This is a genomic window from Desulfallas sp. Bu1-1, assembly GCF_015594625.1.
Classification (GTDB): Bacteria; Bacillota; Desulfotomaculia; order Desulfotomaculales; family Desulfallaceae; genus JADNRQ01.
This window is the reverse complement of the sequence record NZ_JADNRQ010000001.1, coordinates 230,687-346,029: the sequence shown is the minus strand read 5'-3', so window position 1 is coordinate 346,029 and position 115,343 is coordinate 230,687. Positions and strand designations below refer to the sequence as shown.

Genomic DNA, 115,343 nt, shown 5'->3' with positions numbered 1-115,343 from the left:
AGGCTAATCCAGCGTTTCACGCCCATGCCCGGGTACAACCACTTGATTTTCATTCCGCAAGCACCCCCAAACTGTGTGCGGCAAGGACAGCGGCCAACCGCTAACTGCTCCTGCCGATATCCCGGTGGCGCACGGTAACCCGGTAATCCTTTTTTTTCAAAATTTCACCCAGGCGGTTGGCCAGAGCCACCGAGCGGTGCATGCCGCCGGTGCACCCGATGGCGATCATCAGCGTGGTTTTGCCTTCCTTGATGTAGCAAGGGATCAGAAACTCCACCAGGTCGGTGAATTTCTTCATAAATTCGGTCGTCACCGGCGAGCGGAAGACATATTCCTCAACGGCCGGGTCATTGCCCGTCAGAGGACGCATCACCGGGTCGTAATACGGGTTCGGCAAAAAGCGCACGTCGATCACCAGGTCGCTGTCCAGGGGGATCCCGTGCTTAAAGCCGAAAGATATCACAGTAATCAACAACTGGGGCGTATTTGCGTCGCCGCCGAATAAATCAGTCAGTTTTTCCTTTAATTGCCGGGGGGTCAGGTTGGAAGTATCGATGATGGTGTTGGAGCGGCCCCGGATTTCTTCCAGCAGCGCCCGTTCCTCCCGGATGTACCGCAGCACCTCGCCGTGCGTGCCGAGGGGATGGCGCCGGCGCGATTCTTTGTAGCGCCGCACCAGCACATCATCCGATGCCTCCAGGAACAACACTTCAAAATTTATTTCGCCCCGCTCCAGTTCGTCCAGCACCTCCGACAGGTCCCGGAAAAACTCCCCACCCCGGATATCCACCACTAATGCTATATTATTAATGCGGCGGGCCGTTTGTGCACACAATTCGGCAAATTTTGGTATCAGGGTGGGCGGAAGGTTGTCCACGCAAAAATAACCCAGGTCCTCCAGGCTGCGCATGGCCTGGGTTTTACCGGCCCCGGAAAGTCCGGTAACGATTACCATGCGTGACGGCATAAATCCATCCCTCCCTGTTTGGTCGCCGGTCGCCGGTGGTCTGTGGTCGGTCGCCGGATATTTATTTGTTTATCCGCCATTCCGCTAAGAGACCGCATCCAGTGTTCCACTCACTCCGGAAATCCGCCGGATCGCCTGCCGCTGTGGTGTTTTTGCAGTTAAATCAATCTTACGTTTGAACGGGTTCGAGCCGGCGGTATAAATACACGGCTTTGCTTATCACCTGGTACGACCTCTGCTTTGGAAGCGGTTTTCCCGGCGTTCAGCACCAGTTCCGGCGGAACACTGTACTTGTCCAGCAGGGCGGCGCCCGCAGCCAGGTCCCCCACGGTTTCGGGAAAATGGGCGTCGCTGTTCACCACCAGGCGCGCTCCCCAACGCAGCGCCGCCTGCACCACCCCGTCCCGGTCGTAATGATGGCCTGTGTTTATTTCCATGGCGCAGCCGGTCGCGGCGCAGGCGCGGGCCACTTCGTCCAGGTCCACCGCCATCATTAAACCGGGGTGGCTGACAAATGTAAGCGGGTTTTTGTGCACGGCGGCCACCAGCGCAGTGGTATTGGCGTTGCGCATGCTGTCCCGTACCCGGCTGATATAACGCCCCACCTGGTTGGGCAGAATCCAGGTCAGGGTCTCCCGCAGGGGCCTGCACCAGACCTGGGGGTGCAGGCCGGCAATCAGGATGTCCAGTTCCCCGGTGATTTCCCGGGGCACGTCCAATCCCCCGTCCAGGCCCGTCACATTGGCCTCGGCGCCCACCAGCACCCGCACCCCGTATTTTTCGCCGAGCTTCCCGGCTAATTTCTTGATTTCCAGGTACGTTTCAGCATCCCTGACGCCGATGAACATGCCCCGGGGACCGTGGTCGGTAATGGCCACCTCGGCCAGCCCGCGCCGGGCCGCCGCCGCCACCATCTCTTCCGGCGTGGCGCGGCCGTCGCTGTAACTGGTGTGAGTGTGCCAGTCGGCAAAAAATTCCATAACCATCGCTGCTCCCTCTGGTATTGGATTTAAATTTCAAACACTGCATCATTGCTGGTGATTTGGAAACCCTGCTGGTTTTTCTTCTGGTAAAAATTTTTCTTTATGGTAAAAAGGATTAGAATATGTATATAGTATAATTAAATCAATGATTTTGCTGCAAAAACCCGGTACTTGTATCTGGCGCTCCGGTGGTTTTGAAGTTAAAGTCAATCAATTTAATGTGACTTCACCGCAAATACCCGCAGGGCGGCCGTGAACCCGTTTTTTTCACTTCTACCGAATAATCTTGCTCGCAACAAGTAAAATATTCGCCGGCTAATATAAATAACCTCTTACCCGCATTAGTTAATAATTTCACCAGCCGGGAAAAGGAATATTATTTGGCGTCGGGTTGTATATTTACATAGCGCCCCGGCCGGTTGCCGGGCGTCACGGCGGGTTGCGGCAAAGGGACGATAATAAATTTGCCTTGGTATTGCCAAACTTAAATGATAAATATTTTAGGGGGGCGTGAGAACATGCATGAAATAATCAACGTGGATGTCGGGCATTTGTTGAGCTGCCGGGGGGAGCCCGGTTTCATTTCCGAACAGGATTACAATAACCTGACGGCCAGGTATGGCGATGCATTCGCGGGTGTACAAGCGTCGTTAAGGGATGGTAAATCCCCCATTACCCTTTCCTTCGGGGAAGCGAACACCATTCCGCAAATCAAATTGCTGGCCCGAAAGCTGGCGGAGAAATACGAAAACGTATTGCTCCTGGGCATCGGCGGCTCGGCGCTGGGCGCCAGGGCCGTGCACCAGTTTTTGAGGGGCCCCTTCTACAACCTGGCCAAACATCATCACCCGCGCCTGTTTATCCTGGACAACATCGACCCGGTGGTGACCGGGCAGGTGACAAACCTTGTGGACATGAGCAAGACCGCGTTAATCTACACCAGCAAATCCGGTTCCACGCCCGAAACGGCGGCCCAGTTCATCTATTTTTACAATAAGTACAGGGCGGCGGGGGGCGACCCCAAAGACATCGTCATCATCTGCGACCCCGGCGACAACGGCATCAATCACATCGCCAGGGACCTGGGCTGCCACCTGCTGCATATCCCCCGCGACCTGGGGGGCAGGTATTCCGTTTTGTCCTCGGTGGGCTTCCTCCCCGCGGAAATCGCCGGTATTGACAGCCGGCAGCTGTTGGAAGGGGCGTCCGCGGTCCACCGGCATATCATTGACACTCCCCCGGAGCAAAACGCCCTGTTCGCCCTGGGCGCCTGCCTGGGTGAACTGGCCGCGCGGGGCAAGTCCATCCACGTGCTTTTTACCTACAGCAACCTGTTGTACGAGTTCGGCCTGTGGTTCGTGCAGCTCTGGGCGGAAAGCCTGGGCAAAAGGCTGTCCCTGGCGGGCGAGGTGATCAATGCCGGCACCACGCCGGTCGCCAGCCTGGGGGCCACGGACCAGCATTCCATCCTGCAGCTATATAAGGAAGGCCCCGGCGACAAGGTTTTTGGTTTCGTGACCATCAACAGCGTGCCCGGTGACATTGCCTTGACGGGTGAGTTTCCATCCGAAAAAGAGTATGCTTACTTTGCGGGGCACACCATGCAGGAACAACTGCTCATCGAACAGCTGTCCACCGAAATGAGCCTGGTCAGGGCGGGGCGCCCCTGCTACCGCGTCACCGTCAGGGACATCTCCGAAACGTCTCTGGGCGCCCTGTTTTACTTCTACGAGGCCCTGGTGGTCTTCACGGCCAAAATGTGGAACATCAATCCTTACGACCAGCCCGGCGTGGAGGAGGGCAAAAACATCACTTATTCCCTGATGGGTAGACAGGATTACAGCCACTTGCGCCCGGAATACGAACAAGCCGTGGAACAGTACAACCGGGAACGCAAAATTTTCGGGGTCAGGCCTTGACTGGCGAGGCACGTTCAATAGCCAGGGCCACGGCCCCCATCGCGCCGGATTCACCGCCCAGGGCGGCCCTGACAATGCGCACCGCTTCAAGGGAGGACGGCAGCGAGCGCCTTTGCACCCGCTCCAGCATGGGCTCCCAGAACAGCCCGGCCGACTCCATCACCCCTCCGCCCAGCACCACCGCCGCGGGGTTGAGCAGGTTGACCAGTCCCGCCACCGCGATGCCCAGGTAACGCCCGGCGTCTCGCAGTATTGCCAGCGCCGCGGCGTCGCCCGCCCGGGCCGCCCGGGCCACCGCCCTGGCGGAAATTTTGTTTTTATCCCCCCCGGCGGCGGCCAGGATGCCCGCCCCGCGGCCCTCGTCCACCAGGGCGGCCGCCCGGCGGGCCATGGCCGTCCCCGAGGCCACCGCTTCCAGGCAGCCCCGGTTGCCGCAGCGGCACACCGGACCGTCCTCCGCCACGGTAACGTGCCCGATTTCGCCGGCGCCGCCTCCCGCGCCGCGGTAAACCCGCCCGCCCAGGATGAGCCCCCCGCCCACGCCGGTGCTCACGGTTATGTAGACCATGTCGGCCGCGCCGCGGCCCGCGCCATACCTGTGCTCGCCCAGCGCGGCCAGGTTGGCGTCATTGTCCATGTACACGGGCAGGTCAAGCCGCCGGCGCATTATTTCCCCCAGGGGCACATCGCGCCACCCCAGGTTGGGAGCAAAATGGATGAACCCGTTATCCGCATCTACAGGGCCGGGAACCCCCATCCCCACGGCCTTGACGGAACCGGCGGGCGCCCCCGCCTCAAGCAGCGCCGCTTGTACCGTTTCCACGATTTTATCAATTACATGCTCTTGCCCCAGCTCGGCCCCTGTCGGCACCTTGACCCTCGCCAGCACATCTCCCTCCATGCCGGCCAGCACGGTCAGAATTTTGGTGCCGCCCAGGTCCACCCCCACCACCAGATCCCGGCTCATACCATCACCCCAGGATAAATTTTTCCACCACTTCGGCCACCCCGCACTCCTCGTTGGAGCGGCACACATAATCGGCCCGGTCCCTGATCTCCCGGCGGGCGTTGCCCACCACCACGCCCAGCCCGGCGTAATCGATCATCTCGATGTCGTTGTAGCTGTCCCCCACGGCGATCACCTGCTCCCGCTCCACCCCGTAATGGCGGGCAATGGCCGCCAGGGCATCGCCCTTGTTGGCCAGGGGATGGGAAAATTCCAGGAAGTGGGGCTTGGACTTGGTGATATGCAAATGATCGCCGAAACGCGGCCGTGCCTCTTCGGCCAGCGCGTCCAGCAATTGTTCCCGCGCCACCACCAGCACCTTGGTGGGGTTCCCGGCGCGCTCCTTTAAAAACGCGGCCAGGTCCCCCACCGCTTCCACGGGAGTGCGGGAGATGGCGATGTAAAGCTCGCTTTCCCTGGTATGTTTGGCCACGTAAAGATTATCGTCCAGGTAGATATTGATGTGATAACCATACCGGTTGACAAATTCGATGACCTCCAGCGCCAGTTCCAGGGGCACCGGCCGGTGGAACAGCACTTCACCGGTGACGGCGTGCCGCACCAGCGCACCCTGGTAGGTGATCAGGTATTCCTCCACCCCCAGTTCCCTGGCGAAGGGCAGCGCCGAACGAAACATCCGGCCCGTGGCCAGGGTCACCCGCACCCCGGCCTCCCGGGCCGCCCCGATGGCATGCCGGGAGCGCTCCGGCACCCTTAGTTCGGCATTGAGCAGTGTATCATCCAGGTCAACCGCCAGCAGTTTATATTTACTCATTACATACCTCCATAACAGTTACCCGGTATTAAGTGAACCGGAAAATCCTTCCCCGGCACAAGATTTTGCATAACAACCCGGCCGGAGTAACTATAAACCGCATGCGCCTTACAACTGCGCCATTCTGAACTCACAGATGCTAACAACCCAACCGGTCAAATATAAAGCCCATACACCGGTTATTTTCAGCCACCATAATCCCTAAAGTAATCGTATACGGCCCGGGCCGCCCGGCGGTTCATGCCCGGCACGGCAGCCAGCTCCTCCAGTGTGGCCTCCTTGATTTTTTCCACGGTTCCAAAGCTTCTCAGCAGTTCCCGGCGCCGCACCGGCCCGACGCCCTCTATTTCCTCCAGCATGGATTTCAGGTTGCGCTTGCCCCGCAGCTGCCGGTGGTAGGTTACCGCAAAGCGGTGCGCCTCGTCCCGGAGCCGCTGCAGCAGCTTCAGGGCCGGGGAATCAAGCGGCAGCCGCACGGGCTCGGCGCGTCCCGGCAGGAAAACCAGTTCCTCCTGTTTGGCCAGGCTGCACACCGGAATATAATCAAATCCCCGGGCTTTCAGCGCCTCCAGCGCGGCAGAGAGCTGCCCCTTGCCGCCGTCCACCACCACCAGATCGGGGAAGCGGTGAAACTTGGCCTTCTTGCCGGACATTTGCCCGGTGTTGACCAGATCCCTTTCCTCCCGCCCGCGGGCGAAACGCCGCTCCAGTGCCTCCCGCATGGAAGCGAAATCATCCGGGCCGGTTACAGTTTTGATTTTAAACCGCCGGTACTGCTGCGGGGCGGGCCGCCCATCCTCAAACACCACCATGGAGGCCACGGGCTCGGCCCCCTGGGTGTTGGATATATCATAGCACTCCATCCGGCGGGGCGGGGCCTCCAGCCCCAGGGCTCCGGCCAGTTGCTCCAGCGCCTTTTGTAAATCATCCTTGCGGGCCGCCCGGCCGGCCTGCACTTCTTCCAGCACCAGCAATGCGTTGCGACCCACCAGGTCCACCAGCTGTTTCTTCTCCCCCCGGTGCGGCCTGGTGATGTAAACCCGGCCGCCCCGCTTTTCGGCCAGCCACTGTTCCAGCAGTCCCTTCTCCCCGGCCAGCACGTCCTCAACCAGGACCTCCCGGGGGACAAACTCGGCCCGGAGGTAATACTGCTTGATGAAGGCGGTGATCACCTCGTCCCGCCCCATCTCGCCGGTGCCGTCGAGGATAAAGTGTTCCCGTCCGATCAGCTTGCCGCCGCGCACAAAAAACACCATCACGCAAGCCTCGTCCTGGTCCCGGGCCATGGCCACCACATCCCTGTCCTCCCGATCGGCGTTCACTATCTTTTGCTTTTCAATCACCTTTTCCACAGCCTGCAGCTGGTCCCGCAGTTCGGCGGCGCGCTCGAATTCCAGGTTTTCCGCGGCCTGCTCCATGCGCGCCCGCAGGGCCTTCACCAGTTCCTCCTGTTTCCCTTCCAGAAACAGCAGCACCCCGTCCACCACCTTCCGGTATTCCTCCGGGGTGACCAGCCCGCAGCACGGGCCCAGGCACCGCTTGATGTGCTGGTTCAGGCAGGGCCTGCTCCGGGGCGCCGGGTCCCTTTGCTTGCAGGAACGCAGCGGAAAAATGCGCTTGAGCAGCCGCAGCGTTTCGTGCACCGCGCCCACCTGGGTGTAGGGGCCGAAATACCGGGACCCGTCCTTGACCACCCGGCGGGTCATCAACACCCGGGGAAATTGCTCGTTCAGAGTCACTTTCAGGTAAGGATAGCTTTTGTCGTCCCTCAAAAAGACGTTGTACCGGGGCCGGTGCTCCTTGATCAGGTTGGCCTCCAGAATCAGCGCCTCCACCTCGGAATCGGTGGTGATATACTCCAAGTCCCGGGCCCGCGCCATCATCGCCTTAACCTTGGGATTGCGGCCCGCCGTCGCCCCGAAATAAGAACGCACCCTGTTTTTCAGGGACACGGCCTTGCCCACATATATAACCTGCCCGGTCCCGTCCCGAAACAAATAAACTCCCGGGCTTTCCGGCAGCTGTCCCAGCTTTTCCCGCACACCCATCACCTCACTTCAGGGGTCAGGCCTGTCGCAACTGTAATAACTCTAAAATCCAAATATATTAATTATATAATAGATGTTGCTTATATCGTAGAAAAGGTCTATTTAAGTTTATCTAACCAGCCACGCGCAAAAGTTTCATACTTCCACCTTGGACACCCTGTACTTAAAATTCATAAAAACTTTCCCCCTTAACTGTGGCGCATCCAAACATCGGTTAACCTCATATTACGACCGGACCTACGCCGCGACAGGTAATTATACCAATAATCCCTTCATGTTGCTGGCAAAGTACCTATCCCGTGTAAATGGCTAAGTAAGAACCGAATAAATAGAGGTCTTGTTGGCACCGAGTTTTACGAAAACGGAATTTATCAAGGCCTCAGGGGATTATAGCTATAATCCCCTGAGGGCCGTTTATCTGTATACAGGTACAACAACTCAGGTTATTACAGTTACGACAGGCCTGACCCCTGGAGTTTTTGCCTCAGGCGCGGCAAGGTATCTTCGCCCAAAGCACCTAAATTATCTTCAACCCAGTGCAGGGACTTGGAAATGGTCGATTCCGTCCGGTTTAAAAAACCGGCCACTTCCGCAAGGCTGTAACGTCCCCAGCGACAGGCGGCATAGACCAAAAGACGCCTCGCTTCCAAGGCTTGCTTTACACGCCCGGAACCGGCCACAAGTTGCGGAGCCACGCCTGTAAATTCAGAAACAACACTCAACAAGGCATCCAAATCAAGTTTAAGGTGGGCCACATCTTGTGACTGCCGCTGAACATTCTCTTTTTGGATTGATACGTCATTTCCCGGTACCGAATCGGGTACCAACTGGTAATCGTCTACCACAGTCCCGCCATATTGCGCCAGTATACTTTTTATAAACCCGGTTTTTACCCAATCTTCCTCCCGGGTGTGGAAGTAGTTCCATTGGCTTGACCAGCGATAACTTCGCGGATCGTTAACCAGTCCGGCTTTAACGGGGTTTAAGTGAATATACCTGATTAATTCCAACAGGTAGGCATCCTTGTCAACCAGCAAACTTTTGAAGCGGCCCTGGAAAAGGTGGCCCACCTGGTCATGGCGTTTATTGTAGATTTGAGTATAGGATTGCTGGACGCCTTGCATGAACTTGGCCAGGGGGACATCCCCAACCCTCAGTAAAAAGTGCACGTGATTGGGCATTAAAACGTAACCATGGACCTCAACGCCGTATCTTTGACTATACTTTTTAACCAGCCTCAAATAAGTATGGTAATCATCATCGTCTTGAAAAACATCTTGTTTCCGATTACCCCGGGCCATAACATGGTAAAATGCGCCTGGAACATGGATTCTTGGCTTGCGCGCCATATATACCTCCTTAATATTACACGGTATATTACATGGCCGGCAACATCCGCGGGCTAATGTAAACTACCCTTGCCGCCATACCATCCAAACATTGGTTAACCTCATATTACGACCGGACCCACACCGCGCCGGGGGATTATACCTGTAATTCCTGCGGCCCGTTTTACCTGTATCCAGGTAAAATAACCAAAGTTATTACAGTTACGATAGGCCTGACCCCGGGAGGATTTCCCGGAGGAAGCGGCCGGTGTGGGATACGGGGGACCGGGCGACCTCTTCGGGGGTGCCGGTGACCAGGATTTCGCCTCCCCGGTGGCCGCCCTCGGGGCCGAGATCGATAATATAGTCGGCGGTTTTGATTACATCCAGGTTGTGCTCGATCACCAGCACGGTATCGCCGGCGTCCACCAACCGGTGCAGCACGTTGAGCAGGCGGTGGATATCCGCGATGTGCAGCCCGGTGGTGGGTTCGTCCAGGATGTACAGGGTCTTGCCGTTGGAGCGCCGCGAGAGCTCGGTGGCCAGCTTCACCCGCTGCGCCTCACCCCCCGAAAGCTCGGGCGCGGGCTGGCCCAGGCGGATATATCCCAGCCCCACGTCGTACAGGGTCTGCAACTTGCGCTGGATCACGGGCAGGTGCTGGAAGAAATCCAGGGCTTGCTCCACCGTCATGTCCAGCACGTCGGCGATGCTTTTGCCCTTGTATTTGATCTCCAGTGTCTCCCGGTTATAGCGCTTGCCCTTGCATACCTCGCAGGGCACGTAAACATCCGGCAGGAAATGCATTTCAATTTTGATGATACCGTCGCCACGGCAGGCCTCGCAGCGCCCGCCCTTGACATTGAAGCTGAACCGCCCCGGGCGGTACCCCCTGGCCCGGGCCTCGGGGGTTTGGGAAAACAGTTCCCTGATGCTGGTAAACACTCCGGTATAAGTGGCCGGATTGGACCGCGGCGTGCGCCCGATGGGAGACTGGTCCACTTCAATCACCTTGTCCAGATGCTCCAGGCCCCTTATTTCCCGGCAGGCGCCGGGCTTGACCCTGGCCCGGTGCAGTTCCTGGGCCAGTTTTTTATAGAGAATCTCGTTCACCAGGGTACTCTTGCCCGAGCCCGATACCCCCGTGACGCAAATGAACAGGCCCAGGGGAATTTCAACGTCGATATTTTTCAGGTTATGCTCCGAAGCCCCGATCACCTGCAGCGCTTTGCCGTTGGGCCGGCGGCGCGCGGCGGGCACGGGGATCCGCTTTTTGCCGCTGAGATACTGCCCGGTGATGGATTCGGGCACGTCCATGATGTCCCGCACCGTGCCGCTGGCCACCACCCGCCCGCCATGCTCACCGGCGCCGGGACCGATGTCGATGATATGATCGGCGGTGTAAATGGTTTCCTCGTCGTGCTCCACCACGATCAACGTGTTGCCCAGGTCCCGCAGCCGCTCCAGGGTCTCCAGCAGGCGGCGGTTGTCCCGCTGGTGCAGGCCGATGCTGGGCTCGTCCAGGATGTATAACACCCCCATCAAACCGCTGCCGATCTGGGTGGCCAGGCGGATGCGCTGGGCCTCGCCGCCGGACAGGGTGCCCGCCGCCCGGTCCAGGGTCAGGTAGTCCAGGCCGACGTTGACCAGAAAGCCCAGGCGGGCGTCGATCTCCTTCAGCACCTGCCGGGCAATCACCCGCTCCCGTTCGGTCAGTTCCAGCCCCTGCAGGAAGCGCTGCGCCTCCAGCACGGACATGGCGGTCACCTCGTTAATGGAAAGGCCGCCGATTTTCACCGCCAGCGCCTCGGGCTTGAGCCTGGCTCCCTTACAAACGGGGCAGGGACGCGTGCTCATATACTGTTCAATTTCCTCCCGCATGTAGTCGGAATTGGTTTCCCGGTAGCGCCGGCTCAGATTGTTGATCACCCCTTCAAAGGGAACCCGGTAAGTATGCCTGTTGCCGAAGCTGTCGGTAAGGGTGACCCTCACAATCTCCCGGCCCGTGCCGTACAGCAGCTTGTCCAGGTGGGCCGGGTCCATGTCCTTCACGGGGGTGTCCAGGTCGAAGCCGTAATGGTCCGCCACCGCCTCCAGGTAGCGCATGCCGTTCAAGCTCTTCAGCCAGGGTTCGATGGCCCCCTGGCGCACCGACAGGCTTTTGTCCGGGATCACCAGGTCCGGATCAAGCTCCATTTTAAACCCCAGCCCGGTGCATTCCGGGCAGGCCCCGAAGGGGCTGTTGAAGGAAAACAGCCGCGGGGCGATTTCGGGAATGCTGACACCGCAGTCGACGCAGGCGAAATTTTCACTGAACACGATTTCCTCGCCGTCGAGCACGGCCGCCACGGCCACGCCGTCCCCGTACTTGAGGGCGGTCTCCAGGGAGTCGGCCAGCCGCTTGGCGGAGCCGGGGCGAATAATCACCCGGTCCACCACTATTTCAATGGTATGCTTCTTGTTTTTGTCCAGCTTGATTTCCTCGTTGACGTCGCGCACTTCGCCGTCCACCCGCACCCGGACAAAGCCCTCCCGGCGGATTTCCTCCAGCAACTTGACATGCTCGCCCTTTTTGCCCCGTACCACCGGGGCCAGCAGCTGCAGGCGGGTGCCCTCGGGCAGTTCCAGCAGCTGGTCCACGATTTGCTGCACCGTTTGGCGGGTAATGGGCTTGCCGCACTGCGGGCAATGCGGCCGCCCCGCCCGGGCAAACAGCAGGCGCAGGTAGTCGTAAATCTCGGTGACGGTGCCCACGGTGGAACGGGGGTTGTGGCTGGTGGTTTTCTGGTCGATGGAAATGGCCGGCGACAGCCCCTCGATATAATCCACGTCGGGCTTGTTCATTTGTCCCAGGAACTGCCTGGCATAGGCCGACAGGGATTCCACGTAGCGGCGCTGCCCCTCGGCATAGATGGTGTCGAAAGCCAGGGAGGATTTGCCCGACCCGGACAGCCCGGTGATCACCACCAGCTTATCCCGGGGAATCTCGACGTTGATATTTTTCAAGTTGTGGGCGCGGGCGCCCCTGACCACGATTTTGTCCTGCATGACTGCCTCCATTTTTAATTCTTAAGTCGTAAAAATGCGGAATAATACGTATTAATATAACATGAGCCACTTCCAGTCAAGTTTGCCGTGCTGAGGATAAGATTTAAACTTATGTAGGATTGTGTCGAATTTTGCAATATAATTACAGTTACGACAGGCCTGACCCCTGGAGGATGTGGAAACCGTAGCGGGCGAAATTTTCGTCAAAGGTCAGGGCGGTATCGATGCCCAGCCGTTCCATGACGGCGAAACTGACGGCGTCGGTGAGGGTGCAGTCCCCGCCCCGGCCGGAAAGCAGGATCTCCCGGGCCCGCATCTCATCCGCCTCCCCGGCCCGTTCCACCGGCCAGATGTTGTGCCGCACCCACATGCGGGCGGCGTCAGGGCCCAGGCGGGCGGCCAGCAAAGCGTGGGTTTCCGCCAGGAGGTAGTTGGTCAGCACCGGCAGCGCTTTTTGCCTTTGCATCCGGCGCAGGGCCGCCACGGCCGCCCCGTGGTTTTGATCGCCGCGGCACAGCAGGGCGAACACCGCCCCGGAGTCTACCAGGACTTTTTGCACGCCGCCACCTCCCCTTCCGCAACGCCGCCGTCGCGGGCCTCCGAAACCCCGGCGGCGCCCCGGCTGTCTTCAAATACCCCCACCATATCCCAGATGGGGTCTTTTTCGCCAAGGGGACACACCGGGTAAACCTTTTTCAACAGCAAAGTATCGCCCTTCAAGGCCACGGCCAACTGCGATCCCTTATCCAGGCGCAATTTGTCCCTGTATTGTTTGGGCAACGTCAACTGCCCCTTGCTGGTGAGCGTAACCACTTCGTATTGCAATTGAAAATCCCCTTTCCCCCGGGACCGGGCGGATAAAAATATGGTTTACCGTGAAATCATCATTTCAATATCGTTATAGTATTTACCGCTTTCAGGCCCGATCCCGTTTCTTACCTTCCGCCTTACTAACTTACTATACCAGAGGGAATATTTGGAATCAATAATTTATCCGGTTTTACTCGCCAGCATTGACCCGGGCCGGGTTTAAAGGGAATTGGTTCTGTTCTGAGCCATGGCGGGCATAAACTTACAAACTTATCCTTGATTTAACTGCAAAAACACCATAGTGGTAGGCGATCCGGCGGATTTCTGGAGTGAGTGGAGCACTGGATGCGGTCCCTAGCCCGTCATATCCCAAGAGCCATGACCCCTTAGGGCGTGAAGAAGTAGTTGGGCAGTAAGTTGTAAGCGTTAACTAAAAGTTGCTCCAGCCATAAAGGTAAAATTGCGAAACGAACGGAAGAAACCGCCGGAGCGCCAACTACAAGTACCAGTTTTTGCAGCCAAATCATCCTTAAATTTACCTGCCACTTACACCGGAGAACTCTCTCGATCCCCTGGCGTTTTAACATGCACCAGGTAGAAATCTTTTTATTATAATATATTATTTTTACAGTTATTACAGTTACGATAGGCCTGACCCCTACCGGCTGCGCAGTTCCAGGCGCAGCTCGATGATGGCGTCCCGGAGCTGGGCCGCCTGCTCGAATTCCAGCCGCCGCGCCGCCTCCCGCATTTCTTTCTCCAGCCGGGCCAGCATCTGCCTGATTTCCTTCTTGGTCAACTTGCCTTTCCTGGCCGCCACGTCGTATACCGCCGGCGTTTCGGCCACTTTGGCGGTGGCCTCGATCACTTCGTGCACCGCCTTGCGCACGGTTTGCGGGGTGATGCCGTGCTGCAGGTTGAACTCCGCCTGCAGCTTGCGGCGGCGCTCGGTTTCATCAATGGCCCGGCGCATGGACTCGGTGATCCGGTCGGCGTAGAGAATCACCCGCCCGTTCACGTTCCGGGCCGCCCGCCCGATGGTCTGGATCAGCGAGCGTTCCGAGCGCAGGTAGCCCTCCTTGTCGGCGTCCAGGATGGCCACCAGGCTCACCTCGGGCAGGTCCAGTCCCTCCCGCAACAGGTTGATACCCACCAGCACGTCGAATGTGCCCAGCCGCAGGTCGCGGATAATTTCCATCCGCTCGATGGTGTTGATCTCCGAGTGCATGTAGCGCACCCGGATGCCCGTTTCCCGCAGGTAATCGGTAAGGTCCTCGGCCATTTTCTTGGTCAGGGTGGTGATCAGCACCCGTTCCCGTTTGGCCACCCGCTGGTTGATCTCGCCGATCAGGTCGTCGATCTGCCCCCGGGTGGGACGCACGAACAACTCGGGATCCACCAGCCCGGTGGGCCGGATGATCTGTTCCACCACCTGGTCGCTATGTTCCAGCTCGTAGGGACCGGGGGTGGCGGAAACGTAAATCACCTGGCCCAGCCGCCGCTCAAACTCCTCGAAGGTGAGGGGGCGGTTGTCGAAAGCCGAGGGCAGGCGAAAGCCGTACTCCACCAGCGCGGTCTTGCGGGACCGGTCCCCCTCGTACATGGCCCGCACCTGTGGGAGGGTGACGTGGGATTCGTCGATGATCATCAAAAAGTCGTCCGGGAAATAGTCCAGCAGCGTATAGGGCGGTTCACCCGGCTGACGCCCGGTGAGATGCCGGGAATAGTTTTCAATGCCGTTGCAGTAGCCCATTTCCCGCATCATCTCGATATCGTACCTGGTGCGCTGCTCCAGGCGCTGGGCCTCCAGCAGCTTGTCCCGCTGCCGCAGCTCGAACAGCCGCTGCTCCAGTTCCTCCTCGATCCGGGCAATGGCCGCCTCCATGCGGTCGCGGGAGATGGCGTAGTGGCTGGCGGGGAAAACCGAAACGTGCTGCCGCTCCCCGGTGATCTCACCGGTGAGCACGTCAAACTCCAGGAGCCGTTCCACCTCGTCGCCGAAAAATTCCACCCGGATGGCCCGTTCGGAGTTGCCCGCCGGAAATATCTCCAGCACGTCGCCCCGCACCCGGAAGGTGCTCCGGGTAAAATTGACATCGTTGCGCTCGTACTGGATATCCACCAGCCGGCGCAGCACGGCGTCCCGGTCGTATTCAAACCCCTTGCGTAGGGACAGCACCAGGGTGCTGTACTGCTCGGGGTCGCCCAACCCGTAGATGCAGGACACGCTGGCCACGATGATCACGTCCCGCCGCTCGAACAGGGCGCAAGTGGCCGAGTGGCGCAGCTTGTCGATCTCGTCGTTGATGGAGGAGTCCTTCTCAATGTAAGTGTCGGTCTGGGGGATATACGCCTCGGGCTGGTAATAATCGTAGTAGCTGACGAAATACTCCACCGCGTTGTCCGGGAAAAATTCCTTGAACTCGCCGCACAGCTGGGCCGCCAGGGTCTTGTTGTGGGCCAGCACCAGGGTGGGCCGCTGTACCCGCTGGATCACCTGGGCCATGGTGTATGTCTTGCCGCTGCCGGTCACGCCCAGCAGGGTCTGGTGTTTCAAACCGTTGTTGAGCCCCTCCACCAGTTGAGCGATGGCCTTGGGCTGGTCGCCCCGGGGCTCGTAGGAGGATTTCAGGTTAAATTGCATTTCAATTCACCCCCGGATTAAATTATATCACGCCGCGCAACGGTAAAAAATTACTACCCGGCTTAACATAATATTGTCATAGCCCCGGAGCTTGACCCCAGGTTATTTTCGGATTAAATAATCGGTTATAAAACAAACGGGCCGTTTGACTCACACGGCCCGGATGCAATATCTCGGTAATAAATTACAATAATTTCTTTTTCTCCATCAGCTTGTAGACCATTTCGGCGGCTTCTATCCTGGTAAGCCCAGCGCCGGGGCGGAAGGTCCAGTCCGGGAATCCTTGCATGTAGCCGCCCGACACCGCTTCCAGCACGTAGGGCCGGGCCCCGGGGGAAATATTTTGGTAGTCCTTGAACATGCGGGACAGCTTCCAGTCAACCACCCGCTCGCCGGCGCCGGATACCGGCAGGCCCGCCGCCGCGGCGATTATCGCCGCCGCTTGTTCCCTGGTAACACTGTCGAAATAGCGGAACACAAATCTCCCGTCTTTTTCCCTGAAACCACTCACAATGCCGTTTTTGGCCGCCGCCTCGATATACTTGACGTGGTCACGGGGCAAAGGCACCAGGGCTCCCGCCCCGCTGTACCCGTAAGAGTGGCCCGACAGGTAGAATACGTCGCTGAAAATGCCCAGGCCAACATCGTCACCGGGCGTTTTCAATCCCAGCGCCTTGCCCAGCATGACCACGAATTCACCCCGGGTCGCGTTTAATTCCTTTCCCTGCTGGTCGGTCAATCCGAAATATCCCGGAGCGGTACCGGCCGGCGACATGATGCCCCGGGCCCAGAGGTATTCCACGCAGGGGCGGGCCGGCCAGCCAACCTGGTCCCGGAAGGTCCACAGCCGGTTCACCACGACGTAACGGCCGAATCCCTCGAAAGGCACGGCGACAGTTTTCTTTTTGGCATCCGCCCTGCCGCCCAGGTTCCGCCAGTTCCCGGCCAGGCCGTCATACGCGTCGTAAAACACAGTAAGCGTCCGGTACGCAGCCTCGGCCAAGTCCTCATCAACCGGCAGGGTCATTTGGCCGCCTGGCGGCGCGCCCGCAACGGCGCAGTTCTCCCCGAAACAGTCGTACCTGTAGTCGCCTTCCTTGCCCCGGACATGGCCCACGTTGAATAAATAACTGACCGCCGGGCTGCCGTTGACCTGGTAGATCCGTTCCAGCTTAAAAGCCATCACCTGGCTGTGGGCCGCCCCGTTACCTTCCCGCAAATAATAGTTTTTGGGGAAAACGATATTCAACTTTTTATCAAAAACGCTGACCTTGTTGCCGTCGTGCAGGTTATATGTTACCACGGCCCCGTCTTCCAGCGTATTGACAAAATAAACTTGTTTACTGAAGGAGATTGTCTCTTCCCGGGTTTCCCCCGTATCGTCCTCGTACTCGTAAGTTATTTTAAAGGTAAAACTATTGGCGCCCGGCTTTAAAACAACATCTTCCAGGTAGTATTCGTCGCCCCGGTTTTCCAGTTCCTCTTCTCCGTAAATAACTTTCTCCGCGCCCGGAACATCCAGGGTTATATCCACCGGGCTGTTGTTGACATAAATGGATTTACCCGTCACTTCAATGCCGTCAACGTACATGCGGGCATCCCTGGCCGTTGTAAAATCAAAACTGTAGTACGCGAGATTGTCACCGTCCGCGTCTTCAATGGAACCGGAAAGCCTGACCCTGTACTTCGTGTTGTATTTTAATGATTGGTCCGGTTTGAAATACGCTTTGTGAGAAGCAGCATCGTAGGTAACAGAGCCGGAAACAGCGCGACCGTCTTCATCTCTCAACGTAAAGCCTTCCAAGACGCTTTGCTCGTCCATCTCCTCGCTGAATTCAATCATGATTACAACATTGACGGGCACATCCCCGGCGTCTTTTCCCGGGTAATGGTCCTCGACGTTGGGGCGGGACCCGGCCGGCGCAGCCTGCACCGGGTAAAAAACAACCAGTGCCGCCAGCAGTGCCGTCATTATCGCTCGCTTAAACAACCGTGTCATCCAATCACCTGCCGGGAAAATTATCATCCATTATATAGAATATATCGGCAGGTGACTGGAAAACTGCAGCCCCGGAAATAATAATTCCCGCATCCCCGGAACGGCGTTACCCGGTAAAAAGGAAAAGCGCTTCTTATCCTCGAAGACGCCTTCCCAAATCGCAACAATGCAACACCTATGGTCTACGCCAAGTCGCCTTCCCTTTTTACTGTCCTCCCCGGCCTTGCTGTCCGCCGCCCTGTTGCTGCCCCCCTTGACCGCCCAGTGATTCTATCTTTTTGACTTCGCCGTCAATTTGCACTTCCATGGTTTTGCCGTCCCGGGTGGTAATTCGCAGCATGGTCTTGTTTTTCCCGCCCTGCTGCCCCTGTTGCTGCTGTTGACCCTGCTGCTGTCCCTGCTGTTGTTCCTGTTGTCCTTCCCGCTGCCCGCCCCGGTCCTGCTGACCGCCCTGCTGCTGTCCGGCTTTCTTCAAGTCCTTCCAGCGCTGCTCCAGCAGGTAGGCATTCCTGGCGGTAACCAGGCGGACGGGCACAATGCGGGCGGGCACGCTGTAGTCACCGTTATTCACGCCGGCGCTGTACTGCCAGTGCCCGGTCCCGGCCAGCGCCACAGCCGCCTCCAGAGCAAACTGCCCCAGCATTTCAGGATTCACGTCCACCTCGGCGTCGTGCTCGCCGTTGACCAGCCCCCTGGAAGCCTTCTCGTCGGCGCCCACACCCACAGTAAGGACATTCTTTTCGTAGCCGCCCATCTTCAGGTATTCCACCGCCGCCATGGCCAGGGTGCTGTCGTTGGCCAGGATTACGTCAATACGCTCGCCCCGGCCAATAATTTCCGCCAGGGTGGCGGGCACGGAAGCGGGGTCCCAGCGGGGGTGGTCATACACCCCCAGTATTTGCACGTCCTTTCGCCCCTGCAGTTCGGCCTGGAGAGAAGCGGTAATCTCCCGGGCCGCCTGGTCCCGGGGGTCTCCCCGCAAAATCACCACGTTAAGCGGGCGGCGTTCGGGCAGCTGCGCCACCACGGTGTAATCCACCGCTCCGGGCGGCTGTTGCTGCCCGCTGGCGGTCCCCTGCTGTCCCTGGCCGGAGCCTTTCTGCTGCCCGCCGCCCTGGTTCTGCCCGCCTGGTTGGGCGCCGCCACCCCGGCTCCCCTGCTGCGCGCCGCCCCCGGGAGGCACCATGCCGGCTTTGGCTTCCTCCGCCCGGCGCAGCGCCTCCAGCACAAAGCGGGCCTGCAGGCGGCCCACCATGGCATGGTCCGGGGCGATATACCCGTCAACCGGGGTATTCACCGGCAGGTTTTCCAGTACAATTACCTTCACCCCCGCCCGGTTCAACTGCTCAACCAGCGCGGGCGCCCGGGCGGGGTCCACCGGCTGCAGCACCACCGCCTTTACTTTTTTCCCGGCCAGTTTTTCCAGCTGTTTTTGTTGCTCCGCCGGGTCGTTGCGGGCATCCAGCCAGGTGACGTTGGCCTGGAGATTCCTTTTTTCCTTGTCCACCACTTCTTTAATTGTTTTATTCCCGTCCCTGTTCATATCGGCCAGGGCAAAAGCTACTTTTACCGGCGGCTCCGCGGGCTTGCGCTGCGGCTCGCGGTTGCCGCAACCGGCCGCCAGCAATAGCAGCCCCAGTACCGTGCAGAAAAAAATTTTGATCCCGCGCATTTAACCACCCCCGGGGCGATTTACAGTTGCAAACTTCCCATAATTATGCTTTGCCCCGGAGAAGGTCTTTATTCCACCCCGAAACACAGTTTCCGTGCAACGTAAACCCAGGATATCATTATAACCCGCCTAAAATTTCATTTTTACGCCAAGGGATAAGTGCGCCCTTTTTTTAGGCTTTCTCCTGCAACCAGGTAATCGAAATGTTTTCATGCTACCACCCGGCGGCCACCGGCGGGAAATATTCCAGTCTAAATTTTCCAGTTCAGGCATAGGAATTATTCAGGGGGTGTTTTGATGAACTCCAAGCCGCTAAAGAATTTCTTACTCCGGCTCACGCCGTTGTGCAATCAACAACCCGGGCTGGTGGATACCGTGGACGAGGCAAGAAGGACCTGGAAACTGGCCCTTGCCGAATTCAACTTTGTCGGCAACGACCTGATTGATTTTGCCATCCACAACATCAAAGCCGCCGAACGGCGTTACATGGCGTTGATCAATCAGGCCCGGCGGGAAGGGGTAACCGCCTGGCCGGCCGGCATCTGCAAGTCATGCCTGCCCGGTTCCGGCGCGGGGGAAACGGTGGAACCGGAGGCGGGGGAAAAACTGTTCATTTTAGATGCGGGTAATATTAAAAATGTGCAGAAAAAAATACGGCAATATTAACCCCGGCCGACTGGGTGGTGATGCTGACCAGCGCATCCAGCCGGCCTTCCCGGTATAAACCCTCGACCACTTTCCCTATCTCGGGGTCAAGGCCGCCAAGGTGAACGCCAATACCTCGTCCCAGCAAGTCAGTGAGTACCTGGTTCTGTTTAACGTTGCCCGGGAGATTCACGTCCTGCTGTTTTTCTATCCCTCGGACCATGAGGGCCGCTATCTGTCCGACCAAGAGTTGCCATAAGGTAGCGATGTGCAGCGTGCCGAGGTCTCTGCTCGTCGAATACCTGCCATCTGAAAAGACAGCCGTATTTTCATGGACGAGAAAACGATGCTGACCAAACAGCTTGCCGTCGAGCTCTTAAAAGACGGACGCACATAACACTCTATCTTTTTAAATAGTAGCACGGATAGTGCTACTATTTAGTTTCCCCTGAAAAACTCAAATTCAGCGGGGCTTCGTGTTAATTGGAGGGTTGCATAGGAGCTTAATTCAAAGAACGAGCGAGCCCGAGGATAAGCGCCGGTGCATGTTCGAGCGCCCGTAGGGCGCGAGTTCTCCGGCGCCCGAGGGCGAGCGAGTTCGTACAAGTATAAGAGCGAGTTAGCAACCCGGAAATTAACACGAAGCCTAGCGCGGACTTTTTCAGAGGGAACTATTTAAAAACCCTTGACTTGGAGTTAACTCCAAGTGTTATGATATCGGATGTCAGGAGGTGAAATCGCATGACGATTACAGAAGTAAGTAAAAAATTTGATCTTTCGCAAGATACACTCCGCTATTATGAACGTATCGGACTGATTCCTCGTGTGAACCGCAATAAAAGCGGAATCAGAGATTATACGGAAGAAGACTGTAAGTGGATCGAATTTATCAAATGTATGCGGAACGCAGGTCTTCAGATTGAAGCATTGATTGAGTATGTTGGGCTGTTTCAACAGGGTGATGCGACCATTGAGGCCAGAAAAGAACTTTTGATCGAGCAGCGTAAGCAGTTAATTGCAAGAATGGAAGATATGCAGAAAACGCTGGAACACCTGAATTATAAAATTGCAGTATATGAACAGGTAGTAGTTGAAAAAGAAAAAGAGCTAAAAAGACCGGATTAATACGGCTTGGTGGTTTGCCTATACGCAGTTGTATGTCTTGTTACAAGTGCTTTGAAAAGCAGAATGGCAAGTGCATAATTCATAACGATGGGTTCAACAGTCAAAAGAATTTGCCACGGCATGGATGGTATACACATCTTTGTCATGGGAGATATAGCTATTGACTTGTAAAATATGCCCAAAACCTATTTTTGAAAGGGTGAGGTTCATGTCAAGTAAAGTTTATTTCATCGATTTGCGATCTAGAACATATCGGGAAAATAAGATCAGTAAGATTAAAAAATTATTTGATCATGCTGGTTTAAACGATCTTATTCAAAAAGATGATCTTACAGCTATTAAACTTCATTTTGGTGAACGCGGCAACGATAGTTTTATAAACCCTGTATTTGTGCGGCAAGTGGTGGACAAAGTCAAAAGCAACGGCGCCAAGCCATTCCTTACAGATACGAATACACTGTACTCGGGAAGCCGCCATAATGCAGTGGATCATTTGATAACAGCGATGGAACATGGTTTTGATTATACTGTTACCGGTGCTCCACTGATTATTGCAGACGGATTACGTAGTGAAAATTTTACGGAAATTGAGATCAATAAAAAACATTTTAGCAAGGTAAAACTGGCCAGAGATATTGTTAGCGCTGATAGTGTTATTGTGTTATCGCATTTTAAAGGTCATGAAATGGCTGGTTTTGGTGGCGCGATAAAGAATCTTGCCATGGGTGGGGCACCGGCAGCCGGAAAAAAAGAACAGCATGCCCCCAAGATGGTCGTTAATCAGGACAAATGCATTGGTTGTGCGCAGTGTTGCACTGTTTGTCCGGAAAAGGCCAGCACTCTTACCGATGATAATAAGGCGGAAATCTCACCAGATAGTTGCATCGGTTGTGGTGAGTGTTTAACCGTATGTCCTGAAAAGGCTATTGAAATGGATTGGGAAACCGAAATTCCAGCACTTATTGAAAGAATGACTGAATACGCGTATGGGGTGGCCAAGACTCATGAGCAACATATCGGCTATATCAATTTTCTTCTAAATATTACCCCTGATTGTGATTGCGCGTCATGGAGCGATGCGCCCATTGTTCCCGATATAGGTTTTCTGGCGTCAACGGATCCGGTAGCTATTGACCAGGCCAGTTATGACCTTGTAAATAAACAGGTTGGTTTATCCGCGTCTTTGCTTTCGTCTGACTGCGGGGCTGGTGTTGACAAGTTTCATTGTTTGAGATCACACATAGACGGAACGATCCAATTATCCTACGGAGAAGAAATCGGGTTAGGCAGTCGCGACTATGAACTAATTGTCCTATAGTGTAGAAAACCTTGTTACGATAGATTTTTTAAACATGAATAATAAATACTTCAAAAGCGATTTTTTTAGGAGCCGTTAGGCTCCTGTTCTGCTCAAGGGCAGCGATAGATGAATAAATTTTTTTACCGCACAATATAAAGAAAATGCGCCGCTACTGCTATTACTGGATTCCGCCTGTTAAAATGTTCAACAACCATATAAAAAAGAACGGTAAGAGGAAAACAAATCGAGTTGAATAAAGTGAAGATTGTGATCGGACGGCTGCCAAACCGGTTTACAAACCCAGCTCTTTAATTTTATCCCGAATTGATTTCAGGTCCGCCCAGGCCTCGGCTTTACGGGAGGGGTCCCGCAACAGGGCGGCGGGGTGGTAAGTGGCGGTGATCCAGAAACCCTTGCGTTCCAGCCATTGTCCCCGCACCCTGGTGATGAACGCCTCCGGGTCAATGATATGCCGCACCGCCGTCGCTCCCAGGCAGACGATGATCCGGGGCCGCACGATGTCCACCTGCGCCCGTAAAAAAGGCAGGCACTTTTGCCCCTCCTCCGGTGTGGGCGTCCGGTTGCCGGGCGGGCGGCATTTAACGATATTGCAGATCATGGCGTTTTTGTTGCGGTCCAGGTCGATGGCGGCCAGCATCCGGTCCAGGAGTTGCCCCGCCGGGCCCACAAAAGGCCGGCCCTGCAGGTCCTCCTGTTCCCCCGGCCCCTCGCCCACGAACATTACCTTCGACTCCAGCACGCCTTCGCCGAAAACCACGTTGGTGCGCCGGGCGGCCAGGGGGCATGCCCTGCACCGCAGGCAAACCTCTTTCACTTTGTTCCACCGGGCCAGTTTGTCCTCAAGCATGGATCACACCTTATTTCCACGGCGGCCTGCCCGCGGTTCCCGCATGGCTGCCGTAAACCGGTAAAATTAACCGCATCACCATAAACTGTGTTCCCAGGTCCTTTAGCGCGTACCCGGAGTTGTATCCCCGGGACAGCCCAGTCTTACCACGACGACCTGACCTGGCCGGCAATTTCAGGCCGGAATTCCCCTCCGGAACAACCCGGTCTTACCACGGCGACCCGCGGCAAATTTAATATCCCGGGGTATTCCGGTACCCGGAAAATTGTCACCAGCCTATATTTTTCTCTTTGCCGGTTGCAAATCCTCCCGCTTATTTCCCAATCCTCCGTTTTTAAAGGAAGGCGATAAACAAACGCCAAAGCCTTCCGGCTGAAAGACGAAGGCTTGCTGAAAAAAAAGCCCGCCTGCGGTAGTTTAACCGCCCTGCGGGCTTTCGTTTTACTCCACCTTTTCCAGGATAATCCTGTGATCCACCAGGGCCAGCTCGGTAATCCTGGCTTTGACGATTTTGCGCCGGCCAAAAATATCCTCCAGTACCAGGCCGTCTTCCTGGGGAATTACTTTATCCACCATTTCCATGAACATTTCCTCTTTACCGTCCTGACGCAGGTACGCGTTAGCTTCACACATCCAAAATCACCTCTCCTAAAAAAGTCAAAAACCACCTCGGTCATGCCAGTTTGCCGGCATCCGACCTCCGTGGTCCGGTTCACTTGCCGTGATGGGCCTCCCTGGCCCGGTTGATTTAATTATATCCCCCCGCGGCAAAGGGTGTCAACGCATAATTTGTGGTACGTTATTTTTCTCCCGTTAACCGCCGCCAGAAACCGGAAAACCAGCGGCCCAGCGGCCCGGCGGTGCTCAATTCCATCACCATCGCCTCTTCCGAGCCCTCCGGCACGGGTAAAAAGCCCAAAACGCGGCCCTCGTCGCTGTAAAACAGCAACTCGCGCCGGTAACGGTTCTTCCGCCGGCTCAGGAAATCCACTTGCAGGGGCGGGTTCACAGCGTACATAATGGCCGCCAGGTCCGCCCGGCGCCGCACCGGCAGTCCGTTCACCGCCAGGATCACGTCACCCGAGCGCATGCCTGCGCGCCAGGCCGGCGAATCGGGGAGAACATCCAGGAGCGCCAGGCCGTCGGGGCTGGGCACGTAAATGGGCGGGTCCGCCATTTCCAGCCGGCGGCCGATATTGATCACCAGCTCGTGGCCCAGCGGCGAAAACAGCGCCGCCACCACCCCCAGCAGCGTGGAACCGTCCGAGAGCACCGCCAGCAGCAGCAACACGGCGCTGTAAAGGGCCAGGTAACCGGCGGAAATCCGGCTCTTGCGCCGCGGGTCCCGGGCGATGGCCATGTCGCCGTACCCCAGCGCGGCCACTACGGGGATAAGGGTGTAAATGATGTTTTCGGCATCCCGCACCCCGGGTTTGATCAAAGGCCACCACCCGGGCATGTCGACGCTGCCGGGGGGAACGTCCATGCCCACCACGAAGGCCAGCGCCGCGATGGGAATGGGCCAGAATTTTTGCAGGGTAAACCCGCCCACCACGCGGCCGGCCCGGTCCCGGAAAAAAGCGGGTATCGCGCCCAGGTAGCCGCTGAAAAAGATCAACAGGCTTTCCACCATGTGCAGTACGGCCACCAGCGCCAGCACCTGGGAAACATTGATCTGGGGAAAACCGAAAAAAATGCGCGACAGGGCTAAAATACCGCCGGCGTAGGCAAAACAAATAAACCTGGCGTTGACCAGCATGAGCAATATGGCCAGGGGCCAAATGTACATCAGCCCGGAGCCCGTGAGCGTAACGCCGATGAACACCATCAGCACGCTGCCCAAAAGCCCCCCCACCAGTCCGAAAATCAGGGCGGTGCCCACCTCGTTCCAGTTGGACTTCAGCGGCACGCCGTAAATGTTTTCCCGCAGGGAATTCATGCGCCGGTACTGCAGCCCCACCAGCACCACCACCAGCCAGAAGACGGGTTCCCGCAGCATTAGTTCGATATTAACCAGAATCATGGGGAAGATATCACCAAAGGGGAACAACTACATCACCCCGCAAAAATTCCTTTTTTCACAAGTCATCGTCTCAGGGGTCGCCCCGGCACCAATTAAACGAAACAGACCGGGGGCAAACCGGTTGCTTTCGGATTACTGCAATTTTTGCTCGATCAATTCCAGCGCTTTATTAAGCTGCTCGTCGCCCGGAAGGTCCTCCCTGTCTTCCACTACAACGTCCGGCTGCACGCCCTTCTTGTGAATATCATGTTTGCCCGGGGTCAGGTAGCGGGCGGTGGTCAATTTGAGGCCGGCCCCGTTATCCAGGGGGAATACTGTTTGCACGATGCCCTTGCCGAAAGTCCTGGTTCCCACCAGCACACCCGCCTTGGTGTCCTTGATGGCGCCGGCCAGAATTTCGGCGGCGCTGGCGCTGCCTTCATTGACCAGCACGGCCAGGGGCAAACGCAGGTAATAATCGTCCGCTTCCTTTACCTCAGTGTTGCCCGAACTGTATTCAATAAACACCACCGGCCCCTTGGGCACGAAATTGTCGGCTACCCGGGTGGCTGAGATCAATTCGCCGCCGGGATTATCCCGCAAGTCCAGGATCAATCCCCGCATGCCCTGGTTGCGTAAACGGGAAAGCGTCTCCAGCATTTCGTCCGGCGTCTTTTCATTAAACTGGGTGATGATGATATAGCCGGTGCGGGTATTCGGCAACAGCTTGCCCTCCACGGTGGGCACGCTGATTTCCTCCCGGGTAATACTTACCTCCAGGGGCTTGGCCAGGCCCTCCCGCAGCAGGCTTAATTTTACCTTTGTACCCACAGGGCCGCGCATCAACCCGATGGCGGTTTCCAGGTCGATGCCCCGGACGTCCTTGCCGTCGATCATAATAATGCGGTCACCGGCCCGCACCCCCTCCCTGGCGGCGGGCGTATCCCGGAAAACCCGCGCCACGGTCAAGTATTCGTCCTTAACCCCCACCAGGATGCCCAGGCCGCCGAAGGAGCCGCGGATCTGTTCCTGCAGTTGCTTGTATGTTGTCTGGTCCAGGTATACCGAGTAGGGATCCTGCAGCGATTCCACCATGCCCCTGATGGCTCCGTCAATCAAAGTGGTGGTATCCACCGGTTCGATATACTGGGTTCGGATCAGGGAAATTACTTTCACCAGGTTGCCGGCATGTTTGTAGTTGCTACCTATAATTATTCCCGCCAGCAGAAAAACAACAAAAAAAAGAACAGCCAGCACCGTCAGCCAGCGGGATAACCTGTTCGTCCTGTTATACCTGCCGTATCCGTACATTAAAATTCCACCTGCCATTATCCGTTAAAATCAGCATACCATATTATACTACATTATGGCAGTGTGAATTACAAGATAAATACGGATATCGAAAAGCCAAAACAAATTGGGCAGTACGCCATGGCGCGGAAAATAAGGGGACAGGCTTCCCTTTTTAATAATTGCCTGTCCCCTGTGTTTTCTCTATACGTAATTCCTGGGATTGACCGGCGTGCCGTTTTGCCTGATTTCAAAGTGCAAGTGCGGCCCGGTGGAGTAACCGGTGCTGCCAACCCGGGCGATGGCCTGGCCCTTGGCAACCGTGGCCCCCTCGCCGACCAGCTGGGCGGACAGGTGAGCATACAGCGAAGTAATTCCTCCGCCGTGGTCGATCATCACCACGTTGCCGTAACCGGTCATGTAACTGACGTTGATCACCCGCCCGCTCTGGGTGGCCACCACGGTGGTCCCCGAAGGCGCCGGAATGTCGATACCGGTATGCAGTTTGTTATATTTTAAAATCGGGTGGATGCGATAGCCAAAGGACGAGGAAATTGAAGTATACCCGGGAAGCGGCCAGGCGTAAGCCCCCGTGGCCGCCGGCTGGTTGCCGGCCCTCTGGCGGGCGATGCTTTGGATCAGCGCTTCCTCTTGCTCCTCCAGCCGCTCAACCTCTTGCTGGTACTTGTTTAAATCATGCTTGGCCTGGGCCAAAAGCTGCCGCTTCTCCTCGCTCCTGGAAGCCAGGTCCCGGCGCGCCGCCTCCTGCTGCCTGAGCAGCGCGGCGATACTTTCCTTCTGCCGCTGCAGCGCCTGCCTTTTTTCCTCCAGCGCCTTCTTCTGGGCTTCCACTTCTTCCACCACATTGGCATCCCTGGCCACTACCCGCTTGAGCAATTCGTAACGGTTGAGAAAATCCCCGAAGTCGCGGGAGGCCAGCAGCACCTCGAGGTAGTGCACGGTACCGTTTTCATACATGCCCCGCACCCTCTTGTGCAGTTCCTCGGTGCTTTCCTGCAGGTCATCCTCGGCCTGTTTCAGTTCCTTTTCATTTTTTTCCAGGCGCGCCAGCGCCAGGTCCAGCTGGTTGCTGAGATTGTTTATCTCCCGGGTTTTAAGATTGATGTCCCGGTCCAGCGCCGTAATTTCACTGGTATACGACTTGATTTCTTTTCTTTTGCTAGTTTCCTGCTGCTTGGTTTGCTGCAGTTTTTCCCTGGTTTGCTGCAGCATTTGCTCCAGGCTGGCGCCATACGCCGTGCCGTAGCCGGTAACCAGGGCTGTCGCCAGCATAATAGCCGTCAATTTCTTTTTCCAACCCGAACGCAAACAACGCCCCCTCCATTCAAGCGGCAATAATCATACCCGTAAAAAGCGGTGCAGCGATATGGCGCTGCCCACGGCACCGATACCAAAGCCCAACCCCAGCAGGCCGCCCAGCACCCTGTACAGGGTCTGCGGGTCATTAACCAGCTGAATAAACGGCAGTGTCACCGCCACTTTGTTCAACAGGGAAAGGTAGCCGAAATATATGATCAGCGCGGCCACCAGCCCGCCGGCCAGTCCCAGCATCATGCCTTCCAGCATAAAAGGCATGCGCACGAAAAAGTTCGTCGCACCCAGCATTTTCATGATGCCGATTTCACGCCTCCGGGCGAATACGGACATGCGAATGGTGGTGGCAATCAGGAACACGGCGGCGGCTCCCAGCACCACTAAAGTCAGCGATCCCCAAATCCGCACCCAGTGGGTCAGGGATAACAGCTTTTCCACCACGCCCTGCCCGTAACGAACCTGTTCCACGCCCTCCAGCTTTTCCAGCTGCCGCGCCGCCCTGGGCACCATTTCGGCCTCGCTGGTTTTGATACGGAAGGAGTTGGGCAGCGGGTTGTCCTTTTCCAGCCCGCTTAAAATATCGGCCTTATCGCCGAAACTTTCCTTTAAATCCTCCAGGGCCTGCTCCTTGGTGACAAATTCCACCCGGGCCACCCCGGGTACAAATTTGATTTCCTCCTCCATTCGCTTCAGGGCTTCCTCATCCAGCCCGTCTTCGAGAAAAACCGTTATCTCCAGGCTGGATTCCACGGTGGAAACGATGTGGCGCACGTTCAGCACCAGCAGCAATGAACTGCCCAGGATCAGCAACGAAATGATAATGGTCCCCACCGACGCCACGGACAGCCAGCTGTTGCGCAATACGGACCGGGTGGATTCGCGGAAGTAATATTTGAGCGTGTTAACATTCATAGCCGTAAACCCCGCCTTCCTCGTCCCGGATGATGCAGCCGTTGCTCAGGGCCACCACCCTTTTTTTCATGCTGTCCACAATGTCCCAGGCGTGCGTGGCCATGACGATGGTGGTACCCCGGCGGTTGATGTCGAGAAACAGCTTCATTAATTCCCAGGAGGTCTCGGGATCGAGGTTGCCCGTCGGCTCGTCCGCCAGGAGCAGCACGGGATTATTCACAATAGCCCTGGCCACACTGGTGCGCTGCTGCTCGCCGCCCGAAAGATGCGCGGGCAGCATGCCGGCCTTTTTTTCCAGCCCCACCATGCGCAGAACCGTGGGCACCACTTTTTTGATTTCCTTGCTGGACGCGCCGGTCACTTCCAGGGCGAAGGCCACGTTTTCATAAACAGTTTTATTCGGGATCAGGCGAAAGTCCTGAAACACCATCCCGATCTTGCGCCGCAGGTGGGGAACATCCCGGTTTTTCATCCGGGCCACGTTGCGGCCGTTGACAAGCACCTGGCCCCGGCTGGGCAGTTCCTCCCGGCAAATCAACTTGGTCAGGGTTGACTTGCCCGCACCGCTGGGACCGACCAGAAACACAAATTCCCCCTTTTTAATGTGCAGGGTAACATCGTTGAGGGCCTTGACTCCGTTTGGGTAGATTTTGGAAACATTATACAGCTGGATCATTTAAGCACCTCAAATGCCAATCTTTGTGATAGTTTTTTTAGTTCGACACCTTAAACAATAATTCCTGTTGGAATATTGCACCTTTCGACGAAGATCCGGAAAATCCTTTTTCTTCCGCCGGATCAATTAAAATAAATGGCAGCTTTTTAAATAAGACAAAAAAATGAGGAATTTAGTCTCCACCCGAAAATAATTAAGGCAACCGCAAACCGCCAGCTTCCAAGGTTTACAGTTGCCTTTTGTTATCACAATGGTTTTGCCGCAAAAACCGGTACTTGTACCCGGTGCTCCGGCGTAAATCAATACTTATCGCGCTTGCGCCGGATAACCTCCTTAACCGCCTCCACCAAAACCTCCGGCGTGAGGCCGTATTTTTCCAGCAGTTCCCGGGGCTTGCCCGATTCCCCGAAAGTGTCCCGCACCCCCACCCGGCGCACGGGCACGGGGCAATTCTCCGCCAGCGCCTCGGCCACGGCGCTTCCCAGGCCTCCGATAATGCTGTGTTCTTCGGCGGTGACCACCGCCCCCGTGGCCCGGGCCGCTTCCACCACGGCCTGGACGTCCAGGGGTTTGATGGTGTGCATGTCCAGCACCCGCACGGAGACGCCCCCGGCGGCCAGCCGCTCCGCCGCCTCCAGGGCCGCGCCCACCATAATGCCGCAGGCGATGATGGCGGCGTCGTCGCCGTCCCTCATCACCAGCGCCCGGCCGGGCTCAAATTTAAAATTGTTTGCGTCATGCAGTACGGGCACCCCGGAGCGTCCCAATCTTATGTAAACCGGGCCGTCGATTTCCGCCGCCGCCAGCACCGCCGCCCTGGTTTCCACCGCGTCGGCGGGTACAAACACCGTCATGTTGGGCAAACAGCGCATCAGCGCGATGTCCTCCACCGACTGGTGGGAGGCGCCGTCTTCGCCGACGGTGATACCGGCATGGCTGGCGCCGATCTTGACGTTGAGACGGGGATAGGCGATGCTGTTCCTGATCTGGTCGTAAACCCGCCCGGTGGCGAACACGGCGAAGGAGCTGGCGAAGGGAATCTTACCCGCGGCGGCCAGGCCGGCGGCGGTGCCCATCATGTTTTGCTCCGCAATGCCCATATCGAAAAACCGCTGCGGGAATTTCTTGCCGAACTCCGCGGTCTTGGTGGATTTGGACAGGTCGGCGTCCAGCACCACCACGTCCGTATTTCTTTCCCCCAGCTCGACCAGCGCCTTCCCATAAGCCTCCCGGGTGGCTATTTTTTCGCTCATAATAAAAACCTCCTGGGGTTAAACTTGATTTCTCTCAAAAACCGGTACTTGATTCGTGCTCCGGCGGTATCGATCATTCGTTTCGTAATTTTACCCTTGTGGCCGAAGCGGCTTTTAGTCAACGCTTGCGGCAAACCGCCAACCTGCTTCTCCACGCCCCAAGGGATCATAGCTTTGGGGATATGACGGGCTGGGGACCGCATCCGGCACTCCACTCACTCCGGAAATCCGCCGGACCACCATGCAACTCGTAGTAATTTGCTATAGTTCCGCCAGCGCCCGTTCCACCTGCTCGGGCTTGGGAGCCGAGCCGTGCCAGCCCACCTCGTTTTCCATGAAGGAAACGCCCTTGCCTTTGACGGTTCTGGCAATGATGATGCTTGGCTTGCCCTTCGCCTCCCGGGCCCGGGCGACGGCCTCCAGAATCCGGCCCATGTCGTGCCCGTCAATTTCCTGCACGTCCCAGCCAAAGGCCCGCCATTTATCCGCCACCGGTTCGGGCGACATGACCTCCCCGATGGGGCCGTCGATTTGCAGCCCGTTATAATCCAAAAAGGCGATTACGTTATCCAGCTTATAGTGCGCCGCGGCCATGGCGGCCTCCCAAACCTGCCCCTCCTGGATCTCGCCGTCGCCCAACAGCACGTAAACCCGGTAATCTTTGCCGTCCAGCTTGCCGGCCAGGGCCATGCCGTTGGCCGCCGAAAGGCCCTGTCCCAGTGAACCGGTGGACATTTCCACCCCCGGCACCTTGCGCATGTCGGGGTGCCCCTGCAGCGGGCTGCCCAGTTTGCGCAGCGTTTGCAGATCCTCCACCGGGAAATAACCCCGCTCGGCCAGGGCGGCGTAGAGCACCGGCGCGGCGTGCCCCTTGGAAAGCACGAAACGGTCCCGGTCCGGCCAGTTTGGCCTGCCGGGATCGATACGCATTACATCAAAGTAGAGCGCGGTTACAATATCGGCCGCCGAAAGGGAGCCGCCCGGGTGCCCCGACCCGGCCGCCCCCACCATGGCCACGATGTGGCGCCTGATCTGCCGGGCCTTGTCCCGCAACCGTTCCAGCTTTACTGCCTGTTCTTCCATTTACCAAGACCTCCTATTGTTTCAGTACAACTTTCAACCTTTCAACACCCGGCACCATTCTTTGAAACCCTCCCCGAGCACTTCCCGCACATCGGCTACGATGATAAACGCCCGGGGATCGACACCGTAGACTATTTCCTTGAGCCGGCTGACCTCCGACCGGTTGACCACGGTCAGGATCACTTCCCGGTCCATGCCCGTGTAAAGCCCCCGCGCCTTGAGCGCGGTGGCGCCCCGGCCCAGTTCATTCAGGACCTTTTCGGCAATGACGTCGATCCGGTTGGAGATGATGAAAAATGCCTTGGCGTAACTGATGCCCTCCTGCACCATGTCGATCACCCAGGCGGTGACGAAGATGGTGATCAGGGCATACAGGGCCAGTTCCCAGGAATGGAAAACGAACCCCGCCGCCAGAACCACGGAAGCGTCCACCAGAAATAAAAGCTGGCCGATGTTCATACCGGTGTAGGTGCGTACAATAGCCGCAGCCAGGTCAGTTCCCCCGGTGGTGCCCCGGTAGCGGAAAACAAGCCCCAGCCCCAGGCCCACCAGCACGCCCCCGAACAGGCTGGCCAGCAGCGGGTCCCTGGTGGGCACGGGCACCAACAGTTCAAAAAAATCCACCGCCGCGGAGAGGCTGATGGTGCCGTACAGGGAGCGAAACCCGAAGGTCAGCCCCAGCCGGTAGATACCCATGATAAACAGCGGCACGTTCAGCGCCAGCATGGTGATACCCACGGGCGAGCCGGTGACATAGTGCAAGATGGTGGCGATGCCGCTGACTCCCCCGGCGGCGATTTTATTGGGAATCAAAAACAGGTCCAGCCCCAGGGCGGTGAGCACCACCCCGGCGGTTACCCAGAAAAATTCCGTCAGTTGTTTCCAAGACATGATAATTTCCCCGCAGTCGGCCCGGCGAATACCTTAGTTTAGCTTTTCCCGGTTACACTATCATATTCCGGCCGGTTGGGGGGCGTCACAGTTCGTTTCTCCTGCCAAATACCCGCCCATTTCAGCCAATATATTCTTGGTTTTTGTAATAATTCCTCCCTGTCTATCGAAAAAAGCATTAGCATGAGATGTTGTTTCCGTACTTCCCGGGTAATATTCCGGAAGGCGCCGGTAATTAAAAAAGCATCCTTAACCACCACAAAGTCTCCGGGGAAGATTATCCCGGCGGAGTTTTGCAGTTCGACAGGATGCTTTTTTAACATGGCGCCTACAGCTAAGCCAGCCCCTTTTTGGCCTGCTCCCGCAGGTACGCCGTGATGAATTCGTCTATTTCGCCGTCCATGACGGCCTCCACGTTGCCCACTTCCACCCCGGTGCGGTGGTCCTTCACCAGGGAATAGGGGTGGAACACGTAGGAGCGAATCTGGCTGCCCCAGGCGATTTCCTGGTGCTCACCGCGCATTTCCGCCAGCTCGGCCTCCCTTTTCTGCATCTCCAGGTCGATCAACTTCGCTTTGAGCAGTTTCATGGCGGTATTGCGGTTGGAAATCTGGGAGCGCTCGTTCTGGCACTGCACCACGATGCCGGTGGGCAGGTGGGTGATGCGCACCGCCGAATCGGTCTTGTTTACGTGCTGTCCCCCGGCGCCGCCCGACCGGTAGGTGTCAATTTTTAAGTCCTCCGGGTTTATTTCGACATCGATGTCGTCCTGCACCTCGGGCAGCACGTCCACCGAAGCGAAGGAGGTATGCCTGCGGCCCGCGGCGTCAAAGGGGGAAATGCGCACCAGCCGGTGCACCCCTTTTTCGGATTTCAGGTAGCCGTACGCGTTCCTGCCCGCCACGCCGAAGGTGACACTTTTCACCCCCGCCTCGTCGCCGGGCAGCAAATCCATGATGTTCACCTTGAACCGCCGGTTTTCCGCCCAGCGGGTGTACATCCGGAGCAGCATTTCCACCCAGTCCTGGGCTTCGGTGCCGCCGGCCCCGGCGTGCAAGGAAACAATGGCGTTGTTGCTGTCGTAGGGGCCGCTGAGCATTACCTGCAGTTCCATATCTGCAACCCGCTTGCGCAAACCGGCCAGGGCCGACCTGGCCTCCCCGGCCAGCGATTCGTCATCCTCCTCTTCACCCAGGTCGATTAGCACCTCCAGGTCCTCCAGCGCCCCGGAAAGCTCGCCGAAGGCGGCGATGCGCTCCCTGAGCCCGGTCAGGGCCTGCGTCACTTCCTGGGCCCGGGAAGGGTCGTCCCAGAATCCCGGGCGGGCCATCTCCTGTTCCAGCTCGGCTATTTTTTGCTCCTTGCCGGCAACGTCAAAGAGAAACCCTCAAATCTTCGATTTTCTTCACCAGGGGCTCAAGTTCCCTGCGCAGCTCAATGAACAAACTCTCTCTCCTCCTTTTATTTATGAATACTTTAAATCATGACATTATGCATGTTCCGAGTGATAATTAATTTATCAGAATATATAGTTATTACAGTTAGGAAGGGCCTGACCCCCTTCTATTTGCCGCAGCATTTTTTGTATTTTTTACCGCTGCCGCAGGGGCAGGGGTCGTTGCGGCCCACTTTGTTCTCCCGGCGCACGGGCCGCTGCGGTCCTTCCTCCCGGTACTTGTTTTCCACGGTCTGTCGCTCCCGGGGTGCCTGAACCACGTTGACCCGGAACACGTAGCGCACCACGTCATCCTGGATGGCATCCACCATGTTCTGGAACATCTGGTAGCTCTCGAACTTGTACTCGATCAGCGGGTCCTTCTGGCCATAGGCTCTCAGGCCGATGCCCTCCCGGAGCTGGTCCATGGCGTCCAGGTGGTCCATCCACTTTTCGTCCACGATGCGCAGCAGCACCATCCGCTCCAGTTCACGCAGCAATCCGGCGCCCAGCTCGGCTTCCCGGGCCTCGTAAGCCGCCACTGATTTTTCCGCAAGGAACTCCTTTATCGCCTCGCGGCCCATGTCCTCCAGGTCCCCGGGCACCAGCCCGTGCCCCGGCAGGTAGAGCTGGTCGGCATAGGTCAACAGCCCCTCCAGGTCCCATTCCTCGGGGATGACGCCCTCGGGTGCGTAAATATCCACCGACCGGGCCACTACATCATTAATCATCTGCAGCACCACGTCCTTGAGGTTTTCCTCCAGGAGCACCTTCATCCGCTGCCCGTAAATAATCTCCCGCTGCTGGTTCATCACGTCGTCGTACTGCAGCACGTGCTTGCGGATGCTGAAGTTGCGGCTTTCCACCCGCTTCTGGGCGCTTTCCAGGGACCGGGTGATCAGGCTGTGCTCGATGGGCACATCCTCTTCCAATCCCAGTTTATCCATTATTCCGGCAATATTATCGGAGCCGAACAGCCGCATCAGGTCGTCTTCCAGGGAACTGAAAAACTGGCTGGAACCCGGATCCCCCTGGCGGCCGGCGCGACCCCGCAGCTGGTTGTCGATGCGGCGGCTCTCGTGCCGTTCAGTGCCGATGATATGCAGCCCGCCCAGTTCCACCACCTTGCGGTGTTCTTCCTCGCACTGCCGCCGGTATTTCTCCAGCGTCCGGCGGTACATCCCGGCGCAGGCGGGGTCGTCCGGGTCGTAATCGTCCCGCCCCCGCAGTTCGGCCTGGGCCAGGAATTCGGGGTTGCCGCCCAGCAGGATGTCCGTGCCGCGCCCCGCCATGTTGGTGGCAATGGTCACCGCGCCCAGCCGCCCGGCCTGGGCCACGATTTCAGCCTCCTTCTCGTGGTACTTGGCATTGAGCACCTGGTGGGGAATCCCCCGTTTGCGCAGCATCTCACTCAGGATCTCGGATTTTTCAATGGAGATGGTACCCACCAGTACCGGCTGGCCCGTGGCATGCCGCGCGGCAATCTCCTCCACCACCGCCCGGAACTTGGCCTGCTCGGTTTTGTACACCACATCGGGCAGGTCCTTGCGAATCATGGGCTTGTTGGTGGGGATCACCACCACGTCCAGGTTATAGATTTTACGGAATTCCTCCTCCTCGGTCTCGGCGGTGCCCGTCATCCCGGCCAGCTTTTTGAACATGCGGAAATAATTCTGGAACGTGATGGTGGCCAGGGTCTGGGATTCCCGCTCGATGCGCACGCCCTCCTTGGCCTCAATGGCCTGGTGCAGGCCGTCGCTGTAGCGGCGCCCGAACATCAGGCGGCCGGTGAACTCGTCGACGATGATCACCTGGCCGTCCTTGACCACGTAGTCGCGGTCCCGTTTCATCAGAGCGTGGGCCTTCAGGGCCTGGTTCAGGTGGTGGGTAAGCTCCATGTTTACATCATCAAACAGGTTCTGCACGCCCAGCATCTGCTCCACCCTGGCCACGCCCTCCTCGGTGAGCACCACGGTATGCGCTTTTTCATCAACAGTGTAGTCGGTATCCCGCTTCAATTTCGGCACCAGGCGGGCGAAAGTGTAATAATGATCGGTGGCCTTGTCGGCCTGGCCGGAGATGATCAGCGGCGTGCGGGCCTCATCGATGAGGATGCTGTCCACCTCGTCCACGATGGCGTAGTTCAACTCCCGCTGCACCAGCTGCTCGGGCCGCAGGGCCATGTTATCCCGCAAGTAGTCGAATCCGAACTCATTGTTGGTGCCGTAGGTAACATCGCAGCGATAAGCATGCTTGCGCTCGTTCCAATCCAGACCGTGCACGATCAGCCCCACGGACAGGCCCAGGAACTTATAGATACGGCCCATCCACTCGCTGTCCCGGCGGGCCAGGTAGTCGTTCACCGTCACCACGTGCACCCCGCGCCCCTCCAGCGCGTTCAGGTATACCGGCAGGGTGGCCACCAGGGTTTTCCCTTCACCGGTGCGCATTTCGGCTATCCGGCCCTGGTGCAGCACGATCCCGCCCATGAGCTGCACGTCGAAATGGCGCATGCCCAGCACCCGCTTCGACGTCTCCCGCACCACCGCAAATGCCTCGGGCAGAATATCGTCCAGCGTGGCGCCCCGCTCCAGCCGGCCCTTGAACTCCGGGGTTTTGGCCTGCAGTTCGGCGTCGGAAAGGGCGCTGATCTCCGGCTCCAGCGCGTTGACCCGGTCCACGATTTTTTGCAACCGCTTGATTTCTTTGGAATTATCATCTAACCAGTTGCGTATAAATTTTAGCATGGAATAATCACCTTTCTCCAAAAAAGCGCCGCCTTGAATCAGTTCCCTTTACGCGCGCTTTTTATACTTCATCCCTCGAAGCAAAATAAAAGCAAGGAACCATAGCGGTTCCCTTATGCTTTCGCCCATATCATTACTATTCTAACACTTTGATCATTACCCTGCAACTGTTCACTGGAGAGGTTGGAGGCGCGCCTGCAAGGCGGGCCGGCTTGTTACCCCGAAGCAAAGGGGGCAGGCCGCTTTTTTAAAGTCACCTGTCCCCTTTCAATCACCGGCTGTCTAAAACTCCGGCTCAATCAGCCCGTAATTGCCGTCCTTACGCTTGTAAACAACATTGACCTGCTCGGTCTCGGCGTTGGAAAACACGAAAAAGTTGTGGCCCAGCAGGTTCATCTGCAGCACCGCCTCTTCCACCGGCATGGGCTTGATGGCGAACCGCTTGGTCTTCACCACGGTCGGGCCTTCTTCTTCACCGCCGGGGAGCGGGACCCCGGCGGCCGCCTTTTGTTCACCGGCCCCGCGGCGGCGGGCCAGCTTACCCTTGTACTTTTCTATTTGTTTCTCCAGTTTATCCACCACAAGATCAATGGAAGCATACATGTCACCGGTGGCTTCCTCGCCGCGCAGGATCATCCCGTTAAACGGAACGGTTACCTCCACCTTGTGCGAGTCGCCTTCCACCACCAGAATAACGGTAGCTTCGTCAACATCATCCAGGAACTTCGTTAATTTACCCACCCGTTTTTCCACGTATTCTTTTAAAGCGCTTGTTACATCAACATTTCTGCCCCTTACCAGAACCTTCATACTCCCAACTCCTTTCGAGCGAGTAGTCATTATATTATTCCCTAAAATCGAGATAAATCCTTCCATTTTGCGCAATTTTACACATAAAAATTAAAAAACCCCGGCATATGCCGGGGTACCGGTTTGCTACAGCTTCACTACGTTGGCAGCCTGTGGACCACGGGCACCTTCAACTATATCGAATTCCACTTCCTGGCCCTCCATCAGGGTTTTAAAACCATCTTCCTGGATGGCGGAAAAGTGGACGAAAACGTCGCCTCCGTCCTCCCTTTCTATAAAACCGTAGCCTTTCTCCTTGCTAAACCACTTGACCTTACCTAACACTAAAACATTCCTCCTAAAGAATAATCCCGTGGTCTTGGCGACTCACGTGGAGTAATCTTATCACATCGCCCGGAACCTGTCAAGAGTTGGCACACCGGCGTTATACGGCTTCAGGTACCGCAATGCACCCCGTGCTCCAACCCGGAAACATTTTTTTTACCACCCCAATCGCCGTGTCGAAAATCCCCCTGTTGAACATTGTTTTCAACCCCAAAAGCTGTGGATAATGTGGATAAGTCTGTTAATAACCCGTGTTTTCAGGGGTTGAAGTTGTGAATAGTTTAAAATAAAAGTTGATCGTTGTCGGAATAATCGAACGGATGCCGTTTCATTTGTCAATTTTCCCCGTATCTACGCGTCCCGGCAAAGGTCAGGACCAAAATTTGCCTTGCGCCGGCCTGTCGCAATATCTGGGAAATAATGGAAGCAGTCGTACCGGTGGTAAAAACGTCGTCAACAACAGTAATTACTTTTCCTTCCACCGGCCTCGCGTCGGCAACAACAAAGGAACCGGATAAATTATGCAATCTTTCCCGCCCGGGCAGTTCCGCCTGGGGCGGCGTTTCCCTGATCTTGACGACCGCGCGTTCCAGTACCGGCACCCCAAGCAACCCCTCCAGTTCCCGGGCCAAAAGCAGGGCCTGGTTGAACCCTCGCTGCCGCTCACGGCGGTGAAACAGGGGGACGGGCACCAGCGCCTGAGTACGGGCGAAAGCACGCTCGCGCCCGGCCGCTTCAGCCATTAAAGCGCCCAGCGGCCGGGCCAGGGTTTTTATGCCGCGATACTTGAAACGGTGCACCGCATCCCGCAGCGGCCCCTCGTACGGCCCCACCGACCGGGCCAGGTCGAAAGGGCGAGTTCCGCCGCGGCAATAAAAACAGTAGTTGTTGGTCTTTCTCCCCGGGGGATCGCCGGGTTTACCGAAACTACCGCAAACCGGGCAAATGGTCTCTCCGGCATAGCCCTCCAACAGGCGCTCGCAGGCAGGGCATACCGAGGCGTCCGGGCTACCACCCCCGCACAGGGGACATGCGCGGCGGGGCGGGTAAATCAATTCCAGGACGGCCTCAACCAGGTTTTTCCACATTTCAACCACCACGCGGGCTTCAATTTTGCTTGGTTTCTCTTGAAAACTATCATTTCGGATATGCGCTTAAGTTGCTTTAAGAAAACCACTTCAAGTAGCGGCATTAACCGGGTCGGTGGCATGGCCCGGCATCTCATTTGATATTTTTAGACGGCCGAGGTTGGACATGTTCAATTAGGGTGTCACATTTGCATTCAAGCCCGGCCGCGGGAAAAGGCGATGCTGCGGTCCCGGCCGGATTCCTTGGCCCGGTAAAGAGCATTGTCGGCGGCATTAATCAACCCGGCCAGGTCGGAGGCGTGCGCAGGGTAAGTCGCCACTCCCACGCTGATGCGCACCTGGATACGCGTGCCCTCCACCTCAAACAGATTTTCCCGTACGGCCTTCCGCAGCCTTTCCGCCACGAGCATTGCCTCGGCAGGACCCGTTTGGGGCATCAACAGGGCAAACTCCTCGCCGCCGTAGCGGGTCGCCAGGTCACAGGCGCGCTTTTCGGACCGGATCACCCCGGCCACCCCGGACAGCACCATATCCCCGGCCAGGTGCCCGTACCGGTCGTTGATCTGCTTGAAATGGTCAATGTCCAGCATCACCAGAGAAAGATTGTCACCACAGCGGCGGGCCCGCTCCAGCTCCCCGAGGGCCCGGTGATAAAAATACCGGTAGTTATACAGCCCGGTGAGGCCGTCGGTGATCGACGCAACCTTCAGCTTGCGGTAAAGCTGCGCGTTGGCTATGGCCACCGCGGTTTGCCCGGCGATAATGGTGACCAGTCGCAGGTGCTTTTCCTCAAAAAAGCCGGCCCGCTTGTCCCCCAGCACAAGAAGCCCCACCGCCTCGGTCTCCGCCAAGAGCGGAACGACCAGCATGGAACGGTGGACCTGGGTCAACCCCAGGTCGCCGGCTGTGCGCACATCCGACCTGGTATCGTCTACCAGCTGGGGCTCGCCGTTTTCCAGCGCCAATCCCAGAAAACCTTCCCCCCGCTGAATCGCCGAGCCTTTAATCAGCCGGGCGTGCGGGCCGTAAGCCGCCCCCACCAGGTAGCACTTGTTTTCCTCCGACCACAGGTAAATGACACCGGTATGGAAATTAATCACCCGTCTGGTTTCCTTCAACACCAGGTCCATGATTTCCTCCAGTTGCAGGCTGCCTCCCAGCCGCCTGGCCACCTCGTATAGCACCCGGAGTTCCCGGTTGGCCAGTTCCAGGTGCACGTAAAAGCGCAGCACAAACTGCACCGCCAGGACGGGGAGAAACAGCAACACCGTACCGTAAACGCCGGTTTTGGAGTAAAGCATGCCCATGAGCAGCCCAATGGGTGCGGCCAGCAAGTAAGTCAGGCCGTCCCAGCGCAGCGCGTCCAGCCAGTGAAACAGCGGGTAGCCCCGCCGCACCGGCAATGTATATAAATATACCATCAGCTGGTTGAGACCGAAATAAGCCAGCATGAATACCGCCAGGGGCGGGACGTTGGACCAGTTCAGTGCCCTGCCGGCGTCGCCGCCGGCCAGCGCGTAAAGAAAATTGGCAACCAGCACCACCAGAACATACTGAAAGGCGTTAAACAGCGTGGTGCGCAGGGGGTTGCCCCGGTTGGCCACGCCCTGGGCAAAGGCCGTGGCCAGGCAGTTGACCCAAACCGTGGCCACCGGACCGAAAATAAGGTATGTAGCCAGGATGACGGCAAACCCCCCGGACAATTGACCCTGGGGAAAAACTACAGCCAGCCATTCCGCCAGCACGGCAAGGGCCGCCATAACCAGTAGTTCCCGGCCCCGGTCCAGATCCAGGTGGGGAAAAGTATAAACCAATAGCCATAAGCCCAGCCCGATTACCATCCAGGTATATAAAATATGCGGCAGCCTTCTTACCCTGTACAAACACCCTTCACCTCAAAATATTACAATTCGACAAAATAAAGGATTAACCTCCGTTTCGGAAAGAAAAATGCACCGTATCGAACAAATTAATTCTTAACAGCTTCTTGCCGGAAACATGGCACAAATCCAGGCAATGGACAGGTACCGGCAACCCGCTTGTTTCAATGGATCCCCCCGGTGAAGGCCCGCACTTTGCAAAACAGGCGGCCCGGCAGCAATCCGGGGTCTCCATGAAGATGTTCAGGGATGATGTCCTGGGACAAACCGGGCCCAGGTCTTCCAGCCGGCAAAAGCCCAGGTTGAAGCGAAATGCGAGCCGTTCCAGGATCAGGGAAGTTTCGTCGGACGACCCGCCGTCCACCAGTACCGTTTGCATAGCCGGGTACCGGTTAAGGCCGGCAACCAGACGTCGCACCAAACCTTCAGCGTAATCCGCCCGGTCCCGCACCAATACCGCCAGCCGCTGCAGGCGCTCAACGCCCGGGGTGCGGCTACCGGCTGCCCCCGGCCCGAAACCCGGTCCGGCCCACACCCCGGCTCCGGCGCCAGGCCCGCCTGCCGTTCTCCCGGCCGGCTTGCGCATCGCCAAATACAGGCGTAATACCCGGGACAACACCAGGGCCAGCCACCCCAGGAAAAACACCGACAGCGCGTATACAGCAACCAATCTACCACACCCCCCATCAGCCTTTAACCTACAATATGCAAAAACCCCCCCGTATGTTCGGGGGGGGATGCGACGCAAAAAAACTATTGCTTAACACGGACAAGACCATCGACGAAATTGCCTACTCGGCAGGCTACAACAATAACAGTTACTTTACCGCAGTGTTCAAGAAATTTGAAAAACGGACACCTTCGGAATTCCGGGTGCAGGAAAGGGGTTAAGTTTTAATACCACTTTCATCTCCACCCGGAGGAACGCCGGGCGAAACGATAACGGCGGTACTGTTACTTCATATAAGGTTCAATGCACTCCTGTTCCAGGCGAACTCCATTTTGCAGCATATATGCCAGCACCGGGTGAAAAACGCGGTAACCGGGGTCCGCCAGCAGCTTGCGCAATTTTTTGGCGTACCGGTCGTTGAAAGGCAGGCAAAATGCCCTGTATTTTTCCAGGGTATTTACGTCCATGAATACCGGGCGCAAATCCGCCAGGCAGTTATCCCGCAGGTGCACGAAAATATCAAACCCGCCATAATCTATGTCGCCCCAGTGATAAAACGGCTTGCTTATTCCGGTTGTATCCAGGTGTTCCCTGATTTTTCGCAGGAAGTTGCGGCGCAGCGAGTTATGGTAGCCTCCCAGGTAGACGGCCAGAAAATTGCCCCGGTTGGTCTTGATAAAACTGTAAAACGCAGCCAGGTTTTCGATGGTAATGATATAGTCGGCGGTTACTGCGGCAACCCGCATCCTCCCGGCCAATTCCGTGGAGATACCCAGATCGGGGTAAAAATCCGCGACGTCGATCAACTTTCCATTTACAATAAATTGCAGACCGCCGCTGATAAATATATGGCCGGGGTTATCCACGATACCCAGTTCGGCCAGTACCGCGCCGGTCTCCACCGTACCGCAACCGCCGGTTTCGCGAAACTGCGGGTGAAAATCCGCCGCCACCCGGGCCACCGCGCCCGCCACCGCGTCGAAAGCCTTGGTGGATCCCAGTACCCGCTGGCTGAACACGCGCCTGGGGGTTTCCTCCCCCAAAAGCCCCGCTTCCTTTACGGCTTTGAACAGCGCCGCGGCCCGGTCGGGATCATTAATATCCAGGTAACGGGCCACGCTTTCCCCGCTTTCCACCCGGTCAGCCACGTAGTGCAAGAAATCCCTCACCCAGGGAGCCGCTCCCCGGGCATACTGCCTGGCCAGCCCGGCCACCCGGTTCTCCTTGTCCTCCCTGGGGCGGCGGCCCAGAAAGTTGTATGCCTCCCGCAGGTGATCAAGATTAAGGGCAATTTTTTTAATCAGGTTCCCTTCTTCAAACCGTTCCCAGGCGATCTCCACCAGGCCCCGGTCCTCAAGGAACCGGGCCGCTTCATTGATATTTTCCTTGTGCCGCGCCGTGGAATCATCGAAATAGCGGGGCAGGTTGCGCCGGTTGAAATGCAGCCAGACACGCCGGTTGCTCCGCGTGGTTCCCTTGTACAGCACACTGTTTTCATACTTGTCCAGGAGCCTGTGCAGCAAAAAACCGGCTTCCTTCATGGCCTCACCTCTCACCTCCGGGACAATTCTCATACGTGGATTCACGTTGCGCTCCCCTTCGTGGTCAATCCCCAAAACTACGACTGGCCAAGCACCGCGGCTTGTTTAAACTGCCCGGCAGCCTCCAGTTTGAGCTGGTGATAATCCTCAATCCAGCTGTAATGGCCGTCCCGCAATACCAGCAGGGTGGTGGACACATGGGGCGCGATGTACTCGCACTTGTCGGTGGGCGCGGCGATGATGGCCTGCATCCCCAGTTCCCGGATAAACCGCAGGCTGTTTTCCACCCGGTCGCTGTCCATGCGATTAAAAGCCTCGTCGAACATCATCAACCTGATGCTGTCCCGGTTGGTCTTGGCCCGGTAAAGCTGCACGAAGGAGGCCACGATGGCCACGTAATACGGGGTCTGGGTCTCTCCGCCGGACTTCTCCCGGCAAACCTTGGAGAAGGTGGAAGTTTCGCCGTTGCTGTGGTAAATTTTAATGTCGTAATCCAGGAAAGTACGGTAATCCGTAAATTCGGCGATGCTTTCCGGCAGGTACTGGGGAGGCAGGTTGATAATCCGGTCAAACAACTCGTCCATGGCCTCCTTGTGCCTCTCCCGGAACATGGAATCAAACAGCGACCTGCCGCCCTCCACCATGTCGGTATCCATGATCATGTCGTGAAACTTGCGGTGCTGCTCGGAAGGCTTGACCAGAAAACGGTAGCTGTCGGTGCCAAAGGTGATGCCCTTCAAGGCGTCATTGAGAAAATTAAATTCGGTATGGGCATTTTCAATGTTCTCCCGCAGTTTAAAGATAAAATGTTCTTTAAACTCAATTTCAGCCTCTTTCTGAGCCTGGTTGATTTTTTCCTCGTATTCGGGCAATTCACTGCGGGTCAATTTGTCGTATTCCGCCCGGAATTCCTCGACGTCGTCAGCGTCCACCCTCCCGCCGAACTGGTAACGGTTGGCGTACCCGATCAATAGCTCGGCCAGTTCCTGCCGCTTATTATAAATCAAGGTGTCCAGGGACTTGCGGTTGTGCAGGAAATTGGCCGCAATCTCCCCGGGCGTTTTTTTGCGGCGTTCCCGCTCGTATCTTTTTGCTCCCACTTCGGCAACGCCGGGGTGGGCCTCACTAAACGACCTTAAATCTTCCTCCGCCTGATCCGCCGCCGTTTCCAGGGCGGCCCTGGCGCCGGTAATCCGTTCCAGATCACCTTCCAGGCGACCCCTGGCGCCCACCTTTTCTTCAATAAGTTTACCCGTCGCCTCGATTTCCAGCTTCAGCTGCTTCATTTTATTCTGGATTTCCGCAATGCCCGTGGTATCGATGGCAGACAGTTCTTGCTGTTTCTCCCGGAGCCTGGCGCGGGTTTCCTCCAGCCGGCGGAATACGCCCAGGCGTTCCCGGATGAAAATATATTTTTCATCCCGGCCCGCACACAGGGGTAGCAGCGCTTGCAACGACCCGGCCCGCCGTTCCAGCAGTTTTAACTCGGCCAGCACCTCCGCCAACCGGGCTTCCTTGCGGGCGATCTGCCGGGCGAAAGCCCGCTCGCCGATGAAGGGAGTCTCGTAAACATGGAAGTGGATCTGCCGCGCCGCGTTGTTCTGGTAGGTCATGCAGGTGGGAGTAATAGCCCGCCGGTGCAGCTTGAGCTCATGCTCATGCTCGCACTTCATCACGTTACCCATCAGCTGGCGCACGTAAGCCAAAGCGTACTTGTTTTCCGAGCGTACTTCCTCGGCCAGCGATCCCTTTTCCACCCGGTTGAGGAACTTCAACACCTTACCCGTATTCACCAGGCCTACCCCGGAAATGTTGTGCTTGCGCTTGTACCGCTCGTATACGCCCAGGGCGTAATCAAAGTGCTGGGGTTCCACGATCAGGTCGAAGCGCTGGGTGTTGAGCCACCCCTCCACCGCGTCCTGCCACTTCTCGTCGGGCACTTCCAGCAACTCACAGAGCACGGCGGGGATGACATTCTGCCCCCGCTTATGGAAACTCTGAGCGATCAGGTCCCGCAATTCGGTGACCCGGCGGTCATAAACAAACTTCTTGTTACGCAGGCTTTCCAGTTCCCGCAGCAGTTGCTGTTCCTCGTCCCGCAGCTGCCTGGTTTTGCCGTTGCACTCCCACAACTGCTCATTAACGCGGGCGGCAATGGCCGCCAGCAGCGCCTGTCCTTCGGCCAACCTGCGGGCGGTGGCTGCCACGGCGGCATCCCCGCCGGCGCCGGTAGCATCATCCGGACCTGCGCCGCCGGTCCCGTTTCCGGCATCCACACTTGCAATCACAGCCGCCCCCGCACCGGCCGCGGCAGTACCGGCACCAGTGGCGACACCCGCATCGACACCGGAACCCGCAGCCGCGCCCACCGGCACCCTGCCGCGGGCCACTTCTTCCAACAGCGCCGCCAGCGCTTCCAGGCGGTCCATTTCCCCGGCCCCCAGCAATTCCTCCCCGGCGCTGTCCCGCAGGTTGCGCAACGCCCGGGCCTCCGCGCCGGCGGTGGCGGCAACCCGGTTCCGCTCGGCCTGTATTTCCTGTAGCCTGTTCTTCAGGTCAATAATTTCCCGGTTCAAGCGATCCACCAGTTGGAAAGTCTTGTTGGCAGCCAGAGTATCCCGGTGATCTTCGTAATCCCGCTCCAGCTCGAGCATCCGCTGCCGCACCCGGATCAACTCGTCCTCCAGCCCGGCCAGTTCGTCCCGTTTGGCCCGTTCCTGCCGGGTATTTTCCTCCAGCTCGCCTGCCGCCCGGTCCCGGGTGCCGCGCCTGATCAGGTATTCCTGTACCAGCACCTTTTCCTTTTCCCGGGCGACCTCGGCGTGCTTGTCCAGGATCTTTTCCAGCGCCCCGATTTTTTCCCTCGTTTGGGCCGCCAGGTCGCTGTATTCCTTATAGCGAAGCAAGTTCTCCCGCATCACATCAATGTTGATGTGGCGTTCCTCCAGCACGTACGAGTAAACAAATTGCCTGATGTCGGTGATGGGCTTGAAGGATATGGCCTTGACAAACAGAGAAAAGAACCGCTCGTTCAGCGATCCCAGCTTGACCAGCAGGTCCTTGCGATAAAATTCCGCAGTGGCATAAACGGTGGCCCTCCTGCCCCGCAACGCCCCCTTCAATTCCTTGATGTTATAAGGGCGATTACCCGCCATGAACAGCGAATCCTCCAGGCGGCAGTCCTCAATCTTGAAATACTTGCTGTCCCAGGTGGCGTTATCGGCGTAGGAGTCTACCGCCACGCCCAGAATAAAGTATTTATTCTTGACGGTGTCGTAAAACTCCAGTGCCACGTAGGAAGTGATATCCCCGGAACGCAGGTACACCCGGCCGTCTTCGGAATCGTTGCCCGTCTTGCAGCGCAGGTAGCCTAAAAGGTTGCGCCTGGTTTCATCAAAGGCGGAAACGTTGAACTTGATCCTGCGCAAATCAGCCACCAGTACCAGCTGCAGGGCGTCCAGGATGGTGGACTTGCCGCTGCCGTTGTCGCCGGTGATCAGCGTGCTGCCGTTAATCTCAATGGTCTGGTTGACAAAGTAGTGCCAGTTGATCAACTTGATCCGGGTCAGTTCTTTCATCTACCCTCACCTTTCTTCAGCGGCGCGACTGCCTTGTGCCCGTATTTACTCATCCTCGCCATCATCCTCATCCTCACCCGGCGGCGCCGCGCCGTTCCCGGAATCCCGGTAGGTGTCCAGCTTATCGTGGATACTGCGGACATCCTCCACCCGGACGGCAAAAAGAATGGTGGGGAATATTTCCAGCCGGCATTCCGGGTCGGTGGCGTCGGCGTCCAGCGGGCGCAGAATGTTGAAGCGCTTCAGCAGGGCCACCGTTTCCCGCAGGCTCTTTTTATCAATGGGTCGTTTGCGAATCTGCAGGGCGGCGTATTTTTCCTGGATTTCCCGCACCCGCAGCATGATATTGTCGGCCAGGTTGATTTCCTTGCGCTTTTCCTCGTAACAAAGGCGGATGATCAGCAGGATGATGCTTTCCTCCAGTTTGAGCCGCAACCGGTTAAACGCAAACTCATTGATCACCTGGTACACGCCGTAAGACTTGTCCGCCACCAGAGTCCAGCCGGCCAGCGCCAGGTAATCCCGGAACAGCCCCTCGTTGCGCTCGATAAAATAATAATCCCGCCTGTCCTCCTCGTTTTTCCTGGTAATAAAGGTGACGGCCAAAAGCTTGTTGACGATCCGGGTAAATTCCTCCCGCTCCCTTTGGTGCCAGGTGTTGAAAGGTTGAAAATTGAAATCCATTCCACCAACCCGCCTTGAAAACAAAAATATTTTACTTCCGCCTGATCCGAATGTTTTTAAAACTGAACCCCTCTGCGGTGGTAATCCTTTGATTAAGTTTGAAATCCACCCGGTACTTGGCCAGGCGGGAAGGGGAGTAGGCAGCTATGTAAATCAGTTTGATGAAATCTTCCATGTCCCTGATGCCCAGTTCTTCCGCCGTGATGTCCGGCCTGCCGGCGAGCTTTTCCAGGACGTAATCGTTGATCTTCTCCCGCGTCATCCGGCGGGCCAGCATCTCCCTGTAGTGCTGGAGACGCCTGCTCTTTTGCTCCTCGCCCGGCCCCTCGGGCAGGCTCATCTCCTCCGGCCGGTGATTCTTGCTGTTCTCCCGCGCAGTATACAACGATCCGGCGTCCAGGTAACCCTGGGTAAAAATGCTGTACAGGGACTCGAGCGCCTCAGGCAGGGGATCGTCGGCCCGCAATTGTCCCCCGGTGCGCAGCCCGGCCAGGTGCTTTAAGATGTCCAGCAACTGGCCTTCGGTGTTTTTACTGCTGTTCAATATATACTTCAGCTGCAAAAAGGACGCGTTGGCGTACTGCGCGTTGCGCCGGTCGATCTCCTCCAGCAGGCTGTCCATGGTTACGTAGGATTGCCGGATGTAGTTCAACTTGCGGTACAACTCTTTTCTGGCCGCATCCCGGTCGGGGAAGCGCATACGCCTGACATCCAGGTCGGCGGCCCGGTTCACCCAGGCGGTATCGTTAAGCCATGTGTTAATCTTCTTGATGATGCGGGGACGATAGCGGGAAACATTGTCGGAGGTTTTTAGCCGGTGGTAGCTGTGGTCGATGATTTCCTTTTTATAATCCTGGAAATGCATGCGCAAAATTTCCCCGGGGTTTTTCTGGGACAGCACCCGTTCGATGTAGCGCTTGATGTTGTGGTTGAGGGACTTGAGGCCGTTGATCAGCTGTTCGGTCTGTTCGTACGCCTTTTCCAGGGCCAGGTTGCCCTGCCGGTCGGCCTCGGCGGAATACAGCAAGGTGTAGGTGGCGAAAACAAACCCCTGGTATTCGGTCTGCCGGTTCTGGCGGATCTTATCCAGCGTTTCCAGAATGCGGATGGCATAATCGTTCAAAGTGACGTATTGCTTATAGTCGCTGTAAGTTTCCACGGTGAGCCAGCCCGCGCTTTCCAGCTTGCGCAGCACGAAGGCCGCCCGGTCACGGGCACCGGTGGGGTTGTCCAGGGACTCCTCCCAAATTTCGTCATCCAGGGCGCGGCCGAAATAATCGTTTTCCTGTTTTTCTTCTATATAATCAACGATAATATCAACCAGCACTTCCCGCTCAATGCCGAAAGTGGTCAGAAGGTACTGCTCGTAAATTTTGAACAGGATGGCCGCGTAATCCTCCTTCAGGGGACTGGCCAGCACGCTGAACAGCTTGTCCGGAATAATATCAAACAACCGCACGGCTATTACTCCCCGTCTACTCCCAAATCACGAACATTATAACATGGATACAATCTGCAGAACAATAGTTCCAAATCGCATACCGGTATTGATTCTTTCATACCATTTATGTTGTCGCAGGTTTAACTTAGTTAAAAAATGCCGGGTCAACTGGTACCTGCGACACCCGGGGACGGTTCTCTGTTGTCGCATTAAATTCGCGTTTTCCCCGCTGGCACAGAATCAAAAGCTTTTAACACACCAGGCCACTTTTTCCAACAGCAACACTAACGCGTTCGGCCTGCCGGTTTCAGCGGGTCTTATCTTGTATTTCCAGAATGCGGATGACATAATTGTTCAAAATAACGAATTGCTTGTAATCGCTATAAATTTCCGCGGTGTGCCAACCAGCGCTTTCCAGCTTGCGCAACACAAAGGCCGCCCGGTCACGGGTACCGGTGGGTTGTCCAAAACTCGCATGCAACCTTCCAATTTACACAAAACCCTGCTTAAATTGAATCTTTTACAGGAGAAACTATTAAAAATATGCCGGGCATCCATCCACCCGGCATTTTTTAACGAAATGGTCATCGATAGAGATCAATTGAATTGCTTAAATATAAATTTTAATATATCCAAATAATGCAGTTATTACAATTACGACAGGCCTGACCCCTTAGGTAAATGCTTTTCTGAGGATGCCGGCCTTGTCGGTGCTCTCCCAGGGGAGGGCGATGTCCCGGCGGCCGAAGTGCCCGTAAACAGCGGTGTTTTTGTAGATCGGCCGGCGCAGGTCGAGGTCCCGGATGATGGCGGCGGGGCGCAGGTCAAACACTTCTTTGATCACTTTGACCAGTTTTTCTTCGTCCACCTTGCCGGTACCGAAGGTTTCAACCATAATCGATACGGGACGGGCCACCCCGATGGCATACGCCACCTGCACCTCGCACTTGTCCGCCAGCCCGGCGGCCACGATGTTCTTGGCCACGTAGCGCATGGCGTAACTGGCGGAACGGTCCACCTTGGTGGGATCCTTGCCGGAAAAGGCGCCGCCGCCGTGCCGCGCCATACCGCCGTATGTATCCACGATGATCTTGCGCCCCGTCAGCCCGGCGTCCCCCTGCGGCCCGCCCACCACGAACCGGCCGGTGGGGTTGATCAGGATCCGGGTGCCTGAATCTATCATTTCCCGGGGCAGCACCGGCTTGATCACCTTGTCCACGATTTCCTCCCGGATCACGTTCATCTCCACCCGGGGAGAATGCTGGGCGGAAACAATAATGGTGTCCAGGCGCACCGGCCGCCCGTCCTCGTACTCCACCGTCACCTGCACTTTGCCGTCGGGGCGCAGGTAGGGCAGTTCCCTGGTCTTGCGCACCATGGCCAGGCGCCTGGCCAGGCGATGAGCCAGCGATATGGGCATGGGCATGTATTCCGGTGTTTCGTTGGTGGCATACCCAAACATCATTCCCTGGTCGCCGGCGCCGATAGCCTCGATTTCAGGATCAGTTTCCTCCCCGGTTTTTGCCTCCAGTGCCTTGTCCACTCCCAGGGCGATGTCGGGGGACTGCTCATCAATGGAAGTAAGCACGGCGCAGGTATCGCAATCAAACCCGTACTTGGCCCGGGTATAGCCGATTTCCCGCACGGTTTCCCGGACCACCCGGGGGATGTCCACGTAGCACCTGGTGGTTATCTCGCCCCCCACCAGCACCAGGCCGGTGGTGACAAAGGTTTCACAGGCCACCCTGGCATTGGGATCCTGGCCGATGATTTCATCCAGTATGGCATCGGAAATCTGGTCGGCCACCTTGTCGGGGTGTCCCTCGGTTACCGATTCAGAAGTAAACAGGCGCTTTGCCAATTGACAGACCTCCCCTGCGGCTTAAAGCCACATTTATTTTGATATGGAAAGTATTCCAGGTCGATAAAAAAATCATGTTTATTCTAACAGGGTGTAGGAATTTCTGTCAACAAACAAGCAGTGTATGCCTACAGACAAAAATATTACCCCTGAGCACTTGATTCGGTGCTTAGCCCGTCATTGCCCCAAGTGTTACTTCAATCGACGGTGTTACGATTTCGGATCCACTTCCACCAGCACGGCATGAACCCCCACCAGCTTAATCTTTTCCCAGGGCACCACGGTATCGCCCCCCGCTCTGAGCAACCCGAACAGCCTGCGCGGTCCTTCCAGCACAATGGCCCGGATCTTCCCCTCAACCGGGTCGATGTGCACATCCTTTACCGGCCCCAGTTTAGAACCGTCTTTTACGTTAATAATGTCCTTCCGGGTAAGATCCGTTATTTTAAACACGGCGGACACCTCCCGGATTATACTATGAACGGAACGTGATAAATGCCACTGTTAAAAAAATGCGCCAATAGTCCTTGCCTGCTTGAACGCAAATTATTGCGTGCTTGTTTGCCCGCCTCCGTTTTTATATATTAAGTTATTTGAATAATACAGTTATTACAGTTGCGACAGGCCTGACCCCTGGATCCACCTGGATATTATCGCTGCCGCTTGAGCACGGGTAACCCTGCTCGCGGGAGCAAAGGCGCCATCCGGGTTGCCTTGCATCAGGCCTGACTTAACCGCCCCGGCCACGGCTTCCAGCGCCCAGGGAGAGATCGACGGGGCGTCGTTGAATCGCGAAAGCAATTCCCCCTTTTCCTCCTCCGCCAGGGTAATATCCGCTCCGGTTTTAGCCAACGCCCTGGCCATTATGGCAGCCACCTCCTGCCTGGTAATAGTGCGGCCCGGCTCGAACCTGCCGCTCCCGGTGCCGCTGACCAGCCCTTCTTTGTACGCCGCCTCCATCGCACTGCAGTACCAGGCGCCGGGGGCAACATCCTCAAATGTGGATTGGCCCGGTCGGTACTCCTCCAACCCCAGGGCGCGCAACAGCAGCGCGGCAAATTCGGCCCTGGTCACCTCCCGGTCGGGTTCAAAGGCGTTTGGAGCAACCCCTTTTGCTATACCCCTCGCGGTGATGAATAAAATATCCCTCCCGGCCCAGTGGCCCGTTATATCCTGAAAAGGATTTTTAAATTCCAACACCGCGTATTGGCTGAAGTGGTTCAAATTCACTTTGACATTACCATCTTCCAATGTGCCGCCCTCGCAAGTGTAAGAGCCGTTCTCATCGATCCGGTAAATAAACAGGCCCGTTACGTCTTCAACCATGCCGGGATCACCGGCCAGTACCAAAGTCATTTTTTTCCGCATCTCCCCTCCGGTTACCAATACGCCGGCGGCACCGCCCGCGGCAACAAGGCTACCCGAAAGGTTGCCGGTTATCTTTACTGGTTTAACGCTTACAGTAACGTCCCCACCAGGGCCAAAGGTGTTGGGTGGGATGACCAGATCGCACCACGGGGTATCCAGGGTTATCCCGGCATCCTTGTTCGCCAGGATTTTAAAAACGCCCGCCGGAAAGGTGATATTGACCGGTCTGTCAATCGTATTGATATCAACGACAATACCGCCAACCCCGGCGTCAACGTATTTTTGCACGATGCCGGCGGGAATCAGGGCGTCGGCGTAATCCCTGTAATAAGTAATTTTAAGATCGGATAAAGTGATCACGCCGGCGCTGAACTCCGGGTATGATAATCTTTCCCTGTTTTTATCCTTATTTTTACCATCGTCAGGCCCGGAAACGGTGGAAAAACTAAAGTGGTATGCGTCCGCGAGGGGATTGCCGGACAAATCCTCCACCGCCCCGGCGGGGATGTAAACCGCGCAGGTTACGTTGTAGTCCAGGTCACCCGGCGGGTCAAGAGTGAGCACGTTACCGGATAGTTCATACACATAATCAATAACCGTACCGGCGCAGGTTAGGCTAATCCCGGGAAAATAAGCTCCCCGGGTTATGTCCCGGTTAAAAAACACTTCTATGGCCTCGTCCAAAGGGACGCCAACAGCGCCGTCCGCCGGGTCGGTGCCCGTTACCGCCAGGGTTTCCGCGGGCAGGGTTGTTACAGTGATGGTGGGGCCATCGGAAGTCCAATTGCCCGCCGCGTCTCCCGCCTGTACGCAAAAGGTATAAGCGGTACCCGGTGTCAGGCCGGTTATGGCATAGGAATAAACGGAACCCGCAACCGTATCCAGGGGTTCCCCGTCCCGGTAAATACAGTAACCGGTAACTCCCGCGTTATCTACAGCCCCGTTCCAGACAAGGGTCAGGCCGGTTTGGCCTATGCTCGTTGCTGAAAGCGAACTGCCGGCCAGCCAAGTTGGAGACTCGGTGTCACTTTGCCTGCGGACCGTTACCGTGTAAACCTTTCGGGTAACCCCGTCCGGGGCGGTTACCACGATTTCAATCATGTTATCTCCCATGTTCAGGTTAACCGTAAAAGGAACCCCGCCGCCCAGGGCGCAGCCGTTTATCATCATGCCGGCATCGGCGTCCGCCGGTGTCGCGATAACCTCAATTACATCCACGCCGTAATCAACAACAGCCGTATATTCGGTAACCGACGCGTCAAACGCCGGAGCCAGCGTTCCGCTGCTCAAAGTCAACCCCGCCAGGCCGGCGTTGCAGGACTCAACCAGTGCTGTAATCACAAGCGCGTTGCTCGTCAGAGCTACCCCTTCCGACAATTCGTCGCCTGATACTGTTACGCTGAAATCCGCAACGTCTTCATCGAAATCAGTCCCATCAAAGGCCAGATTTAGCGTGCAATGGGTGGCATCAATATATGCAACGCTGCTGATTGTTGTCCCGGCGGGCGCGTTGTTCAAGGTAAAGTTTGCTTTGTCCAGGGCAGCATCCTTAAAGGTATCGCCCGTAAGGGCAACCACCAGGCTACAGCCATCCAGATTCGCCTCGTTCATCGATTGGCCGGGCGCGATGGAAACCGCTTTATATTTCATCACCGTCGCTTTGGTGCTGCTACCGTCCCTAAATGCCACGTACGGGATTTCATTATGCATAAATAAAGACGTATCATAAGCCCTAACACCTGAAAACCCGGGTTGTCCCACAGGCGCCCAGCTGTTCCCGTCGTACTTCATCACCGCAGCCCGTCCGCCCAGGTTATCATCACCATACGCTACATAAGGAATTCCGCTATATACATACAAGGATGGGTTGTAAACCAGGCCGTCCGAAAACCCCGCCTTTCCCACAGCTTTCCAGTCGCCGTCGACAAAACTCATTACCGTAGCTTTTCCGCCTTCTTGGTCATCCTTGTATGCCACATAGGGCGTTCCCCCGGATACATATAAAGACACATCACCTACCCGGCCCGCCGAGAAACCCGGGTTCCCCACGGGGACCCAGTTACTCCCGTCATGCTTCATCACCGTTGCCCGGCCGCCTTGGCTGCCGTCACTATAGGCCACATAAGGCGTCCCCTCGGATACATGTAAAGACGTGCCATATGCCGTGCCGGTTGAAAAACCGGCATTTCCCACGGGCTCCCAACCGGTACCGTTATACCTCATCACCGTCGCCCGGCCGCCCCGGCCACCGTCACCATAAGCCACGCAAGGCGTTCCGTCGTATACATACAAAGACACATCAGATGCCGCGCCGTCTGAAAAACACGCGTTTCCCACGCACTCCCAGACGAGGCCGTTATACTTCATCACCGTCACCCGGCCGCCTTGGCTGCCGTCACTATAGGCCACATAAGGAATTCCGCCGTATACATACAAAGAAACGTCAGCCGCCAGGTCACCTGAAAAGCCCGCAGTTCCCACGTAAACCCAGCCGCTCCCGTTATATCTCATTACCGATGCTCCGCCTTTCTCGTTGCCGTCACTATAGGCTACATAAGGTGTTCCCTCGTACACATACAGGGATATATCAGACGCCGAGCCGGGCGAAAAACCCTGTTTCCCCACCAACACCCAGTCGGCCGACGCCGTTCGCGGCCATAGTGCCATTGTGATTGTCGATATAATTATAAAGAGCATGCCAGTGACCAAGGATGATTTTTTTACAGTTATACCCAACACCATCACCCAATCGCGCTTTTTATTATAAGGCTTGAACTGTTTTTGTTAAATTCTACATATTTACGGATAATCCTCCAGTTTTAGCACTCAGTTTTAGCACTCAGTTTTAGCACTCATTTTTAGCACTCATTATTCCAAAAAAATGAAAGCACAGCTTGTAAGCCGAATTCATCTTATTACTAAAAATTATTTTCAAAAAATAAGCCCTTGGCATTAAGCCAAGGGACGTACATTATACGCATAATAATTTCCCATTTACCGGCCCCGGTTTAGAAGTCTTTCACGTTAATAATGTCCTTCCGGGTAAGACCCGTTATTTTAAACACGGCGGACACCTCCCGGATTATACTATGAACGGAATGTGATAAATGCCACTGTCAACAAATAAGCCAATAGTCCTTGCTTGCTGACCGCAAATTTTGCATGCCCGGTTGCCCGCCTTCATTTTTATATATTTTGTTATTTGAATAATACAGTTATTACAGTTACGACAGGCCTGACCCCTGAAGGATGCTGCGTCTTATTTCTTCGATTCGTTCCCTTTTTTCCGACTCCACGTAGATTCTAAACAACGGCTCGGTGCCGGAAGCCCGCACCAGCACCCACTCGCCGCTTTCCAGCACCAGCTTGACGCCGTCCAGAGTGATCCGCTCCCTTACCCTGGACCCGGCCAGTTCCTCCGGGTTGAACTCCCGCAACCTTTCCAGCACGTGCTGTTTTTGCGCCGGTGTGGTATGAACGTCCAGGCGCTCGCTGTACAATAAGCCGCCGTACTCCCGGGCCATTTCTTCCTCCAGCTGCGTGAGGCTCTTGTCGTGAATCGCCACCATTTCCGCCGCCAAAAGCCCGGCCAGGATACCGTCCTTTTCCGGGATATGCCCCTTGATGGACAGGCCCCCGCTCTCCTCCCCGCCAAGCACGCACCCCTTTTCCATTAAATTCTGCCCGATGTACTTGAATCCCACGGCGGTCTCATAAACCTCCTGGCCGTGCTTGCGGGCGATGCGGTCCAGCATGTGGGTGGTGGCCACGGTGCGGGTAACCGGCCCCACCATCCCTTTCACCGTGATCAGGTGGTGGTACAAAAGGGGCAAAAAGCGGTTGGGGGTGATAAAGACCCCGCCGGAATCAATAATGCCGAACCGGTCGGCGTCACCGTCCAGCGCCAGGCCCAGCCGGGCGCCCTCTTCCCTGATCCACCGGCAAACGCCTGCCAGCGACTCCCTGGTGGGCTCGGGGAGACTGCCGCCGAACAGCGGGTCACGGTGGCAACGGCATTCCTTGACCCTGTTCCCGGCCCGCTTGAGCATTACGTCCAGGTAACCGATGCCGCTGCCGTGCATGGCGTCCACCATCACCTGCAGGTTGGCCCTGCCGATGGCCTTCATGTCCACCAGCTGCTCAAGGTGTTCAAAATATTCGGGGCGGGGGTCGATCATGACGCGTTCCGCTACGCGGGGTTCCTCCGGGCGCGCGGCCATTGCCGGGGCTTCGTTGTTTTCAGGGGCGACGGCCAGTTCCGCGGCCTGTTCCTGGCCCGTCCCCCGCATCTGTCCGGTTCCCCTCTGCAGGCGCGCGATATTTTCCTCGATGGCCCCGGTGATGTGAGGCAATGCGGGGCCGGCGTAATCGGGGATGAATTTGAAACCGTTGTATTCGGGCGGGTTGTGACTGGCCGTCAGCATCACCGCGCCGGCCGCATCGTGCACCTTGACGGCAAACGCGGTAACCGGAGTGGGTAACGGGCCGCCGGTGAGGTAAACCTTGATGCCGTTCTGAATCATTACATCGGCCACGGTATCGGCAAACCGGTCCGATAGAAACCGGTTGTCGTAACCAACCACTATGCCCTTGTGTCCCATGCCCCGGTCGTTTATATAACCGGCCACCGCCTGGGATACAATGCGCACGTTTTCAAAGGTAAAGTCGTCGGCAATGATGCCCCGCCAACCGTCCGTGCCAAATTTAATTTTTCTCATCCTTTTAGCCCCCCCGGTAAAAGTTTTGTCCAAAAATACTTATCTTTCTTAGCCCGTAATTATACCAGAAAAATACATTTTTTGGCCATAGACCTGCATATAATGTACAAACTTTATTTTACCTGGGTCATGCCTGTTTATACATTTTTCACCAGCGAGAGGAGCGATAAGCGATGTGTAAAACGGCCCATTTTAAAATTTTCAAGATTGAGGATATCCGGCGGGAGGACATGTACCGGCAGTACCTTGCCGGGCTGGCCCAAAACAAAACAACCCCGGGGGCGAAGAAAGCCGCTTCACCCGCAGGTTATAGCGATTACAGGCGGGACAAACCGGATAAACCGGCTGATTTAATGCCTTAGTACAGGTAACTCTTTTTTGTTTATTCCCCGGCGGTTTGCCTGGCATAAACTTCATTGAACTGCAAAAACACCATAGCGCAGGTGATCCGGCGGATGTCTGGAGTGAGTGGAGCACCGGATGCTACAAGTTTCACCGGCCTCAAGAGTAAAATTGCGAAACGAACGGTAGAAACCGCCGGAGCGCCAGATACAAGTACCGGTTTTTGCGGCGAAATCAAACTACAGTTATTAATTTTGCGAACACCTTGCCGCGGCTTTTTTGGGTCACTTGCGATAGAACTTCACCGTTTCTTGCAGGCCTTCGGCCAGGCCCCTGGCGGCCCGCCAGTTCAACCCGGCGGCGGCCGCTTTTTCGTCCAGGTAACTGTGTTTGATGTCCCCGGGGCGGGGCGGGTGGTATTCCGGCGTGACATCGCTGCCCGTTATTTCCCGCAAAGTTTCAAACAACTCGTTTACCGAGGTGGGCATCCCGGTGCTGACGTTGTAAATACCGCCGCTGCCGCGCGTCAGGGCGGCCAGGTTGGCCTCCACCACGTCCCCCACGAAGATAAAGTCGCGAGTCTGTTTACCGTCACCGTAAATTTGGGGTCGCTCGCCACGCAGCAACCGGTCCGTGAATATGGCCACCACGCCGCCCTCGCCGGTGGCGTCCTGACGGGGGCCGTATACGTTGGCGTAGCGCAGCACGGTATAGTCAAGGCCGTAAAGCGCCCGGTAAACCGCCAGGTAATGTTCCACGGTGTGCTTGGATATGCCGTAGCCCGACAGCGGCTGCAGCGGGTGCTCCTCGTCCACGGGCAGGTAACGGGGATTGCCGTATACCGCCGCCGAGGAGGCGTAGATGATTTTTTTCACCCCGCAGGCGCGGCAGGCCTCCAGCAGGTTGATGGCGCCGGTAATATTCACGGCGGCGTCGGTCGCCGGGTCGTCAATGCTGGCCTGCACGTCGATCTGGGCGGCCTGGTGGATCACATAATCCGGCCTTTCCGCCCGCAAAGTGTCCCGCACAAAATTTTCGTCCCTGAGGTCGCCCTTATAAAAGTTCACCCGGGGGTCGATGTTTTCAAACCGCCCGGTGGACAGGTTGTCCAGCACGGCGGTGCGGGCGCCCCGGGCGACGAGCGCGTCAACAATATGGGAACCGATAAAGCCGGCTCCGCCGGTTACAAGAACTCTCATAAAACCTCCAATTTTTGGTCGCCGGTATCACCTATTACAGGCTTAAGTTGATGATCCGCGGGTATCGTTCATTTCTTCTACTCCTGCTGTAATTCAAAAGACTTGAGAAACAGGTTGCATCTTTCATAGAACTATGTGTATCTGCTAAACTGTATCTTTTTCCACCACGATTTCCTCAAGGTAACGCCTGAATTCTTCCGCCAGGTCGGGCCGGGCCAGGGCGAATTCCACCATGGCCTTGAGGTAGCCCAGCTTGTCGCCCACATCGTAACGCTTGCCCTCAAACACCAGGCCGTACATTTCCTTTTGCCCGGCCAGCACCTTCAAGGCGTCGGTGAGCTGGATCTCGCCGCCCGCGCCGGGACCCGTGCGGGCCAGAATCTCAAAGATCTCGGGTTCAATGATGTAACGCCCCATGATGGCCAGGCGGGAAGGGGCCTGTTCCGGGGCAGGTTTTTCCACCAGGCTGTGAATCCGGAAGATATTATCCTTGAACGGTGCGGCATCGATGATGCCGTACTTGCTCACATCCGCCAAAGGAACCTCCTGCACGCCGATAACGGAAGCCTGAACCTGTTCGTACAAATCCATCATCTGTTTCAGGCAGGGCACCTCGCCGCGCACAACGTCGTCGCCCAGCAGCACGGCAAAGGGCTCGTTGCCCACAAACCGGCGGGCGCAGTAAACGGCGTGTCCCAACCCGCGAGGCTCCTTTTGCCGGACATAATGGATGTCGGCCAGGCTTGATGTTTGCTTGACAATTTCCAATAAATCCTTTTTGCCTTTGCTGCGCAAATGATCTTCCAAAATGCGCGATTTGTCAAAGTGATCTTCGATGGCCTTTTTATCGCGACCCGTTATAATCAGTATGTCCTCTATGCCCGAATTTACCGCTTCCTCAATGATGTATTGAATGGTGGGCTTATCCACGATGGGGATCATCTCTTTGGGGAGCGCCTTGGTGGCGGGCAAAAACCGCACTCCCAACCCGGCCGCGGGGATAACCGCCTTTCTAATTTTCATCCGAATACCTCCCCCCGGTGATTAAGTTGATTTCGTTGCTATTAAATCAATTTTATGCACCAGTACCAAAATCTTCTTAATGTAGTATTCCAGCCCAAAACCAAAAATCCTTTTACCGTGAAACAATATGAACGGAATTTAAATTAAAAGCGGTCCTACATTTTCGAGGACCGCTGCTTTTGATAATGATTCGAAAGTGTGCCCCTCAGCACCCCCACCCGGTTGGCCATGTAAATCACCGCCACCGCCAGGACAACCAGCAGGGCCAGGGCCTGGTCGCTGCTTAAAAGATTCAGAACCACGGCATTTAAACCCAGAAAAGCGCTGAGCCCGTAGATGGCCAGCACCGCCTGCCGGTGGCTGAGACCCATGGCCATGAGCTGGTGGTGCAAGTGCTCCCGGTCGGGCTGGAAAATCGGTTTGTGATTGTGGTACCGCCTGATCACCGCAAAGAATGTATCCAGCAAGGGAACGCCCAGGATCACCAGCGGGATGATCACCGACACGGCGGTGGCGCTCTTGGTCAGGCTCATAATGGCCATCACCGAAAGGGTAAAGCCGAGAAACATGGCCCCCGTATCGCCCAGGAATATTTTGGCCGGGTGAAAATTATGCCTTAGAAAACCGCCCACCGCCGCCACCAGGGTCAGCGCCAGCATGATCATTTCCGGCAGCCCGCTGGTACCGAACCGGTTCCACTGGGTCCAGGCCACCGCGGCCATGGTCAGGGCGGCAATGCTGGACACCCCGCCGGCCAGGCCGTCCAGGCCGTCAATCAAGTTCACGGCGTTGGTTACGGCCACCACCCAGAAAACGGTGAGTGGTATGCTGAAAAAGCCCAAGAACAATAAATTACCGGTCAACGGGTTGGTTATATAATGAACTTCGATCCCGAAGGGGATAATGGTCAACGCGGCCAGTATTTGCCCCGCCAGCTTGATGCGGGGGGAAAGACCCCGGATGTCATCCAGAATTCCCACCAGGAGAATTACCGTTGCCCCCGCAAGCAACCCCAAAACCTGCGGCGTCAATTCCCGGAACAAAATCACCGCCGTTAAAAAGGCCAGGTAAACAGCCAGTCCACCCATACGGGGCATTAACCCGCTATGGACCTTGCGCGGGTCGGGGTAATCTATCGCGCCCGCCTTTAACGCCAAAACCCGTACCGCGGGGGTTATCACATACCCCAGCACCATGGCGAGCGCCAGGGGTAATATGTATTTTTCCACTTAATATCCCTCCAGCCGGCATAAATCGGCTTAGACAAACTCACGGTTATTTTATCACCGGTCAGCATTAACGTACAAATACCAAATAAGGGTGATATTTGGTCAAATTTGAAGAATAGTAGCTAATTTTGCCGGGTTTGTCCACCTCATCCCCGTAAGGCGTATTTTTAACTTTTCCCGGCTACCGGATATATACCGGATATATTCGAGCGGCGGCCGGTAACCGGCCGCGGTATGCATTTTACCGGAGTTATCCCCTGTCCACCAGCGCAAACAAAAGTTCAGACTCGGCCACCTGGTTTTCACCCACCCGGGCGACGGCCCTGCCCTTGCCCAGGCTGCCGCGCATGCGCAGCAGTTCAACTTCCAGGCGCAGAACGTCCCCGGGCACCACCTGGCGCCTGAAGCGCGCGTTGTCGATTCCGGCGAACAGGGCCAGCTTGCCGGCATACTCCGGCGTGCTGAGCACGGCCACCGCCCCCACCTGGGCCATGGCCTCGATAATCAGCACCCCGGGCATTACGGGGTAACCGGGGAAATGGCCCTGAAAAAAGTGCTCGCCCGCGGTGACGTTTTTGATCCCCACAGCCCGCACCCCGGGCACCACTTCTTCTATCCGGTCCACCAGTAAAAACGGGTAACGGTGGGGTAAAACGTCCATGATTTGTTTAATATCCATGCCGTTATTTCCGTTGTCCATAAATTGCCTCCTTCCCGGGGAAGTATTATGTAATCTTATTTTCCAATATTTCCTTAACAACCTCGGCCGTGCGCCCGGCGGCGCGGCGCAATTGCTCCACGTGCCGGGTTATATTCCCCGCAATCCGTTCCCGCCTGTCCAAAAACTGCTCAGCCATGCCGGCCAGCGCGTCTCCTTTAATCTCGTGCGGGCGCCCGGCGGGGTCAACGCCAATTCGCCGCAGGAACCGCTCCACCTTGGGATCATACGCTATGCCCACCGGGGGCACGCCGCATACCGCCGCAAAAATCAGCGCGTGCAGGCGCATGCCCACCAGCAGGCCGAGGTTGCCCACCAGGGAAATCATTTGCGGCACATTGAGCTTTTCACTGATCAGCACGTGCGGTTCCCGCATCACCGCCGCCACCTCCCGGGAAATCACCAGGTCCGCCGGGCTTTGCATGGGCACAAACACCACCGTGCGCCCCGCCCGGGCCAGCCTGTCCAGGGCGCGGGCCAGTTCCATTTCCCAGGCGGCCGGTCCGGCCAGCGGGCGCACCGAAACGCCCACCACCCCCGCGCCGGGGGTCACCCCGTGGCGCCGCAGGATTTCCGCCCCGGCAGCCATGTCGATATCTTCCGGCCGCAGGCCCAGCACCGGGTCGGCGGTCACCTCGACGGGCCGCCGCACCCCCATGGCACGCAGGTCCTGCAACGATTCCTCGTCGCGCACGGTGACGGCCCGCACGCCCCGGGTGGTGAGCCCCACCAGGCGCCGCCCGCTTTTCGACGTCACCGGGCCGATGCCCTGGGCGTAATAAACCACCGGCCGGCGTAACAGCCGGGCCAGCCAGATCACCCCCAGGTAATAAAACAGGCTCTGCAGCCCGGTGATGTCCTGCAGCAGGCTGCCGCCGCCGCTGACCAGCAGGTCGGCCCGGCGGATCGCCCCGGCCACCTCCCGCACATTCCAGCGGTCCACCGCCCGTACCCCGTAATCCCGCGCGGTGGCGGGGGGATCGTTGGAAAGCACCGTCACCTCCAGCCCCGGAATGCCCCGGCGCAAGGCATGCAGCATGCTGTACAGCACGGCCTCGTCCCCCAGGTTGCCGAACCCGTAGTAACCGGATATTACTATTTTACCGGCTTGATCAACCAAAAGAACACCTGCTTTCAAACCCGCACGGGAAAAGCGAACCTGCGGATCAATCTAATTTCCTTCGAGATAGTCTATGCTGGGGCTTGCAATCATCCAATTAACACAAAGCCCCGCTAAATGAAATTTTTCAAGAGCAGCTTAAAGTTAGTTGCCCCTGCAAAAGCCTGCCTTGGAGCTTCGCGTTAATTTCCGGGTTGCGACTGGGGTGATCATGTCTCGCTCGCCCCACCCCTGTTCAGCGCGGGCAAATTATTGATATCCAGCTCCAGAATCCTGGAGTGGGAATTGGTCAGGGTGAACACCGGCAGCAACCTGTCCCCGGCCAGCGCCGCCTGCCAGGTGTTCATCACCGGGTAACCCAGCAGGGCGGCGGACCAATCCAGTTCCCGGGCAATGTTGCCTTTCCCGTCGATTTCCACCAGGCGGCTGGTACCAAGGTCGGTCACCAGGGTATTGCCGTTCTCCAGGCGGCAGGCATACGAAGGTGCCGGCAGGAACTCCGGAACGGACCGCTCCGCCTCAACCCGGTCGCCTGTTACCGCCGGTACGCCACTGGAAAAGCGCAGCTCAGCCAACCGGCGGCCAAACTGCCAAACCACCTGCTTACTCTTATTTATTTCCAGGACCCTGCCCCCGGCAAACCCGCGATCCACCACCAGCACGTTGCCGTTGGCCAGGCCGGCGGCCATCACCGGCCGCTCCAGGTAGCCCGCGCTGTCCGGAGACAACGGTTTGCGGCTGCCGTAGGACCATACAACCCGGTGCTGCCTGTCCAGCTCCACAATCATAAAGGGCAGGGTCACCAGGATATTTCCATTGGCCAGCTTTTCAGCGTAGCGGGGAGATTCGGCCAGCGAGGCGAAACGGTGTTCCCACACCACTTTTCCCGCGGGGGAGACCTCCAGCACCCGCGGGGCATACGGCAGTCCCGGCGCGCCGGAATCGGCCACCAGCGTGTTCCCGCCGGGCAAACGCCTTGCGCTGACCGGCTGCACACCGTCGATGGACCACACCACCCGGCCCGCGGGGTCGATCTCCTGCACCGAAGGAGCATTGAAACCCACCCGGCAAACCAGGTAATTCCCGTTTTCCAGCAGGTCCACAAACAACGGGTGGTTGACAGTGACAGTATCGATATATTCCCGGTTGATTAATTTGACGGGGGCGGGGGTATTTTCCTGCCCCGCCGGCAAAATCTCCTCTGCCGCCGCCGGTAAACCCGGCAGGCCCGCCAGCAACATCAAACCAATAAACGCCGGTATAAATTTATTCCGGGCGCGGTCGATGAAATCAGCTATACTGGTCATCATTCGGGATTTACCCCCTGCTCAATGTTTTTACTGTAGATTTTAATCGCCTTGGGGCTGCTCTGCCACTCAACGCGGTCGCCCAGGGATTCACCAACGAACCTGAGGGGAACCATCGTGCGCCCGTTGATCACCCCGGGCACGGCATCCAGCAGCACGGGTTTATCCCCCACCAGGGCTTCCCGTTTACCGATGGTCAGGCTTACCGACCGTTCACCACGCACCGCCAGCACGGTTTGCGTCGCCGGGTCCCACGTTACCCTGGCGCCCAGCAGTTCGAAGATGCCCCGCAGGGGGACATAAGCCCGTCCCTGCTCCAGGTAGGGCGGAACATCAAAATAAACCCTCTGCCCGTTGAAGTAAGTGGGGATCTGGTACAGCACCACCAGCGCGTTGGCCACCTTTCTTTCGCTGCCGTCGGAGGGCCTGCTCACCAGCTTGCCGCCCGCCCACATGGCGCTGGACCCACCGCCGTCCAGTGCGGCCGCCCGTACCGCTCCCAGCCCGGCCATCAGCCAGGCCAGTTCATCCGGTGTCAGCCCCGCGCTGGCGTAATCGTTTTGTTGATTGGCGCTTTTCACTTTTTCCACCACTACCAGCAGCACGTTCCCGTTGGCCTTGACGCCCACGGCGGTCCTGGCGTTAGGCGCCAGCACCCCGCCCCGGAAACCCTCGTTGACGGCCTGAAAAACGGGAATACCGTCCTGCACCAATAACGGCCCGCCGGTAACCAGGTGATCGATCCCCTCCAGTCCGGAGCCGAAAGTGGATTGGATTTGGAGCGTGTCGCCCTTGCGGAAAGAGCCGGCCAGACCCGCCCGCGCGCTGCCGAATACCAGCATATAATTCCCGGGGCCGGGCCGGGCATCCACAACCTTAAAAGTGCCATCCCCGGCCCTCTGCAACACCACGGTGTTCGACCCGGAGGCGCTGATGCCGCCGCTCCCCAGGGGCGTCAACAAAGTAACTTCGCCCGCCCCGGGCAGCCGGTTGTAGCCGTCCACGGTCAAACTGCCCGCGCCCGAGACAACCCTCGTTCCGGGAATAAAATAACCGAATTTGAACTGGCCTTTGCCGTTCCAACCCACGGAAGTGCGGAGCAGATCCCGGTGGTAGTGCACCACGCCATCCACCACCAGCCCTCCAATGGGATTGCCGCTGCCGCCGTCAAAAAACCCCCCGTTTACAGCCGCCACGGCGCCGTGCCGGGCAGCCAGGCTGCTCACCGTCTCCCTTCCACCCAGCGCATCATTCCCCGGCGCCGGCCGGATTTCCAGCAGTTCCCCTCCGGGTGTGATTTCCGTAACATGCCCCGTCACCGGCTGGCCGGACCAGTTCTTGGTTGAAAACGGGTAGTAAACAACCCCGGGCGCCAGTTCTGTTTTAACGCCGTAGCGCAGATCGCTCTCCCCGGCGGCGCCGGCGGCGCCGGGCCACCCCGCGATCGACAGGGCCAATATCGCAGTAAAAACAACTATTATTTTTTTAACCAGGTAAAACATCATGATGCTCCCCCCGCCTGTCTATATCCATTTAACTATAGACTGACAAAATTCGGCTTTTGTTCCATGCAAAAAAAGCAATACCCGTTTGGTAGGGTATTGCCATTTGTTTAATGATTAAGGATTAATGATAATCTGCACGTGACCGCTGGAAGGGGGTGTTCCTGTTTCGGGCAGCGCGTTGTTGTCCCGGGGCACCTGCGGTTGGGATGTCGTACCGGAAGTGTCCGAACCGGTATCCGGGCCCTGATTGCTACCGGACCCGCTCGAATTTGCCCCCTCACTACCGGAAGCCGGACTTTCCGGGCCGGGTGCCGGTTCAGCCGTTTCCGGGGGGGCCGGGTTCCCGGTCCCGGCGGAATCGCTATCGCCGGCGGGCCGGGACGCCGGGCGGGATTGCTCCAGGGCGACCTGCTTGCCGCCGGCGCTATTGTTATCTCTTGTAATTTCCCCCTGCACCACTTCCACAACCTTGCCCTCCTCAAAGAGGGCGGCGGCCACTTGTTTTGCCTCTTCCGGGTCCACGTACCAGTAACTGACGCCGTTTTCGTTAAGGAACCAGCCCGGCAGTGTCTGGGTCACTATCTGCACGTTATCTATATTCCTGGCCGCCCTGGCCATCGCCACCATTTGCTTCAACCCCATATTGGTTTCCACGTTTTTATATATCTCGGGGATCAGCCTGGGCAGCTTGGTGATGGTGCCGGGTTTCATGACCTCCTCCCCGATGGCGGTGAGCAGCTTCAGCTGGCGCTGGGTGCGGGTAATGTCCCCCAGTTCGTCGTAACGGTAACGGGCGTACATCAGGGCCTGGTCGCCGTTCAAACGCTGCACGCCTTTTTGCAAATCAATATTATAAGCGCCGCCATAAGCCCGCTCGTGGTAGCGCATATCCTTTTCAACATCCACGGTGACGCCGCCCAGGGCGTCCACTATGCCTTTAAAACCGTTAAAATTAGTAATGATATAATAATCCACCGGCATCCCGGTAAGTTCCGAGACAACGTCCATGGCCATTTCCGGGCCGCCGAACAGGTTGGCCGCGTTGATCTTGTTCACCCCGTGGCCGGGCAGGTTCACCTTGGTGTCCCGGGGGATGGAAAGCAACGAAATCCGGTTGTCTTTATTATTGATGTTGGCCAAAATCATGGTATCGGTGCGAAGGCTTTTGTCATTTTGCCGCTCGTCCACGCCCATCATCAGCACGTTGAGGCCGTCCAGCCTGGCCAAATTCATTTCATCCCGACCATCATTTTTAGAGACAAGATTATTACCTGTAAGCCAGGGCCACAAGTAATTGTTGGCCGCCACAAAACCACCGGAAAATAAGCCCGCCAGCAGCAAAAGAAACACAAAAAATCTCAACTTGCTTTTTAGTCTTCTTTTTCTACGCATTTCTCGCCTGCGGCACCTCCTTTGCCGTCGTGCCGTAAACTGTTCCGCTTCAGTGCCATCAACAACCCTTAGAGAACATAATACACCTTCGGGGACAAACCTTCAACCAAATCTTTGCCGTCGCTTACCAAATCCATAGGTTTTCAGCACCAGCCAGGCAAATTTGGGCAGCACCAGCATGCGCCGCCAGCGGGACGGTTCCCGGATGAGCCGGCCCAGCCACTCGATTTTCATCCGCTGCATCCAGCGGGGCGCCCTGGCCACGCGGCCGGCGACAACGTCGAAACTGCCGCCCACGCCCATGGCCACCACCGGCCCGATCCGGTCAACATGGCGGTCGATCCAGAGTTCCTGCCTGGGAGCGCCCAGAGCCACAAACAAAAGCTGCGGCGCCGCCTGCTTGACCTGCCGGACAACCAGTTCCTCCTCGTCCGGCTTGAAGTAGCCGTGGTGGGTCCCGGCCACCTGCAACCCCGGATACTTGCGCTGCAGGTTGGCCGCCGCCTCACCGGCCACCCCCGGGGCGGAACCCAGAAGGTACACCCTCCAGCCCTCGGCGGCCGCCCGCCGCACCAGGCGCAGCATCAGGTCGATGCCGGTAACCCTTTCCGGGAACGGCGTGCCGGCAACCCGGCCGGCCCATACAATACCTTCACCATCGGCGGTAACCAGGTCCGCCCTGCGCACCAGTTCCAGCAATAAAGGTTCCGCGCTGACCGCCCGGTACAAAAATTCCGGGTTTAAAGTAATGACCCGGCAGGATCGCCCGCCACGAACCAGTTCCGCAACCCTTTCCTCGGCCTGCTCCATGGTCAGGCGGTCCACCGGGGCGCCAAAAAGTTCCACTCTCATTACATAATCACCTGGTATATGTATTTCTCCGTTTTCTGGAACTTACCTGTAGTAAATTTTTGAAAAAACCCGAAAAACATGGTAATACTTAATCCCGTGAATTAATCCAGCGTTCCGCTGTCCACGTCATAGGTGAAACTATCCAGTAAATCAGAGGATTCATCATAGAAATAAATATCGACTACCTCCGGGTCGGCGCCGGCATCGTCTTCAAAAATTTCGGCTATATCCTCGCAAATACTTTCAACGTCGCTTTCAATAACGCTTTGGCTCATATCATCCCACTTACTTGAGGCATCGTTGTCAGCTGCTTCCAGGTATACAACTATTTCATCATCATCTTCATCGTAGTCCACATAATACACTGAAAATTCGACGTCGCCCACATCGTAACTGTCGCCCAGCAGGTCGTCCTCCACGTCGCCGGTATCCAGGCCGCCGTTACGGTAATCATCGTCCTCAAAATCAACGTCGAGGTCGTCTTCCCCGTCCTTGTAAAACTCAACCAGCACGTCGTCATTGCCGGTGTTGATTATGGTTCCGTTCACTTCCGTATCTTCGGAAAGCTTATCCTGAATATCTCCGACCAGGTCTTCCAGCCAGTCTTCAATCTCCCGGTCGGTTAAATCATCCCATTCCGATTCATATTCATCCAAGTCAACCTCGATTTCCACGTCCACCTCGTCTTTGTCGCCGTCAAGCTTAATCCCGTCGATGGACACGTCACCCAGTTCATCGTAATCACCCAGCAGGTCGTCTTCCAGGTCGCTTAAATCCTGCCCTTCCGTTCTGGCCTGCTCCAGCTGTTGCTCCAGTTCGGCAATTTTCTTTTTCAGGTCCCCAATTTCCTTGTCCTTCTGGCTGACCTGCGTCTTCAGGCTATTTACTTCCGTAGTGGTTTTACTGGAAATATTGATGGTTTTGGTTGTCCCCTGCCAGTTCACGTAGCAGTTCAATGCTTCACCCACCAGCCGCAGCGGCACGTAAGTGACCCCGTTAATGGCAAAGGGCTCTTCCGATGGATTTATATTGACGGCTTTCCCGTCCACGTAAAGCTTGATACCGGCATAGTTCACTTTAACCTGTTTGGTGGCTATAGTAGCTTCAGCCACACCGGACAATCCCAGGGCAAAAACCAGCGCCGCAAGTAACACAATAAGCTTTTTCTTGAAAATTTTAGACACCTCCGTTAGTTTTTCAATTAATTACCTGGTATTTTGACGAAATAAGCTGGCAAGTTGTTCCTTGCGGCATGTTCAAAAATAACTTTCCGGTGCCCGTTGAAAATTATTGATAATAATACTTTTGCGCCAGCCGCTCGCCAATATTCCACAGCGCGATCAGTACCAGGCCGCCGGCGATGCCCAGCCAGAGCCCGTGGAAGCTCCGGGTCAGGGATACCAGCAGCGGCGTGTGAATGTGGGCGTAAGTATTCACCAGGGAAACCTGGCCGATGGCCCCGATCAGCAGCAGGGGCATGTAATTGTTGTTCCGGTACCCCAGGTAGAACAAAAGCAGCAACAGCGGGTGCCCCAGCAGGAATTCCTTGGTGCGGGGGCGCACGCCCAGCAGGTTGTCCAGCAGGGTGCGGAACTTCAGCTCCAGCGGGGATATGGCCGCTGATTCATTGCCCGTCCGGGAAACATACACCAGCAGCGCCACCAGCAGGATCGCCCCCACCACGGCGAATTTCACCGCTATGGGCTGGTCCAAAAACCGCTGCAGCTGCCGCTGCCAGCCGCGCCCCTCTTCATCCCCCCGGAAGAAAAAGATCAGGGCGACCAGGAGCAGGGGCGCCACGTGCGCCAGCTTCACCCCCGTAAACTGGTCCAGCTTGAGCATGAACCCCGCGTCGGCCAGCAGCCCCACCATTAAAAGCGCCCCAGCAAAAGTATACAGCGACGTGCGCAGCAGCAGGAGGATACTCCCGCCTACGGGAGAACCTCCCCGCTTCACATTAATAGCCAGGGACAGGGTGGGAAAAATAACCACCGCGGCAAAGGCCATCAATTTACGGGCCGCAGCCGGGTCCACCGCCAGCAGCCCCGTCCAAAGCAGCAGGCCGGTCAAGCCCAGGCCCGGCGTTGCCCTGTTCCAGCCCATGGCCAGGGTCAGCAACATCCCCCCGGCAATCACGCCCAGGCCGGTTACAAACAGCAGCCAGCGGGAAACGGTCAGGGGCTGCAAAACCGATGCATCCCCCACCTGCATGCCCTCGGCGCTCAACCTGGTCGATAGCTCGCCGGCCAGCTGCAAGTTCATCTGCAGCGCGCCGGGCACCTCCGTCTTCATGTAACTGTGCAGCAGCAGCACCCTGATGTTGCGCTCGGTGGCCGCAAGAGTGAACCGGTCCACCATGGCCGATATACTGTAATCCTTTTTGGCGTCCTCTTCCAGGGAAATAGTGTGCAACCTGACAATATGTTTATCCAGCAACAAACCCAGCCGGGAAAATCCTTCCTGGGGGGAAAATTCAATTTGGATTACGGGCACGTCCAGCTTGTCCAGCTCGTAGGCCAGCGACCTGATCCGGTCGGGCGCTCCCGGCAGTTTGGGGTCGTTGAACGCCACCCCGGCCAGGTTGGGAATCCGCCCCACCTGCCCCAAAACATATTCCAGCCCCCCGGGGGTAACCTGATCCCAACTGCGCAGTTGCACCAGGGTTTTCAGGCCGGCCGCCCTGATATCCTCCACGGCCTCATCCGGAATGCCCAGGCCGATCTGTTCATATAGTTTCTGGTTGTTGTAGCCCGCTTCAATGATATACAGGCCGGGCTGTTCCCAGGTCCTCACCCGGACCCCCTTGGCCCGCAGTTGCCCTTCGGCCCGCCGGTAGGAATTCTCGGCCGGTGTGACCAGGTACAGGAAGCCGGGCTGCACCTGCCCCCGCAAGTTGTCGTAAAACCCCCGGGGCATTTGCGGATTGCCCAGCAGCAATTCCCGGCCGGTGAAAACGGAAAACTCCCCGCCCAGTTCCGCGTCCTTCAACGTGGGCTCCTTGACCAGCACGGCCCCGACGCCCCTCTCCCGGAACCGGCTCAGCACATCCACGGTGCTGGTGCCGTTCATCCGGGCCAGGGAAGCCACCTCGTCATACACAACGGCCAGCGCCACGCTGCGGTGTTGCCGCTCCAGGCCATACCTCGCCCGGGCCAGCCAGCCGGCGGCAACCAGGGAAACAATAATTATTCCAATCAGTGCCAATTTCCACTTTTTCACGTTCACTGGTAAAACCCCCAGCTTAAAATATTGCTGCAATCATGGACTAAGCACCAGTCACCTAACGGTACATGATCACGGTGGGCTTTTCCGCCTTGACGCCCCGGCCGTCAGCCCTGGGGATCAGCAGCAGGTGGTTGTTTTGCGCCACCTGGCCCGCCAGCACGTTTTTACCGTCGGTCAGGTCAGAAATACCGCTGCCGGTGGGGTCCACCACCACCGCCCTGCCGCTGCGAACGATCAATTCCATGCCGGCATTGCCGGTAAATTCCTCCCCCGGCTCCAGTTCGGACAGGGCCCACCCCCGGGACGCCGGTCCCGCCGGGGACCCGGCCTGGTTAAAATATTCACGCACGTATTCTTCCACAAAACTTTTGGTTACCAGGGGGTCATTTACAGACCCGGGGGTTTCGTCTTCCCTGGCGGCGGTAGCCAGGCCGGCAAAGCCCAGCGCCGCTCCCGCCAGCAGCCCGGTTAAACCCAGTACAGCAATATATTTTTTCACTACCACACCTCCGAACTTTAATTCGACATTGCCGCAGCCGTATCCTGCCCGGCACCGTCCCGAACCGCGCTGTCGTAATCTTCCACCCACTCGATAAAATGCCTGATCAGGGTATAACCCACCCCGACCTTGATCACGTTGTTGTTCTTCCGAACCCGCTCCAGGAGCTTTTCGTCCCAGAATCCAAGGCTTGAAAGGTAGTCAAAGGCCTCCTGCTTGCCCATTTCACGCCCCAGGTAGCGGCAGAACATGTAAGCCACGTCGTTGATGGTCAGGCTGTTGGTCTCGGTGCTGAGATAAGGGTGGGCCTTGACCCTGGCGCCGGTCTGCTTGACAGCCGCGGACAAGCAGTAAATAAACCTGGAATCGGGCATTTCATCGTCCAGCCCGTAATGGTTATAATAGCCCCCTACGGCCCGGCCCAGGCGGCGTATGAACTTGAGCCCCTCGTAATCGGGGTGTTGCGTGATGGGGTTGCTGATATTAAAGGGCGCCAGTTTCATCCCCTGGCGGTTGAGCAGTTCCTGCAGGCGCTGCATATCCCCCGGGGAACGGGCCATCTGGCGAAAAGTTTTTCTCTCCTTGATCGCCAGGGCGGCCGCCGCCCCGGCGGCCTGGCCCTCGGCCATGCCCACGGGAATGGTGCGGGCGCTGCCGTGGGCCAGGCAGTCATAACCCGCGCTGCGCCCCACCACCAGCAAATTGTCCACCCGCAGCGGCACCAGGCTGCGGAACGGCACGGCATACTGGCGGGGATTGCCCACCACAACGCCGGGTTGCCCCGGCCGGGTGGGCTGGATGTCCACCGGGTAGGAGCCAAAGGCCACCCGGTCGTAAAAATCCCTGTTTTCCAGCACATCATCTATGGTCAGGCAGTATTCCGCCTTGATATGGCGGGACTCCCGGATGTACAGCTCGGGGGCGTACCCCGCCAGTTCGGCGTTTTTCAACCCGGGGACGTTTTCCTTTAAGAACTGGACCAGCCGCGGTAGTTCCGCAATGGCATCCATCCTCGCCCTCTGGCGGGATTCCGGATCCAGCGGGTTCACTTCAAAAATGTGCAGCGCGTTGATCAGCACACTTTTGTCCAGCTGCCGGCCGATATTCAAGCCGCGCAACCCGATGCGGGGGCTGGCGGGCCGGTAGTTCCTGGTGATTTCGGCAAACCCCCAGGCGCTCCGGAAGTTGCTCCCGCTCAGGGGGTTATTGTCCTTGTAAATCAGGTAAAACTGCATCACCGCCCAATCCAGGCCGGAAACATTTTTCAACCTGAACACCAGGGTGGCCGCCATCAAGTCGCCGGGCCGGCCGATTTCCTCGTGCCCGAAACTGTACGGCACCCCCGCCGCGGCGGCAAGGTCCGCATCCTGGGTGGCGTCAATCACCGCCCGGGCCAGGATATCCACCGTCCTTCCCCCGCAGGTGGTCACCCGCACGCCCAGCAGCTTTTTGGCCTCCCCATTTTCCTCCACCAGAGGTTCTATTTTCTTAACGGACAATAACCGGGTCAACTTTGATTCTTTGTCGATCATCTCGTTGAAAACTTTTTGGGCATAGTCGACGTCAAACGAGTCGCCGCCCACCCGCCGGTAAAATTCCAGGAAAATGCCCTCGTTCAAAATTTTATTGCCCGGGCCGTAATTCATATCGATGCTGTTCAGCCAGCCCCGGGTCATCAGCCCGCCCACCCCGGGCCTGGTATCCACCAGCAGCGTGTCCAGGTTGTTCCTGGCCCCGGAAACGGCGGCGGCAATCCCCTCCGGGTCGCTGCCCACCACCACCAGGTCGTATTCGACAACCCGGGCGTTCTCTATATCCTCTTTTTGTTCAATATTGTCAACCCGGTCGTCAAGCGGGTTGGATAAACCACAGCCGGGCGCGGCCAGAACCACCGGCCCGGCTGCCAGGAGCACAAATACGATTATGCAAAGCAGTTTGCGCCAGTTCAACCCCGTCACTCTCCGGCCTGAATTTTAATCACTCTTTAACTATTTCGTAAACCGCATCCCAAAGCATGTATAATTTTACTTTGTCGCCCCTATTAAGTTGATCAATGGAGGTGGTCAAGCCGTAGGCACTGTGGACATACACGTCCTTGCTCAGGTCGTAATTGCGCTAGCTGGAACCTTCCTCCAGGTAGATGCTTTCGTCATCGCTGTCGATTTCGCCACCCCCCTACTTTCATGAAAATTCACACTCCCTTGGCAAATTCTTTATTATTATGCTAATTTCGACATAACAGCCCCAAATCCTTTTTTAGGGTTTTAGGGTGCCAGGCACCTGGGTAATTTTTCCGGGTGCCTGGCACCTGGGAGTATCACAATGAAACCTGAACCAATACTGGTCACCGGCAGCAACGACCATGAAAAAAGGATAAAAAACACCCACCCGAAAACCAGCACCGCAGCCAAAACAACCGGCCTTATAAATAAAAAGACGGGCAACACTGGAAAAATGTTCCCCGTCGCTTAATACAGAAGCACTTGAATCTTGGCAACAGAGCAAATTGTTTATAAAATAGATGCTGCATTCATCCCAGGCATCTCAAGTATATTTCAATGGAATCCATAGCGGATTGCAAGGTTAGCTCCAGGAAGCTATCCAATTTTCCTTCCTTGGAGGCTTCCTCCAGCGCTTCCAAGTACCTCAACCGGTCCTCTTTTTTGAAAATAACCGGTGGGTAGCCTTTCTGCATTAGGGAAAAATTCATTAAAAGTCTGGCGACCCGGCCATTGCCGTCAATGAACGGGTGGATAAAGGTGGTGCGCCAGTGCAACATTGCAGCCGCTTTTAACGGGTGTTCCGCCTGCCAATCAGCATTGTATTTATCCACCATTTCCCTCATCAGGGCAGGCACTTCTATGGCCTCGGGAGGCTTGTGTTTACTTCCGGTAATAATTATGTTTTTTTCACGGTACTTTCCCGCTTCGCCGGGAAATGTACTTTTTAAAACCATATGATGAATATTTCGAATAAACGTTTCCGTTAAGGGAATTTTTTCATGGATATAATCCTCGATATATTCTATGGCATCTTTATGGTCGATAATTTCCAAATGTTCGCGCAAAGTTTTACCGCCTACCGTTATTCCTTCCAATACCATCTGCGTTTCCCTTAAGCTTAAAGTATTGCCCTCAATGGCTGTGGAATTATGCGTCCACTCTACAACATAATATTCTCTCAATTTGGCCGCCACCGCCGGTGGAAAGGGGCGATAACTGTCAAGCTTTTTTTTGAGTTGGTCTATTTCACTGAAATCCCTTCGCTTTTGGGGACCGTGTGTCACAATTCCATTCCTTCTTTCAGGATGTATTCCCGCACTTTCAATGACGAGGTCAGGAAGTGCCGGGCACCCGGGCACCCAAGGCATCTTGCACTGCGAGGTACGTTTCGTAATCCAAATCTTCCTCGTGTGCCAACAATTCATTCAGAATAGATTCGGCATCCCCGGACCGCCCATACCGGTCAAGAAACATAGCATAACGATAGCGGATAAAGCCGGTTGTTCGAATACTTTGCGCATCTTCCATTCCCCCGGTTTCAGGATAAAACCATTCCCGTGTCACACTGCATTCCAATATTTTGCCGGGTTTACCAGTGTTTAAGCCTGGGGATTAAGAACGATTAACCCATATTCTTTTGCTAAACGCAAAAGCTTTAGATCAGAGCAAACAAATACCGGTTTTTCAGGCAAAGATAGAGCCCTCTTCCTGTACATAACGTTTAAACAGGGCGCTGGTATCAAGAAAATATCCTTCTGTCACGGTTTAAATTTCCTCCCGCTCGGTGCGTATCCTCTTAGAGATTGAAAAAGGTAGCTTTTTTAAAATCTGTCTCGCATCTTCCGGCTTGGCGCGTCCGGCAGAATGTTTTTTACTGTAGTTCAGTAAAGCCTCTTTTCCCGTATTGGCAGGTATGGTTTTAAAAACTAATTCATTTCCTCTTAAAAAGGTTTCCAGGTAATCCCCTTCTTTTATTTTTAATTTATCCCTTAATTTTTTGGGTAAAGTTATCTGACCTTTGGAAGTAACTTTAACTCTTTCCACAACAACACCCCTTGGTAATGCAGTCCCGGTGCCAGGCACCTGTCAATTTCCGATGACACCATAAAATGGCTAAGGGCATCCTACCGGGATGAGCAATTGATCCAAGTAATCAAAAGCAGCCGTAAAATTTCCAGGAAAACTGCATCCCTTTGGCGGAACTACTTCAACTTGCCCGAGGAGGAAACGCCGCCGCCATACATTTGGGGCACCGCATATCTGAAGATTATGGAACCGTCCCCGTGTCGCAAATGAGATTCCCGCCGCTATTCCGCAATTTGAGCCAGCACTTCCAGGAATCTTTCCATGCTGTCCTTCAATCGTTTTAAAGTAGATTCCATATTATTGATCAGTTCTTCCATCTTGCCCCATTCCAGCTCGTACCCATAAAGGTTGCGAAAGCGATGTCTGAAGCTCAGATATTGCTGAATTTGCGCCGCCAATTCAGGATCTATAACCGCAGGTCTTTTAACCGGTATGTCCAGGGTCATTTGTTCCAGGAGTTGCCTGTGCCAACCTTCGCTTTTGGGCACCGTTTGGTCAATTTCCCGAGCTATGTTGACAAATATTTTTTCAATTCCGGAATAAAAGTCATGTAAGATAGAAGCGCACGCCCTTACCCGTACACTGTGAACCTTGAGTTCACGCATCCTGGTTATTGTTTTCAGTTCTTCCACCAGTTTCTCCAGGTTTAAAAGTTCCTTGCGTACCCGGACCTCCAGCAAAATCAGGTTGGGTGTCACAATTCCATTCCTTCTTTCAGGATGTATTCCCGCACTTCCGGATCGATCTTCTCCAGTTCCACCAGGTCGAAGTCAAAGGGCGCCAGAATATCCATCACTTCGGAATACAGCTTCCAGAAATTTGCCTGGTTATTCAAGCCGGAAACAGCAATATCAATGTCTGAATGTTCCATAAACCTTTCTTCCCGGAGCAGTGAGCCAAAGAGAATAACTTTACAACCATAGTTTTGTTTCAGGTGGACGGCCGCCCGTCTGACCCGGTCCGTGGCTTGCCTGTATCGCCGGGCCAGTTGTTGTTCCTTTTGTTTTTTATATTCCCGCCAACCGTCCCGGTATTTGGAAAACTGTTCGGGCGTCAGCATATTCGCGGCACTTCCTTTTAAGTATTTCGTTGGCTTATCCAAGAGTTTCCTGGTTTATTTCATTTTATTATCAACACTGTTTAACCGTCAATATTTTCTCCTTAACAGCAATCGAGCTGGCGGGGGCGATTAACCCCCGTTACCAGCATCGTGTTTGATACACCCCACTATGTTAGTTGTGGGAACACGTGTTCTCGGGTAGTGCCGGCATTCATCACCCACTTTAGAAGTGGGTGTCTTCTGCCGGGATATGATAAAAAAATACCTATAAAAATGGTATCCAGGATTATGGTATAATGATGGCAAAAATATTCATATCAACTGACCATCCCCAATATGTTAATGAGGGTGAAGTATTATGGATGCCATCGCAGAAAAAATCGCACATTACTTTTCCGGCAACAGTCAAATTTCAGCTGTTTACCTTTTTGGTTCCGCAGCTAAAAATCTGATGCGACCCAAGAGTGACATTGATATTGCCGTATTATTTGAAACAAAAATAAAAAGCAAGATAAAGCGGTTTGATATTGTTTTGACAGCAAGTATGGAACTTGAAGACATAATTGGTCGACCGGTGGACGTAGTGGATATTTTGGAAGCTCCCCTGGTATTACAGCACCAAATACTGAAAACGGGGAAACTACTGGTCGAAAATAACCGGTTGGCCAGAATTAACTTTGAGGTTAATTCACGCAGGCAGTATTTTGACATGCTCCCCCTGTATACGGTCAGGAACAAGAATATATTACAAAAATTCAAGGGGTAACACATATGGTTGAACCGTCCCCGTGTCGCAGCTGTGTCACAGTAATATCATTAAGCATTGATGGGCTTACCCTTACTGATAATCTCATCGTAAAGAAACTGGCCACTGTTAACCTTTTTGTATTCTTCCAATGAATAAGGTCTTGGGGAAATGTCCAAATCAATGTTCTCGCTGATTTCTTTCAACAGCACAGCTTCTTCCACATAGTCCTGGCCAAAGTCCGGGGAAATGACGGCCACGTCAATATCACTGGTTTCGACTGCATTTCCTTTGGCGTAGGAACCAAACAGGATGGCTTTTTCCACTCGGATATTTCTTTCTTTTACAGCCTTGATAAATTCCTTCACGATTACTTCAACATGCTTTTTAGCCATTTTGTCTCCTTTGAACGTTGCAAAATGTTCTTTGTATGCTCTGGTGTACATTTTGCTTCCAATTCCGCTTACTGACACATGAACATGGCCCAAAGGTATCTTTTTCCCTCGTAGCAGTGTTCTGCGGCTTCCAGGTCGTCCTCGGCTATTCCTATCCATACGGAAGTCTGTGCCCTCATTAATATTTCCCTCTTCCTTGAACCTTCCATACCAGGATTATACCAACTTAAATGAAGGAAATAAACAACTGTTGATTTCCATTCGGAATCAAGTGCGACAACGGAGACGGTTTAAAGGGCCAAGGGTCAGACCCATACATATAGGAAAATTTTGATTCGGTTAGTTTTTTACGTCAAATACTTGTTGATTATAGCAACTGAATACTGTTCATGTTTGGCACCCGAAGGAAACAGGCCCTCGCAACTTATTAATTTAACTTTGATATTAACTTAAATTAACTATTTTTTATATCTGGTGCCGATTTGCGCCAGAATTCCAGGAAAAACACCAGGAACACGCTGACCATCAGGCCCAGCACGCCGGCCACGGCCATGTTCAGCATTTTGCGGGGGCTGACCGGCTCTTCGGGCAGGGGCGCGTTCTGCAATATGATAAATAACCCCTTGCCGCCTGTTTTTAAGCCCTCTTCCAGATACTCCTTATCGGCCTTTAACTGGGTCACCGTACTATTGATTTCATCCCACCTGGCGGACAGTTTTTCATACATTGGATTCACTTCGGGAATAAGTATTACCTGGCCGCCGCGTTCCTTTACTTCGGTTGTGCCCAACAGTTTGGGGGTATTTGATGCATGACTGTTCGGCAAAACAAGCCACCAAAAATAATATACGGAATCATGCCCAAAAAAAGGACTTTGTATAAAATTGTCGAATACACCACTCCGCACGCAATTATTTAATTTTAAAGAAGGAGTGGTTTTTTTGGCTGCAAACAAAAAAAGGGTCATTGCCAAACTACTTTCAATCGCCCTGGCCCTTGTTGTAGCGTTAACAGCTTTCAGCAGTCCGCCAATACCGCCCCGGGCGGAGGCCGGCACGGCAGTCAATGCACAAAAACAACTACGCCCGCCCGGTGCCGGCGTGTACCCACCCGGCATTGACGGCAGCATAAAGGAAACAAAAAGCCAGCCGGGATTCTTTTCCGCCGCGGGGTCAATGCGGCCCGCCATTTCGCGCCGGCCCACCACCGGAGACCAAAAACTATTGGTCATCATGCTTGAATTCCAGGACGTGAAATTTACCCACGACAAGAATTTTTATTATAATCTCATCTTTGGCGAAACCGACAGCCTCAAGGCATATTACCGGGAAAACTCTTACGGAAAACTCAACCTGATTGGCGATATAAACGACATTACCGTGATCCAAAGCGTCTATGATATGGCTTATTATGGAGCGGACAACGGAGTGATAGACAGCCCTGAAATCGACGAAATGGCGCGCGAGGCCGTGCGTTTGGCGGATAAAGCCGGAGTCGATTTCAGCCGGTACGCCACCGATGGCGTAGTAAACAATTTTCTTCTCATCCACGCCGGCCAGGACCAGGCACTTACCGGCACCTCAAATGACATCTGGTCTCACCAGTATTTTATTCACGAACGTGAAAACGACTTGGTAACCAGCATTGGTGAAACCGTGGACGGGGTGGAAGTAGTTGAATACGCTACGGTGGCGGATGACGGGTACCTGGGCACCATGGTGCACGAGTTCGGCCACCAGCTCGGCCTGCCGGACCTGTACGACACGGATTACGAAAAAAACGGCGAATCGTTCGGCGCCGGCGTGTGGGATTCCATGGCCTACGGCTGCAACCTGGGCGACGGTGCCAGGCCGGCCCACCTGTCAGCCTGGTCCAAGCAACTGCTGGGCTGGATAGAACCAGTCAACGTTGTATACAGTGACAACTATTCAATCAGCGAAGCGGTATACGGGGCCGGGGAAGCCGCCGGCTTTTACCGCCTGTGGACCAACGGCCAGGCGGGCGACGAATACTTTCTGGTGGAAAACCGCCGCAAGTACGGGTTTGACGCCGAGCTGCCCGGAGATGGCCTGTTAATCTGGCACATAGACGATGCTGTAGGCGACATTAATTACAATGATATCAATACAAACCCCACAGATTTAAGGGTAGCCCTGGAACAGGCCGACGGGAAAAATGATTTGGAGAACTTAAACAACGCCGGTGATGCGGGAGATCCTTTCTCCACTTTAACCAGCACTGAGTTCAGCCAGTTGACCAACCCGTCAAGCAATCGCAAAGACGGCAGTCCCAGTTACGTCAGCATTACCAACATATCCGCCCCGGCAGACGTTATGACGGCCCATTTTACCGTTAAAAAGCCCGTAACCGGCACGATAAGCCTGGATAAAACCCAATACACGGGCACCGGCGCTACGGCAATCATCACTGTCAACGACGCGGACCGGGATACCGACAGCAGCATTAACACAATTACAGTGCAAGTAACCAGCACCAGCGATGCCGGCGGCATTGACGTTGCGCTCAACGAGACCGGAGCCGGCACAGGCATTTTCACGGGGAGCTTCGGATTTACAACTGACGCATCAGGGAACAACCTTATTAAGGTGGCCGGCGGGGATACAATCACCGCAACCTACTTCGACCAGTTGAACGCCTCCGGCAAAACGTCCATTCTTACCGCCACCGCCACCTGGTTGCAGAGCACCACTACAGGCGGCGGTGGCGGAGGTGGCGGAGGCGGTGGCGGAGGCATTACCGCTCCCCAAGTTACCGTACCACCGGGCGCCACCAAGCCCCAAAGCGATGCAGCGCTGGAAAAAGCCATCGAGAACAGTTCCGCCACCGGAATAATAAAGATTACTGCTGAACCGGGGGAAAATAATATAGCCCTGACCACAAAACAAGTGGAAAAGATTGAACAAACCCAAAAACCTCTAACAATACAAATACCGGGCATTTCCTTCACCTTCCCCGCCGGAGCGCTGCAGGTGCCGGAAATGCTGGGCAAAGACGTGGTTCAATTTGAAATCGGCGCCCGGGCCCTGGGAGCAAGTGAGAAAGCCAGCATATTAAGCAACGCCCGGCACAGCCACCTGTATATCCTGCGGAGCGAAATTTACGATCTTTCCGCGGTAACGGTAACCCGATCCGGCCATAAAAACGCCATTAAGCTTTTCAACGGCAATGTCATGGTTGCCCTGCCGGTCCCGGCAAACTACCGTGAAGCAGCGGCCCGGGGGAAAATCAAAGCCTACCGCTACAACCCGGAAAGCAAGGCCTGGGACGCCGTGGGCGGCGACTATGACGCGGCCACTACCAGCATCGTGTTTGAAACACCCCACTTCAGCCATTACGCTTTGCTGGAAATGGCTCCTAAAAAACTTGAGACATCGCCCTTTACAGATATAGAAAATCACTGGGCCAAAGATGATATCGAGTGGATGTACACCCATAACTACGCCAGCGGCAGAAGCCCTTCCCGGTTTGAACCGAATGCCGGCATTACCAGAGCAGAATTCGCTGCGCTGCTGGTGAACGTGCTGCAGGTGGAAAAACCGGCGGAGATACCTTTTACGGACGTCCCACAAAACGCATGGTACAGGGACAGCGTCGCCAGGGCCTTTGGAGCCAAACTGGTGAGCGGCACCAGCGCAGTGCAATTTCAACCGCAAGCCCTGATTACCCGTGAGCAAATGGCGGCCATGATCGCCAATGCCCTCAGGTATAAAGGGGTGCATATCAGCAGCGCCGCAACACTGGAATCCTTCCAGGACCGTCAAACCATCGCCGCCTGGGCTGTGGATTCAGTGAGGCTGGTTGCCGGGGCAAACATCGTCACCGGCAAAGCAGGAACCAACGGCCCTGTTTTCGCCCCCAAAGACACCGCAACCCGGGCGGAAGCGGTGGTCATGCTCAAGCGCTTATTAGGTGAATTGCAAGGGCCGCAATCTTGATATTGCTGTGTACAACAAAACCGGGGTGGCCTGACCGCCCCGGTTTTCCCTGCACAGAACAACAGCTCCCTATACCCTTTCGACAACGGCTTTCCTTCCCGGCTCAATTTCCAGCATCAACAACCAGGGAATCATGCCGCTGTCGCATTAAGCAAAATTCTGAAATAAAATAAAAAAACCCCCGCCGGCGCGTGGCCGGCAGAAGCTGTTTGATGTCGCGACACTCGAGAACCGTCCCCGTGTCGCGTGTTTTAATTTAACTTTGATATTAACTTAAATTAACTATTTTTTTATATCTGGTGCCGATTTGCGCCAGAATTCCAGGAAAAACACCAGGAAAACGCTGACCATCAGGCCCAGCACGCCGGCCACGGCCATGTTCAGCATTTTGCGGGGGCTGACCGGCTCTTCGGGCAGGGGCGCGTTCTGCAATATGATAAATAACCCCTTGCCGCCTGTTTTTAAGCCCTCTTCCAGATACTCCTTATCGGCCTTTAATTGGGTCACCGTACTATTGATTTCATCCCACCTGGCGGACAGTTTTTCATACATTGGATTCACTTCGGGAATAAGTATTACCTGGCCGCCGCGTTCCTTTACTTCGGTGGTGCCCAACAGTTTGGGGGTATTTGCCATCTCCTGATTTATATTTGCCAGCATTCTTTCAGCTTTGATAATTTCCCTTTCTTTATTATAAATCAACCTTTGGCGAAAATCGTTTACGCTGATTTGCCCGAACAAGTTGGCAATTTGCCGCACAAGCTCCGGGTCCGTGCCGGTGGCGGTAATGGAAACAAGGCCCGCTTCCTTGTTGACTTCAGTCTTGACCGATTTTTTAAAGGATGTCATGGTGTAATCTTTGTCACCTAGCCGCAACTCTTTATAGACATACTCCATTCTCGCGGGGGTAAGAACCAATTCTTTATAACTCTCCAGTGACAATCCCTGTTGTTCTATAAAACTATTATCAAACATAATCGCCGCCCGGGCTTCGTATTTCTCAGGCAACACAAAAAAACTGAACACACCGGAAACCAGCACCACGGCCAGGCAAATGCCGGCAATCAACCACTTTCCACTGATTAGTACCTCAATCAATTCGCGAAGGTTAATTTCTTCTTCCATGATCGTCAACTCCTTGTGCCGTTTATTTATTTGTTATGACCATCAATAAAATCCAGCAATTCCCCGGTTTTTTGCCTTAACAGCGACGGGTCGCCCTTTGTTTCCACGTTTAGGCGCAACACCGGCTCGGTGTTGGACATGCGCAGGTTGAAGCGCCAATCGGCAAACTCCACGCTCAGGCCGTCCGTGCGGTCGATGGCCACCCCCCGGGCAAAGCGCTGCTCGACAAGCCTCATGATTTCCCCCGGGTCGGCCACCCGCCGGTTGATTTCCCCGCTGACGGGGTACCTGTTCACCCGTTCGCCAACCAGTTGAGATAGCGGCTTTCCCTCCCGGCTCATGATTTCCAAGATCAGCAACCAGGGAATCATGCCGCTGTCGCAGTAAGCGAAATCCCTGAAATAATGGTGGGCCGACATCTCCCCGCCATAGACAGCGTCTTCCAGGCGCATGCGCTCCTTGATAAAGGCGTGCCCCGTTTTGCACAGCACCGGAACGCCGCCCGCCTCCCGCACCAGTTCGATGGTGTTCCAGGTCAAGCGGGGGTCGTGAATTATTTTGGCCCCGGGATAACGGTGCAGGAAAGCCCGGGCCAGCAGCCCCACGATGTAATAGCCTTCAATGAAATTACCCCGCTCGTCGAAAAAGAAACACCGGTCGAAATCGCCGTCCCAGGCAATTCCCGCGTCCGCCCCCGTTTCCCGCACCGCCCGGGCCGTGGCCTCGCGGTTTTCCGGCAGCAGGGGGTTGGGAACGCCGTTGGGGAAACTGCCGTCCGGCTCGTGATTCACCTTGATAAACTGAAAAGGCAGGTGCGGCTCCAGGGCGTCAATGACCGGGCCGGCGCAGCCGTTGCCGGCGTTGACCACCACCTTGAGGGGGCTCAATGCGGAACTGTCAATATAGGACAATAAGTGCCGCACATAGGCTTCTTTTATGTTTACCTGTTTGCAGGACCCCGTTGGCCCGAATAAACTCGTCCCTGATTTAAAGCTCCCGTTGACTACCAGTTCCTCCAACTCCTGCAGCCCGCTGTCACCGCTTACGGGCCTGGCCCCGGAGCGAACCAGCTTCATGCCGTTGTATTCCCGGGGATTGTGGCTGGCCGTGACCATAATGCCGCCGTCCAGCTCAAGGTGAAAGGCGGCAAAATACACCTGCTCGGTACCGCAAAGACCCAGCTCGATGACATCACAGCCCCCGTCCGCCAGCCCCCTGGCCAGGGCCGCGGCCAGGGCGGGGCTGGATAAGCGCACATCATACCCCACAGCCACTTTACCGGTTTTAAAAAGCTCCACATAGGCTCTCCCGATGCGATAGGCCACCTCTTCGTTTAATTCCTCCGGAACCCGCCCGCGTATGTCATAGGCTTTAAAGGCATTGCGGCAAACCTCGAAGCTCTTTTGCATAATGCCATTCCTCCATTTGTCGCCCCGTGTCGAAATCAGGACGCGCCGGATACCCGGCCGAAATCATCATCAAACCTGACTATATCATCTTCTTCCAGGTATTCGCCAAGCTGCACCTCTATAACCTCCAGCAAAACCTTACCGGGGTTTTCCAGCCTGTGTTTGTATCCCGATTTTACAAAGGTGCTTTCGCCGCTTCTCACGAAAGACTCCACCCCTTCCACGGTAACCCTGGCCGTTCCCTTGACCACAATCCAGTGTTCGCTGCGGTGGTGGTGAAGCTGGTAGCTCAGCTTTTTGCCCGGCAAAACGGTGATTCGCTTGATTTTATAAAACAGTCCTTCCTCCAGAATGGTATAGGAACCCCACGGCCTGTAAGTAGTCAAATGAAAGTCCGCCCGGGGATTATTGCCGGCTTTTAACCGGTCAACCACTTCTTTAACTTTTTGTGATTGGTCTTTTTTGCAAATAAGCAGCGCGTCTTTCTGGTCAACCACAATTAAATCGCTGGCGCCGATTAACGCCACGGTTTTATCCTTGCTGGTGTATAGTAGATTGTTTGACGAATCAATCAATATGTCACCGTTAAAAGTGATATTACCGTTTTCATCCCTGGCAAATTCGTCATAAAAGGTATCGAAACTCCCCAGGTCGCTCCACTTGATGTTTAACGGAATGACGGCCACCCGCCCGGATTTTTCCATAATGCCATAATCTACGGATATGCCGGGCGTTTTTTCGTAAATTTCATTAATATCGCTTGATTTAAAGGCTTCATGGACTTCCGGGCAGTGCCGCCTGACTTCTCCGGTAAAAATATCCGTCCTGAACATAAACATGCCGCTGTTCCACAAGTAACCCTTTTCCAGGTATTCCAACGCGGTCTCATGGTCCGGCTTTTCTTTGAATTCAGCGACCCGGTAACCGGGCCCCAGGGGCGCCGCGGGCTTAATGTACCCGTAGCCTGTATGCGGCTTGTTCGGGCGGATGCCAAAAGTTATGATATATTCCCCGGCCAGTTGCTCACCTTGCTTGACGGTGCGGATGAATTTTTCCTCATCTTCAATCAAGTGATCGGACGGAAAAACCGCCGTTATATCGTCACCCTGCTTTTGTATTTCCTTTACGGCGTAATAAATGGCCGGCAGGGTATTTTTACCCTGCGGTTCAACCAAAATATGACTTTCGGTAAACCTGTAGCCAAGTTCCTCAATCTGCCCCAGCACCAGGAATTTATAGTTTATATTGGTCACTATGTATATTTCCGCCAAACCGGCAAGTTTCAAGCACCTTTCAAAGGACAGCTGGAAAATGGACTTGTCCATGTTTTTCAATTTTAAAAACTGCTTCGGAAAGTTATTTCTACTCAAAGGCCACAGCCTGGTGCCGCTGCCCCCGGCCAAAATAACAGCTTTCATAGTTCAGTCCTCCAATTGATCTTTTCAGAACGCTTATAGCAAAAACGAATTCGACCATAAAACAAATCAAGCTGGCGATCAATATATTCACGCAGTTCGCGCCGGAACCGCTCGGGTGAAAAACGCAGGGCATTTTCGCGGCAGTCCTGCGGGGAGATTTTATGACCTTCACGCTCAAATAACTCCACCGTTTCCACCAACGAAGGTACGGTCTGTTCATGAAAAAATACCCCGGTGGGTGTAGGATGTTCCAAACCACGTATTGTTTCCAACACCCCACCTTTACCATACGCAATCACCGGCGTACCACAAGCCTGTGCCTCGACCGGCACAATGCCAAAATCTTCTTCAGCGGCAAATATAAACGCCCGAGCCCTTTGCATATAATCCTTCAGCACATTAAAAGGCTGATAACCCATTAGTACCACATTAGCTCCCGCTTTGGCCCGGACCTTTTTAAAATCCGGCCCGTCCCCGATAACCACCAGTTTTTTATCCGGCATCTTGGAAAAAGCATCTACAATTAGATCAATCTTTTTATACGGAACCATACGTGAAGCCGTGAGATAAAAATCCTCCTTGGATTCCGATAAAGAAAAAGCCTCTATATCAACAGGCGGGTAAATAACAGTGGATTCCCTCCGATACACTTTCCAAATACGCCTGGCTATAAAATGGGAGTTGGCAATAAATCCATCCACCCCATTAGCTGTGCGATAATCCCAAAGGCGTATTTTATGCAATAACCACCTGGCCAACCAACCCTTTATCCCTTTATCCAAGCCGGACTCCTTTAAATACTCATGCTGTAAATCCCAAGCATAGCGAATAGGCGAATGTACGTATGAAATATGAAGCTGGTCCGGTCCCGTCAGCACTCCCTTGGCCACCGCATGAGAACTGGAAATTACGAGGTCATAACCCGACAAATCAAACTGTTCAACGGCAAATGGCATAAGTGGTAGATATTTACGATATTTATTTTTTGCAAACGGTATTTTTTGAATGAAAGAAGTATTAACGGGTTTATCTTTAATAAATCCCCTGTAATCATTAGGTATAAAATCAATAACACTAAATATATCTGATTCAGGAAAAATGCGAATAATCTGTTCTAATACTCTTTCCGCACCCGCATATGTTACCAGCCAATCATGTATAACGGCTATTTTCATTCAAAATAAGAACCTCCTTAAACTAACATTATACAAATAAAAATCTTAGCTTAGCTTTGCTTTAATGGCTTGCACTAATAGTTCTGAAAGCATATTATGGTATTGTTGCCTGAAGTGAAACCAATCCCAATTATAATAATTCCTATATGTTTTACTTTCCAATAAAGGAGAGTTTAATACTATATTTTTATACAAATCCAGAATCTTTTTATTTATTTCCATTGCCCTTATATTATGTATTTTGCCATATATTATTGAATTCACTTCAAACAAAGGCATTATTATTAATTCACTTGAGCTTCTCTTAATTATTCGAATAAGCTCTTGAAATTCGTAAATAATTTCATTGTTCGTAGCATAGAATTCCTGATGTAGACGAATAAATATTAATCGAATCACAAAAAAAGGGAACCTTAACAAATACTTAATGCCAAATATTGGTGGTACTGAAAAAAGAGAATCCCTGAACATTGCTAGCCCTTTTTTTCTAAAATACTTAAGAATATTTATAGGCATTCGAGGGTGAATATCAGGGTTGCCAATTTGAATAATACATAGATCATAATAATTTAAAGTTAAATTCTTTAAAGCTTGATTAATTTTTTTAATTGGCATACCACCAAAAGTTCTAATGTCTATCTCCCATTCTTTTATCCTTTCAGCTAATAAATATGAATAACTTGTAACTCCATAATTTGCCCCATGAGAATCACAGATTATTAGAATTTTTTTTTTGCCATTTTACGAATCAACCCTTTTATTAATTTTATTTGTAAACAACTTTAAAATTAACAGATTTAAAAATATAACCGCTTAAGATTATTGCTATTAAAAAATATAGCCCCATACCTGATTGAATCATATTTAAAAATGGGGAGTGTAAAATAACTGAAGCTATGTAAGGATATAGCAATATGTGCATAACTTTTCTCTTGGTTGCCTTAACCCAAGAACTTTCAGCGATTATACCCAGGATAAAGCAATAAATAAATCCGAACATACCAAAGTCTGTTAGCACCGGTCCCCAGAATGTCGTATATACACCTTTTGTTTCTACAATGGAATCTAAAAAACTTTTATTGATATTGCTTAAATTTAATGCGGCTAGAACTTTCCAAATTGGGTAAAACTGAAATGCTCCATAAGCCATGTTATCCATATCAAAATAATTAAATAATAAAATAAATTGATAAAAACCATGAATAAAATAGTGCATAATACTTATAAATGTATAAACAATATATCCCAAATAGTCATTGCTCTCAACTATACTCCATACATAATCATTTATTGCTAGATGTCTTACGGTTTCCATATATTTTAGGTGGGTTTCTACCGTAAAACCCATTTCATACAAGCGGCTAATTAAGATTCTTATAGAATATGCAAAAAACATTAAAAATACTACGATAAGATCTAAAATCATTTTTATGCTATTTTTTTTGATCTTAAAGTACAATAAAAATTTTTTTATATCCAAAATTTTTATATTCTCTGATATAGCAGCTGATGCTATAACCATAATTATTACTAGAGTAATTGTTGTTCTTCCACCTCTAAGTATTGTATATACAAAAATAGTACTTGCAGCAAGAATAGCATAAAACAGTTTGCAACTTGACAACTTATCTTTAAAATTTATAGCAATTATCAATAATACTATACAAAGAGGGAAAAGAACAGCTGATAAAATTGATACTAAATTAGTACTACTCTCTATGTAGTAAATTCTAAAATTGGTAATTGAACCATAAGAAAAAAAGGACTTTAAATAAATTAAGTCATAAAATCTAAGAAAGATTCCAAGAGTGGCAAGAAAAGCTATAATATTGTAAGCTTTATTTATTTTCTTAATACAAATAAAATCGCCGCAATTTTTAGCAGATCTCTTCAAATAAGAAAAACAAATGACATCATATAAATATGTACCCAAATAAAAAAAAAGTATATTTATTATTAGATACATTAGCGCTTTTATTGAGAGTTCAACATTATATTCTATTGGGGCTATTAATTTCAAAATAAACCATATTAATATGGAAATACTTAATAGATATCTTGGAGAAAAATATTTCATTATGCTTCACCATTATTTTTATATAAATATTTTAAAACTTCTATAAAGCCCTGAGATACTGCTTGAATATTTGATTCTGACATACAAATTGGAGCTGATTTAGGGTCACTAATAATTCCCTCAAAAGAGTTCGCCAACATATGAGCCAAAGCAAGGACATCCTCTTTATTTTCTTTATTAGACTTACTACATTTTCCTTGAATATAATTGGCTATCATATTAATATTATCTAAATAAGTAACACTAGAAAGAGAATTAAAGAACATTTTACTTAATGTGACTGCTCGTTTATTATGTAGGCCAGCTTCGAAAGCCACTGTTCCAGAAACTGTTATAACTAACTCTGATCTTTTAATTAATTTGTGAATATCAACAAAGGGATTTATTAATTTCACTCCGGGAATCTGCTTTATTCTTTTTAATTCAACAATAGGTCTATCCCCAAGACAATTAGCGTGTTCTTTTACATATAATACTACATTATGAGGCAGATTCATAGCAATAGTTTTAATAAGTTCAATCTGATTCTGATATTTTACACCTAAAACATCCAATGAAGATTCCGGCTGCTTGTGTAGTGTATATAAAACATATTTTTCTTCTTTGGGTTCTTCAAAAATAGACATTTTGTTTGCTAATAAGTATCGCACGGGCTTTAAAAATTTCTTTTCATATTTAAAATGGTAAAATAATGGCTTAACTGTTGCATCTGTTTTAGATTCAGTTAATGCCTCTATTGTTTTTGAGAATATGGTTGAGATCATAGATAAATTATACTTGGGCTTTGAATTTGACCAATGCCAATAATTAGGTCTCATTCCCTCATTAACTACCTTTGAAATTACTGTTAATGCCTCATTTATATATTGATAATCTTCTTCACTTGCTTTTATAACATGAAAATCAGATTGTAAATATCCCTTAAAAAAAGCAAATCTATTACTAGGTATTCTTAAAGTGTGTGGACATAAAAAATGTATATTCTTTTGTTTGCAAATAATCGCTGACAAAACTTCGTGTATTGCTGTTGCTTCACCAAATATTACTTTTATATTATTCTTATTTATAAAATATTCTATATTGGTAATTAGATATATAATATATTTTCTAGCTTCTGACCACTCCCATTTACTAACCACTCTATCCATATAAAATATAGTCTTAATATTCTCTTTTGTTTCTCTCTCAAATTTGTCTAATAAATAAATAAGGTCTTTCTCGCTTACTTGCCATAAATTAGCAAAGTCCCTACGAAGTACAATAATATCTTGCCTATTAACACCTTGATTTATGAGCCACCTACTCCACTTATTTGAGGTTGAAATCCAATATACATTATATCCTAAATTCATCAAGTTATCGGCTATAGCTTTAAAAAAAATCGTCTTATAAAAGCATGTTATAAATGCTATATTCATTTTTTAATCCAACCTCTATTCATATTTACAAAATATCATATATCCTCTTCTTACCAACAGCAGCAAACTTTAGAGTAGATAACACCAACGTGGCAATTAATATACTTAGTGATGCACCCAGGGAACCATAACTAGGAATTAATAAAAAATTCATAATTATTGATACTACCAAAGCAACAACGGTGCTTTTAAGAATTGCAATATCCATCTTTCTTATGTAAAGTATATAGTGCGGTATTTGTCCAAGAGTTTTTATGATTACTGAGATTAAAAGCATCCAATATGTTATAATATAATTAGCATATATTGTTTTTTTAATTAGCAAAAGCAACGGATTAATTCCTAATGCAGCAATTACTGAAAGTAATATTACCCCACAAATAGAACCTAAACTCATCTTTTTCATTAGAGCATGGTATTCTACCATCTTGTTTTGCTGGTAAGATGTAATAATTTTTGGAAGCAGTATCATAACAACGCCCGTAAAGACGAAAACTTCTACTACATTAGCTATGCTAAAATAAAAAGTAAAAACACCTACCAATGCTTCCCCATGATATAGCTGTATAAAATATCTCCCTCCGTATTGCATAATTTGTAAGGATATTGTAGCACAAAGGAACGGTAATGAACCCACTAAACCTTTACGAATCCAAACCCAGTTAATTGGAATACTGAAAACCTTCTCCCAATTTAAATATCGCAAGGCATATACACTCAAAATAATACTAAAAGAAGCACCTACCAACCATCCTAGCCAAATAGTAGTTAAGTTTTGTAAGTGTCGCTTGTGATAGATAATCAAAACTATTGCATATACCCATACTCCACTTCTAAAGAATAAAACTGTATTAGCCATAATGGGTTGAGACAGCGTAGTTAATAAACGAGTTGCTTCTTGTGATATATGTTCTAAAATTAATATGATGTAAAACCAAAAAAAATATTGCCAGGGTAAAAAACCAATAACAAAAACCAATAAAAGCAAAGGTAAAAAAAACAAATACATAATGCTATGAAAGACGATTTGATCTCGGACTAGTAAGGCACGTTTACTTTCACCGTGAGCTAAAATTTCACGGGTATTATAAATATAGAAATCCATTCCCAAAAAGTACAAAGAGATACTTATAGTAGCCGTCATTAACCCGTATATACCTAAATCTTTTGGCGATAAATAGCGTGCTATAAAGAGCAAGATAAGGAGTTTGCTTCCTAAAGTAAGCCCTCTTAATAATAGATTCAAGATACTTGTTTTAAACATATATTAACCTATCAGATCCCAACTAACTGGTGTACCTTTTTTGACATTTTTTATAACTCTTTTTCTTAGAAGTAAGTCAAAATACTTGGGTGGTAAGCCATAACCAGGCCTAATGACCCTCAAGTTTTCTTTTGTTAACACTTCACCCGCTTTCATATTTTCAGTAATATACAAGGAACGCCGGAATTTTAAAGACGCTTTTTCTTGTTCGGTCGGGCCATACGTTATTTTACCTAAAGCCTGCCAGGCACGCTCAGTTTCAACAACCAAGGATTTCATCTCGTGCGGTTCCACAGAAAAAGCGGAATCTACACCACCTTCTGTTCTGTTCAGGGTGAGATGTTTTTCGATAAAGGTAGCCCCCATGGCCACACTGGCTACCGCCACACCTATGCCCATAGTATGGTCAGATAGACCAACTTGGCAGTTAAAAAGCTCCCGCATGTGGGGAATAGTCACTAGGTTAGTGTCTTCTGGACTGGCCGGGTAAGTGCTGGTGCATTTGAGCAGAATAATATCTTCACAGCCCCCCGCTCTGAGGGTGGTTACTGCTTCATCTAATTCAGCAACACTGGCCATCCCAGTAGATAGGATTACTGGTTTACCTGTAGAAGCTACTTTTTGTAGCAACGGTATATCTGTGTTTTCAAATGAAGCTATTTTATAACAAGGTACATTAAGGGACTCTAAAAAGTCAACTGCCGTCTCATCAAAAGGAGTGCTGAAGGCAATTAAGCCTAACTCCTTGCACCTTTCAAAAATCGGCTTATGCCATTCCCAGGGGGTATAAGCCTGTTGGTAAAGTGCATATAGGGTGTTACCCTGCCAGGGGCTTCCCGGGTCATCTATAAAGAAGTCTTTATTATCAGTATCAATGGTCATGGTGTCTGCTGTATAGGTTTGAAGCTTTACCGCATGAACCCCTGACTTAGCAGCAGCTTCGACTATTTGTAATGCTCGTTCCAGTGAATGATTGTGATTACCAGACATTTCTGCCACTATAAAGGGTGGATACTGCGACCCTATGTTCTTATTAGCAATGGTAATACAATTCACCTTATCCCTCATTTCTCAATGTGTCTCCAAAAAACTAAGTATTGTAACTCAGCATAATTGCATAACCGTCAACAAACGTCTCATGCATCACAAGCAATTTTGGAGAATGCTTCTATATCCTGGGCAGTGATTAATTTGCTTTTTGCTGCTGTATCTCCTATATTCATGTTTTCACCTAAACGTAATCTTCTATTTCGATGATTGGGTAGGTATTTATAAACTGGTTTCTGATTGTTTCCCATTTCCGTTTAGTTATACTCATCCTTATAACATCAAAATACTCACCATTCTTAAAAATATGTTCTCTGAGTATTCCCTCTACCTCGGAACCAAACTTCTGGTGCAAGGATATGGCTTTAGAATTGAATTCAAGAACTTCAAACCAAAGCTTATTCATTTTCAATGAATAAAAAACATACTCATACACATTAACTTCAATGATTTTTGCCAGACCTTTCCCTTTAAACCTGTCGTCTGCAATATAATGGCCCAAAGAGCAATGATTATTCTGGTAGTCGATGTTAGTTAAACACAAAAGGCCTATGCTAATCGAGTCAACATTAATTATCCAGTACTTAACGCTAGGATCGGCTTTATTTTTCTCATACCATTTAACTTGCTGTTCGGGTGTTATTATAGGGTCGGTATACATATATTTTGTTATTTCAGGTAACATTCGCCATTGTCTAATTTGTTCCAGGTCATCATAGGTCACTTTTTTAAGAGCTATTTGCACTTAAAAACCTCCCCGCTTATTTTTGCATTGACTGAAAAACAAGCTATAGAAGCTAAAACTCTCTCTAACTGCAAATAATTCTAAGGCTTTTAAACTCATTGCAGATAGTCTATTTGGATCATTTATAAAGGAGTTTATACAGGAGCTAATCATTTCTACTGTTACCTCAGAAAAGCAGCCCAGATTATTAATAATCCCTTTCTCGTTTAAGGCTACACTAACTTCTTCCTGATTCTTGGCTATAACTATGTTAATGGCAGGCAGTCCCAGGTAACACCTCTCCCAGGTTGTAGCCCCTCCGGCTCCTACAGCCAGGTCAGCTTTTAGCATTAGTTCTGCCATATTATCGACCTGGCAGTGGTAGTTGAAATTAGAATATTGTGAGCATAGAGCCCGGATTTCTTCCTTTCGCTGATTCGATTTGCCTACTACTACATCAGTAATAATATCGGTCTTATTCAGCGAGGCGATAGCCTTTATAGCCTTTGCGGTTTCATTGCTGGGATCTACCCCTCCGAAAAACACCAGTATTCTCTGTATCTTATCCCTTACTCTAGCCTCTGGCCGAGCCTGGTGAAATTCAGACCTTAACAGTGCGTACCGGGGGCCTAAGAGCTTTCTGCAATATACTGGTACCAGATCATCATATCTGCTTTGATAGTTTGCGGTAAGGTTCTGGTCCAGCAATATATCGCAGTCATGATAGCGGTTGGCCAGGTCATCTATTACCATAATTTTTTTTACACAGTCTTTTACACTTTTTTCCCAGTTCACATCCAGGGCATAATGATCAACTATCAGCCAGTCAACACAATCCTGGGTATCTAATATATTACGTGTTTGTTCTGCATCAATCTGCCAGCTAACACCCAGCCAGCGTGCATAGCCTTCCAGGTGATCATCAGCAGATTGATCTGATCGGGGCAAATAGTGCACATGAAAGCACCTGTCAAGTGCTATATCGGCCAGGTTACCCGGCAGATCCCTACAAATAAAGTTTACACTAACATCTGCTTCCCTTAATTCTTCCGCCAGGGTAAGGCAACGCATTAAATGGCCGGAACCAATTATAGTTGATGAATCAGTTCTAATAAAGATTTTCATTTCAATATTCCTTCTGCTGAACATGCCTATTTATCTGTATCAGCTCCGGATGCTCGTTTAGCAATTGCAAACAATCTTCCAGGGTGAAGGCGGGATTTACTGGATAAATTTTTTCTAAAACGGCCTTTATAAGTTCAAAGTCTTCTGGCGTATCTACTGTCAAGCGATGATGGCTTTCATCTCGAATATAACTTAGATTTGTTAAGCTATATAGCTCTGGATGTTGGTAGATAAAGAACGTGACATGTTCCCGATCAGCTTTTCCTTTGGCCTTATTAAAGATCTCTTCCAACACCCGGTACGGGAACACTTCCGTATCCATACCCCGCGGGTAAGTCCTTTTAAGGGTATTGGACACATAATCATATTCATTGGTATTTTCCAGGTAGTGTTTTATCACTTGATCAATTACTCCCGGATCTATCAGCGGACAGTCTGAGGTTACCCGAACCACTACGTCTGCGTAATGCTCCCTGGCAGCTTCGTAATAACGAGATAGGACGTCCTCTTCTGAACCCCGGTAGTAAGGAACATCAAGCTTTTCGCACAAGTCGACGATAGGCAGATCGCTTGCATTGGTAGTAGTAGCAATGACTAGTTCATCCGCCAGTTTGACTCTCTGCAGTCTTTCTATCTGGTATTCCAGTAAAGGTTTGCCCATAACTTCTTTGAGAACTTTTCCGGGTAAGCGGGTAGAAGTCATTCGAGCCTGATTTATTATGACCACTTTCATGCCAGCACCTCTTTTACCACCTGAATTACCGTGTCAATCTCATTATCACTTAAGCCGGGGTATAAAGGTAAAGAGATCACTCGCTTATAATGGTCTTCAGCAACGGGGTAGTCATTCCATCGATAGCCCCACTCCCGCTGGTAGTAAGGCATAGTGTGTACAGGTATATAATGTACCTGCGCCAAGATGTTTTTTGCCCTTAAAACATGGTAAAACTTGTTACGATCAATTTTAGCTATATCTCTTAGCTTCACTGTATACAGGTGGTATGAACTATAACATCCCTCGGGCTCTACTGGTAAATCCAAGGGCAAATCTGCTAAAGATTGATTGTAAATCTGAGCAATTTCGCGGCGCTTTTTAACAAAGCGTTCCAGCTTATTTAACTGGGATAATCCCAAAGCACACTGTATATCGGTTATGCGATAGTTTAAGCCTAACTCCTGCATTTCATAATACCAGGGGCCATGGCTATCATAGTCAAAAATACTTTCATCGCGGCTAATACCATGATTGCGCAGCAATTTCAGCTTCTCAAACAGTTCTTTAGAATTGGTGGTTATCATGCCTCCTTCACCCGTAGTAATATGCTTCACCGGGTGAAAGCTGAAAACAGTCATATCTGAATATGTACAGTCTCCTATAACAGTATCTCTGTACCGGGCTCCCAGGGCGTGGCACGCATCTTCAATGACTATTAGATTATGCCGCCGGGCTATCTGGTTAATGGTCTCCATGTCACATGGTAAACCGGTATAATGCACTGGAATAAGAGCCCTGGTTTTCTCAGTTAATTGCTTTTCTATTTCCACCACGTCAATATTTCCAGTTAAGCGCTCAATATCAGCAAAAACCGGCTTAGCCCCTACATAAGCTGCACAGTTGGCCGAGGCAGCAAAGGTCATCGGTGAGGTAATTACTTCATCTCCAGGCCCAATCGCTGCAGCCATGCAAGCCAGATGCAAGGCAGCAGTACCACTGGATACCGCCACCCCATATTTTGCCCCTACCTTTTGCGCAAATCGCTTTTCAAACTCCTGGACATAAGGGCCGGTAGTCAAATAATCTCCCTTAAGTACCTTTACCACAGCTTCTATGTCATCTTTATCTATGTACTGACGGCCATAAGGAATAGGTTTGCCCAACTAGATCTCTCCTAATTATACTGCGTAGTTCTTCTACCGTAAGCCAGCGGTCATTATTGTCACTGCTATAGTAAAAACCCTCCGGCACCCTGCGGCCTCCGTTTGTAGCTAAGTAATGCTCCTGATCCCACCAGACGAAGGATGGCTGAATAACATAGTAATCATCATATTCTACGGTATTTCGGGCATCATCCACAGAGATCATATATTCGTGCAGCTTTTCACCGGGGCGTATGCCTACTATTTCAGTTTCGCAGTCCGGAGCAATAGCTTTGGCCAGATCCATGATGTTCATGCTCGGTATTTTGGGAACAAACAATTCCCCTCCCTGCATGCGTTCGAAGTTTTTCAGTACAAAATCTACTCCCTGCTCCAGGGTAATCCAGAAGCGGGTCATCCGGGGATCGGTTATGGGAAGCTTACCTTTATCCCGACAACTCAGAAAAAAAGGCACTACGCTCCCCCGGCTACCCACCACATTACCATATCTAACTACGGCAAAGCGGGTTTCCTTGGAACCAGCGTACGAATTTCCGGCTATAAAGAGCTTATCTGAACAAAGTTTGGTAGCTCCGTATAGATTGATGGGGTTGCAGGCCTTATCTGTACTGAGAGCTATGACTTTTTTTACCCCCCGGTCTATGGCCGCATTGATGACATTTTCAGCTCCGCCGACATTAGTTTTAATAGCTTCGATGGGGTTATACTCTGCTGCCGGTACCTGTTTTAAAGCAGCGGCATGAACCACATAATTTACTCCATCCATAGCCCGATACAGTCTCTCTTTATCGCGCACATCACCGATGAAAAAACGTAGCTTCGGGTGATGATTAAACTGCTGAGCCATTTCGTATTGTTTGAGTTCATCCCGGCTGAAAACAATTAGCCTATTTATATTCGGGTATTCCTGTAAAACTTTAGCGCAAAATTTTTTGCCAAAAGAACCGGTTCCTCCGGTTATAAGTACGGTTTTTCCATTAAACATATATTTAGACCACCTTTGTGTTTAACTAGCTTAATATGCCCCTTTCCTTCCCAGCACCACGCCAACGGTCCTAAAGAGCAGGCTGATGTCCAACCACAATGACCAGTTGCGCACGTACCAGGTATCCATGCGCAAGCGGTCATTAAATTCAATGTCATTGCGGCCACTTACTTGCCAAAGTCCGGTAATACCCGGTCGGGTGAGCAATATATCTTCCCGCCCTTCCATCCTTTCCCTCTCACGGGGGAGGTAAGGGCGTGGTCCCACCAAGCTCATTTCACCTTTTAGAACATTAAATATTTGTGGTAATTCATCTAAACTCAATTTTCTTATTATGCTTCCAACTTTCGTGACCCTTGGGTCATAATCCTTTAGTTTGGCATATTTGTCCCACTCTTTTTTTGCTCGAGGATGTAACGCAAGGTATTGGTTTAAAATCTCATCAGCATTAAGATACATGCTTCTAAATTTATAACAGTTAAATTCCTCCCCGTTTTTCCCAATACGCTTATCTTTAAAAAGTATTGGCCCTTTTGAATCTAATTTTATTGCTATACCAATAAGCAGCATAATCGGTGATAACAATGGCAAAAGTATAATTGATAATAGCAAGTCAAATAACCTCTTTACAGCTAAATTCATTTTATCATTCAAGTTATTTTTAATGCCGAGCACCAGGGTGCGTTCATTGAACAGGTACTGCACGTCAACCCCTTCCATGGCCATGCCGAAAAGATCGGGCACCACCAAAAGGTTATGGGCCTTGCGCTGTAACCGGTTGACCAGTTGGACCAGTTTTTTGGACTCCATACCGGGAGCAGCAACAATAATATCGCGGATGCCGCTTTGCTCCATTATGGCTTCTGCCGCATCAAAGCTGCCCAGTACCGGAACTTCTTGCCCCGAAGCCAGTTCGGGCGGGTGCAGTTGCTTGACTTTATCATCATCCAAAAATCCGACCGGTTTATAGCCTATGGTGGGTTCCCGGTGCAGGGCATTGGCGATAAGCTTCCCCGTTTCCCCGGCGCCGACGATAATGACCGGCTTTTCCCAGATATGCAACTTTACCAGCACTAACTTGCCCAGGTACCGCAAAGTTGGCACAATAAACAAACTAACAGCCCATGACAGGAGCACCAGGGTGCGGGAAGTCGCGTCCCCCAGCTTGGCCAAAAATACTATACATATGGCCACCAGAAAAGCCAGGGTGGTTGTTTTTACTATTTGGCCGGCTTCCTGCCAGAAGGGAAGGCGCTTTATGTATGATTTTTCGTAGATAAATAAGATGCAGCCAAGTAAAGGCACCCACCAGATAATTTCTAATACAACAAACAAGGATATTGGCGGAAAGGACTTGATCAATACGGGCAACAGCAGGGCCCTGATCACGAAAGCAATTAAAATACTTAAATAGAAAGCCAGTATATCATTGAAAATCAGCAAGGGAACAGCCAACAGCCGGAGTTTGCCACTATGCACTGCCTTTAAATGAATGGAAAGCTTTTCACCAGCTGGTAAATAAGGCCGATCAACCATACCGGCTGCCGGTGCGCTTATGGTTTTTAATTTCTGGTTATAACTCACGGTACCACAAGCCCTTCAAGGGGAAATCTGTTCTTTGATGAATTTACTTTTACAGAACCGGAATTTCCTTTAGAGACTGGTATTGTTGGGCAAATTCCGGGGTCAAGCTTTTTGCCTGGTCAATTAATTTTTTAGCCTGTTCGGCCCGGCCGTTTTGCTCATGCAATAATGCCAGCCATACCAGCGCCTGGCCCTTGATTTCTTTCCTGCCCGAATTGGATGCCTGCTGCAGGTATTTTTGCGCTTCGGGGAATCTGCCCAGGAAATAGCCGGCCTGCCCCACGGCGAGCTGGATTTTATCATTTACCACCAGCGCCGGCCCCTGCCACATGGCAATATCTTTCTCCTCCAGGGACGCCGCCCGGTTATTGATTATTTTAATAACGCCGGCGGCCCTGTTGAAGTGCTCCCGCGCGGCATCCTTTTTGCCGGAAGCCAATTCTTTAACGCCCAGGTTTACATAATTTTGGGCGTATTCTTCGTAGACCTCTATGTTATTGGGGGCCAATGGCAGTGTGTTTTCAATTTCCTTGGCAGCCAATTCATGGTTGCCGCTTGCCATGGCTATTTTAACCAGGTTATTGCGCACCGCAAAACTGTACGGGCTCAGGTCCACCGCCGCCCGGGCTTCAGACACGGCGTCATCGCCTTTACCCAACCCGCTGTAAACCTGGGACAGGGTGATCCGGTAATTTGCGTTAAACGGGTTGTAGGCAGCGGCCTTTTCCAGGCTTTCTACTCCCCTGTCAGCATTATTTGCCCTTAAATAGTACATTCCCTGGTTATACAGTTTGAAAGCATTTAAAAGTATAGTACACACCAGGATCACGGCCAGCGATGCTGCCGTGGCCGTAACAACGGGGGCATAACTTAAGGTAGTTTGTTTTGCGCGCCGCCGCTCCTTTGCCTTGTCCAGCCACAGCAGGCCTGAAGTCATGCCCATAATGCTCCATAATACAATTGTCAGGGCAGAAAGAGAAAGGTCGAAATCAATAAGGGCATGCCCGGCAATCATGAAAAAGACGACTGCAAACAACCACGCCAGTTGCCGGTGTGCGTAATTTTCCTTGTTTTTATGGAACAACCGGTGAGCTAACGCCAGGAAGGATAGCCAGATGCCGAGCACGATTATAATACCTGTGATGCCCGTTTCCACACCCACCTGGAAATAGTAGCTGTGCACTTCCCGGGTGGTATACCGGTAACTCAGGTAGGCCTCGTAGGCTTCCTTCCAACCGCCCCCGCCCCAGCCCAACAGGGGGCGTTCCCCGATCATGTCCAGGGCGCTTTCCATGTAATAAAAACGGTGATAGGCGGTGTATAGATATTCAGGGCTGGTTACTTTTTCAAGAACTTGCGTTTTTCCAGCTACCTGGATTCCGCCGGCTACCATAACAACGGCCGCCAGGGCGGCAAAAGCCAGGATAAATTTCTTGCCGTCCCCCGCCCACCGGTCGAACACATAACGGTTCAGCAAGGCAAACACCAGTTGCCCGGCCAGGGCCAGAATCAAGCCGCCGGCAACCCAGAGCCAGGCCGTATTATGTTGACCCGCCTGCGCCAGGGCAATAAACTTGCTGATAACGATATAAGCAACCGCGCCCAGGTAGCCTGTTATCAGCGAGGCGGTAAGCCGCCTTTCGTTACCCGCGCCAATTAAATATAGAACAAACACCAACCCGAACACCAGCAAGCCGCCCCGGGACTTGCTGCCCAGCAGCACGGCCAGCAGCAGGAAATTGCCGCAGGCATAGAGGCAGCCCGCGGGATTCAACCGCGCCAGTTTTAATTCGACGGTTTGCCGTGTGCCGGCCGGCGCGGCCAGAGCCGCGCGCCGGCGGTCGTTGGAGCGGTGCCAAAGGTAGATACCAAGAAAGAACACCGCGCCCAGGTAACTGGCCAACGCGTTATGATATTGGAATGTGGATGAAATCATACCGCCAAATTGCGAAACATTAAAACCGTCTTTAATATTTATAAGCTCCGTCGCCGTAGCCAATCCCGCCAGGGCCACACCAGTGGCGCTGATATAGATTACGTGCAGCAGCTTGTGCACATCTACCTCGTCGCGCACCAGCCGGGATGCGGACCAGTATGTAAGGAAGTACAGTATGTTTTTGACCACTTCGTCGATGGCCAGCCCCTTGTTTACCGCCGTGAAGGTGGATATTATATAAACCACCGGCAGGGCCAGGGCGAACCAGTCCAATGGGCCGCGCAGGAATTTATGGTCGTTCTGCAGCCAGCGCCACAGGAAGGTGAGCCAGAACACCAGGGCGGCGAACATGAGCGCCTTTTCCTGCTCCGGGGCGAAGAACAGCCCCCGGAAGTAGGGCGGGAAAAACAGCAGCAGCGCCAGGCCCCAGAAGGCAACCTGGTGCAGCGGGTCAAATTGCTCCTTAGGTGTAAGGTTTTTTACTTCTTTCCGGGCGGCTTTAAGCCCGGCTTTTTTCTTTTTGGCGGTCATAGTTTTATGCTTCCTTTTTTGCAGAAATGGAAACTGGTTTCATTACCTGTATAACATTGCATGTAATTCTACATAATGCTACATATTCCTGCTTCAACTTATGTAAAAATAAAACAGGGTGAAGCTTGACCCCGCCAAATCTGATTCTAACACCTGATCAAATGAGCAACTGCTTCTCTTTCCGGGCGGTACGCATTGACAATGAAATGATAGATCCGAACAAACGAGTTATCAATTTCCGGGTTCTTATGCCGGGTAAGCAGTACTCCGCGCAAATCCGGGCTATAAATACTCATGTCAATAATAGGACCTTCTCTTTCAAAGTATCTTTGCCCGTCTATTTGCACGTAAAAATTTTGCAAAATTCCCTGCCTACCTTTCAGTACTGTTTCTAACCTTGTATGCTTATTAAAAATTATTGTAAAGCCAAATCCTCCTTCTTCCCTCAGGTATCCAAGCAATTGCTTAAGCTGTCCATTAAATTTTTCCGGTGCCCACTCCTTGTTCTCTCCGGTGGCTATGTTTTCATAACACTCACCGGTTCGGTAAAGAAAAAGGTCCAGTTCCCCAGCTTTCGCCCTGGCGTACCCCTGTGGGGCTTCCCTTTCAATTTCTATACCTTCACCGGTGAGAAAGGACATTTTAAGGTTGTTTTTGATATCATCGCTTAATTCGTTTTCAGATTTCTTTACTAAACTTTTCGGCGTTTCGGAGAGCAGTTGAATGGCCTTGTTGATAGTCCTAACTATTTTCATTTCCAAATCCGGTATGGTTAGGTTTAAAGTTGATTTTACCGAACATTGCAAGCTCATTATTAGCTTGGAAGATAGTTCCCTTTTATCCCCGGTTTCCCTGATTTCGGACAAAAAATTGGGTATATTATGAACTAATTTTTCAACATTCTCCAGCACTCCGTGCATGGAAGGTTCATAATCTGGATTGAGGCTCCTGGAAATCATAAAGTAGTAGAGTGATTTTACCGGGTCGATATGGGCATAGGCGCAAGCAAGGTTGGCATTTAAAAGGTAATCATCCGGATAATTAGTAATGTGTTTTTCACACCATTCCACGGCTGTATCATATTGACCCAGGGCTATCAGTACGGCCGAGTAATTAACGATTTCCTGAATTCCGGGTTTTTTGTGTCGGAAATATTCGTCAAAACATTTTTTGGCTGCCGGGTAGTCTTTCTTCAAATAGTAAGCTAGTCCCTGCCTGGCCTTATTTTCCTTGCCGGAGGGTAAAACTGTCAACGCTTTATCATATTTCTCCAGGGTTAAAAGCGCATGAAACTCCAGCAATGTCCAGTATTCTATTCTATCGGCCAGGCCTTTATGTTGCGCGCCCAGATCCTTTAAATAGCTTATAAACCGCAATGCTTGTTCCGGGTAGCCGGCGCGCACCAAAAAGAAAGCTTCTTTTTCAGCCACACCAAGGCCAATGCCGCTTAAATCAGAAGGGAATAATTGTTCAAGTTCAATATTCACTTTCATTTTCAGGCTCTGTAGCAGCATAACCCCCTCGGTAAAGGTTAAATTATTTTTAATTGATTCAATAAAATCTAATACATATTGTTGGTCTTTCTTTTGCAATAGTTTGATAATGTAATGCCATAAAATCTGTTCTTCTTGAACCGCAACGTTTTCAAATATGCTAAAAGTGTCATGCACAAAGGAACTCCACGAAAGGGGCCCTTCGTCATCTTTAATGGTAAAAGGCTTTAACTCACGGTAAATACGGAGAACGTAATCCGTTATTTCCTCGCCCAACTCATCCCGGTTATTATAATTAAGAACAAATTTGGCCAGAATTCCCAGGTGGAACCTGAGCTTTTTGGCCAGGTTGAAATATTCTTCCCAATCAACGGAAGCATTAGTTTTATAAACCGAAAACCTTAGGATAAAATCGATTGACAGTAGTTTTTCGGTAATTTCCTCAGCCGGCAGCCAGTTCAGGCTTTGCATAAGGTTATCTACACCGTTCAGGCCAAAGTACGTATAATAAAATCTTTCTTGATTTAATAAATCAATATACTTATTAACCAGCATGACGGCAACTGTTTCTTGATTTTGAGGCGTGTTTTGGGCATATTTAATAAGCAGATCATAAACGGCAAAATCATCACCTGGCGCCTGGTCATTGAAAATTTGAAAAAACCTTTCCGGTACGGAATAGTTGTTCAGATAATCCACTGCCTTTTCTATAACATACTGCCTAATTCTTTGCTTTTGCCGGTAGCCGTTATTGTTTCCAAAGGAGCTTGGTCCGGTGGGTAAATAAAAGTAGAGGTCTAACAGCAGGCTAAAATATTGTTCTCCATTATCGCTTATACGATCAATAAAATACTTAACCAACTCGATTTTAAATTCTTCGATATTAAAAAGCGCTTGTTCCTGGAGATAATAATCAGGGCTTAACGACAAAACGTTATGGATTATGACCGGTATAAGTTCAATAGATTTATATTCAACCAGGCAGCTTGGCTTTTGATGCCCGTACAGGGAGAAATAAAACCTGTATATATTGGAATTAATCCTGGAAAAAATGTCTTCAAATTCTTTGGGTGAAATATATTCAGCTAAATATCGAAAAATAAAGCTTACTTCCGGGATGAGATATTCGTAGTAATGCCGGAACTCAAAGTCATCGTAAAAGAGGCCTGTTACCTCAAAAGCTTTAAACTGGTTTTCCAGCTTATACCTGTTTTTATCGTACGGAATAATTTTTGAGGATTCGCGCGGGGAGTATATGTTTTCACCTTTAATCTCATAAGGCACATATTTTAAACGCATCAAGTAATTAGGGTCTTCCAGAGAGAATATATCTTTTTCTTCTTGCAGCCTCCTGGCCGCATAGCCGGCCAGGACACGCAGCTTGTGTACATCCATGGAATTTATAACGTCAGTAAGATATATTTCTGCGATATCCAACTCCAGCAGCAGATAAAAATAATGGTCGATGCTTTCTTCCCATGTTTTATAGCCCGTATTGAGAATAAAAATTTTTAGTGCCTGGTAAAACGCGTCCTTCAGGTTATTGCGGTTTTGAAAAATGGCTTTGTGTAAATCCTCGCTTTCGGCCAGTAAATCCGCTTCTGTCAGCTTTTGGGCAAGCCTTTCGTTGTGCTTGTGTAAAAGCTGTTCCCAGGTATGTATTTGAAATAATGGATACTGAAACATACTTTTTGAAAAGTTCTGTAAAAAAGCAACTTCAGGTAGGTTCCGGTAACCGGGATCATCGAATAACACCTTGATTGCCGGGTTTATTATCGCGCGGCCGTTGGCCTGCAAAACATAATACTTTTCTATTAGTTCCCGGCAAGCAACCTTTTTCGTTGGATTTGCGGCATTCCAATCATTGACTGAAGCCTCAAAAGCGGCAACTGAACAGTGAAGGTGCTTCTCCTTATCAAAAGAAGCGAGCAAGGAAAGGAAAAACTGAACGATTTGATATTTATCGATGAAGCCAGCCAAGCGGTGATTGTCGTCTTTATCCTCCTTTGGCCGGGATGGGGAGTGATAATCAAAAACTCTGAGAAACCTGCGGTATCGTTCCTGTTTTTGATGTAAATCAAAAGTATTCATAGCCGGCTCCTTTCACGGTGCCAGGCACCTGTCAATTAGGCACCTGTCAATTTAAGTAAATTTAAGGGTAAGGGAAAGGTGACCTGTCCCCCTTTTCCCTTACCCGGCATATCAACCATTATTGATAATTTTTCGCATCTCCTCCAGCGAAGAAGCTACAAACAGCTTGCTGACTATCTCGTCGAGCACGTCAGCATCGGTAATTTTTTGTACTGTTTCTTGTAACTGTAGGGTTTCTGATCCAAACTTGGTTTCCAAAAATCTGCAGATTAAGTTTCGTATGGCTTCTGCTCTGCCTTCTGCTCTGCCTTTTTCCATACCTTTTTCCATACCTTTTTCCATACCTTTTTCCATACCTTTTTCCATACCTTTTTCCATGCCTTTTTCCATGCCTTTTTTCATGGCTTCCAATTCTGCTTTAGCTGCAGCCGCAGCCGCGCGTCTCTCCACCATCCTGCGGGTGAAAGGGTGGTTGGCCAGCAGTTCCTCTATTTTTTTCTCCTCTTCCGCGCTGATATCTCTGGCCATTTTTAACATCACCTCCATCTCGTTATACGTTATCAACTTGTTTTTTATTTTGAACTCTATTAGCTCTTTTAAGCGTGTATTGCCCGGCTGTTCCAAGTATTTTCCGATCAATAGTGAAATGGCATTTAGCTTCCCGGTGCCAGGCACCTGTAAATTTATGGGAAAAGGGGACAGGTTATCTGTCCCCTTTTCCCTTGCCTTGCTACGGTGTACTGCGTATACCGGTCTACCAATCTCCCAAAAAAATTATGGCATTTTCCAAAACTGTATTTTGCATGGCGTTCGCCAGGCGGTACTGGAATCCACTATATAGGTCTTCATCGTTTTCGGTCCTCGCTGATCAGTTCCGCGCTATCCGAAAAATGTACTTTTTTTGCCTCAAGTTCCTTCCTGATACTGGCAGCTATCTTGATGCCTTTTTCGGTATTGTGACTAACCGCTTCGGTCAGGATGATTTTTAGTTCCTGCTGCAAGGATCTGTTGTTATCCCTGGCTCTTTTTTTGAGCTGATTATATAACTTTTCCGGAATGTCCCGAATAAGAATGCCCGGCATTAACATCACCCCCAACCAATGCTATCATAATGATAGCATTGTTTTTGCGGCGCCGCAATATGCGGGTGAAAGGGTGGTTGGCCAGCAGTTCCTTGTTTTTCATTTTGAAACAAGTATTTGGTAAGGCTTGGTTTACATGTTGCCCAGTATTCTCTCCAGCGGTTCCCGCAGTTCCAGGGGGATGGCGGCAATCTTGCAGCTGCGCCCGTCGAGGGTGGCCCGGCCCACCATCACCAGGGCCTGGGACCAGAGGACGCCCAGGGGGGATTCCGGGTCGTATTCCTGCCAGAAGAAACCGTCGCCCTCCATGGACCCGAACTTGCGGGTAACGGCGTTCAGCCTGCTCCAACCGCCCCGTTGCAGCAGGTACCTCAGCAGTTCCCGCTCTTCCTCGACCAGCTCCCGCACGGCCTCTTCCAGGTTTTCATAACCGGCAAGAAATTCTTTTAGCTGTTCCTCCCGCTCCCGGCGGCGCCGCGCGGGGTCGAGACCGTAGACCAGGCAAGCCCCTTCCAGCCAGTGGGCCGGCATGTTTTTCAGCCCCCGGGCGAGAGTGGCATCCGGCGGCAGGGGTTTTTCCTCGATTTTCATGCGCTGTTCTTCGACGTACTTATTTATCAGATGTTCTGTGTCGCAGAAAAGCAATGAGGTTGCTTCGGCCAGCTCTATATCTTTTTCCAGTCCCTTCATTTTTTGCCTGAATTCGCTATCCAGCCCGCGGCTGTCGATTCGCTCCAGATATTCGCGGGCCCGTCGCGGCTCTCCCATTTGCAGCATCAGGCCCGCAAAATTGAACAAGAGGGCCGGTTCCTCGGGGGCTATTTCCTCCAGCATCTCCATCAATTGCAGGGCTTCCTCCAATTCGCCCTTGTGTCGCAAAAGGTTGGCCAGCGTCATGAGCGCCCGGGGATACAGCTTGCCTTCCCGGTAAAGGTCCTGCAGCAGGGCCGTGGCCTCTTCTGTTTGCCCGTTATCCCGCAGCCGGATCGCCCGGTCCACAATTTTATCCAGTTCTTCGTCCGGTTCCAGTATAACAGGGGTCTTTTTAATTTCCACCAGCCGGTGCTCTCCTTCGATGAACATGGGCACGGGTTCCCCTTCCCGCAGCACGCCCCTGGCCACCAGGGCTTCCGCCGCCGCCAGCTTCAAAGCAGGAGAAAACCCGGGGTATTCCAGCACCTGCCGCCCCAGTTTCTCGCCCCACTCGCCGCCGTATTGCACCAGCGAGTATATGGCCAGGATGGCGCTTTTGGAACTATCATCCTGCAATATCATGGACAGCAGCGCCACGCGGAAAAAACTGTTCTGCACGCACTGCCGGCGCGCTTCCTCACTGGCGCCGGCCTCTTTAACCATCTCCTGCAGTTTGTCATCGGACTCAAGCTCGTAGCTCATCTCAAAGGGCGGGATTACGCCCCGCTCAATCATGAAGGCCAGCTGCTGCATACACTCAAACAGCTTGTGCACCCCGGATATGGAGGACCAAAGAGACGCGGCCCGCTTGTAACGGCCAATGTTGAAACAGGCCACCGCGGCCAGAAATTTGTTTTCCCAGGAAACATGATGAGACTCCCAGCGGCGATAGAGGTCGAATACCAGCCGGTGGTCTTGCAGGTCGGCGGCAGCCCGCATGATGATGACCGTATATTCCCGGAAGAAGTTCAGGTCCTGTCGCAGTCCTGTGCGGCGCAGTTCTGATAGTCCATCCTCGAAGCTGCGCACGGCCTGCTGCAGCCGCCGGCGGGCCTGGTCCTTTTGGTCCAGGGAGCAGTGAATCCTGGCGGCCAGGGCGTAGGAAAAGGGGTTCGCCCCGGTGTTTTCGTTTTCCGGTTCCACGTAAGGCTCCAGCGCCTCAAGTGCCCGCAGCGGCTCGCCGGCCATAAAGTAAGCCAGCGCCAGGTTATTGCGTGTGGGGATGGCTTCGTCCAACTCCAGGGCTTGGGCGAACGCCTTCCGGGCAGCCTGGAAGTCGCCCGCATCCAAAAACTCTTTTCCTTTTTGCACAAGTTCTTCCGCTTTTTTAACCTTCATTTTTCAACCTCCGGTGCCCGGTGCCAGGCACTTGTCATTTTAAGTAAATTTAAAAGTAAGGGAAAGGGACCTGTCCCCCTTTCCCTTACCCGGCATATCAACCATTATTCAAAATATTTGGCGACCATCTTTTTTACTATTCCGCAATTTGGGCAAGCACTTCCGGGAATCTTTCCACGCTGTCCTTTAATTGTTGTAACGTCGAGAGTTTGCCGTTTATTTCATTCTATTACCACCATTGTTTAACCGTCAATATTCTCTCTTTAACGTTGAAGAAAGGCAGCGGCCTGCCCCCTGCTATTCCCCTTTACTACGCCCGGCCGGGGGCGCCTTTGGGAGCATACCTTTGCATTTCAATGGCCCGCTGGGCTTCGACGCGTTTTTTGCTCAGCATAAAGATCAGCGGGACGGCGAACAGGATGATCACGGTGCCCACAATGAAGGTATCGCCGATGGCGATGGCCATGGACTGCTTTTGCACGGCCAGGGTGAGCAGGGCTACCGCGCCGTCCCGGCCGGCGGGGATGCCGCTCGCGCTCAGTTGCGCACCCACGCTTTGAATTAAGCCCGGGGCCACGGGGTGGGTCAGGCCGGCCGTGTCGGACATAATATTAGCGTGGTAAACCTGCCTTTGGAGCATCACCCAGGTTAAGAAGGCGATGCCCAGGGAGGCCGAAATTTGCCTGACCAGGTTGTTCAGCGCCGAGGCCGGGCCGGAGAGAAACGGCGGCAGGGTGTTCATGGCGGCGGTGGTAATGGGCATCATCATCAGGCCCATGCCCGCAGCCCGGATCACCAGCATGCCCTGGAGCCAGCGGTAGCTTGTGTCGAGGCTTATTTCGTGCAGCTTGTAGGTGGTTGTGATCAGGATCACCATCCCCACCACGCACAGCGGCAAGGCGCCGAACTTGTCGAACAACCGCCCGCTGATGGGCATCATGATGCCGCTCGTCAGCGCCATGGGCATAAGCAACAGGCCGGTCTGCATGGGAGTGAGCCCCATCAGGTTCTGGGCGTATATGGGTATGAGAAAGATGGCCGCGAACAGCCCGATGGTGAGGATGGCCGTGGCGGCCTGGCTGGCCGCGAACACCGGGTTGCGCAAAAGCCTCACGTCCAGCATGGGCTGGGGGGTCTGCAGTTCCCACAGCACGAACAGCAGCAGCAAAAAGAAGGCGCAAACGAACAGGGTGACTATGTACTGCGAGGTCCACCCCTTGTCCTGCCCCTCGCTCAGGGCCAGCAGCAGGGCGAAGCAGCCCGTTCCGCTCAACACAAACCCGGGCACGTCGAATTTCAGCTCGTGCCGGATTTCGGTTTCTTTTAGAATCAAGCCGGCCAGGATAACAACCACAATGCCGATGGGGATGTTGATGGTAAAAATGGTATGCCAGGAAAAGTTGTCCACCAGGTAGCCGCCGGCGGTGGGACCGACGGCTGGCGCCAGCATGGCGGTGATGCCCCACACCCCCAGGGCCGTACCCATCTTCTCCCGCGGCACGATGCGGAAGATCATGGCCATGCTGACGGGGATCATCATCCCGCCGCCCGCGGCCTGGACCACCCGGAATGCCACCAGGGAGTTGTTGCTCCAGGCCAGGGCGCAAAGGGCCGACCCGGCGGTGAAAGCCGCCAGGGTATAGATATACAGGCGCTTGTAGCCGAAGCGGTCGCCCAGGTAACCCGTGACCGGAATAACCACCCCGGAAACCAGCAGGTAGGCTGTCATCACCCACTGGATGCTGTCGGCGCCCACGCCGAAGATGGCCATCAGCTTGGGCACGGCCACGTTGACGATGCTGCTGTCCAGTATGGCCATGAAGCCGCCGGCGATCAGGATAAACAGGGCGGGCCAGGGGATTTTGCCGTCATTACTTGACATGGATCCTCACCACGGCGTTGGTGCCGTACAGCAACCGGGAAGTGTCAATGCCCTCCAGCCGGATGCGCACCGGGATGCGCTGCACCACCTTGGTAAAGTTGCCGCCGGCATTGGCCTGGGGCAGCAGGGAGAAGGTGGACAGGGTGGCTTCGCCGATAAACTCCACCCGGCCGGTAAATTTCCGTCCCGGGATGTTGTCCAGGGTGATGTCCACCGGCTGGCCCACCTTCACCTTGTGTAGATCGGTTTCTTCAATATTGGCTGTAATGTACAGTTCTTCGGGCCTGATCACCATGGCCACGGGCTGGCCCGGCGCGCCGATTTCCCCGGCGCGGGCCAGTTTCTTGATTACCAGGCCGCTGACGGGGGATTTGACCAGTGCCAGGTCGGTGTTGCCGCCCCGCGGCAGGGCGGTGTCGTCCAGCCTGGCGATCACCTCGCCGGCCCGGACGACGTCGCCCTCCTCCACTTTCATTTCAAGTATTTCCCCGGCAATTTGCGGGCTGGCCTTGTAAATATCGCCGTCCACCCTGGCATCCTCGGTGCTGACGTAATGGATGCTGTTGTACCAGTAGTACCAGGTCACACCGGCCAGGGTCAGGATCATCAACGCCAACACGATCACTATCGCTTTTTTATTTTTCACCGGCTATCACCCTATTCAAAATCCTTTTTTTCTCCTTAATTTTAGCTTGACGCCCAGATCGTCCATGATGGTATAGACCACCGGCACCAGGATTAATGTAATCAGGGTGGAAAACAGCAGCCCGCCCACCACCACCGTGGCCAGCGGCGCCTGGCCCTCCGCGCCCTCGCCGATACCCAGCGCCATGGGCAGCATGGCCAGAATGGCAGTTAAGGCCGTCATCAGGATGGGCCGCAAGCGGGTGGGTCCTGCCTGGAGGATGGCTTCATCCCGCGCCATGCCCCTCCTGCGCAGCACATTGACGTAGTCCACCAGCACGATGGCGTTTTTCACCACGATGCCCGCCAGCAGGATGACGCCGATAAAGGCGGGCACGCTGAACGTCCTGCCGGTGAGCAGCAGGCTCAATACCACGCCTATAATGGTCACCGGCACGGAGAACATGATGATGAACGGGTAAATCAATGATTCAAACTGCGCCACCATGACCAGGTAGACCAGCACAATGGCCAGGATCAGGGCCAGGCCCAGGTTGCCGAAGGCTTTCATCATTTCCTCATTCTGACCGCCGTACTCGATAAAGTAGCCCGGCGGCAGGGGCAGGTCATCAAGCCTGCTCCTGATGTCTTTCATCACGCTGTTCAGGTCCCGGCCGCTGAGGTTGGCAGTGATGGAAACAAACCTGGACTGGTCCTGCCTGTTGATGGACGTGGGACCCTCCTGCTCGATCAGGTCGGCCACCGTGCCCAGCGGCACGGTCACGCCCGTCTGCGACATCACGGTCAGGCTTTTCAGGTCGGCCAGGCGGGCCGAACCGGCATTGGCCAGCTGTACCCGCACGTCAATTTCGTCCTCGCCCGTGCGGTACCGGGTGGCCACGGTGCCCTCAATGGCGGTGCGCAGCGTGGAGGATACCTCGGCTCCGCTGAGGCCGTACTGGGCGGCCTTGTCGCGGTTCACCACCACCCGGATTTCCGGCAGGCCCTCCGCCAGGCCGCTGTCAACCTGCCTGGTGCCGGGAACCTGCTCAATAATTTTCGCCGCTTCGCCGGCCAGGCGGGTGAGGGTGGCCAGGTCGTCCCCCTTGATGTTCACTTGCACCGGGGCGCCCATGCCCTGGCCCTCGGAGGCGGGGCCGGTGGCGGAAACCTGGATGTCCGCGCCGGGAATATCCCTGACCAGGCCCCTCAGTTCCTCGGCCACCTCATCGGTGGACCTGGATCGCCGGCTTTTTCCCACCAGCTCGAAGTAAACCTGGCCCCGGTCGCTGCTCACTTCTCCACCCATGCTTTCACTGCCGGTAAAACCGATGCTGGAGTAAATGTTTTTTACCTCGGGGATCCGTTCCGCCAGCCTTTCCACGGCGGTGATGGCGCGGTCCGTTTCTTCCAGGCTGGTGCCGTTGGGCATGTCGACCGTCACCTTGACGTAGCCCTCGTCCATGGTCGGCATGAACTCGGCGCCCACCCTGGGAATCAGCGCCAGGCTGGCGATAAAGAGAACGGTGACGCCGGTAATCACCCTTTTCCGGTGGGACAGGGCCCAGGCCAGCGTATTCTTATACCGGTTATGCAGGCGGTCGAACCACTTTTCCGAAGCGCCGTAAACCCGCCCGGAAAAGGTGCCTTCCCGGACCTCGGTCAGCTTAAGGAACCTGGACGCCAATAGCGGCACCAGGGTCAGGGCCACGGCCAGCGAAGCGCCCACGGAAAACGACACGGTCAGGGCCATGGGTTTGAACAGCTGGGACGCCAGCCCCTCCACGAATACAATGGGCAGGAACACCGCGATGGTGGTGAGAGTGGAAGCGATAACCGGGCTGGCCACCTCGTCGGTGGCCACCCTGGCGGCGTCCACCAGGGAGTAGCCCTGCTGCCGGTGCCGGTAGATGTTTTCCAACACCACGATGGCGTCGTCCACGATCAGCCCCACGCCCAGCGCCAGGCCCCCCAGGCTGATCAAGTTCAGGGTCATGTCATTGAAATACAGGAGCACGAAGGTAAAAATGATCGAAATGGGAATCGAGGTGGAAATAATCAGCGTGCTCCGCAGGTTGCGCAAAAACACCAGCATAACCAGCATGGCCAGCAGGCCGCCGCCAAAAATTTTATTCACCACGCTCTGGATGGACTGCTCGATGAATTCGGACTGGTCAAGCAAAATGCTGACCTGGAAATCTTCCGGGATGTCCTTTTCCATTTCCCGCAGCGCTTTCTTGACATCCCTGGCCACCTGGACCGTGTTGGCGGTGCTCTGCTTATTAATCATGATGGTCAAGCCGGGTTTACCGTTGACCCGGCTGATGTGGGTGGCTTCCTTGACGCCGTCCCTGACCTCCGCCAAGTCCCCCAGGTGCACGGTGGTTCCCGCGGGGGAAGTTAAAACCAGGTTCTTGATTTCCTCCGGGTCCTTGAACTCCCCGGTGGCCCGCACCAGGAGGTCCTTTTTGCCCTCCTCCACCTGCCCTCCGGAGACGTTCATATTTTCCATTTGCAATGCCTGCACGATCTGGTTGAGGCTGAAACCGTAACCCTGCAGCCGGGCCTGGTCCACCAGCACCTGGATTTCCCGCTCCGCCCCGCCTTCAACCCGCACGGCGGCAACGCCGGGCACCCTTTCCAGCCTGGGCTGGATGACGTCCTCGGTGACCTGCTTTACCCGTACCGGGTCCCGCCCGGAGACCGCCATCTGCAGGATAGGCAGCATGTTGGGGTCCATTTTGAACACGGTGGGGTTGCCCGCGTCGTCGGGGAAGTAGGATTTAATGAGGTCCACCTTCTCCCGCATCTGCAGGGCGGCAAAGTTCATATCGGTGCCCCAGTTGAAGAAAACGATCACCAGCGAGTTGCCGGTGGAACTTACCGATTGTATTGAATCAAGGTCGCTTACCGTCCCCAGGACGGATTCCAGGGGGCGGGTGATCAGGTTTTCCACCTCCTGGGGTCCCGCGCCGGGATAATCGGTGATCACCGCCGCCACCGGCAGGTTCATCTCGGGATACAGGTCAATGTTCAGGCGGCTCAGGGATACGCCGCCCAGGATTAAAACCACGGTAACCAGCACTGCGATGGTGAGGGGTCTCTTGATGGAAAAGTCGGTTATTTTCATAGATTCGCCTCACCTAATTCTTGATTTCCACTTTTGCGTTTTCCTGCAGCGTGTCCTGCCCGGAAACAACTACCTGCTCGCCCTCTTTCAGACCCTTTTTGATTTCAATCTTTTTCCCGTCGCTGATGCCCACTGTGACCGGACGGCTGCCGGCCTTGCCGTCTTTCACCACCCAGACGATATCCTTGCCGTTTGACTTGACCACGGCTTCCCTGGGCACCAGGAGCGTTTCCTTCTGTTCGCCGGAGAGTTGCACCTCGGCGAACATGCCGGGTTTAAGCAGGTAACCCGGGTTATCTATCTGCACCTTGATGGGATACGCCTTGCTCACCGGGTCGGCGGCCAGGGCGATGTTGGTGATGGTCCCGGTGAACGGCTTGGCGGAAACCGCGCTCACCAGCACCGGCACCTGCTGCCCCTGCTTGATTTTGTTGATCAGGTTCTCGGTGACCGTCGCCTTGACCACCACTTTATCCAGGTTGACCACGGACACGACGGGCGTGGGCGACGCGGGGCTGGCCAGTTCCCCCGGGTCGACGTTGACGGCGGTCACCACGCCGCTGATGGGGGACTTGATAAAAGCGTTGTTGTACTGCTCCCGGGCGCCGGCCAGGGTTGCCCTGGCGGCCGCCAGCATTGCGGGCTTGGCCTGTTCGTAGTCAATTTTGGCCTGCTTATATGGAATTTCATAGGCGGTTTCATAACCTGTCGGCCCCGCCTGGGGGATGGCCCCCGACTCGTAGAGCTGTTTGCCCCGCTCATAGTTGGCCTTGGCCTGCTCATAGGTAATCCTGGACACTTCCAGGGCCGCCTCGGCCTGGGCCACGCCCTGCTCAGCCTGCCGGACCGCCGCTGCCAGGGCGGCGTGCTCCAGGGTCACCAGCGTCTGTCCCTTGCTGACCCTGTCACCCACCTGCACATTGACGGAATACACCTTGCCCCCCTGGCCGCCGGGCACTACATCGGACGAAGCCAGGGCTTCCAGCTTGCCGGAAACCACGGTGGTATCGGCCAGCACACCCTTTTCCGCCGCCGCCGTCCGCACGGAAACGATAAGCTCATCCCCTTCCGCCTTGACCTGGTCCTTGCCCTTGCCGCACCCGGCCAGGACCACCGTTAAGGCCAGTATAAGGGCCAGTAAAGCAATTAACTGGCTGGTTAATGAATATGTAACCTTGCGTTTAATCTTCGCCTACCTCCTTTTGAGTATTTGAGCTCTCTTATCGACCGTATCTCTGTAACCGCCCTGGATGCGAGCGAACACTCCCGTATTTACGCTCCCTCTATTCGCCCGTATCCTACTTCAGGTGTTTGCGCTGCGGGGTCCTGGTAGGTACCTGCAATCCTCTATTCACTCTTATCAACCGGGACTCGTTGGATAACCTTTCCGGTTTCCTCCTGTTGCATCAGCGCCAGTATTTTTTCGTAAATCCGGATCATATGTAAAATCTCTTCCTCATCCAGTTGCCCCAGGTAGCGCTGAATCAACCGCTGCCTGCCCTCCTGGCAGGCCTGGACCACGTTTCGGCCTTCTTCCGTGAGTTCCAGCCAAACCACCCTGCGGTCCTCCTCCGACCGGTGGCGCACCACCATCCCCGCCCGGCACAGGCGGTCCACCAGGGCGGTGACGGCGCTCAGGGAAACGCTCAGGTCCTCGGCCACCTCCGAAACGGTCACCCGCCCGCGGTCGCTGATCATTTTCATCACCACAAACTGGTTGCCGGTAACTCCCTTTTCCATCACACCCGCCAGTTCCTGGTGCATCCGGCGCAAAAATTGCTGCCCCAATTCATCCAGGCGGTTAATGTACCGGATCAGAACCTCCTGGTCCAATCCCCCTCCCTCCCCCGTAATAAAAATAAAAAAACAATACCTCCAGGTATAAAATTTGGAGGTTGAATAATTTACTAGGTTAAGTTTATTCATTTTGTTAAA

Annotated in this window: 98 protein-coding genes (1 of these 98 cut by a window edge); 9 read left to right on the top strand and 89 right to left on the bottom strand. The window is 53.5% G+C overall.

Going from position 1 to position 115,343, the window contains the following annotated elements; translation table 11 throughout:
- From yvcK to IT084_RS01545, 3 genes are all read right to left on the bottom strand, one after another.
- A protein-coding gene (yvcK, locus tag IT084_RS01555) for a gluconeogenesis factor YvcK family protein (RefSeq protein WP_243276641.1) crosses the window boundary here: on the bottom strand, positions 1-53 show its start. It extends 1,285 nt beyond the left edge of the window; only the first 53 of its 1,338 coding nucleotides appear in the window; the start codon lies at positions 51-53; its stop codon lies beyond the left edge, outside the window.
- 47 nt (positions 54-100) lie between these two features.
- Positions 101-967, bottom strand: a complete 867-nt coding sequence (gene rapZ, locus IT084_RS01550; protein ID WP_195710466.1) for an RNase adapter RapZ — start codon at positions 965-967, stop codon at positions 101-103.
- Between the two features lie 158 nt (positions 968-1,125).
- Complete coding sequence (locus IT084_RS01545) at positions 1,126-1,953, bottom strand: PHP domain-containing protein (RefSeq protein WP_243276640.1); 828 nt, start codon at positions 1,951-1,953, stop codon at positions 1,126-1,128.
- 515 nt (positions 1,954-2,468) lie between these two features.
- On the opposite strand from IT084_RS01545, the gene IT084_RS01540 reads away from it, so the two are divergent.
- Entirely contained in the window at positions 2,469-3,869 is a 1,401-nt protein-coding gene (locus IT084_RS01540) for a glucose-6-phosphate isomerase (RefSeq protein WP_195710464.1), read from the top strand.
- Here the strand turns inward: IT084_RS01540 and IT084_RS01535 are convergent.
- From IT084_RS01535 to IT084_RS01485, 11 genes are all read right to left on the bottom strand, one after another.
- Positions 3,859-4,836: an ROK family protein gene (locus IT084_RS01535; RefSeq protein WP_195710462.1), complete on the bottom strand. Its 978-nt coding sequence runs from the start codon at positions 4,834-4,836 to the stop codon at positions 3,859-3,861. The two genes, IT084_RS01540 and IT084_RS01535, sit on opposite strands and share 11 nt — an antisense overlap.
- 4 nt (positions 4,837-4,840) lie before the next feature.
- A complete protein-coding gene (locus IT084_RS01530) occupies positions 4,841-5,650 on the bottom strand; it encodes a Cof-type HAD-IIB family hydrolase (protein WP_195710460.1) in 810 nt (269 codons plus the stop codon).
- Positions 5,651-5,835: 185 nt separating this feature from the next.
- Complete coding sequence (gene uvrC / locus IT084_RS01525; protein ID WP_195710458.1) at positions 5,836-7,698, bottom strand: excinuclease ABC subunit UvrC; 1,863 nt, start codon at positions 7,696-7,698, stop codon at positions 5,836-5,838.
- A gap of 452 nt (positions 7,699-8,150) precedes the next feature.
- Positions 8,151-9,047, bottom strand: coding sequence for an REP-associated tyrosine transposase (locus IT084_RS01520; protein WP_195710456.1), 897 nt, complete (start codon positions 9,045-9,047; stop codon positions 8,151-8,153).
- A 201-nt stretch (positions 9,048-9,248) separates the two neighbouring features.
- A complete protein-coding gene (uvrA, locus tag IT084_RS01515; RefSeq protein WP_195710454.1) occupies positions 9,249-12,074 on the bottom strand; it encodes an excinuclease ABC subunit UvrA in 2,826 nt (941 codons plus the stop codon).
- Between the two features lie 148 nt (positions 12,075-12,222).
- Positions 12,223-12,633, bottom strand: coding sequence for a PIN domain-containing protein (locus IT084_RS01510; protein WP_195710452.1), 411 nt, complete (start codon positions 12,631-12,633; stop codon positions 12,223-12,225).
- Entirely contained in the window at positions 12,615-12,899 is a 285-nt protein-coding gene (locus tag IT084_RS01505; protein ID WP_195710450.1) for an AbrB/MazE/SpoVT family DNA-binding domain-containing protein, read from the bottom strand. Before IT084_RS01505 ends, IT084_RS01510 begins: the two co-directional genes overlap by 19 nt.
- A gap of 371 nt (positions 12,900-13,270) precedes the next feature.
- On the bottom strand, positions 13,271-13,411 hold the full coding sequence (locus tag IT084_RS01500) for a hypothetical protein (protein ID WP_195710448.1): 141 nt from the start codon (positions 13,409-13,411) through the stop codon (positions 13,271-13,273).
- A gap of 131 nt (positions 13,412-13,542) precedes the next feature.
- Positions 13,543-15,528 (bottom strand): excinuclease ABC subunit UvrB, encoded by a 1,986-nt coding sequence (gene uvrB / locus IT084_RS01495; RefSeq protein ID WP_207744359.1) that lies wholly within the window; start codon positions 15,526-15,528, stop codon positions 13,543-13,545.
- A 184-nt stretch (positions 15,529-15,712) separates the two neighbouring features.
- Positions 15,713-17,527, bottom strand: coding sequence for an Ig-like domain-containing protein (locus IT084_RS01490; RefSeq protein ID WP_195710447.1), 1,815 nt, complete (start codon positions 17,525-17,527; stop codon positions 15,713-15,715).
- A gap of 205 nt (positions 17,528-17,732) precedes the next feature.
- Positions 17,733-19,199: a substrate-binding domain-containing protein gene (locus IT084_RS01485; protein WP_195710446.1), complete on the bottom strand. Its 1,467-nt coding sequence runs from the start codon at positions 19,197-19,199 to the stop codon at positions 17,733-17,735.
- A 297-nt stretch (positions 19,200-19,496) separates the two neighbouring features.
- On the opposite strand from IT084_RS01485, the gene IT084_RS01480 reads away from it, so the two are divergent.
- A complete protein-coding gene (locus tag IT084_RS01480; protein WP_195710445.1) occupies positions 19,497-19,865 on the top strand; it encodes a DUF2508 family protein in 369 nt (122 codons plus the stop codon).
- On the opposite strand, the gene IT084_RS01475 is transcribed toward IT084_RS01480, so the two are convergent.
- On the bottom strand, positions 19,831-20,067 hold the full coding sequence (locus IT084_RS01475; RefSeq protein ID WP_195710444.1) for a hypothetical protein: 237 nt from the start codon (positions 20,065-20,067) through the stop codon (positions 19,831-19,833). The genes IT084_RS01480 and IT084_RS01475 overlap by 35 nt on opposite strands.
- A gap of 518 nt (positions 20,068-20,585) precedes the next feature.
- On the opposite strand from IT084_RS01475, the gene IT084_RS01470 reads away from it, so the two are divergent.
- Both IT084_RS01470 and IT084_RS01465 read left to right on the top strand, forming a co-directional pair.
- Positions 20,586-20,969: a MerR family transcriptional regulator gene (locus tag IT084_RS01470; protein WP_195710443.1), complete on the top strand. Its 384-nt coding sequence runs from the start codon at positions 20,586-20,588 to the stop codon at positions 20,967-20,969.
- 208 nt (positions 20,970-21,177) lie between these two features.
- Positions 21,178-22,287 (top strand): DUF362 domain-containing protein, encoded by a 1,110-nt coding sequence (locus IT084_RS01465; RefSeq protein WP_195710442.1) that lies wholly within the window; start codon positions 21,178-21,180, stop codon positions 22,285-22,287.
- A gap of 274 nt (positions 22,288-22,561) precedes the next feature.
- On the opposite strand, the gene IT084_RS01460 is transcribed toward IT084_RS01465, so the two are convergent.
- The 19 genes from IT084_RS01460 to IT084_RS01370 all read right to left on the bottom strand — a co-directional run bounded on the left by IT084_RS01460 (position 22,562) and on the right by IT084_RS01370 (position 41,533).
- The gene (locus tag IT084_RS01460) at positions 22,562-23,122 is read right to left on the bottom strand and encodes a uracil-DNA glycosylase family protein (RefSeq protein ID WP_195710804.1); all 561 of its coding nucleotides are present in this window, start codon (positions 23,120-23,122) and stop codon (positions 22,562-22,564) included.
- 456 nt (positions 23,123-23,578) lie between these two features.
- A complete protein-coding gene (locus IT084_RS01455; RefSeq protein WP_195710441.1) occupies positions 23,579-23,770 on the bottom strand; it encodes a CooT family nickel-binding protein in 192 nt (63 codons plus the stop codon).
- A gap of 166 nt (positions 23,771-23,936) precedes the next feature.
- Positions 23,937-25,187 carry a PDZ domain-containing protein gene (locus tag IT084_RS01450; protein ID WP_195710440.1) on the bottom strand — a complete coding sequence of 417 codons (1,251 nt, stop codon included), beginning with the start codon at positions 25,185-25,187 and terminating at the stop codon, positions 23,937-23,939.
- A gap of 105 nt (positions 25,188-25,292) precedes the next feature.
- A complete protein-coding gene (locus IT084_RS01445; RefSeq protein WP_195710437.1) occupies positions 25,293-26,450 on the bottom strand; it encodes a S41 family peptidase in 1,158 nt (385 codons plus the stop codon).
- A gap of 183 nt (positions 26,451-26,633) precedes the next feature.
- Positions 26,634-27,758, bottom strand: a complete 1,125-nt coding sequence (locus IT084_RS01440) for a murein hydrolase activator EnvC (protein WP_195710435.1) — start codon at positions 27,756-27,758, stop codon at positions 26,634-26,636.
- 30 nt (positions 27,759-27,788) lie between these two features.
- Entirely contained in the window at positions 27,789-28,676 is an 888-nt protein-coding gene (ftsX, locus tag IT084_RS01435) for a permease-like cell division protein FtsX (RefSeq protein ID WP_195710433.1), read from the bottom strand.
- On the bottom strand, positions 28,666-29,352 hold the full coding sequence (gene ftsE, locus IT084_RS01430; RefSeq protein ID WP_195710431.1) for a cell division ATP-binding protein FtsE: 687 nt from the start codon (positions 29,350-29,352) through the stop codon (positions 28,666-28,668). Before ftsE ends, ftsX begins: the two co-directional genes overlap by 11 nt.
- A 299-nt stretch (positions 29,353-29,651) precedes the next feature.
- Positions 29,652-30,605: a transketolase family protein gene (locus tag IT084_RS01425; protein ID WP_195710429.1), complete on the bottom strand. Its 954-nt coding sequence runs from the start codon at positions 30,603-30,605 to the stop codon at positions 29,652-29,654.
- Positions 30,602-30,808, bottom strand: coding sequence for a hypothetical protein (locus IT084_RS01420; protein ID WP_195710427.1), 207 nt, complete (start codon positions 30,806-30,808; stop codon positions 30,602-30,604). The genes IT084_RS01425 and IT084_RS01420 overlap by 4 nt, the downstream gene beginning before the upstream one ends.
- 58 nt (positions 30,809-30,866) lie before the next feature.
- Positions 30,867-31,688 (bottom strand): transketolase, encoded by an 822-nt coding sequence (locus IT084_RS01415; RefSeq protein ID WP_195710425.1) that lies wholly within the window; start codon positions 31,686-31,688, stop codon positions 30,867-30,869.
- A 33-nt stretch (positions 31,689-31,721) separates the two neighbouring features.
- Positions 31,722-32,579, bottom strand: coding sequence for a YitT family protein (locus IT084_RS01410; protein WP_195710423.1), 858 nt, complete (start codon positions 32,577-32,579; stop codon positions 31,722-31,724).
- 38 nt (positions 32,580-32,617) lie between these two features.
- Positions 32,618-32,902: a hypothetical protein gene (locus IT084_RS01405; protein WP_195710421.1), complete on the bottom strand. Its 285-nt coding sequence runs from the start codon at positions 32,900-32,902 to the stop codon at positions 32,618-32,620.
- An 11-nt stretch (positions 32,903-32,913) separates the two neighbouring features.
- Positions 32,914-34,024, bottom strand: a protein-coding gene (prfB, locus tag IT084_RS01400; protein ID WP_195710419.1) for a peptide chain release factor 2 whose coding sequence is annotated in 2 segments (ribosomal slippage) — positions 32,914-33,954 and positions 33,956-34,024 — 1,110 coding nt in all. Because the reading frame shifts where the segments join, the coding sequence is not laid out codon by codon here.
- A 118-nt stretch (positions 34,025-34,142) separates the two neighbouring features.
- On the bottom strand, positions 34,143-36,761 hold the full coding sequence (gene secA, locus IT084_RS01395; protein WP_195710417.1) for a preprotein translocase subunit SecA: 2,619 nt from the start codon (positions 36,759-36,761) through the stop codon (positions 34,143-34,145).
- 282 nt (positions 36,762-37,043) lie between these two features.
- Positions 37,044-37,571, bottom strand: a complete 528-nt coding sequence (gene hpf, locus IT084_RS01390) for a ribosome hibernation-promoting factor, HPF/YfiA family (protein WP_195710415.1) — start codon at positions 37,569-37,571, stop codon at positions 37,044-37,046.
- Positions 37,572-37,697: 126 nt separating this feature from the next.
- On the bottom strand, positions 37,698-37,895 hold the full coding sequence (locus IT084_RS01385) for a cold shock domain-containing protein (RefSeq protein ID WP_195710413.1): 198 nt from the start codon (positions 37,893-37,895) through the stop codon (positions 37,698-37,700).
- 335 nt (positions 37,896-38,230) lie between these two features.
- A complete protein-coding gene (locus tag IT084_RS01380; RefSeq protein WP_195710411.1) occupies positions 38,231-38,983 on the bottom strand; it encodes a ComF family protein in 753 nt (250 codons plus the stop codon).
- A 194-nt stretch (positions 38,984-39,177) separates the two neighbouring features.
- The gene (locus IT084_RS01375; RefSeq protein ID WP_195710409.1) at positions 39,178-40,866 is read right to left on the bottom strand and encodes a diguanylate cyclase; all 1,689 of its coding nucleotides are present in this window, start codon (positions 40,864-40,866) and stop codon (positions 39,178-39,180) included.
- Positions 40,867-40,909: 43 nt separating this feature from the next.
- Positions 40,910-41,533, bottom strand: coding sequence for a glycosyltransferase family A protein (locus IT084_RS01370; protein WP_195710407.1), 624 nt, complete (start codon positions 41,531-41,533; stop codon positions 40,910-40,912).
- 35 nt (positions 41,534-41,568) lie between these two features.
- Here IT084_RS01370 and IT084_RS18950 point away from each other — a divergent pair, with 35 nt between their 5' ends.
- Positions 41,569-41,754: an AraC family transcriptional regulator gene (locus IT084_RS18950; RefSeq protein WP_195710405.1), complete on the top strand. Its 186-nt coding sequence runs from the start codon at positions 41,569-41,571 to the stop codon at positions 41,752-41,754.
- Positions 41,755-41,817: 63 nt separating this feature from the next.
- Here IT084_RS18950 and IT084_RS18460 read toward each other — a convergent pair whose 3' ends face one another.
- The 9 genes from IT084_RS18460 to IT084_RS01320 form a co-directional block, all read right to left on the bottom strand.
- Entirely contained in the window at positions 41,818-43,119 is a 1,302-nt protein-coding gene (locus tag IT084_RS18460) for a Wadjet anti-phage system protein JetD domain-containing protein (protein WP_195710403.1), read from the bottom strand.
- A 32-nt stretch (positions 43,120-43,151) separates the two neighbouring features.
- On the bottom strand, positions 43,152-46,652 hold the full coding sequence (locus tag IT084_RS01355) for an ATP-binding protein (protein WP_195710401.1): 3,501 nt from the start codon (positions 46,650-46,652) through the stop codon (positions 43,152-43,154).
- Between the two features lie 45 nt (positions 46,653-46,697).
- Entirely contained in the window at positions 46,698-47,336 is a 639-nt protein-coding gene (locus IT084_RS01350) for a DUF4194 domain-containing protein (protein WP_195710399.1), read from the bottom strand.
- A 31-nt stretch (positions 47,337-47,367) separates the two neighbouring features.
- Positions 47,368-48,795, bottom strand: coding sequence for a Wadjet anti-phage system protein JetA family protein (locus IT084_RS01345; protein WP_195710397.1), 1,428 nt, complete (start codon positions 48,793-48,795; stop codon positions 47,368-47,370).
- A 289-nt stretch (positions 48,796-49,084) separates the two neighbouring features.
- The gene (locus IT084_RS01340) at positions 49,085-49,258 is read right to left on the bottom strand and encodes a Wadjet anti-phage system protein JetA family protein (protein ID WP_195710396.1); all 174 of its coding nucleotides are present in this window, start codon (positions 49,256-49,258) and stop codon (positions 49,085-49,087) included.
- 192 nt (positions 49,259-49,450) lie between these two features.
- Positions 49,451-50,638 carry a methionine adenosyltransferase gene (gene metK, locus IT084_RS01335; RefSeq protein WP_195710395.1) on the bottom strand — a complete coding sequence of 396 codons (1,188 nt, stop codon included), beginning with the start codon at positions 50,636-50,638 and terminating at the stop codon, positions 49,451-49,453.
- A 210-nt stretch (positions 50,639-50,848) separates the two neighbouring features.
- A complete protein-coding gene (locus IT084_RS01330; protein ID WP_195710394.1) occupies positions 50,849-51,091 on the bottom strand; it encodes a YlmC/YmxH family sporulation protein in 243 nt (80 codons plus the stop codon).
- A 156-nt stretch (positions 51,092-51,247) separates the two neighbouring features.
- Positions 51,248-54,631, bottom strand: a complete 3,384-nt coding sequence (locus IT084_RS01325) for an S-layer homology domain-containing protein (protein WP_195710393.1) — start codon at positions 54,629-54,631, stop codon at positions 51,248-51,250.
- 599 nt (positions 54,632-55,230) lie between these two features.
- The gene (locus IT084_RS01320; protein ID WP_195710392.1) at positions 55,231-56,724 is read right to left on the bottom strand and encodes a phosphoglucomutase/phosphomannomutase family protein; all 1,494 of its coding nucleotides are present in this window, start codon (positions 56,722-56,724) and stop codon (positions 55,231-55,233) included.
- Positions 56,725-56,897: 173 nt separating this feature from the next.
- On the opposite strand from IT084_RS01320, the gene IT084_RS01315 reads away from it, so the two are divergent.
- Positions 56,898-57,086 carry a hypothetical protein gene (locus IT084_RS01315; RefSeq protein ID WP_195710391.1) on the top strand — a complete coding sequence of 63 codons (189 nt, stop codon included), beginning with the start codon at positions 56,898-56,900 and terminating at the stop codon, positions 57,084-57,086.
- A 264-nt stretch (positions 57,087-57,350) separates the two neighbouring features.
- Here IT084_RS01315 and IT084_RS01310 read toward each other — a convergent pair whose 3' ends face one another.
- The 13 genes from IT084_RS01310 to IT084_RS01250 all read right to left on the bottom strand — a co-directional run bounded on the left by IT084_RS01310 (position 57,351) and on the right by IT084_RS01250 (position 73,084).
- Complete coding sequence (locus IT084_RS01310; RefSeq protein WP_195710390.1) at positions 57,351-58,265, bottom strand: SDR family oxidoreductase; 915 nt, start codon at positions 58,263-58,265, stop codon at positions 57,351-57,353.
- Positions 58,266-58,409: 144 nt separating this feature from the next.
- Positions 58,410-59,288, bottom strand: a complete 879-nt coding sequence (gene galU / locus IT084_RS01305; RefSeq protein ID WP_195710388.1) for a UTP--glucose-1-phosphate uridylyltransferase GalU — start codon at positions 59,286-59,288, stop codon at positions 58,410-58,412.
- A 155-nt stretch (positions 59,289-59,443) separates the two neighbouring features.
- Complete coding sequence (locus tag IT084_RS01300; RefSeq protein ID WP_313885403.1) at positions 59,444-60,517, bottom strand: MraY family glycosyltransferase; 1,074 nt, start codon at positions 60,515-60,517, stop codon at positions 59,444-59,446.
- A gap of 250 nt (positions 60,518-60,767) precedes the next feature.
- The gene (gene fabZ, locus IT084_RS01295) at positions 60,768-61,217 is read right to left on the bottom strand and encodes a 3-hydroxyacyl-ACP dehydratase FabZ (protein ID WP_243276639.1); all 450 of its coding nucleotides are present in this window, start codon (positions 61,215-61,217) and stop codon (positions 60,768-60,770) included.
- A 25-nt stretch (positions 61,218-61,242) separates the two neighbouring features.
- Positions 61,243-62,355 (bottom strand): polysaccharide pyruvyl transferase CsaB, encoded by a 1,113-nt coding sequence (csaB, locus tag IT084_RS01290; protein WP_195710386.1) that lies wholly within the window; start codon positions 62,353-62,355, stop codon positions 61,243-61,245.
- Positions 62,356-62,564: 209 nt separating this feature from the next.
- A complete protein-coding gene (locus tag IT084_RS01285; protein WP_195710383.1) occupies positions 62,565-63,665 on the bottom strand; it encodes a hypothetical protein in 1,101 nt (366 codons plus the stop codon).
- Complete coding sequence (locus IT084_RS01280; RefSeq protein ID WP_195710381.1) at positions 63,662-65,167, bottom strand: phosphodiester glycosidase family protein; 1,506 nt, start codon at positions 65,165-65,167, stop codon at positions 63,662-63,664. The genes IT084_RS01285 and IT084_RS01280 overlap by 4 nt, the downstream gene beginning before the upstream one ends.
- A gap of 114 nt (positions 65,168-65,281) precedes the next feature.
- On the bottom strand, positions 65,282-66,559 hold the full coding sequence (locus tag IT084_RS01275; RefSeq protein ID WP_195710379.1) for an LCP family protein: 1,278 nt from the start codon (positions 66,557-66,559) through the stop codon (positions 65,282-65,284).
- Positions 66,560-66,661: 102 nt separating this feature from the next.
- Positions 66,662-67,411 carry a WecB/TagA/CpsF family glycosyltransferase gene (locus tag IT084_RS01270; RefSeq protein WP_195710377.1) on the bottom strand — a complete coding sequence of 250 codons (750 nt, stop codon included), beginning with the start codon at positions 67,409-67,411 and terminating at the stop codon, positions 66,662-66,664.
- Positions 67,412-67,512: 101 nt separating this feature from the next.
- Positions 67,513-68,595 (bottom strand): stalk domain-containing protein, encoded by a 1,083-nt coding sequence (locus tag IT084_RS01265; protein ID WP_195710375.1) that lies wholly within the window; start codon positions 68,593-68,595, stop codon positions 67,513-67,515.
- Between the two features lie 103 nt (positions 68,596-68,698).
- Positions 68,699-70,636, bottom strand: a complete 1,938-nt coding sequence (locus IT084_RS01260; RefSeq protein WP_195710373.1) for a DUF5693 family protein — start codon at positions 70,634-70,636, stop codon at positions 68,699-68,701.
- A 55-nt stretch (positions 70,637-70,691) separates the two neighbouring features.
- Positions 70,692-71,135 carry a hypothetical protein gene (locus IT084_RS01255; protein ID WP_313885402.1) on the bottom strand — a complete coding sequence of 148 codons (444 nt, stop codon included), beginning with the start codon at positions 71,133-71,135 and terminating at the stop codon, positions 70,692-70,694.
- 17 nt (positions 71,136-71,152) lie between these two features.
- On the bottom strand, positions 71,153-73,084 hold the full coding sequence (locus tag IT084_RS01250; protein WP_195710369.1) for an FAD-dependent oxidoreductase: 1,932 nt from the start codon (positions 73,082-73,084) through the stop codon (positions 71,153-71,155).
- Between the two features lie 373 nt (positions 73,085-73,457).
- Between IT084_RS01250 and IT084_RS01245 the strand changes: the two genes are divergently transcribed.
- Positions 73,458-73,607: a hypothetical protein gene (locus tag IT084_RS01245; RefSeq protein ID WP_195710367.1), complete on the top strand. Its 150-nt coding sequence runs from the start codon at positions 73,458-73,460 to the stop codon at positions 73,605-73,607.
- 58 nt (positions 73,608-73,665) lie between these two features.
- On the opposite strand, the gene IT084_RS18080 is transcribed toward IT084_RS01245, so the two are convergent.
- The 5 genes from IT084_RS18080 to IT084_RS01220 all read right to left on the bottom strand — a co-directional run bounded on the left by IT084_RS18080 (position 73,666) and on the right by IT084_RS01220 (position 76,283).
- On the bottom strand, positions 73,666-74,421 hold the full coding sequence (locus IT084_RS18080; RefSeq protein WP_207744357.1) for a Fic family protein: 756 nt from the start codon (positions 74,419-74,421) through the stop codon (positions 73,666-73,668).
- A 49-nt stretch (positions 74,422-74,470) separates the two neighbouring features.
- Positions 74,471-74,665, bottom strand: a complete 195-nt coding sequence (locus tag IT084_RS01235; RefSeq protein WP_195710363.1) for a hypothetical protein — start codon at positions 74,663-74,665, stop codon at positions 74,471-74,473.
- A 237-nt stretch (positions 74,666-74,902) separates the two neighbouring features.
- Positions 74,903-75,181, bottom strand: coding sequence for an AbrB/MazE/SpoVT family DNA-binding domain-containing protein (locus IT084_RS01230; protein WP_195710361.1), 279 nt, complete (start codon positions 75,179-75,181; stop codon positions 74,903-74,905).
- Between the two features lie 263 nt (positions 75,182-75,444).
- On the bottom strand, positions 75,445-75,921 hold the full coding sequence (locus tag IT084_RS01225) for a hypothetical protein (RefSeq protein WP_195710359.1): 477 nt from the start codon (positions 75,919-75,921) through the stop codon (positions 75,445-75,447).
- Positions 75,918-76,283, bottom strand: coding sequence for a nucleotidyltransferase family protein (locus IT084_RS01220; RefSeq protein WP_195710357.1), 366 nt, complete (start codon positions 76,281-76,283; stop codon positions 75,918-75,920). Before IT084_RS01220 ends, IT084_RS01225 begins: the two co-directional genes overlap by 4 nt.
- A gap of 358 nt (positions 76,284-76,641) precedes the next feature.
- On the opposite strand from IT084_RS01220, the gene IT084_RS01215 reads away from it, so the two are divergent.
- Positions 76,642-77,049 carry a type VII toxin-antitoxin system MntA family adenylyltransferase antitoxin gene (locus IT084_RS01215; RefSeq protein WP_195710354.1) on the top strand — a complete coding sequence of 136 codons (408 nt, stop codon included), beginning with the start codon at positions 76,642-76,644 and terminating at the stop codon, positions 77,047-77,049.
- 50 nt (positions 77,050-77,099) lie between these two features.
- Here the strand turns inward: IT084_RS01215 and IT084_RS01210 are convergent, their stop codons facing one another.
- The 3 genes from IT084_RS01210 to IT084_RS01200 form a co-directional block, all read right to left on the bottom strand.
- Positions 77,100-77,423 carry a nucleotidyltransferase domain-containing protein gene (locus IT084_RS01210; RefSeq protein ID WP_195710352.1) on the bottom strand — a complete coding sequence of 108 codons (324 nt, stop codon included), beginning with the start codon at positions 77,421-77,423 and terminating at the stop codon, positions 77,100-77,102.
- Positions 77,424-77,491: 68 nt separating this feature from the next.
- A complete protein-coding gene (locus IT084_RS18075) occupies positions 77,492-77,602 on the bottom strand; it encodes a HEPN domain-containing protein (protein ID WP_243276638.1) in 111 nt (36 codons plus the stop codon).
- A gap of 275 nt (positions 77,603-77,877) precedes the next feature.
- Positions 77,878-78,249 (bottom strand): GNVR domain-containing protein, encoded by a 372-nt coding sequence (locus IT084_RS01200; RefSeq protein WP_243276636.1) that lies wholly within the window; start codon positions 78,247-78,249, stop codon positions 77,878-77,880.
- Between the two features lie 115 nt (positions 78,250-78,364).
- Here IT084_RS01200 and IT084_RS01195 point away from each other — a divergent pair, with 115 nt between their 5' ends.
- A complete protein-coding gene (locus tag IT084_RS01195; protein ID WP_207744355.1) occupies positions 78,365-81,379 on the top strand; it encodes a M6 family metalloprotease domain-containing protein in 3,015 nt (1,004 codons plus the stop codon).
- 282 nt (positions 81,380-81,661) lie between these two features.
- Here IT084_RS01195 and IT084_RS01190 read toward each other — a convergent pair whose 3' ends face one another.
- The 25 genes from IT084_RS01190 to IT084_RS01070 all read right to left on the bottom strand — a co-directional run bounded on the left by IT084_RS01190 (position 81,662) and on the right by IT084_RS01070 (position 115,241).
- On the bottom strand, positions 81,662-82,504 hold the full coding sequence (locus tag IT084_RS01190; RefSeq protein ID WP_195710346.1) for a YveK family protein: 843 nt from the start codon (positions 82,502-82,504) through the stop codon (positions 81,662-81,664).
- 26 nt (positions 82,505-82,530) lie between these two features.
- On the bottom strand, positions 82,531-83,913 hold the full coding sequence (locus IT084_RS01185) for a phosphomannomutase (protein WP_195710344.1): 1,383 nt from the start codon (positions 83,911-83,913) through the stop codon (positions 82,531-82,533).
- A gap of 35 nt (positions 83,914-83,948) precedes the next feature.
- Positions 83,949-85,331 (bottom strand): mannose-1-phosphate guanylyltransferase/mannose-6-phosphate isomerase, encoded by a 1,383-nt coding sequence (locus tag IT084_RS01180; protein WP_195710342.1) that lies wholly within the window; start codon positions 85,329-85,331, stop codon positions 83,949-83,951.
- Positions 85,328-86,506: a glycosyltransferase family 4 protein gene (locus IT084_RS01175; RefSeq protein WP_195710340.1), complete on the bottom strand. Its 1,179-nt coding sequence runs from the start codon at positions 86,504-86,506 to the stop codon at positions 85,328-85,330. The genes IT084_RS01180 and IT084_RS01175 overlap by 4 nt, the downstream gene beginning before the upstream one ends.
- Before the next feature lie 45 nt (positions 86,507-86,551).
- Entirely contained in the window at positions 86,552-87,121 is a 570-nt protein-coding gene (locus IT084_RS01170) for an SGNH/GDSL hydrolase family protein (RefSeq protein WP_195710338.1), read from the bottom strand.
- 151 nt (positions 87,122-87,272) lie between these two features.
- Complete coding sequence (locus tag IT084_RS01165) at positions 87,273-88,583, bottom strand: O-antigen polymerase (RefSeq protein WP_195710336.1); 1,311 nt, start codon at positions 88,581-88,583, stop codon at positions 87,273-87,275.
- Positions 88,583-90,001 carry a UDP-N-acetylglucosamine 2-epimerase gene (locus IT084_RS01160; protein ID WP_195710334.1) on the bottom strand — a complete coding sequence of 473 codons (1,419 nt, stop codon included), beginning with the start codon at positions 89,999-90,001 and terminating at the stop codon, positions 88,583-88,585. The genes IT084_RS01165 and IT084_RS01160 overlap by 1 nt, the downstream gene beginning before the upstream one ends.
- A gap of 25 nt (positions 90,002-90,026) precedes the next feature.
- Positions 90,027-91,265 (bottom strand): polysaccharide biosynthesis C-terminal domain-containing protein, encoded by a 1,239-nt coding sequence (locus IT084_RS01155; RefSeq protein WP_195710332.1) that lies wholly within the window; start codon positions 91,263-91,265, stop codon positions 90,027-90,029.
- Between the two features lie 3 nt (positions 91,266-91,268).
- On the bottom strand, positions 91,269-92,333 hold the full coding sequence (gene pseI, locus IT084_RS01150; protein WP_195710330.1) for a pseudaminic acid synthase: 1,065 nt from the start codon (positions 92,331-92,333) through the stop codon (positions 91,269-91,271).
- A 163-nt stretch (positions 92,334-92,496) separates the two neighbouring features.
- Positions 92,497-93,057 (bottom strand): UDP-4-amino-4,6-dideoxy-N-acetyl-beta-L-altrosamine N-acetyltransferase, encoded by a 561-nt coding sequence (gene pseH, locus IT084_RS01145; RefSeq protein ID WP_195710328.1) that lies wholly within the window; start codon positions 93,055-93,057, stop codon positions 92,497-92,499.
- Positions 93,058-94,161, bottom strand: coding sequence for a UDP-2,4-diacetamido-2,4,6-trideoxy-beta-L-altropyranose hydrolase (pseG, locus tag IT084_RS01140; RefSeq protein ID WP_195710326.1), 1,104 nt, complete (start codon positions 94,159-94,161; stop codon positions 93,058-93,060). It lies immediately after the preceding gene.
- A 1-nt stretch (position 94,162) separates the two neighbouring features.
- Positions 94,163-94,894, bottom strand: a complete 732-nt coding sequence (locus IT084_RS01135) for a cytidylyltransferase domain-containing protein (protein ID WP_195710323.1) — start codon at positions 94,892-94,894, stop codon at positions 94,163-94,165.
- On the bottom strand, positions 94,891-96,039 hold the full coding sequence (pseC, locus tag IT084_RS01130; protein ID WP_195710321.1) for a UDP-4-amino-4,6-dideoxy-N-acetyl-beta-L-altrosamine transaminase: 1,149 nt from the start codon (positions 96,037-96,039) through the stop codon (positions 94,891-94,893). Before pseC ends, IT084_RS01135 begins: the two co-directional genes overlap by 4 nt.
- Positions 95,999-97,024 carry a UDP-N-acetylglucosamine 4,6-dehydratase (inverting) gene (pseB, locus tag IT084_RS01125; protein WP_195710319.1) on the bottom strand — a complete coding sequence of 342 codons (1,026 nt, stop codon included), beginning with the start codon at positions 97,022-97,024 and terminating at the stop codon, positions 95,999-96,001. Before pseB ends, pseC begins: the two co-directional genes overlap by 41 nt.
- A 30-nt stretch (positions 97,025-97,054) precedes the next feature.
- Positions 97,055-98,608: an undecaprenyl-phosphate galactose phosphotransferase WbaP gene (gene wbaP, locus IT084_RS01120; RefSeq protein ID WP_195710317.1), complete on the bottom strand. Its 1,554-nt coding sequence runs from the start codon at positions 98,606-98,608 to the stop codon at positions 97,055-97,057.
- Positions 98,609-98,657: 49 nt separating this feature from the next.
- Positions 98,658-101,075 carry an O-antigen ligase family protein gene (locus IT084_RS01115; RefSeq protein ID WP_195710315.1) on the bottom strand — a complete coding sequence of 806 codons (2,418 nt, stop codon included), beginning with the start codon at positions 101,073-101,075 and terminating at the stop codon, positions 98,658-98,660.
- Positions 101,076-101,221: 146 nt separating this feature from the next.
- A complete protein-coding gene (locus IT084_RS01110) occupies positions 101,222-104,659 on the bottom strand; it encodes a tetratricopeptide repeat protein (protein ID WP_195710313.1) in 3,438 nt (1,145 codons plus the stop codon).
- Between the two features lie 111 nt (positions 104,660-104,770).
- Complete coding sequence (locus tag IT084_RS01105) at positions 104,771-105,187, bottom strand: hypothetical protein (protein WP_195710311.1); 417 nt, start codon at positions 105,185-105,187, stop codon at positions 104,771-104,773.
- Positions 105,188-105,504: 317 nt separating this feature from the next.
- Positions 105,505-105,741 carry a FitA-like ribbon-helix-helix domain-containing protein gene (locus IT084_RS01100; RefSeq protein ID WP_195710309.1) on the bottom strand — a complete coding sequence of 79 codons (237 nt, stop codon included), beginning with the start codon at positions 105,739-105,741 and terminating at the stop codon, positions 105,505-105,507.
- A gap of 132 nt (positions 105,742-105,873) precedes the next feature.
- Positions 105,874-107,772 (bottom strand): tetratricopeptide repeat protein, encoded by a 1,899-nt coding sequence (locus IT084_RS01095; protein ID WP_195710307.1) that lies wholly within the window; start codon positions 107,770-107,772, stop codon positions 105,874-105,876.
- A 310-nt stretch (positions 107,773-108,082) separates the two neighbouring features.
- Positions 108,083-109,654: a DHA2 family efflux MFS transporter permease subunit gene (locus IT084_RS01090; protein ID WP_195710305.1), complete on the bottom strand. Its 1,572-nt coding sequence runs from the start codon at positions 109,652-109,654 to the stop codon at positions 108,083-108,085.
- Entirely contained in the window at positions 109,644-110,300 is a 657-nt protein-coding gene (locus IT084_RS01085; protein WP_313885401.1) for an HlyD family efflux transporter periplasmic adaptor subunit, read from the bottom strand. The genes IT084_RS01090 and IT084_RS01085 overlap by 11 nt, the downstream gene beginning before the upstream one ends.
- A 15-nt stretch (positions 110,301-110,315) precedes the next feature.
- Entirely contained in the window at positions 110,316-113,408 is a 3,093-nt protein-coding gene (locus IT084_RS01080; RefSeq protein ID WP_195710304.1) for an efflux RND transporter permease subunit, read from the bottom strand.
- A gap of 13 nt (positions 113,409-113,421) precedes the next feature.
- Positions 113,422-114,522: an efflux RND transporter periplasmic adaptor subunit gene (locus IT084_RS01075; protein ID WP_195710303.1), complete on the bottom strand. Its 1,101-nt coding sequence runs from the start codon at positions 114,520-114,522 to the stop codon at positions 113,422-113,424.
- 233 nt (positions 114,523-114,755) lie between these two features.
- On the bottom strand, positions 114,756-115,241 hold the full coding sequence (locus IT084_RS01070; protein ID WP_243276634.1) for a MarR family winged helix-turn-helix transcriptional regulator: 486 nt from the start codon (positions 115,239-115,241) through the stop codon (positions 114,756-114,758).
- Positions 115,242-115,343: the final 102 nt, after the last annotated feature.

Excerpts from the sequence above, each read along its gene's own strand:
- rapZ (WP_195710466.1), bottom strand. The coding sequence starts at position 967 with ATGCCGTCACGCATGGTAATCGTTACCGGACTTTCCGGGGCCGGTAAA.
- IT084_RS01545 (WP_243276640.1), bottom strand. The coding sequence starts at position 1,953 with ATGGTTATGGAATTTTTTGCCGACTGGCACACTCACACCAGTTACAGC.
- IT084_RS01540 (WP_195710464.1), top strand. The coding sequence starts at position 2,469 with ATGCATGAAATAATCAACGTGGATGTCGGGCATTTGTTGAGCTGCCGG.
- IT084_RS01535 (WP_195710462.1), bottom strand. The coding sequence starts at position 4,836 with ATGAGCCGGGATCTGGTGGTGGGGGTGGACCTGGGCGGCACCAAAATT.
- IT084_RS01530 (WP_195710460.1), bottom strand. The coding sequence starts at position 5,650 with ATGAGTAAATATAAACTGCTGGCGGTTGACCTGGATGATACACTGCTC.
- uvrC (WP_195710458.1), bottom strand. The coding sequence starts at position 7,698 with ATGGGTGTGCGGGAAAAGCTGGGACAGCTGCCGGAAAGCCCGGGAGTT.
- IT084_RS01520 (WP_195710456.1), bottom strand. The coding sequence starts at position 9,047 with ATGGCGCGCAAGCCAAGAATCCATGTTCCAGGCGCATTTTACCATGTT.
- uvrA (WP_195710454.1), bottom strand. The coding sequence starts at position 12,074 with ATGCAGGACAAAATCGTGGTCAGGGGCGCCCGCGCCCACAACTTGAAA.
- IT084_RS01500 (WP_195710448.1), bottom strand. The coding sequence starts at position 13,411 with ATGATTTGGCTGCAAAAACTGGTACTTGTAGTTGGCGCTCCGGCGGTT.
- uvrB (WP_207744359.1), bottom strand. The coding sequence starts at position 15,528 with ATGCAATTTAACCTGAAATCCTCCTACGAGCCCCGGGGCGACCAGCCC.
- IT084_RS01490 (WP_195710447.1), bottom strand. The coding sequence starts at position 17,527 with ATGACACGGTTGTTTAAGCGAGCGATAATGACGGCACTGCTGGCGGCA.
- IT084_RS01485 (WP_195710446.1), bottom strand. The coding sequence starts at position 19,199 with ATGCGCGGGATCAAAATTTTTTTCTGCACGGTACTGGGGCTGCTATTG.
- IT084_RS01480 (WP_195710445.1), top strand. The coding sequence starts at position 19,497 with ATGAACTCCAAGCCGCTAAAGAATTTCTTACTCCGGCTCACGCCGTTG.
- IT084_RS01475 (WP_195710444.1), bottom strand. The coding sequence starts at position 20,067 with ATGGTCCGAGGGATAGAAAAACAGCAGGACGTGAATCTCCCGGGCAAC.
- IT084_RS01470 (WP_195710443.1), top strand. The coding sequence starts at position 20,586 with ATGACGATTACAGAAGTAAGTAAAAAATTTGATCTTTCGCAAGATACA.
- IT084_RS01465 (WP_195710442.1), top strand. The coding sequence starts at position 21,178 with ATGTCAAGTAAAGTTTATTTCATCGATTTGCGATCTAGAACATATCGG.
- IT084_RS01455 (WP_195710441.1), bottom strand. The coding sequence starts at position 23,770 with ATGTGTGAAGCTAACGCGTACCTGCGTCAGGACGGTAAAGAGGAAATG.
- IT084_RS01445 (WP_195710437.1), bottom strand. The coding sequence starts at position 26,450 with ATGTACGGATACGGCAGGTATAACAGGACGAACAGGTTATCCCGCTGG.
- ftsX (WP_195710433.1), bottom strand. The coding sequence starts at position 28,676 with ATGAATGTTAACACGCTCAAATATTACTTCCGCGAATCCACCCGGTCC.
- ftsE (WP_195710431.1), bottom strand. The coding sequence starts at position 29,352 with ATGATCCAGCTGTATAATGTTTCCAAAATCTACCCAAACGGAGTCAAG.
- IT084_RS01425 (WP_195710429.1), bottom strand. The coding sequence starts at position 30,605 with ATGAGCGAAAAAATAGCCACCCGGGAGGCTTATGGGAAGGCGCTGGTC.
- IT084_RS01420 (WP_195710427.1), bottom strand. The coding sequence starts at position 30,808 with ATGCGGTCCCCAGCCCGTCATATCCCCAAAGCTATGATCCCTTGGGGC.
- IT084_RS01415 (WP_195710425.1), bottom strand. The coding sequence starts at position 31,688 with ATGGAAGAACAGGCAGTAAAGCTGGAACGGTTGCGGGACAAGGCCCGG.
- IT084_RS01410 (WP_195710423.1), bottom strand. The coding sequence starts at position 32,579 with ATGTCTTGGAAACAACTGACGGAATTTTTCTGGGTAACCGCCGGGGTG.
- IT084_RS01405 (WP_195710421.1), bottom strand. The coding sequence starts at position 32,902 with ATGTTAAAAAAGCATCCTGTCGAACTGCAAAACTCCGCCGGGATAATC.
- secA (WP_195710417.1), bottom strand. The coding sequence starts at position 36,761 with ATGCTAAAATTTATACGCAACTGGTTAGATGATAATTCCAAAGAAATC.
- hpf (WP_195710415.1), bottom strand. The coding sequence starts at position 37,571 with ATGAAGGTTCTGGTAAGGGGCAGAAATGTTGATGTAACAAGCGCTTTA.
- IT084_RS01380 (WP_195710411.1), bottom strand. The coding sequence starts at position 38,983 with ATGTGGAAAAACCTGGTTGAGGCCGTCCTGGAATTGATTTACCCGCCC.
- IT084_RS18950 (WP_195710405.1), top strand. The coding sequence starts at position 41,569 with ATGCAAAAACCCCCCCGTATGTTCGGGGGGGGATGCGACGCAAAAAAA.
- IT084_RS01355 (WP_195710401.1), bottom strand. The coding sequence starts at position 46,652 with ATGAAAGAACTGACCCGGATCAAGTTGATCAACTGGCACTACTTTGTC.
- IT084_RS01350 (WP_195710399.1), bottom strand. The coding sequence starts at position 47,336 with ATGGATTTCAATTTTCAACCTTTCAACACCTGGCACCAAAGGGAGCGG.
- IT084_RS01320 (WP_195710392.1), bottom strand. The coding sequence starts at position 56,724 with ATGAGAAAAATTAAATTTGGCACGGACGGTTGGCGGGGCATCATTGCC.
- IT084_RS01315 (WP_195710391.1), top strand. The coding sequence starts at position 56,898 with ATGTGTAAAACGGCCCATTTTAAAATTTTCAAGATTGAGGATATCCGG.
- IT084_RS01310 (WP_195710390.1), bottom strand. The coding sequence starts at position 58,265 with ATGAGAGTTCTTGTAACCGGCGGAGCCGGCTTTATCGGTTCCCATATT.
- galU (WP_195710388.1), bottom strand. The coding sequence starts at position 59,288 with ATGAAAATTAGAAAGGCGGTTATCCCCGCGGCCGGGTTGGGAGTGCGG.
- fabZ (WP_243276639.1), bottom strand. The coding sequence starts at position 61,217 with ATGGACAACGGAAATAACGGCATGGATATTAAACAAATCATGGACGTT.
- IT084_RS01285 (WP_195710383.1), bottom strand. The coding sequence starts at position 63,665 with ATGATGACCAGTATAGCTGATTTCATCGACCGCGCCCGGAATAAATTT.
- IT084_RS01280 (WP_195710381.1), bottom strand. The coding sequence starts at position 65,167 with ATGATGTTTTACCTGGTTAAAAAAATAATAGTTGTTTTTACTGCGATA.
- IT084_RS01275 (WP_195710379.1), bottom strand. The coding sequence starts at position 66,559 with ATGCGTAGAAAAAGAAGACTAAAAAGCAAGTTGAGATTTTTTGTGTTT.
- IT084_RS01270 (WP_195710377.1), bottom strand. The coding sequence starts at position 67,411 with ATGAGAGTGGAACTTTTTGGCGCCCCGGTGGACCGCCTGACCATGGAG.
- IT084_RS01245 (WP_195710367.1), top strand. The coding sequence starts at position 73,458 with ATGAAACCTGAACCAATACTGGTCACCGGCAGCAACGACCATGAAAAA.
- IT084_RS01235 (WP_195710363.1), bottom strand. The coding sequence starts at position 74,665 with ATGGAAGATGCGCAAAGTATTCGAACAACCGGCTTTATCCGCTATCGT.
- IT084_RS01220 (WP_195710357.1), bottom strand. The coding sequence starts at position 76,283 with ATGCTGACGCCCGAACAGTTTTCCAAATACCGGGACGGTTGGCGGGAA.
- IT084_RS01215 (WP_195710354.1), top strand. The coding sequence starts at position 76,642 with ATGGATGCCATCGCAGAAAAAATCGCACATTACTTTTCCGGCAACAGT.
- IT084_RS01210 (WP_195710352.1), bottom strand. The coding sequence starts at position 77,423 with ATGGCTAAAAAGCATGTTGAAGTAATCGTGAAGGAATTTATCAAGGCT.
- IT084_RS18075 (WP_243276638.1), bottom strand. The coding sequence starts at position 77,602 with ATGAGGGCACAGACTTCCGTATGGATAGGAATAGCCGAGGACGACCTG.
- IT084_RS01190 (WP_195710346.1), bottom strand. The coding sequence starts at position 82,504 with ATGGAAGAAGAAATTAACCTTCGCGAATTGATTGAGGTACTAATCAGT.
- IT084_RS01185 (WP_195710344.1), bottom strand. The coding sequence starts at position 83,913 with ATGCAAAAGAGCTTCGAGGTTTGCCGCAATGCCTTTAAAGCCTATGAC.
- IT084_RS01180 (WP_195710342.1), bottom strand. The coding sequence starts at position 85,331 with ATGAAAGCTGTTATTTTGGCCGGGGGCAGCGGCACCAGGCTGTGGCCT.
- IT084_RS01175 (WP_195710340.1), bottom strand. The coding sequence starts at position 86,506 with ATGAAAATAGCCGTTATACATGATTGGCTGGTAACATATGCGGGTGCG.
- IT084_RS01170 (WP_195710338.1), bottom strand. The coding sequence starts at position 87,121 with ATGCCAATTAAAAAAATTAATCAAGCTTTAAAGAATTTAACTTTAAAT.
- IT084_RS01165 (WP_195710336.1), bottom strand. The coding sequence starts at position 88,583 with ATGAAATATTTTTCTCCAAGATATCTATTAAGTATTTCCATATTAATA.
- IT084_RS01160 (WP_195710334.1), bottom strand. The coding sequence starts at position 90,001 with ATGAATATAGCATTTATAACATGCTTTTATAAGACGATTTTTTTTAAA.
- IT084_RS01155 (WP_195710332.1), bottom strand. The coding sequence starts at position 91,265 with ATGTTTAAAACAAGTATCTTGAATCTATTATTAAGAGGGCTTACTTTA.
- pseI (WP_195710330.1), bottom strand. The coding sequence starts at position 92,333 with ATGAGGGATAAGGTGAATTGTATTACCATTGCTAATAAGAACATAGGG.
- pseG (WP_195710326.1), bottom strand. The coding sequence starts at position 94,161 with ATGAAAATCTTTATTAGAACTGATTCATCAACTATAATTGGTTCCGGC.
- IT084_RS01135 (WP_195710323.1), bottom strand. The coding sequence starts at position 94,894 with ATGAAAGTGGTCATAATAAATCAGGCTCGAATGACTTCTACCCGCTTA.
- pseB (WP_195710319.1), bottom strand. The coding sequence starts at position 97,024 with ATGTTTAATGGAAAAACCGTACTTATAACCGGAGGAACCGGTTCTTTT.
- IT084_RS01115 (WP_195710315.1), bottom strand. The coding sequence starts at position 101,075 with ATGACCGCCAAAAAGAAAAAAGCCGGGCTTAAAGCCGCCCGGAAAGAA.
- IT084_RS01110 (WP_195710313.1), bottom strand. The coding sequence starts at position 104,659 with ATGAATACTTTTGATTTACATCAAAAACAGGAACGATACCGCAGGTTT.
- IT084_RS01105 (WP_195710311.1), bottom strand. The coding sequence starts at position 105,187 with ATGGCCAGAGATATCAGCGCGGAAGAGGAGAAAAAAATAGAGGAACTG.
- IT084_RS01100 (WP_195710309.1), bottom strand. The coding sequence starts at position 105,741 with ATGCCGGGCATTCTTATTCGGGACATTCCGGAAAAGTTATATAATCAG.
- IT084_RS01095 (WP_195710307.1), bottom strand. The coding sequence starts at position 107,772 with ATGAAGGTTAAAAAAGCGGAAGAACTTGTGCAAAAAGGAAAAGAGTTT.
- IT084_RS01090 (WP_195710305.1), bottom strand. The coding sequence starts at position 109,654 with ATGTCAAGTAATGACGGCAAAATCCCCTGGCCCGCCCTGTTTATCCTG.
- IT084_RS01080 (WP_195710304.1), bottom strand. The coding sequence starts at position 113,408 with ATGAAAATAACCGACTTTTCCATCAAGAGACCCCTCACCATCGCAGTG.